Annotated in this window: 71 protein-coding genes and 1 pseudogene (2 of these 72 cut by a window edge); 31 read left to right on the top strand and 41 right to left on the bottom strand. The window is 61.3% G+C overall.

The annotated features are described in order from the left end of the window. The 4 genes from M5B44_RS10005 to M5B44_RS09990 form a co-directional block, all read right to left on the bottom strand. Positions 1-255: the 5' portion of an alpha/beta fold hydrolase gene (locus tag M5B44_RS10005; RefSeq protein WP_248739043.1), read on the bottom strand. It extends 522 nt beyond the left edge of the window; 255 of the gene's 777 nt are visible here — the first part of the coding sequence; the start codon lies at positions 253-255; its stop codon lies beyond the left edge, outside the window. 24 nt (positions 256-279) lie between these two features. Continuing rightward, entirely contained in the window at positions 280-789 is a 510-nt protein-coding gene (locus tag M5B44_RS10000; protein WP_248739042.1) for a cytochrome P460 family protein, read from the bottom strand. Positions 790-813: 24 nt separating this feature from the next. Further along, entirely contained in the window at positions 814-1821 is a 1008-nt protein-coding gene (locus M5B44_RS09995) for an alpha/beta fold hydrolase (protein WP_412546967.1), read from the bottom strand. A 135-nt stretch (positions 1822-1956) separates the two neighbouring features. After that, positions 1957-3303, bottom strand: coding sequence for an epoxide hydrolase family protein (locus M5B44_RS09990; protein ID WP_248739040.1), 1347 nt, complete (start codon positions 3301-3303; stop codon positions 1957-1959). A 216-nt stretch (positions 3304-3519) separates the two neighbouring features. Between M5B44_RS09990 and M5B44_RS09985 the strand changes: the two genes are divergently transcribed. Then, a complete protein-coding gene (locus M5B44_RS09985) occupies positions 3520-4749 on the top strand; it encodes an MFS transporter (RefSeq protein ID WP_248739039.1) in 1230 nt (409 codons plus the stop codon). Here M5B44_RS09985 and M5B44_RS09980 read toward each other — a convergent pair. Further along, positions 4736-5701: a quinone oxidoreductase family protein gene (locus M5B44_RS09980; protein ID WP_248739038.1), complete on the bottom strand. Its 966-nt coding sequence runs from the start codon at positions 5699-5701 to the stop codon at positions 4736-4738. The two genes, M5B44_RS09985 and M5B44_RS09980, sit on opposite strands and share 14 nt — an antisense overlap. Before the next feature lie 343 nt (positions 5702-6044). On the opposite strand from M5B44_RS09980, the gene M5B44_RS09975 reads away from it, so the two are divergent. The 3 genes from M5B44_RS09975 to M5B44_RS09965 all read left to right on the top strand — a co-directional run bounded on the left by M5B44_RS09975 (position 6045) and on the right by M5B44_RS09965 (position 8694). Next, positions 6045-7631 carry a PAS domain-containing sensor histidine kinase gene (locus M5B44_RS09975; RefSeq protein WP_248739037.1) on the top strand — a complete coding sequence of 529 codons (1587 nt, stop codon included), beginning with the start codon at positions 6045-6047 and terminating at the stop codon, positions 7629-7631. After that, a complete protein-coding gene (locus tag M5B44_RS09970) occupies positions 7631-8002 on the top strand; it encodes a response regulator (RefSeq protein ID WP_192553332.1) in 372 nt (123 codons plus the stop codon). Before M5B44_RS09975 ends, M5B44_RS09970 begins: the two co-directional genes overlap by 1 nt. Positions 8003-8079: 77 nt before the next feature. Then, positions 8080-8694 carry a response regulator transcription factor gene (locus M5B44_RS09965; RefSeq protein ID WP_134827209.1) on the top strand — a complete coding sequence of 205 codons (615 nt, stop codon included), beginning with the start codon at positions 8080-8082 and terminating at the stop codon, positions 8692-8694. Here M5B44_RS09965 and M5B44_RS09960 read toward each other — a convergent pair. Both M5B44_RS09960 and M5B44_RS09955 read right to left on the bottom strand, forming a co-directional pair. Next, on the bottom strand, positions 8681-11563 hold the full coding sequence (locus tag M5B44_RS09960; protein ID WP_248739036.1) for an ATP-binding protein: 2883 nt from the start codon (positions 11561-11563) through the stop codon (positions 8681-8683). The genes M5B44_RS09965 and M5B44_RS09960 overlap by 14 nt on opposite strands. A 189-nt stretch (positions 11564-11752) precedes the next feature. After that, positions 11753-12547, bottom strand: coding sequence for an SDR family NAD(P)-dependent oxidoreductase (locus tag M5B44_RS09955; protein ID WP_248739035.1), 795 nt, complete (start codon positions 12545-12547; stop codon positions 11753-11755). A gap of 106 nt (positions 12548-12653) precedes the next feature. On the opposite strand from M5B44_RS09955, the gene M5B44_RS09950 reads away from it, so the two are divergent. Next, positions 12654-13634 (top strand): GlxA family transcriptional regulator, encoded by a 981-nt coding sequence (locus M5B44_RS09950; protein ID WP_248739034.1) that lies wholly within the window; start codon positions 12654-12656, stop codon positions 13632-13634. Between the two features lie 125 nt (positions 13635-13759). Here the strand turns inward: M5B44_RS09950 and M5B44_RS09945 are convergent, their stop codons facing one another. From M5B44_RS09945 to M5B44_RS09925, 5 genes are all read right to left on the bottom strand, one after another. Beyond that, on the bottom strand, positions 13760-14122 hold the full coding sequence (locus M5B44_RS09945) for a DUF6124 family protein (protein ID WP_248739033.1): 363 nt from the start codon (positions 14120-14122) through the stop codon (positions 13760-13762). A gap of 577 nt (positions 14123-14699) precedes the next feature. Continuing rightward, positions 14700-15275 carry a hypothetical protein gene (locus tag M5B44_RS09940; protein ID WP_248739032.1) on the bottom strand — a complete coding sequence of 192 codons (576 nt, stop codon included), beginning with the start codon at positions 15273-15275 and terminating at the stop codon, positions 14700-14702. Positions 15276-15824: 549 nt separating this feature from the next. After that, on the bottom strand, positions 15825-16193 hold the full coding sequence (locus M5B44_RS09935; RefSeq protein ID WP_248739031.1) for a hypothetical protein: 369 nt from the start codon (positions 16191-16193) through the stop codon (positions 15825-15827). Positions 16194-16665: 472 nt separating this feature from the next. After that, entirely contained in the window at positions 16666-17244 is a 579-nt protein-coding gene (locus M5B44_RS09930) for a hypothetical protein (RefSeq protein WP_248739030.1), read from the bottom strand. 283 nt (positions 17245-17527) lie between these two features. Next, a complete protein-coding gene (locus tag M5B44_RS09925; RefSeq protein ID WP_248739029.1) occupies positions 17528-18187 on the bottom strand; it encodes a hypothetical protein in 660 nt (219 codons plus the stop codon). Here M5B44_RS09925 and M5B44_RS09920 point away from each other — a divergent pair. The 4 genes and pseudogenes from M5B44_RS09920 to M5B44_RS09905 all read left to right on the top strand — a co-directional run bounded on the left by M5B44_RS09920 (position 18180) and on the right by M5B44_RS09905 (position 24134). Continuing rightward, positions 18180-18799 (top strand): annotated as a pseudogene (locus tag M5B44_RS09920) (tyrosine-type recombinase/integrase). The gene M5B44_RS09925 and the pseudogene M5B44_RS09920 overlap by 8 nt on opposite strands. Before the next feature lie 198 nt (positions 18800-18997). Then, complete coding sequence (locus M5B44_RS09915; RefSeq protein WP_248739028.1) at positions 18998-21133, top strand: ATP-dependent nuclease; 2136 nt, start codon at positions 18998-19000, stop codon at positions 21131-21133. Then, positions 21134-22930 carry a UvrD-helicase domain-containing protein gene (locus M5B44_RS09910; protein WP_248739027.1) on the top strand — a complete coding sequence of 599 codons (1797 nt, stop codon included), beginning with the start codon at positions 21134-21136 and terminating at the stop codon, positions 22928-22930. A 214-nt stretch (positions 22931-23144) separates the two neighbouring features. Next, on the top strand, positions 23145-24134 hold the full coding sequence (locus M5B44_RS09905; RefSeq protein WP_248739026.1) for a hypothetical protein: 990 nt from the start codon (positions 23145-23147) through the stop codon (positions 24132-24134). A 239-nt stretch (positions 24135-24373) separates the two neighbouring features. Here M5B44_RS09905 and M5B44_RS09900 read toward each other — a convergent pair whose 3' ends face one another. After that, positions 24374-24784: a hypothetical protein gene (locus M5B44_RS09900; protein WP_248739025.1), complete on the bottom strand. Its 411-nt coding sequence runs from the start codon at positions 24782-24784 to the stop codon at positions 24374-24376. Positions 24785-24889: 105 nt separating this feature from the next. Then, positions 24890-25333, bottom strand: a complete 444-nt coding sequence (locus M5B44_RS09895; RefSeq protein ID WP_248739024.1) for a hypothetical protein — start codon at positions 25331-25333, stop codon at positions 24890-24892. Between the two features lie 245 nt (positions 25334-25578). Between M5B44_RS09895 and M5B44_RS09890 the strand changes: the two genes are divergently transcribed. Then, positions 25579-26058 carry a hypothetical protein gene (locus tag M5B44_RS09890; protein ID WP_248739023.1) on the top strand — a complete coding sequence of 160 codons (480 nt, stop codon included), beginning with the start codon at positions 25579-25581 and terminating at the stop codon, positions 26056-26058. Between the two features lie 52 nt (positions 26059-26110). On the opposite strand, the gene M5B44_RS09885 is transcribed toward M5B44_RS09890, so the two are convergent. The 4 genes from M5B44_RS09885 to tspO all read right to left on the bottom strand — a co-directional run bounded on the left by M5B44_RS09885 (position 26111) and on the right by tspO (position 28491). Beyond that, positions 26111-26527, bottom strand: a complete 417-nt coding sequence (locus M5B44_RS09885) for a hypothetical protein (protein WP_248739022.1) — start codon at positions 26525-26527, stop codon at positions 26111-26113. Between the two features lie 43 nt (positions 26528-26570). Beyond that, entirely contained in the window at positions 26571-26903 is a 333-nt protein-coding gene (locus M5B44_RS09880) for a hypothetical protein (RefSeq protein WP_248739021.1), read from the bottom strand. 171 nt (positions 26904-27074) lie between these two features. Then, positions 27075-28037, bottom strand: a complete 963-nt coding sequence (locus tag M5B44_RS09875) for an alpha/beta hydrolase (RefSeq protein WP_248739020.1) — start codon at positions 28035-28037, stop codon at positions 27075-27077. 10 nt (positions 28038-28047) lie between these two features. Further along, the gene (tspO, locus tag M5B44_RS09870; protein WP_119426627.1) at positions 28048-28491 is read right to left on the bottom strand and encodes a tryptophan-rich sensory protein TspO; all 444 of its coding nucleotides are present in this window, start codon (positions 28489-28491) and stop codon (positions 28048-28050) included. Between the two features lie 189 nt (positions 28492-28680). On the opposite strand from tspO, the gene M5B44_RS09865 reads away from it, so the two are divergent. Both M5B44_RS09865 and M5B44_RS09860 read left to right on the top strand, forming a co-directional pair. Continuing rightward, on the top strand, positions 28681-29514 hold the full coding sequence (locus M5B44_RS09865) for an oxidoreductase (RefSeq protein WP_248739019.1): 834 nt from the start codon (positions 28681-28683) through the stop codon (positions 29512-29514). A 21-nt stretch (positions 29515-29535) separates the two neighbouring features. After that, positions 29536-30474, top strand: coding sequence for an AraC family transcriptional regulator (locus tag M5B44_RS09860; RefSeq protein ID WP_248739018.1), 939 nt, complete (start codon positions 29536-29538; stop codon positions 30472-30474). Here M5B44_RS09860 and M5B44_RS09855 read toward each other — a convergent pair. From M5B44_RS09855 to M5B44_RS09845, 3 genes are read right to left on the bottom strand one after another with little or no spacing between them, the layout of a single operon-like run. After that, positions 30471-32480, bottom strand: coding sequence for an FUSC family protein (locus tag M5B44_RS09855; protein ID WP_248739017.1), 2010 nt, complete (start codon positions 32478-32480; stop codon positions 30471-30473). The two genes, M5B44_RS09860 and M5B44_RS09855, sit on opposite strands and share 4 nt — an antisense overlap. Beyond that, positions 32477-33529 (bottom strand): multidrug transporter subunit MdtN, encoded by a 1053-nt coding sequence (gene mdtN, locus M5B44_RS09850; protein ID WP_248739016.1) that lies wholly within the window; start codon positions 33527-33529, stop codon positions 32477-32479. Before mdtN ends, M5B44_RS09855 begins: the two co-directional genes overlap by 4 nt. Before the next feature lie 9 nt (positions 33530-33538). Then, positions 33539-33808 (bottom strand): YtcA family lipoprotein, encoded by a 270-nt coding sequence (locus M5B44_RS09845; protein WP_248739015.1) that lies wholly within the window; start codon positions 33806-33808, stop codon positions 33539-33541. Between the two features lie 248 nt (positions 33809-34056). On the opposite strand from M5B44_RS09845, the gene M5B44_RS09840 reads away from it, so the two are divergent. Beyond that, positions 34057-35313: a PucR family transcriptional regulator gene (locus tag M5B44_RS09840; RefSeq protein WP_248739014.1), complete on the top strand. Its 1257-nt coding sequence runs from the start codon at positions 34057-34059 to the stop codon at positions 35311-35313. A gap of 4 nt (positions 35314-35317) precedes the next feature. Here M5B44_RS09840 and M5B44_RS09835 read toward each other — a convergent pair whose 3' ends face one another. Then, complete coding sequence (locus tag M5B44_RS09835) at positions 35318-35902, bottom strand: TetR/AcrR family transcriptional regulator (protein WP_248739013.1); 585 nt, start codon at positions 35900-35902, stop codon at positions 35318-35320. A gap of 211 nt (positions 35903-36113) precedes the next feature. On the opposite strand from M5B44_RS09835, the gene M5B44_RS09830 reads away from it, so the two are divergent. After that, positions 36114-36791, top strand: a complete 678-nt coding sequence (locus M5B44_RS09830; protein WP_248739012.1) for a type 1 glutamine amidotransferase domain-containing protein — start codon at positions 36114-36116, stop codon at positions 36789-36791. A gap of 106 nt (positions 36792-36897) precedes the next feature. Next, positions 36898-38019, top strand: a complete 1122-nt coding sequence (locus tag M5B44_RS09825) for an alkene reductase (protein WP_248739011.1) — start codon at positions 36898-36900, stop codon at positions 38017-38019. Between the two features lie 48 nt (positions 38020-38067). On the opposite strand, the gene M5B44_RS09820 is transcribed toward M5B44_RS09825, so the two are convergent. The 3 genes from M5B44_RS09820 to M5B44_RS09810 all read right to left on the bottom strand — a co-directional run bounded on the left by M5B44_RS09820 (position 38068) and on the right by M5B44_RS09810 (position 42404). Next, positions 38068-39603: a diguanylate cyclase gene (locus M5B44_RS09820; RefSeq protein ID WP_248739010.1), complete on the bottom strand. Its 1536-nt coding sequence runs from the start codon at positions 39601-39603 to the stop codon at positions 38068-38070. 196 nt (positions 39604-39799) lie between these two features. Beyond that, positions 39800-41344 (bottom strand): class I SAM-dependent methyltransferase, encoded by a 1545-nt coding sequence (locus M5B44_RS09815; protein ID WP_248739009.1) that lies wholly within the window; start codon positions 41342-41344, stop codon positions 39800-39802. A 103-nt stretch (positions 41345-41447) separates the two neighbouring features. After that, complete coding sequence (locus M5B44_RS09810; protein WP_248739008.1) at positions 41448-42404, bottom strand: threonine dehydratase; 957 nt, start codon at positions 42402-42404, stop codon at positions 41448-41450. Positions 42405-42499: 95 nt separating this feature from the next. Between M5B44_RS09810 and M5B44_RS09805 the strand changes: the two genes are divergently transcribed. The 7 genes from M5B44_RS09805 (at position 42500) to M5B44_RS09775 (ending at position 51474) form a co-directional block, all read left to right on the top strand. After that, the gene (locus M5B44_RS09805; RefSeq protein ID WP_248739007.1) at positions 42500-43345 is read left to right on the top strand and encodes a helix-turn-helix transcriptional regulator; all 846 of its coding nucleotides are present in this window, start codon (positions 42500-42502) and stop codon (positions 43343-43345) included. Between the two features lie 125 nt (positions 43346-43470). Next, positions 43471-44970: a glycine betaine/L-proline transporter ProP gene (gene proP / locus M5B44_RS09800; RefSeq protein ID WP_114882313.1), complete on the top strand. Its 1500-nt coding sequence runs from the start codon at positions 43471-43473 to the stop codon at positions 44968-44970. 129 nt (positions 44971-45099) lie between these two features. Further along, positions 45100-45939, top strand: coding sequence for a glutathione-dependent disulfide-bond oxidoreductase (yghU, locus tag M5B44_RS09795; RefSeq protein WP_248739006.1), 840 nt, complete (start codon positions 45100-45102; stop codon positions 45937-45939). A 38-nt stretch (positions 45940-45977) separates the two neighbouring features. Beyond that, positions 45978-47477 (top strand): glycolate oxidase subunit GlcD, encoded by a 1500-nt coding sequence (glcD, locus tag M5B44_RS09790; protein ID WP_248739005.1) that lies wholly within the window; start codon positions 45978-45980, stop codon positions 47475-47477. Further along, on the top strand, positions 47477-48541 hold the full coding sequence (glcE, locus tag M5B44_RS09785; protein WP_248739004.1) for a glycolate oxidase subunit GlcE: 1065 nt from the start codon (positions 47477-47479) through the stop codon (positions 48539-48541). The genes glcD and glcE overlap by 1 nt, the downstream gene beginning before the upstream one ends. Before the next feature lie 3 nt (positions 48542-48544). Continuing rightward, positions 48545-49777, top strand: coding sequence for a glycolate oxidase subunit GlcF (gene glcF, locus M5B44_RS09780; protein WP_248739003.1), 1233 nt, complete (start codon positions 48545-48547; stop codon positions 49775-49777). A gap of 923 nt (positions 49778-50700) precedes the next feature. Further along, complete coding sequence (locus M5B44_RS09775; protein WP_248739002.1) at positions 50701-51474, top strand: helix-turn-helix transcriptional regulator; 774 nt, start codon at positions 50701-50703, stop codon at positions 51472-51474. A 63-nt stretch (positions 51475-51537) separates the two neighbouring features. Here the strand turns inward: M5B44_RS09775 and M5B44_RS09770 are convergent, their stop codons facing one another. The 5 genes from M5B44_RS09770 to M5B44_RS09750 all read right to left on the bottom strand — a co-directional run bounded on the left by M5B44_RS09770 (position 51538) and on the right by M5B44_RS09750 (position 92224). Next, positions 51538-53496 (bottom strand): MacB family efflux pump subunit, encoded by a 1959-nt coding sequence (locus M5B44_RS09770; RefSeq protein ID WP_248739001.1) that lies wholly within the window; start codon positions 53494-53496, stop codon positions 51538-51540. A 2-nt stretch (positions 53497-53498) separates the two neighbouring features. Next, positions 53499-54647 (bottom strand): macrolide transporter subunit MacA, encoded by a 1149-nt coding sequence (gene macA / locus M5B44_RS09765; RefSeq protein WP_119426608.1) that lies wholly within the window; start codon positions 54645-54647, stop codon positions 53499-53501. A 66-nt stretch (positions 54648-54713) separates the two neighbouring features. After that, the gene (locus M5B44_RS09760) at positions 54714-69362 is read right to left on the bottom strand and encodes a non-ribosomal peptide synthetase (protein ID WP_248739000.1); all 14649 of its coding nucleotides are present in this window, start codon (positions 69360-69362) and stop codon (positions 54714-54716) included. Next, a complete protein-coding gene (locus M5B44_RS09755; RefSeq protein ID WP_248738999.1) occupies positions 69359-85627 on the bottom strand; it encodes a non-ribosomal peptide synthetase in 16269 nt (5422 codons plus the stop codon). The genes M5B44_RS09760 and M5B44_RS09755 overlap by 4 nt, the downstream gene beginning before the upstream one ends. A 186-nt stretch (positions 85628-85813) precedes the next feature. Continuing rightward, positions 85814-92224 (bottom strand): non-ribosomal peptide synthetase, encoded by a 6411-nt coding sequence (locus M5B44_RS09750; RefSeq protein ID WP_248738998.1) that lies wholly within the window; start codon positions 92222-92224, stop codon positions 85814-85816. A gap of 491 nt (positions 92225-92715) precedes the next feature. On the opposite strand from M5B44_RS09750, the gene M5B44_RS09745 reads away from it, so the two are divergent. From M5B44_RS09745 to M5B44_RS09730, 4 genes are all read left to right on the top strand, one after another. Further along, the gene (locus M5B44_RS09745) at positions 92716-93510 is read left to right on the top strand and encodes a helix-turn-helix transcriptional regulator (protein WP_085708573.1); all 795 of its coding nucleotides are present in this window, start codon (positions 92716-92718) and stop codon (positions 93508-93510) included. Positions 93511-93570: 60 nt separating this feature from the next. Continuing rightward, positions 93571-94983: an efflux transporter outer membrane subunit gene (locus M5B44_RS09740; protein WP_248738997.1), complete on the top strand. Its 1413-nt coding sequence runs from the start codon at positions 93571-93573 to the stop codon at positions 94981-94983. A gap of 156 nt (positions 94984-95139) precedes the next feature. Continuing rightward, entirely contained in the window at positions 95140-95745 is a 606-nt protein-coding gene (locus M5B44_RS09735) for an SCO family protein (RefSeq protein ID WP_085708575.1), read from the top strand. Beyond that, a complete protein-coding gene (locus M5B44_RS09730) occupies positions 95745-96224 on the top strand; it encodes a copper chaperone PCu(A)C (RefSeq protein ID WP_085708576.1) in 480 nt (159 codons plus the stop codon). Before M5B44_RS09735 ends, M5B44_RS09730 begins: the two co-directional genes overlap by 1 nt. Before the next feature lie 147 nt (positions 96225-96371). Here the strand turns inward: M5B44_RS09730 and M5B44_RS09725 are convergent, their stop codons facing one another. After that, positions 96372-96929, bottom strand: a complete 558-nt coding sequence (locus tag M5B44_RS09725; RefSeq protein WP_248738996.1) for a hypothetical protein — start codon at positions 96927-96929, stop codon at positions 96372-96374. Between the two features lie 333 nt (positions 96930-97262). On the opposite strand from M5B44_RS09725, the gene M5B44_RS09720 reads away from it, so the two are divergent. Further along, positions 97263-99473, top strand: a complete 2211-nt coding sequence (locus tag M5B44_RS09720) for an LTA synthase family protein (RefSeq protein ID WP_248738995.1) — start codon at positions 97263-97265, stop codon at positions 99471-99473. Between the two features lie 48 nt (positions 99474-99521). Here M5B44_RS09720 and M5B44_RS09715 read toward each other — a convergent pair whose 3' ends face one another. Further along, positions 99522-101552, bottom strand: a complete 2031-nt coding sequence (locus M5B44_RS09715) for a TonB-dependent receptor (protein ID WP_248738994.1) — start codon at positions 101550-101552, stop codon at positions 99522-99524. A 359-nt stretch (positions 101553-101911) separates the two neighbouring features. Here M5B44_RS09715 and katG point away from each other — a divergent pair, with 359 nt between their 5' ends. Next, a complete protein-coding gene (gene katG, locus M5B44_RS09710) occupies positions 101912-104185 on the top strand; it encodes a catalase/peroxidase HPI (RefSeq protein ID WP_248738993.1) in 2274 nt (757 codons plus the stop codon). A 63-nt stretch (positions 104186-104248) separates the two neighbouring features. Here the strand turns inward: katG and pepN are convergent, their stop codons facing one another. From pepN to M5B44_RS09680, 6 genes are read right to left on the bottom strand one after another with little or no spacing between them, the layout of a single operon-like run. Next, on the bottom strand, positions 104249-106906 hold the full coding sequence (gene pepN, locus M5B44_RS09705; protein WP_248738992.1) for an aminopeptidase N: 2658 nt from the start codon (positions 106904-106906) through the stop codon (positions 104249-104251). Between the two features lie 10 nt (positions 106907-106916). Then, entirely contained in the window at positions 106917-107747 is an 831-nt protein-coding gene (locus M5B44_RS09700) for a DUF2797 domain-containing protein (RefSeq protein ID WP_248738991.1), read from the bottom strand. Continuing rightward, positions 107744-108004 (bottom strand): YeaC family protein, encoded by a 261-nt coding sequence (locus tag M5B44_RS09695; RefSeq protein ID WP_085698878.1) that lies wholly within the window; start codon positions 108002-108004, stop codon positions 107744-107746. The genes M5B44_RS09700 and M5B44_RS09695 overlap by 4 nt, the downstream gene beginning before the upstream one ends. Before the next feature lie 29 nt (positions 108005-108033). After that, a complete protein-coding gene (locus M5B44_RS09690; RefSeq protein WP_085733061.1) occupies positions 108034-108903 on the bottom strand; it encodes a rhomboid family intramembrane serine protease in 870 nt (289 codons plus the stop codon). Then, positions 108900-109874, bottom strand: a complete 975-nt coding sequence (locus M5B44_RS09685; RefSeq protein WP_371856526.1) for a metallophosphoesterase — start codon at positions 109872-109874, stop codon at positions 108900-108902. Before M5B44_RS09685 ends, M5B44_RS09690 begins: the two co-directional genes overlap by 4 nt. Next, positions 109871-110761 (bottom strand): NAD(+) kinase, encoded by an 891-nt coding sequence (locus M5B44_RS09680; RefSeq protein WP_011333623.1) that lies wholly within the window; start codon positions 110759-110761, stop codon positions 109871-109873. Before M5B44_RS09680 ends, M5B44_RS09685 begins: the two co-directional genes overlap by 4 nt. Before the next feature lie 113 nt (positions 110762-110874). On the opposite strand from M5B44_RS09680, the gene M5B44_RS09675 reads away from it, so the two are divergent. Continuing rightward, entirely contained in the window at positions 110875-111825 is a 951-nt protein-coding gene (locus M5B44_RS09675; protein WP_248738990.1) for a DUF1853 family protein, read from the top strand. A 119-nt stretch (positions 111826-111944) separates the two neighbouring features. Here M5B44_RS09675 and M5B44_RS09670 read toward each other — a convergent pair whose 3' ends face one another. Both M5B44_RS09670 and M5B44_RS09665 read right to left on the bottom strand, forming a co-directional pair. Further along, a complete protein-coding gene (locus M5B44_RS09670; protein ID WP_248738989.1) occupies positions 111945-113228 on the bottom strand; it encodes an arsenic transporter in 1284 nt (427 codons plus the stop codon). Positions 113229-113327: 99 nt separating this feature from the next. Beyond that, positions 113328-113885 carry an NADPH-dependent FMN reductase gene (locus tag M5B44_RS09665; RefSeq protein WP_085708589.1) on the bottom strand — a complete coding sequence of 186 codons (558 nt, stop codon included), beginning with the start codon at positions 113883-113885 and terminating at the stop codon, positions 113328-113330. Positions 113886-114070: 185 nt separating this feature from the next. Here M5B44_RS09665 and M5B44_RS09660 point away from each other — a divergent pair, with 185 nt between their 5' ends. Both M5B44_RS09660 and M5B44_RS09655 read left to right on the top strand, forming a co-directional pair. Continuing rightward, a complete protein-coding gene (locus tag M5B44_RS09660; RefSeq protein WP_085708590.1) occupies positions 114071-114307 on the top strand; it encodes a hypothetical protein in 237 nt (78 codons plus the stop codon). Between the two features lie 85 nt (positions 114308-114392). Next, positions 114393-115286 carry a LysR family transcriptional regulator gene (locus tag M5B44_RS09655; RefSeq protein ID WP_248738988.1) on the top strand — a complete coding sequence of 298 codons (894 nt, stop codon included), beginning with the start codon at positions 114393-114395 and terminating at the stop codon, positions 115284-115286. On the opposite strand, the gene M5B44_RS09650 is transcribed toward M5B44_RS09655, so the two are convergent. Then, a protein-coding gene (locus tag M5B44_RS09650; RefSeq protein WP_248738987.1) for a GNAT family N-acetyltransferase crosses the window boundary here: on the bottom strand, positions 115252-115343 show its final stretch. The gene runs 523 nt beyond the window's last position; the window shows 92 of its 615 coding nt (coding positions 524-615); its start codon lies off the right edge, out of view — the gene reads right to left on this strand; it ends in the stop codon at positions 115252-115254. The two genes, M5B44_RS09655 and M5B44_RS09650, sit on opposite strands and share 35 nt — an antisense overlap.

Genomic DNA, 115343 nt, shown 5'->3' with positions numbered 1-115343 from the left:
CACCACTGGCGACTGAATGCTGCTCAGCAACGCAGATACCGCTGCGCCATCGCTCTTGACGCCACGCAATGGGTTGGCGGCGGCGATCACCGTGTAGCCATCCTTCTCGAGAATTTTCGCCACGCCGTTCCAGCTCGACGCGTCGGCAAAGGCGCCGTGCACGAGTACCACGGTCGGTTTGGCGGATTGGGCAAAGGCACTCACGCCCAGACACAGCCCGGTAGCGAGGGTCAACGCAGTCAATGTTCTTTTCATGTGACAACTCCTTGTGTGACGAGATCAGGGGGCGTATCGGGTAAAGACGTAGTCATGGTTCTGCACCCGCGCCTGATGGCAGGCGAAACAGGTCTGGTGCTGGGCTTCATCGGCGGGTTTGCCGTTGATGAAGCGGCCGAACCCCCAGCCACCGGTCGCGGCGTATTTGCGCGAGTCCTTGACCATCACCTGAACGGTGGTGGCCGCCCCCGGAATCGAGGCGGGTTCGAACTCCGGGGACTGCACGTGTTTCCACGCCAGCTTGACCAGCACCGTGCCGTCGGGAAACGGCAGCGTCTTGCTCTGGTAAGCCTTGATCGCCCGGTCATTGCCCAGCACCGCGCGCAGTTCATCCAGCGGCGCGGCTTCCTGGGCCGGGGCAATCAGCGCCCACTGGCGATAGTTTTTCGGCAGTTTCACGCCGTAGATCGGCGAGGCGTCGCCATCGTCGGCCTCGCCCAACGCGACACCGGTGGCCGCCAGTGCCGCGAGCGCAATGGCCGACGGCAACACAGCCCAATGGTTGAGTTTCATCGTTGGGTCCCCTCAGGCCAGCAATCAGAGATGATCGGCATCGATCACCGCCTGGGCGAACGCCTGCGGCGCTTCTTGCGGCAGGTTGTGGCCGATGCCACCGCTGACCAAGCGGTATTCGTACTTGCCGGTGAAGCGTTTGGCGTAGGCCTCGGCCGGTGGATGCGGTGCGCCATTGGCGTCGCCTTCCAGGGTGATGGTCGGCACGCCGATCGAGGGGAATGCCGCCAGTTTTTTCTCCAGCGGATCGTATTGCGGTTCCCCTTTGATCAGCCCCAGACGCCAGCGGTAGTTGAAGATCGACACGGCGACGTGATCCGGGTTCTGCAACGCGGCGGCGCTGCGATCGTAGGTCGCATCGTCGAAGTTCCACTTCGGCGACGCCAATTGCCAGATCAGTTTCGCAAAGTCATGGGTGTTTTTCTCGTAACCCAGACGACCGCGCTCGGTCGCAAAATAGAACTGATACCACCACTGCAACTCGGCAGCCGGCGGCAACGGGGTCTTGCCGGCGTCCTGGCTGCCGATCAGGTAACCGCTCACCGCCACCAGCGCTTTCACCCGTTCCGGCCAGAGCGCGGCGACGATATCAGCGGTGCGCGCACCCCAGTCGTACCCGCCGAGTACCGCCTGCTTGATGTTCAAGGCGTCCATGAAGTCGATCAGATCCTTCGCCAGCGCCGAGGGCTGGCCGTTACGCACGGTTTTGGCCGACAGAAAGCGCGTATCGCCATAACCGCGCGCATAGGGAATCAGTACCCGATAGCCTTTCTGCGCCAGTGCCGGGGCCACGTCGGTGTAGCTGTGAATGTCGTAGGGCCAGCCGTGCAGCAGGATCACCACGGGCCCGTCGGCGGGGCCAGTTTCCGCATACGACACGTCCAGCAGTCCGGCCTTGACGTGTTTCAGCGCGCCGAATGAAACGTTGCTGCCGGCGGTGATCGCGTCGATCTTGCCGCCGGGTACTTCGGCGGCGCTGGCGTATGCCGAGGCGATGCCCAGTGCAATCGCCAGCATCGAAACGGCGAGCATGCGCCGGGATTGAGTTACAGCGTTATGGTCAGTCATGCCGAGTCTCCCTCGAGAACCGCCGGGCGGCGGTTCCGGGCTTTGGTTGAAGGGCTTGCGTTGAAGGGCTTAGCGTTGAAGGAATTGCCGGTTGAAGGGCTAGCGCGCGGCCTGAGCCGTGGTTTTCTGCGCAGCCGCGCGCAGTGGCCGGAAGGCTTCGCGCAGTTCTTCGCTGAACAATTGCGGTTGCTCCCATGCCGCGAAGTGACCGCCCTTGCTGACCTCGCTGAAGTAGGCCAATGACGGATAGGCACGTTGCGACCAGACCTTGGGGGCACGGTAGATTTCGTGGGGGAACACGGTGATCGCCACCGGCACCTTGATGTCCGCAGTCTTTTGCGCGGCGGCACTGAAGTTATTGTTGTTGTTCTCCCAGTAGAAACGGGAGGACGAGGCGCCGCTGTCGGTCAGCCAGTACAGGCTGATGTCATCGAGCATTTCATCGCGGCTCAGCACCTTCTCGGGCTGACCGTCGCTGTCGGTCCAGGCGGCGAATTTTTCATACATCCACGCCGCCGTGCCGGCAGGCGAATCCGCCAGCAGATAACCGATGGTCTGTGGCCGGGTCACCATCATTGCGCCATAGGCCGCGTTGCGCCCGAAGAACTTGCTGAGCGAGTTGAACGCCGTCAGTTCCGGGCCGCTCAGCCCTGCCGGAGCGGGGTCTCCGCCATTGATCGGCTTGACCAGTTCCGGTGGCACCGTGGCTGGCATGTTCAAGTGAATGCCCAGCAAACCGGGCGGTGCCAGACGACCCAGTGCATCAGAGATCACCGAACCGTGGTCGCCCCCCTGAGACACGTAGTGGGTGTAACCCAGGCGTTTCATCAGCACATCCCAGGCCTTCGCCACCCGATCCGGACCCCAGCCGAGTTCGGTCGGCTTGCCGGAAAAACCGTGACCGGGAATCGACGGAATCACCACATCGAACGAGTCCTCCGCCTTGCCGCCATAGGCCACGGGATCGGTCAGCGGGCCGATGGTCTTGAGGAACTCGAATTGCGAACCCGGCCAGCCATGGGTGAGGATCAGCGGCATCGCGTTGGGGTTGCGCGAGCGCACGTGGATGAACTGAATGTCGACGCCATCAATCGTGGTCACAAACTCCGGCAAGGCGTTGAGTTTCGCCTCTGCCTTGCGCCAGTCATAACCGCTGCCCCAGTACTTCACCAGGGCCTCGACCTGCGCCAGTTGCACACCCTGGGACACGTCGTTGACCGTTTCCTTGTCCGGCCAACGGGTGTCGGTGATGCGTTTGCGCAGATCAGTCAATTTCGCTTCATCCACATGAACGTGGTACGGGCGAATGGCTTGCGACTGATCGGTTGTCGGGCCGGTGGCCCAGGCGCCGCTGCTGCCTGCCAGCACGGCAAGGCCCAGGGCCCCTCTTCTGATGGCTGACGCCAGGCAATGGCGCCATGTGGAACCGCACGTAACCGCAACCATGTTGGATCTCCTTGTAGTCATTATTCGAAAGGCATCGCCAATCGGATCAGACCACCCCGCCACCCTCGCAGCGATTACACGATGGTGTCGGTCGATACCTTGGTATGAGGCGCAAAATCGCGCTCGAATTCAGCAGTGGTTAACGGGCAAAATGCGGCGGGGATATGGCTCGGCGAGCCGGCCCATTCGAATGACCTGGCAGAACAAGGATTGCGGATGCGTGGGGAAACAGCGCTCGAACGCCCGTGCGGCACGTCATCGACCACTTCGCAGTGGTGGGTGATCGGGCTGTGCATGCTGTTCAACGTGATCGACGGTCTGGACGTGATGGCCATGGCCTTCACTGCCAGCCGGGTGTCAGCGGAGTGGACATTGAACGGCGCGCAAACGGGCCTGTTGTTGAGCGCCAGCCTGGTCGGGATGGCGCTCGGTTCGCTGCTGGCCGCGCCCAGGGCCGACCGCTTCGGGCGCAGGCCGTTATTGCTCGCCGGCCTGCTGCTCGGCGGACTGAGCATGTTGCTGTCGTTCTGGAGCCAGGATCATCACGTATTGATGCTTTTGCGATTGCTGACCGGCATCGGCACGGGGGCGGTGCTGGTGGGGGCGAACGTGCTGACGTTCGAGCACGCCAGCGCGCAGCGGCGCAACCTGGCCATCGCGTTGCAATCCCTCGCCTTCGCCATGGGCGCCAGCCTGGGCGGGGTGCTGGCTCACGTATTGAATGATTTCATGGGCTGGCGGTATGTCTTTCTCGCGGGGGGTTGTATCACGCTGGCGGCGGCGTTGGCGGGTGTCTTCTGGCTGCGAGAGTCGCCGTCATTTCTGGCACTTGAACGCCGTGGGCCTGTCGCTCCAACGTCGCCTGACAAGGCAATCCGACCGTTTTCATCCGGTCAATGGCAACAGACCACGTCGCTGGCGCTGGCACTCTTTCTGTTGATGTTCTGCTTTTACTTCGTGATGAGCTGGACCCCGAGTCTTCTGGTTCTTAACGGTTTTACCGATCGGCAAGGCGCGCGGATCGGTGTTCTGTTGGCGTCGGGGGGCATGCTCGGCGCCCTGTTGTTGGGACTGGCGGCCAATCGGTATGGCTGCCGGCGATTGTCGTCGGGGTTCCTGCTGCTCAACGCCGCCCTGCTACCACTGATGGTGCCGGCCTCGCACGTGCCCGGTCTGGCCGCGCTCGTGGCCGTCACGCTTGGCCTGATGCTCAACGGTGCGGTCGCCGCCCTGTATGTCCTGGCCCCTCAGGCGTTCTGCACGTCAGTCCGTACGACCGGCGTCGGCGTGGTGCTGGCGATGGGGCGCCTGGGGGCGATCATTTCGCCGATAGTCGCCGGTTTTCTGCTGGATGCCCGATGGACCGCGCAAGAGCTGTTCACGTTCTTCGCCGGCAGCCAGCTGTTGGCAGCGCTGCTGATCTGGCGTGGCACTAAGGAACAATGATCAGCTTGCCCGTCGTATTGCGCGACTCGATATCGCGATGGGCCTGCTGCGCGCCGTCCAGTGAATAACGCTGGCCGATGAAGGTTTTCAGTTTGCCGGTGCTGACCCACGCGAACAGTTGCCGGGACTTCTCCAGCAGGAGCTCGCGGTTGCGCACGTAGTGCATGACCGAGGGATACGTCAGCTTGATACTGCGCGGCACACTGAAGATATCGATCGGCGGGATCGGGTCCATGAACGGCCCGTACAAGGCCAGGGTGCCGAAATGGTCCAGCAGGTTCAACGATTCGGCGAAGCCCTCCGCGCCCGTCCCGTCGTACACCACATTCACTCGCTGCCCCTCCGTCAGGCGCATGACCTGTCCGGCAATGTTGTGCGCACGCCCGATCACTACGTAGTCGGCCCCGGCCGCGAGCACCGCCTCCACCTTGTCGGCGTGAGACACCCGGCCAATGGCCTTGCCGCCCCGCAGCTTGATCAACTGAGTCAGCATCAGCCCCACGCCCCCCGCCGCCGCGTGCACGAATGCCACATCGCCCGGCTGGATCGCATGCACCTTGTCCACCAGATTGCTGGCGGTCAGGCCCTGCATCATCAGGCTGGCGGCGGTGCTGAAGTCGATCTCGTCCGGCAACGGCACCAACTGACTGACCGGGGCGATCACCTGTTCGGCGTAGCTGCCCGGCACGTAATGCCAGGCCACGCGGTCACCGACAGCGAACTCCGTCACCTGCGGACCGGTGGCCAGAACGACACCGGCGCCTTCCGCACCCGGCGTCAGCGGCAGCTCCCAGGCAGCGCCGAGGCCGCGACGGACACCGGTGTCCATGAAATTGACGCCCGCCGCCATGACCCTGACCAGGACTTGTCCGGGTCCCGGTTCAGCCAGTTGAATGTCCTGAACCGTCAAGACTTCGGGCCCGCCAAAGGCCTGGATCACGACTGCTTTCATTGTGTTCTGCCCTGCCACAGGGACGACCTGTCCTGCTGCCGAATGGGTGGCAGAAGCGCGGACGTCACGTTGTCTTCATTCAATCGCCGGAGGACGTTGAAACCAGCGCCAAGGGTGGCCGGGTGGTGTATCCGCGCAGTTTCGCGAACAGGCTCATTTGCATGCTTGTGTGGCTTGAGGGGCCGTAGATACAGTGGCTTACAAAAGCCCCGGGCCGTCTGTGACGCGCATCGCAATGCGTGAGGGCGGCCGATATTCGCGGAAAGCGACACCAAAGTATGATGGGCGAGTGCCATCAGAAGGCGCATCTTTGTTCAACGGTGACTGCACAATGAGAATCGACATGGCGAACGAGCGGGAGCGCGTCATCGAAGACGGTCCAGGCCACGTCAATGACAGGGGCCTGCCAATGCCTGAGGCCGACTCGATCATCGACAGCATTCCGGCCATGGTCGCCTTCATGACACCGTCCGGTGAACTGGAGCAGGTCAACCGGCAAATCCTGGACTACATCGGCATCCCGCTCGATGAACTGAAAAACTGGCAGGCCAGCGACACCGTGCACCCGGACGATCTGCCATCGGTCGGCGCGGCGTGGATGCACTCGGTCGGCACCGGCACACCCTACGATATCGAGCATCGGATTCGGCGCGCCGACGGTGTCTATCGCTGGTTTCATGTGCGCGGCCTGCCGGTCAAAAACAGCGAAGGCACCATCACTCGCTGGTGCGTGTTGCAGGTCGATATCGACGAGCGCCGACGGGACAAGGTCTTGATCGCCAAAGCCCTCGCGGAGGTCAGCAGCTCGGAGGAGCGCCTGCGCGGCATCATCGATGCCGTTCCCGGGTTCGTCTGGAGCGCTTCCCCCGAAGGCAGTGTCGGATTCGTCAACCGGCGGTGGTGCGATTACACCGGCATGTCGCTCGAAGAGGCGTGCGGCGATGGCTGGGTGGCATCGATCCATCCCGACGACGCCCCCGGACTGGGCGGTTACTGGCAGGCGCTTCTGCACTCGGGCAATGCCGGTGAGTACGAGGCTCGTCTGAAACGCTTCGACGGGCAATATCGCTGGTTTCTGATTCGCGCCGTGCCCCAGCGTGACGAGGCGGGCCGGATTGTGCGCTGGTATGGCGAAAATACCGACATCGAAGACCGCAAGCAGGCGGAAGCCTTTCTGGCCAAGGCCCGTTCCGAACTGACGCATCTGGCCAGAGTCGCCAGCCTGGGCGCAGTCACCGCGTCCATTGCCCATGAGGTCAATCAGCCGCTGGCCGGCATCATCACCAACGCCAGTACCTGTCTGCGCATGCTCGGCGCCGATCCGCCGAATGTCGACGGAGCCCTGGAAACCGCGCGCCGCACCATTCGCGACGGCAATCGGGCCGCCGATGTGATCAACCGCTTGCGAGCGTTGTTCTCGAAAAAAAGCATCACGATTGAAAACGTCGACCTCAATGACGCCGCACGGGAAGTCATCGCCATGCTGCTGGGCGAGCTGCAACGCAACGGCGTGGTGCTTCATCCTCGATTCGCCGAAGCCCTGCCGCCAGTCAGGGCCGACCGGGTCCAGCTTCAACAGGTGATCCTCAACCTGATCATGAACGCTGTCGAGGCCATGAGCAGCATCACCGGTCGCTCCAGAGACTTGATCGTCAGCACCGGCCAGGAGCAAGACCGGAGCGTTTATCTGGCGGTGAAAGACAGCGGCACCGGGGTCGATCCACAGGACATGGAACGGATTTTCAATGCCTTCTACACCACCAAAAGCTCGGGCATGGGGGTCGGTCTGTCGATCAGTCGCTCCATCATCGAACACCACGACGGGCAACTCCGGGCCTCTGCCAACGACGGCCCGGGTGCGACGTTCGCCTTTTCAATCCCGTATGCCGACAACCGCGAGGCCTGTGATCGCGTCATGGAGAATCACTGATGGGTAAGTACTTGCTCGTATCGGTTGTCGATGATGACGAGTCGGTTCGTGAGTCGCTGCCTGACCTGATCAGGGAGTTCGGATTCGCTGTCCAGGCGTTCGCCTCGGCGCAGGCGTTTCTGGCCTCGCCTTATCTCGGCCTGACCGATTGCCTGATTCTCGATGTGGCCATGCCAAGTATGTCCGGGCCGGATCTGCACAAGGAACTGCTGCGGCGCGGCTATCGCATCCCGGTGATTTTCATCACCGCTCACGCCGACGCCAGCCAACAGGCAAAGCTGTTGAACACCGGCGCGGTGGAGTGCCTGTTCAAGCCTTTCAGTGAAGCGCAACTGATCAAGGCCCTGAGCGCTGCCCTGCCCCTCGACTGAACGCGAAGCGGTAAAGAAAAGGAATCGACATGTTGAACTCGAATCACACAGTGTCCCCCGGCCACGGAGCATTTCCGATGAGTGATGTCACGCCTGTGGTGTTCGTTGTGGATGACGACGTCTCCGTGCGCGAGTCGCTGGAGCTGATGATCCGATGCGCCGGCTGGCAGCCACGACTCTTCGAATCCGCGCAGGACTTTCTCGCCGAGCCCCGCGCGCGGGTACCCAGTTGTCTGGTACTGGATATCAACCTGCCTGACTTGAACGGTCTGGATCTACAGACGTCACTGGCTGACGAGCGCTACAACATGCCGATCATCTTCATCACCGGGTACGGAGACATTCCGCGCACGGTGCGGGCCTTGAAAGCCGGTGCGGTGGAGTTTCTGACCAAGCCGTTCAACGATGATGAGCTGCTGACCGCCATGGGCGATGCGCTCGAAGGCAGCCGTGCGGCTCTGGAGGGGGAAAAAGCCCTGCGCTCCGTGCTTGAGGCCTACAAGACCCTGACGCCCCGCGAACAGGAAATCATGGCCGCAGTGGTCAGTGGTCGTCTGAACAAACTGATCGCCGCAGACCTCGAAATCAGCGAGATCACGGTGAAGGCCCACCGGGGCAAGGTCATGCGCAAGATGAAGGCCCGTTCGCTGGCGGATCTGGTGAAAATGGCGGCGCTGATCACCCCCGCGTGACGCGAAGGCTTTGCCAGAGGCTTTCCAGCCGGCGCAGGTCAAGGGTGTCGAAGCCCTCCGAGACCTGCTCGCGACACGCGTCGAGCAACGCCTTGGCCTGCTCCGCCCTTCCCTGTTTGAGCCAGAGCCTGGCCAGATCCATCGAAGTCCTCAGCTCCCACGCCCAGGCCCCCTGATCGCGGCTCAGCGAGATGGACGCCTCAAGAAGGGTCGTGATGGACTGGACATTTTCGCCATCGATTTCCTTGAGAATTCCGGCCTTGATTCGCAGCAGTTCCGGTAACGCAAAGGCGTCGCCGCTCTGACGACAGTGATCGATGGTGCCGTCGACCAGCATCAGCGCCTTCGCGTGTTGCCCACCCAGAATCAGGCCCTCGGCCAGCGCGATTTCAAACGATGTCGTGAGCAGTTCGTAGCGCATGCCACGCAGCCGCGCCAGGCTTTCCTCCAGCAGCGGCACCGCATCGCCGGGCTGTTCGGCGCGGATCGCAATCGCCGCCCGCAAGCCTTGGGCGGCGGCAATGTAGGGGCCAAGGGCATTGGTCTCGGCCACGGCACTGAACCGTTCAAGGCTGGCGGCCGCTTTCTCCAGGTCGCCGGTCCAGATGTAGATGCACAGAATCCAGACCATGGCGATGCAGTAGGTGACCGGATGCTGCAGCGCCGACGCCTCGGCTTCTATCAGTTCGACCCAGTGCCGGGCCTGATCGGGAAAGCCCTGCAACCACAGCGAACGGGCCAGTGCCAGCCCGGTGCGATTGCGGTGATCGAAGCCGTAGTAGATGGTGTGGCTGGGATGGGACGGCAAACTGTTGCGCAGCGAGCGTTCCAGCTCCTGCCGCGCCAGACGCTGATCGCCCAGCAGATGATGGGAGATGCCGGTCAGCGATGAAGCGATTGCGATGGCCGCCGGCTGATTCAGCAGATTGCCGACCACGGCTGCCTGCTCCGCCCACGCCAGCGAAGATGGGAAATCACCAATGCGTTCGTAGAAAATCTGCAAGCGGCCAAGCAGCCTCAACTGCGACCCGTGGTCAGCCAGCGCAACGGCGATATCCAGCGCCCGGAGCAAGGCCTTCTCGGCCGCTTCGCTGTTGCCCTGAGTGAACATCAGCACCAGCCCGAGCGCCGCCTGCAGTTCCATTTCGGTCGACGTGCCGTAGTACCCCAGTTCGAGCAGTTCCACGGCCCGGGCACACCAGGTCCGGCACTCGACCAGCAAGGAAAAATGCAGGAACAGAGGTGCACTCGCCGCTGCCAGGGGCAACGCCAGGCCCGGATCGCCATGGGGCCCGAAGCTCCACTCCAGAGCACTGCGTACGTTGCCCAACTGACTGGCAAGGCGTGCAAAGTTGCGGAAAAACTCGTCGGGCGAGTTGCCGGGATGGCCCAGCAGATCCATGTAATACGCCGCATGCCTGAAGGCCAGCGAGTTCACTTCGGCGTCGCCCCGGGCCGCCAGTTTTTCCCGGGCGTAGGCGCGTGTCATCTCGAGCAGCCGATAGGAATCCGTCGAATCACTGTGATCGACCGTAACCAGCCCCTTGCACACCAGATCATCGAGGATCGCCGCCACCGCAGGGCCTTCGGACTGAGACTCGGCAACCACCTGAGACGCCGCCTCTTGAGAGAACGGCCCGACAAACACCGACAATCGCTCCAGCGCCAGACGCTCCGGCGCCGACAACAGGTCGTAACTCCAGTCGAGCATGGAACGCAGCGTCTGATGCCGCGGGACCGCCGTCCGGCGCCCCGACCAGCCCAGTGAAAACCGCTCGCCGAGCAAGGCATGCGTGGCCTTCAGGCCGTGGCTGGCAACCCGCATCGCCGCCAGTTCGATCGGCAGGGCCATGCCCTCCAGGCGCTGGCAGATGTCCGCGATCATTTGTCCGCCACCCGCCTCCAGCAGCAACGCCGCATTGCTCGACGATGCGCGCTCGACAAACAGTTTGATCGCTGCGAATGCCAGCAGCTCCTGAGTGGACAGGTGCCGGGGCTCGCGAGGAAACTCCAGCGGATTGAGCCAATGCACGTATTCGCCACGCACCCGCAACGGCTCGCGACTGGTGGCCAGAATGCCCACGTCGGGCGCGCTGTCGCTGATCTGTTCCAGAAGGGTCGAAACGGCGTCGATCAGGTGTTCGCAATTGTCGATGACCAGCATCAGCCGCTGTTCGCGCAAATGCGCCAGCAAAACGAACATCGGATCTTCGGCCTGCACGGCGATTTCCAGCGACCTGGCCAGTGCTGAAGGCACCAGCGTGCTGTCTTCCACCTGAGCCAGGTCGACGAAGCAGACGCGTTCGTAACCCTGGGCGGCGATGCGATGCGCCACCTCGATGGCGAGGCTGGTCTTGCCGACGCCACCGGGACCGACGAGGGTAAACAACCTGGGCTGCTGCAGGTGATCGACGACCAGTTGCAGGTCGGTTTCGCGACCGATCAACTTCGCCCGCGGCGGCAGGCTGCTGGCGGCCCGGAGATGCCCGGTCTCCGTGGGCGTCGGTTGAACCCCGGACAGTTGCCTTTCCAGCGGCGCCACGAAGGCATAACCCACACCCACCTGGGTCGCGATATAACGCGCGTGCTCCTCGCCATCCCCGAGAATCCGCCGCAGGCCCGTCATGTGAAAGCGCAGACTGCCTTCGGCGACCACGCTGTCGGGCCACACCTTTTCGATCAGATCGTACTTGGACAGCACCCGCCCCGGCTGCTCGAGCAAGGCAATCAGCAGATCCAGCGCCCGACCGCCGATTTCCACGGCAACCCCGTTTCTGGTCAGCAGCCGTTTACCTGGAACGACGCAAAACGGCCCGAACACGAACCGGGTCATGAGTGATTCATGCAAAGCGTCTGGAATAGACTCCACGAGGGGCGATCTCACTGGGAAACGAAGGGGGCGTCGCCGGTTGCAAGCCACAGGCGCAGGCCCTTTGCATCATAGGAGTTTTGCACGGTCGTTCAAGCCTGAGATGCACGGAGTGAGAACTTCACCCCGTAATTTCGGCCCCTATGCTCGTAGCCCCCTTCGTTCGCAAATCAATGCCTGCGTCGAACATCAGTCGCGATAGCGTGCAGCCGACTCACTGCGCGACAGATCAGGCATCAGCTTCTGGCGCGCCGCCTCGTAGGCATTCCAGTCGGCGATTTCGGGAAGTGCCGGAATGGTGACGAACTCGCCTTGATCGAGACCGGACAACGCAGCGTCCACCATGTCGTCCGCCCGCATCACAATGGCCTCCGGCAGATGCTCCAGCGGTGTGCCGGCCACGCTCCAGAATTCGGTGGCCGTCGCGCCGGGCAGCACCACCTGGACCCGGACATTTTTGTCCGCCAGTTCATGACGCAAGGATTGGCTGAACGCCAGAACGAAAGCCTTGGAGCCGCCGTAAACACCGTTCAACACCTCCGGTGCAATGGCCACGATCGAGGCAATGTTGATCAGCGTGCCACCGCCACGGGCGACGAAACCCGGGACCGCCGCGTAAGTCAGGCGCATCAGCACGTTCACGTTGAGCGTGAGCAAGTCGTCGAGCTTGTCGACGTCCGACTCCAGCAAAGGATGAGTCGCACCAACCCCGGCATTGTTCACCAGCAGAGAAATGTTGGCGTCCGTTCTGAGGCGATCTTCGACCCGCGCCAGATCGGCTTTTTCGGACAGGTCGGCAGCCAAGACTTCAACGTGACGGCCGGTTTCTTCACTCAGGCGCTTGGCCAGAACATTCAGGCGGTCGCGATTTCGCGCGACCAGGATCAGGTCATGGCCACGGTGGGCCAGGCGTTCAGCGTAAATGGCACCGATGCCGGACGAAGCGCCGGTGATCAGGGCGGTGCCGAGGCGGGATTGAGTCATGTCGAGTCTCCAGGGTTGTGGGAAGTACTGGAGAACAGAATGCGACGGCTTGGCCATATCTCAAATGACGTATATGGTATGGATCCAGGACATCCGAGAAATCACCATGCATCGTATTGGCTACTTGCTCACCGACGGCTTTCAGGTGCTCTCCCTGGCGACTCAAGCCGTTTTCGAGTTCGCCAATCAGATCGCCGAAGCGCCCTTCTACAGCATCGAAAACTTCTCGCCGGACGGCGGCATGGTGCGCTCCTCACTGGGGCTGGCCATGGAAACCCGCCCGCTCGAGGCGCCAGGACTGGCCGATACCTGGATCGTTGTCGGGGTCAACGATCCGGAAAAAACCGACACAGCCTCCGCTGTGCTCGACTTCGTGCGCCAGGCCGGCAACCAGGCGAGGCGCACCGTCGGCATCTGCACCGGCGGCTTCATCCTCGCCGAAGCCGGCCTGCTGACCGGACGCCGCGCCACCACCCACTGGGCCTACGCGCAGGCCTTGCAGAAGCGCCATCCCGAAATCAGCGTCGACGTCGACCGCATCTATATCGTCGACGGCCCCTTCTGGACTTCGGCAGGCATGACCGCCGGCCTCGACCTCGCCGTCGGCATGGTGGAGAAGGACCTGGGCGCCGACGTCGCCCGCTCGGTGGCGCACAAACTGGTGATGCACCAGCACCGTTCCGGCGGCCAGTCGCAGCATTCGGAAATGCTCGACCTCGCCCCCAAGTCCGACCGTATCCAAAGTGCTCTGAACTATGCACGCCAGCATTTGAGCCGACCGCTCAGCGTAGAAGAACTGGCAGGCGTGGCACACCTGAGCCCTCGCCAGTTCACCCGCATATTCAGCGCAGAAACCGGCCAATCCCCCGCCAAAGCCATCGAAGGCCTGCGCCTGGAGGCCGCTCGATTGATGATCGAACAGAGCCGACATTCCCTCGATGTGGTGGCCAGCGAATCCGGCTTTCGTGATCGGCGGCATATGCGTGAAGCGTTCATTCGAGGATTCGGCGTGCCTCCGCAGGCGGTGCGGCGGGATGCGCGGCAAGTGGTGGTCAAGCGGGTGGAAAGTGTAGATATCGAGGACTGACGAGCTGTCACCTTTGTTGGAGCGTTGAAAGGTGCAGGAAAAAAGAAAAATGGCCGAGGTCGTCAGTTACACCTGACAACCTCGGCCATTTACTTTTCGGCTATTGAGCGACAGCCATCAACCGATCACGTCTTCACCTCGACATGATCCAGCGCCTGATTCACCGCCAGCCCTGCGACCATCACCACTTGCGCGATGCCCAGCGCCGTTTTGCGGTGGCCGGGTTCCAGGATCGCGGCGAAGTTGCTGAGCATTTCGCTGGCGGAATCGAGGGATTCGCAGGCGTTGGCCAGGAGGGATTCGCTGTTGTAGGCGGGGTTGGCCAGGAACATGGGATCGTGCTTGGTGTGACTACCCATGATGCGTTGTTGCGGAGTGAGGTAATGATCGAGGGCGCGTTCGGCGGCTTCGTTCAGGGTTCGGGAGTCGGGGAATTGATAGGGGGAAACCGGGTCGGTTTCGGGTGGATTGGGTGTTGGTTTGATCATGGTGAAACTCCATATGGGACTTGAGGAGCCATCACTCTCGCTACCAAACGAGGGGTGGTGGCCATACGAAGGTTGGTAGACCGGCCCATATGGAAAATCCGGCGCGCCCGAAGACGCCCTGCGCATGGCCACCATAAGTCAGATACCGAAAAGGCATCCGCGCTAGGTGACGTTATGCGTCATATGGGGAACCGGGCTACCAAACCCGATCACTGTTTTTCAGTGACCCGGAAACGATAAAACCCGCGCCCCAGACGCACAAGCCGGCGGATTCTGGCGTAGTCGTAGGCAATGACGCAAGGTGATGTAGCCTTGAGGGCGTTACGGGTGGTGTCTTTTAAACGGTGATTGAGGGGGATGGTTAAACGGGTGGATCAAGTCGGCCCTCGTCCTTTGTTTTTTGATCGGCTGCTTTCGGCCAAATGCGGTCATTCCGCCTTTCTTCGAAACAGTGGCAATTCAGTCACCGGCAGGGCTTGAGAACTGTACGCTGCGAGTTTAGAGGGTATCTATAAAACCCAAATCAATCAGTCTTCACTAGTGCTAAACCCGCTTTTTGGTATTGCAAAAGGTTCAATCAAGGGCCGGTGGTATGCAGCGGATAATTCCTAGCTATTGCAACTAATGGAAGAGTTGAGGCCTCAGCAGCAGGTCCGATGACAAACTCACCGTGAAGATGTGCGACTTCTAGCATGACCTGCCCCTCGGGGCTAACTAGCAGAACCGGTTGTCCCCTGCCTATCTTGATTGCCCGCTTCAGATAGCGAACACCGTAAATTACTTCATAACCAAGTTCGGCCAAAAAACCTACGACATCCTCATCACCAAAGCTGGCGTGCTTCTTGACGTTAGCAGCCGTTGTTATCACTCTCAGATTCCAAGGTATGTGTAGTCCGCAGACCTTTTTACCTTGGAGCGGAATGATGTGATCAACGTCATGCTTAATACCAGTCTCGGCTGACAGCCGCCTAGCCTCCGTGTAAACAGCATCAATCGCCTTATGATCAGCCCATAGGGGCGTAGCGTACTTCAATGCTGTCCTGCGCACTTGGGCATTCCACTTCAGCACGTCCTTGCGTCTTTGCACTCTTAACAAGGCATCTGCGTCCCCAGTGGCAGCCCGAAGCACATCATCTCGTTCGAACTGTCGCATGGCGTCATTTCCTATAGCTCAGACCGCGCCCAGCGCAGTCTGCTGATCGCTTTGAATTGACTGATACCGACTGAGCCACGTTCGTTTCGAGCCTTTGACCCAGGCCTTGTCAGTAACGCCTCAACCGCAGAGCGATCCGCTTCAAAAATCTGGAAAGCGTTGTAATCCACGTCGAGAAGAACCAGTAAAACAGTATCGAAGGGTTGCCTTAAATCGATTGATCCCACTCGGCCGCTTCGCATTCGTGGGCTGGTGAAATACCGCCCCTTGATTTGAATTCTGACTGTCAGCCCCATCTCTCACTTCTGTCGCGTCGTACCCAGCTTGCCTAGCCAGTTCCAACTCGACGTTGAGGTGCCGAGCTGCCTCGTACTCTGCGATTTCCCCAGTCACACCCAGCGGTTTGCGAGTGAGTTGGTAATAACGGCGAGCCAAAACCTTGATGTCTCGAAGGATCTGGTACACCTCATCGGCGTCCTCCATGCGACTTTCCTATCGTTGGCCTTGGTTCATTAGCCTGATTGTTTAGATTTGATCAGGGGCTTTCGCCTAGTCGTTAATCTTTTCAACAACTGGGACATTCCCCCAATATCCCGCAAATACGCAATCGCGCATGACGGGCCAAAGTACGCGATTAACGTACTCTCGATCATTAACTCTCCACGTAGCGACACGGGAACGTTGTAGGTAGTCCGTGACGTCTTGCGATGCAGTAAATTTGCTGCCTGCTGATCGCCATTTTTCACAATCGTCATCAAATCGAATTTTGCGCAAATGCAAGACGTCCATCGGTTGCTCTGGTATTGGCGAGGTAAGTGCCTTTTCTTCCGTGCCAGATGGCATCGGTGGTTCGGCAGCGGCTGATACATTGCAGCCTGCTGCAATCGCCAAAATGAGCGCTACAAACATCCGTTTCATGTTTTTTTCCTATTTAATCCGGCTTACAGATCAGGCCTACTTTCTTGGCCTCTTCGCGGGCAGCCTTATAGCCATCCAACGAGTACGCCGGCCACCCGGAGGGCATGCAAAACCCCTGACGGCGCTCCTAGGATCGGAACTGCGCATGCCAGCCATCGTTACGGTCGAAAACCCAGCCGAATAGTCCAGTAGCTTGAAACTGGTCGTATGTGATATCGATGATGAAATCACCGACCTCAAACCATGCGTGGGTCGCTCCGTCTTTCAACTTTGGGTGACGTGTACCGCAGACGTACTCCCCTTCATACTGAAGCGTTTCCCAAACTACTCGCCCCAAAATGTCGGAAGCGACCCCGCACGCGCCTGAGGGAAATCCGTTAAAGGTTGAGCCCTTTGCATCAACGAGGCTAATGAGCCCAACCCTGCACGCAAGGGCCACCTTCTCAAGCTCTGTCCTGATTGCATTCATGGTCTAATCCGTGTTCGAGCCCTTTGGCTTCGAGTCAAGTTCTTTAGACCTGATCAAGGCATCCAAATTTGGCACGACATTGGCGTCGAGGTGATCCTGCATTTGCTGGCTCAGATGGTGCTCGCTGGGAATACTAATGCCCTCTTGCTTCGCCCATTCCCGCAAAACGCCCAGCAATACCATGCTGACGGTCTGACCATCATCCATGTACTGGAGCAGGAAAGCCTTTAGCCTTCCCCGTCCTTCATCGGAATGCAGGTCAAGACCTCCGGGCACATCATGTAGCCGATGCGCGATGACGTTGCGATACAGGAGGAAGCGATCCAACTTGTCGTCGAAGGTGGGATGAAGGTCTACCCGCTTCCGCAGCGCATTGAGCAGTTGTCCCAAAGTGGCTTTTGAATGTCGCTCAAGCAGCATCTGAAGCTGTTCCACAGTTTGCAGTGGCTCGCCGTGCAATGGAAACGTTAGGCAGCTGCTCAACAGATGCTCAACACCCTGCCCCGTGATCACCGCAAGGCCCAATGTCTTCAGCACATCGTCCTGCACAGGCTTATAGCCCGATTGCGCTTCATCTTTCATGATCAAGTCAGTCCTTGATGTGCTGGAAGCCAAAGCGGCAGCGTCTACGGCCTCAGCCCCACAGATGCGGGACTTGGGCGAGAATTTCCTGTAACCAGGATTACCCTGCGTAGCGCTCCCATTTTTGGATTGCTGCTCTTGCTTCTACCTAGTCGACGCCGCTTACCAATGAATCATTAAATGCCAAGTGGGCATCCATGTAGCGGTCAAAATCTTTCTCCGGAACACTATTTTTTTCCCATTTTTTCGAACCACTTGTAACGTAGTCCGATGATCGACTTGCTCACCGCTTCCCATGTCCGAAGCTACCCGGCAGGCGTGCCCACGAGTCGAGCATATCAACACGCTTTGGCGCCTTCTTCTTCGTAGCAACAGGCTTCACCGGCACTTTTGCTTTAAATTTCGCTCCTGCAAACTCTTCCACACTTACCTTAAAGCTCATATGCGTATTGGGAGGTTTCCCGCTCCTTGCGAAGACGGTTCCCACCGGCCCCATTTTGCTTGTTAGCCCAAGGCGTTCACAGATCCATGCTGAAACGAACAGCTTGAAGTCACGACCTTCGAATACGTTCACCAATGCACCAAGAAGGGTGTAATCACCATGCTTCTCCGAATGCTCTATACAGTACGTAAGCGCCTGGCTATACAGGTAGGACATGAGAACCTTCTTTTCGTCGAGAAGTGTTCGTACAGTGCCTTTGCTCAGGGCTGCGATTTGTTTATATGAGTCCTTCATACTGCTTCCAGCTCCTGCCGTTCGTGTATTGAAGTCAATTAAACCTAAAAAGCAGGGTTTTGAATCGTCCATTGTTTCGTAGGCAAACCATAACTCAATTTTTGCCAGAAGCCACGAGGGCTGATGGTCAGCTTTTGGCCGGTTAGCGACCCTTCCCCCGGTCAGCCATCCTTGTCCTTTGACACGTGGAGGACTCGTCATGAACATCTTCGCTACCTGCAGCCGCCAGCCTTGGAACAAAGGAAAACTGGTCGGGCAGAAAGCTCCACTCAGACTGAAAGATATCTGGGCCATCCGGGTAGGCTTCAAATTGCAGAACGAACCCGTGATCTTGCGCTCTTCGATCTGGCCATCGACAGCAAGCTTCGGGCCTACGACTTAACCAAGCTTCGTGTGCGCGACGTCGCCCATGGCGAGCACGTATCACCACGCGCCATGGTGATGCAGCAGAAAACGCTGCGGCCAGTGCAATTCGAGATCACCGAACAAACACGGTTTGCTATCGCGGCCGGGATACACCAGGCCCAACTCCGGAGCGAGGACTGCCTTTTTCCGAGCCAGCTGCATACCTCAGACCATCTATCAACACGTCAATACGCACGTATCGTCAAAGGCTGGGTGGAAGCAGTTGGCCTTGATCCAGCAATGTATGGCACTCACACAAAGAGACGTACGAAGGCATCGCTGATCTATCGCAGGACGAAGAACCTGCAAGCGGTTCAACTGCTGCTTGGCCATACGAAGCTGGAGAACACCGTTCGATATCTGGGAATTGAAGTCGACGACGCCCTAAAGATGGCGGAACAGACCGAGGTTTGAATATGCATAGCGACGGTTGAGCCCTGACCGTTGCTAACCGGCCAAAAGTGGACATTCTGGAGCGACGGCTGTTGGCAAAGAGCAGTCACTCACTGGCAATAGAGTTATTTTTGGACTTCCCCGTCATCATCAATATCGTGGTCTACTCTGATTACTCCCGATCAATAACAAGCTACGGCTAAACGGGGTACGTTATTCGTGCATATTTCAAAGTTACAACTCGTCAACTACCGGAATTTCGAATGCGCGAATGTAGTCTTCAACAAGGGCGTTAACACGATCATAGGCGAGAACGGGTCAGGCAAGACAAACCTGTTCCGGGCGTTGCGTCTTTTGCTAGACGACACACTGCTGCGCGCGGCATATAGGCTCGACGAGAAGGACTTCCACCGGGGCCTTGGTGACTGGCGCGGTCACTGGATAGTCATTAGCCTTGAGTTCGATGAGGTATCTCAAGACGAGGCGATTCAGTCCCTCTTTCTCCATGGGACCGGTAACATCGCCGACGGTGCGATCGGCAAAGCAACCTACAACCTTATTTTTCGTCCCAAGGCGGCAGTCCGGCGGATCCTGGCCGACCTTGCCGCCGGCGATACAGCAAGACTCGCTGAGGCACGTTCGAAGATCACCATTTCGGATTATGAAACGATCTTTACCGGCAAAAGCACCGCAAACTTCCTCGATCCCGAAACATATAGGCAACTGGCTGGCGACTTCGACGCGGTAATATTTCCCAAAGAGCTGACGAACCCCGCTATCGGGGGCGTCATCCCGGGCATGCTCTCGATCTCGCGCGAAGTGTGCTTCACCTTCGTGCAAGCACTGCGCGATGTGGTCTCTGACTTCCAGAACAATCGCACCAACCCCCTCCTAACTCTGCTCAAGTGTCGAAGCGGTGAGATCGATCCGCAGAGCTTCGAGCCAATCACCGCGCTCGTTAAAGGGCTGAACGATGCGATCGAGGGTCTACCAGATGTAGGAACCATCCGCACCGATATCCGCGATACCATCACCGATGCGGCAGGTGAGACCTACTCCCCGCGATCACTTTCGATCCGCTCGGACCTGTCCGACGAGGCCGACCGCCTGTTCCAGTCGCTCAAGCTGTTTGTGGGCGAGAACGAGGAAGAATATGAGGGCGCGATTCACGAGCTGAGTCTGGGCGGTGCAAACCTCATCTACCTGACGTTGAAGCTGCTCGAGTTCAAATATCAGAAGCAGAAAGAGTCCTTCGCCAATTTCCTCGTTATCGAGGAGCCGGAGGCGCACATCCATACCCATATCCAGAAAACACTGTTCGACCGGCTGAACTTTGATGACACCCAGATCATCTATTCGACCCATTCGACCCACATATCCGAAGTGAACAACGTCGTGAACATCAACATCCTCGGCCGGCAGGACGGACGATGCGAGGTGTTTCAGCCATCTGCGGGACTTGACGCCGGCCAAATTGGCAATATCCAGCGCTACCTCGATGCGGTTCGCAGCAATCTGCTCTTCGCGAAGAGCGTGGTCCTGGTCGAGGGCGACGCCGAGGAGATCCTCATCCCGATCCTCGTTAAAAAAGTTTTCGGGCTTAGCCTGGACGAGTTGGGGATCAGCCTGATCAACATCCGCAGCACCGGCTTCGAGAATGTTGCGGTGCTTTTCCATAACGAGCGCATCCGCAAGCGTTGCGCGATTATCACCGATCTTGACCGTGCGTTTATCGATACGACCAAGGACATATTCGACAGTGACGATAAGGCGGCCGCAAAGAAGAAGGCACTGGGGTCACAAATCGCTGGACTCCAGCGCGAGGCAGTGCTCAAAGAGTTGTGTGACGGGAATCCTTGGCTGACGGCGCACTTCGCTGACCACACTTTCGAGGTCGATTTCGTCTCCGCCGGCAATGTCGGCACTGTCGTTTCGGTGTTGGGGGACGTCTATAAGGATAGCGGCACCATCGCGACCTCTAAAATGGATCTGGAGTCGGGCGACATCGCACGTTTCGGGACGCGCGTGCTGACGATGGCACGTTACGCAGGAAAGGGGTGGTTCGCCATCATACTGGGGCGAATGATCACGCCAGAAACTGTCATTCCGGATTACATCCTTGATGCCATCTTCCAAGCACATTTCCCGGTGTCCATCCAGACATGGGCGCGTGTGCTGGATTATCGGGTCTCGGTCCTTGCCGAGTCACAACTACACACGGCAGTGGACATCGACGCGATGCGCGCGCAAATCAGACGCTACTATAGCGGCGAGATTGACTTTGCAGGGGTCCGCGCCGAAATGCTACAGACTTTTCCGGGCGACGGCATCAATACGATCCTGGCGAGCTTCTAGATGTTTGTCTGGGACAGGAAAGATCTGAACGATGCCCAAGTCGCAGCCATCGAGCATCCAGGCAGCGTATTCCTCGTTGCCTGCCCGGGCAGCGGTAAAACGAGAACCCTCACCTACAAGATCGCCCGCCTGTTGTCGGAGCTTAAGTCGGAAAAAAAACGCGTCATCGCCATTACCTACACGCACCGGGCTGCGGATGAGATTCACGAACGGATCGAGCAGCTTGGCGTCGATACGAGCCAACTTTGGATTGGCACGATCCACTCCTTCTGTCTCGAATGGATTTTAAAGCCCTACGGAATCTATCACTCGGCGCTAAAGCACGGTTTCCGGGTGATCAATGCTCATGACACCGAACGAATGCACGAGGAACTCTGCAGCGTGGTTCAGGGCACTAAGCTCAGCAGCTTCGACTGCGCATATTATTTCAAGCCGAACGGCTATGTTCTGACATGCAACAAGACCGACAAGCATGAAGCAATTAGAGGAGTTTTGCAGGCATATTGGAAGGCGCTTCGTACCGAGCGCCAGGTCGATTTTGAACTGATCCTCTTCTACGCCTATCAACTCATCAAGAATAATCCGTCGATCAGCGTGCTGCTGGGTTCGATCTTCGAATGCGTACTCCTCGATGAATTTCAGGATACGCGGGAAATCCAATATGCGATCCTCGCGTCGATCCTGAAAGCGTCGAAACGCGGTGCATCCGCCTTCGTGGTAGGCGATCCTAATCAGGCAATCTATGGCTCGCTTGGCGGCTATGCGATTACGGCGGCGGACTTTGGAGCGCAGTGCGGCATCGCCTTCAATGAAATGGAGCTGTCAGACAATTACCGGTCGTCATCGCGCATTGTGAGTTATTTCGGCAATTACAACATCTGGCCTTCGAAGATCGAGGCTGTGGGGAGGGACAAAGACTACGCGAGCGTGGTGTCCTTCGATCACCAGACGCACCGCGACGCGCTGGAGGAAGAGCTTGTAAGGCTCATCAAATTCAACGTCGAAACGCTCGGGATCGCTCAGCATGAGGTCTGTATCGTTGCGCCTTGGTGGGTCCATCTCGCAAGCATGACACGCAGGCTGGTCGCGGCGCTTCCGGCTTATTCTTTCGACGGCCCGGGCATGGTGCCCTTTGCGCGCGACGTCGACAATTTCTGGTACAAGCTAGCTCGGATCATTCTGACGGAGGCGTCCCCTCAGCTCTATGTACGCCGGATGCGATGGGCGGGAGAGATAATCGCTGACCTCAGCGAGGCCGGCGTCGAGGTTCTAGGTTTGGACCGCAAGACACTGCTGCGCGCCTGCAACACCATTACCATCACCGAAACCGATGGCCTTGTCTTCCTCCGGGTGTTCTTCGACCAGCTATGTTCCACTTTAGGAATCGATCGCCACACCTGCGCGGCACTCCAGGAGCATCATGACGCTTTCTTTGAATGCTCGCAGAAGCGCATTGACAAGCTAATCAAGGAAGGCGCTGAGGCAATCACTGAATTGGCAATGTTCAGGAAGGTCTTTGCGGAGCGGACTGGAATTACCGTATCGACGATCCATGGGGTCAAGGGCGCTGAATATGACGCAGTGATCGCCTATGGCCTGCTAGAAGGGATGGTTCCCCATTTCAGCGATCCGAACCAGGCCGAGACAGCTAAGAAGCTGATATATGTGGTGTCGTCGCGGGCCAGAAAGAACCTACATCTGATCTCTGAGCGCGGTCGCAGTCGAGGCTGGAGCGGAGATTATCAACCAACCGACGTACTTGCTGGATGTGCATTCCGATACGACCAGCTTTCTTGACGCGTAAGAATCTAGTCGCGAATGACCGCATGGGTCGCTATCAACGGTTTACAACAGGCAGCTTCTGGCCGAAAGCGGCCGCTGCCTGGCTCTGATGATGGATTGGGACGGTTCTTCAAAAAAAAACCGTGTTTATTGACATTTACGCATTCCAATGCTCGACATGTACCAACTTTGTACCATCGAGTAATAAAAAGCTTTTCTTTCAGAGCCCATGAAGGCATTCTGCCTCTATACCTGCTTGTTTCAAACGGCTAATCGCTATGATGCGGGCAAACCATCAGCAAACACGTCCATTAGAAAAATGAAAAACTTAATTTCAACACTAAGCCTCGGCATCATCTTTCCCACTATACTTTTCTTAGCCTCTCCTTATTGGAGCAGCTTGTTTACAGATAGCAAAAAGCTTGAATACAGGATAGTCAGAAGTATCAACATATCACAAATCGACAAAGAAGACCCCTTAACAAGCGAGCTAAAAGTCGAGTACAAAGGTAAAGAAATACCTAACGGAATGTCCACAACCGTAATCATAGTCAACACCGGACAAACACCAATAAAAAGAGAAGACATCGACACCACAATAAATATCATCACTTCCGGCAGCCCCATTCTTGCCAGCCAAGTAATAAATTCGTACCCTGATGATCTTGCACCTGAAGTTAGCCACAACGAAAATAAAATAATTATCCAACCCTTGCTTCTCAACCCAAATGATTTCATAGCCATCAGCTTTTTGACCGACGGAAAAACTCAAGTAGATCGTATAAGTGCGCGCATAGCTGGAATTGATTCTATTGTCAAAATGCAAGACCGAGCCAAAGAAGGATTTGCCATTAAATACATCGAGCCAGGCGATCGAGAAGGAAGCACACTTGAGCGCAATGTAATTTCAATTTCCGTATCTATAGCGGGAGCAACTGGGCTTGTATTTCTAACTTCGGCACTCTATTTCTTCCTAACAATTCTCAGAGAAAACTCAATAACAAAGGTAGTTCTTCGCCTTATTCTGGCAGTAACACTTGAGTTATCAGCGCTATCAATTTTCACAGTTCCCACAACCTATCTAAACCAAAGTGTCGGACTGACACCAATGGCTGTTATGCTCATTAAATATTCACTATTCGCAATATGCGCAGTCATTGCATTTAAAATCAGAAAGCTATACTACCCACCGCAACAGCCAGCCCATAGTGCCATGTAGTATAACTAATGACACATCAAGCCAGCAGGACTTAGCACAATCGCTAGTACATGCTAATTGTGCTGTAGTAGGAACAGATAAAGGCGCCCAAGCCCCGAATTTTCAGGACTTAAGCGCCTTTTTTGCATTCGGCATTAGTGCGTGCATTGTCATAGACGGGCATGGAATGGCATATGGTTTGCCCCATTTCTGGTCCCCTTTTCTGCTGACGTTTGCCGCGCACCGAAACAAGCCGTCGTTCACTCCTGTGGATAAGGCGCTGCATCTGTCGACTGATGCCAAATAGAACCATGGGCTCGGCTGAGCTCGGCGGAATATCTGTCGCTCAAGATTTCGATGGCTGCTGTATCAAGCGCCTGATCTGAAGAGGAAATCGCCCCACCACAGGTCAGGTACAGGTACAACGCACACAGCACCTCCAGCCTCGGCGAGTCTGACTGCACGGTAAACCTTGAGACATCTACCTCGCTCGCCTCGATTTCGATGTAAGGGTCATCGCTCTCTCTGTCTTTCACATACAGGTATGTCCAAGAGCGGCTGTTCACTGGGTATGAATTACCATCCGTGTCTACGTTTCGCCCAGGGCCATAGAGCAAATCCAGGAAGCACCTGAAGTCGGGCCGCTCGCTAACGACGGTCACTGTGTACATTTGTTCTCCTCAGTCTCGTGCGTATTGTCCGCTTTGGGTCGAAAGCAGCCGCTTTTGGCCGATTTCTGGCTGTCGTGAAGGGCTGCATCCGACTCATGGCTGTGATTAAACTGAGGTAACGAAGCGGGTTTCGAGGCCTACACTTACTGGCGGTAGCGCATTAATCAAAACTACGGCATCGTCGCCCTGGTTAAGATAGATCAATGAGTCACCGGTCTCGAACGTAACTCTGAATCCTGCGAGCCAAGGCTCTTGCCCATTGAAAGAGTCAAGAATTCCCTCAACTGCGCAAATTTTTGTGTTCTCGAGGTGGGTTGCTGATAGAGCTGTAAGCAGGTTTTCCCTTTTCCAGGAGCATGTCACGTTCGGCTCTATCTCGAAGGAAATCGGCGTATCAGAAGGCAACAAGTCCGCGCCTACTCTTGCGCCATCACTCAAGAGATACATGGATAGAAGTTCTCGCTCGCCAAAATGCCACTCTAGAGAACCTATGTCTCCCAGATCCTTCTCGTCGTTGAAATAGTACTGGTCGTGCAGCAGCGCACCCAACCGCTTTCCCAAAAGCGAACGTGCGTTTTGCAGGTCCAGGACAGCTCTTGTAGGGGATGGGGAGTATCGGCTAGACATCGGGCAGCTCTATACAGGTCGAAAGAGAAGCAGATACTACACAAGCGCCGTTACGTCCGCTTCTGGCCGTTTTCTACCCTCCACGAACGGCACAGATCGGCCAGAAGCGGACGTTCGCAAGTGACGACTAACGGCCAGAAGCGGACATTCGAACTCGAGACAATACGATGAATAAGAAAGCAAGAATGACTGCATTTCTGCTCAGTAAAGTAGCAGCCCAACCTGTGCCTGGCCGAACGTTTGACCCTGATCGCATGATCCGAATCCCCGATTGTCATTCAATCGTCGAAGTACTTCGCCTCATCAAACATGGCGGGCCAGAATGGGCACATCGTTACGTCACGATGTACTTTTCCGGTCCATCGAATGCTTGGGCTCTGGTGTACTCGCTTCAGGACACCAGCGCCCCGTACTTTGATTTCATGTACACCTGCAAAGAGCCGCCTCAGAAGGCCCTGTCCGCACTGCTAGGGAAGTATCCACAGTGCTCTGTCATCGACTGGTCCCCCGGACGTCTGGCCTGCATCGAAGCTCAAGGGGTGGATGTTGATACTCTTGCTGAAATAATCCGGGATGTAACTGAAGCGGCTTGGGATGAGCACATCATGTTCGTCGATGCTTCGTATGAGGAAATGGGTAGAGCGTGACCCAAGGGTGGGCGATAAAAAATAAATCCGTCCCCATTTTTATAGCTGTCATTCACTTTCGGTGGGCAAGTCTGCGTGCTTTGTGGCGAAGAGATTGAGGGATGGCTTTATTTTCGGCGCAAAAAGCCAATGTTTCAGTAAGTTCGAAATCCAAAGGAAAGCCATCTTCTAGCCATTGAAGCGCTAGTCCTGCCCAGTATTCGGAATGTGAAACCAATGCCGTGAGCACTAATGGTTGCAGGGAAATCTCGGCAGGCAGCGTGTACTTTTTCTGCAAGATTCTCACCGCGTCAGACAATTCGATTGCCGCGGCTTCGAAAGGCTTTTCAAGCAGTGGCAATAACCAAACATAGCTGAATTCGTCGCTCATCATTTCCCTTCGACTGTTAATGGCGATGGAGTTGCTCTTGGGATCTGGAGCAGCCACTCGACCTAAGATGACCTGTTCTGGCCGGTTGTCGCGTGTCACGATGGGCCGCAATCGACCCATTGCGAATATTGCAGAGATAAAATCACGCTCGCTTAAAAGCAACCTTAATCGCCGCACCAGCTTTACCAGCGAGCAAAGCTATCTCAGGGTCAATGACAACTTCGTTCCAAGACAATTTGGTTGCGACGCACACTATTAAATACAGCTCATGATAACGCCCGCCCAGTTCGGTTGTGATCCAAGCAAGGGCGTCCCCTAAGGTGGCCATCGTGACGGGAATAGAGATATATCGACTTTCGTCCGTCACTCGTATGCCGCCACGACGACATTCGAAGTGAATGGCCAGCCGTTCGTAGGTCTCAATGTCAACCCCATGCACGACGACGAAATAGCTTAAGTAATCGTCTTGGCTCACTGTAGTAATCATATTTTTACAGTCTCTCTCACAGAGCAACTCGTCATTGATGTCATAGCAGATAAACCCCGCTTTTGGCCCACTTCTGGCAGTGCCGAGCGGCTGTATTGGGTCGCTTTCTTCCGTCTCGTGACGGGCAGATGGCCGAAAACGGCCCTCCAACATTCCCCCCTAAGCAATCCGCCCCACAACCCAAGCCCGACCATACCCAACCACCCTCCCCGCCAACCCCAACGGAAAATGAATCACCCCATGCGCCGTCTCCGGCAGCAAATGCACTTCAACCTCCGCCGCCCTACCCCAACGCTCAGCCAGTTCAAGCGTGTCATCCCTGAGCGGATCCAGCTCCGCCGCAAACATCAACGCCGACGGAAATCCGGTGAAATCACCATACAACGGAGACAACGGCGGCCGTCGGCGCTCTTCATCGCTCAATCCCGGGGTAAGCATTTGCAGCGCCTCGACCATCCCCGGCCCATCCAGCAGCAAGGTCTCGGGCCCGGCGTTGCGTACGCTGGGGGTTCCGGTCAGGTCGTAGACGCCGTAGTACAGCAGCGCTCCGCTCACCCGCTCGAGCAAGTCCGGCCACTGTTTGAGTTGCAGCAGGGTTGCGGCGGCGAGGTGGCCGCCGGCGGATTCGCCCACGACGATGACGGGCAGGTTCGCAAACTCGTGGCAGTCATCGCTCAGCAGCCAGCGAGCCGCCGTGAGGCAGTCCTGCATGACGCCTTCAATCGGGGTCGAGACCACTAGCCGATAATCGACCGAGACCACTGCTACGTCGCAGGCGTTCACCATGCCGATGTTGAGGTGGTCGTTCATCTGTGCGTTGCCGATGACCCAGCCGCCGCCATGAAAATCCAGCACCACGCCTTTGGGTTTTGTCTTGGGTCGGATGATCCGCACCGGCACCGATGCGCCGTCGACGCCAACGATTTTGCGTTCGGCCTCGAGCCCGTGCTTGAGCAACTTTCTCGCGCCGCCCAGTTGGCTGAGGCGTAGCAGCATCTGAATCACTCGCGGCGTGATGCGATTGCGGATGCGAAAGCGCGGCAGCCGGGCGAGTTTCTTGTTGAACGCGCGCAATTGCGCCAACTCGTTTTCGTCTGCGGGCCAGTCCATTGATGTCTTCATTGCGTCCTTTTTATTCGCGGTTGTTGCGCAGGATGGAAAAATTCAACGCCGCCGCGACACACAGCCATGCCAGGTAAGGGAACAGGATCAATCCGGTGATCACATCCAGGCGCAAGGCCAACACCACCATCGCGGCGACCACCAGCCACAGCAGCGTGATGATCAGCATGCCGGCGAAGAGTCGATGGGCGCCGAAGAATACCGGTGTCCACAAGGTATTCAATGCAATTTGCGCCGCCCACAAGGCGAGTACGGTTTCGCTGCCGGGTGTCAGGGTCAGGCGATAGCCGACCCACGCGAGCAACAGGTAGATCGTTGTCCAGGCAACGGGAAACACCCAGTTGGGCGGTGTGAAGCGTGGTTTGACCAGCGATTGGTACCATGGGCCCGGTTGGAAAATCATCCCGGTGCTCGCTGCCGCACCGCAGGCCAACAGGAAAATTAGAAAGGTCATCGTCTGTCCTTGGCTGATATCAGCGCGTTGGGTCTGTTCCTGCTTGGATGCCCGGAGCCATGCAAAAAGTTCATCGGGCGTTATCTCGCATCGCTGATAGGAATAGGCAATGCTCAAAGACAAACCGACATAGGTGGGCGTTTCTACGATGGATACCATGAGCTGAAACCCCAATCACCGGAGCCCGTCATGACCACCACCAAGACCCTTTTCATTACCGGCGTCAGCAGCGGCTTCGGCCATGCGCTGGCCAAGGAAGCGCTCGCGGCCGGCCACCGCGTTATTGGCACCGTGCGCAAGGAAGCCGACTTGCACGCCTTTCAATCACTCTCCGTGGATAACGCTTACGGGGTGATGCTGGATGTCACGGACTTCGATCGGATCGACGGCATCATTGCCGAAGTTGAGGCGACTCATGGCCCGGTCGATGTGTTGATCAACAACGCCGGTTACGGTCACGAAGGCATCTTCGAAGAGTCGCCGCTGGAAGAGATGCGTCGCCAATTCGACGTGAACGTGTTCGGCGCGGTCGCCGTGATCAAGGCGTTTCTGCCGTTCTTTCGCCAGCGGCGTGCGGGCCACATCATCAATATCACTTCGATGGGCGGCACGATCACGATGCCGGGCATTGCCTACTACTGCGGCAGCAAGTTTGCGCTCGAAGGCATCTCCGATACGCTGAGCAAAGAGCTGGCGCCCTTCAATATCTTCGTGACTGCCGTGGCGCCGGGTTCATTTCGAACTGACTGGGCCGGTCGCTCGATGCAGCGCACGCCGCGCAGCATTGCCGACTACGATGCCAGTTTCGATCCGGTGCGCAAGGCCCGCGAAGAAAAGAGTGGCAAGCAGCTCGGCGATCCGCAAAAAGCGGCTCAAGCGATGTTGCAGATCATCGCCAGCCCGACACCACCGGCGCACCTGCTCCTGGGCAGTGACGCGTTGCGCCTGGTGCGTGAAAAGCTCGAACACGCCGCCAACGAGATCGATCAGTGGGAAGCGCTGACTCGCTCCACCGACCATTGAGTGGCCAATAGAGAGAGCGCAATGAAGCAGGTCGACGCAGGCACCTCGCGCATGGTGCAGCTCATGGAAACCCTCGCACCGGTCGAGGGTTATAACCTCAGTGCACTTGAAGGCGTGCGTTTCCTGCGCTCGAACCGGCCGCTGACCCGCACGCCGGTGCTGTACGACCCGGGCATCGTGATTCTCTGTCAGGGCCAGAAGCGCGGTTATCTGGGCGATGACATCTACGTCTACGACGCCCAGCATTATCTGGTGGTATCCGTGCCGATCCCCTTCACCATGGAAACCGATGCCACCGAGGCCGAACCGATGCTCGCGATCTACATGCACCTCGACTTCCAGTTGGCCAGCGAGTTGATGCAGCAAGTGGATGACCTGCACGGCCCGAGCGACGCGCAACCCAAGGGCATGTACGCCTCACCGATGGACGACAAGCTCCGCGCTTCGACATTGCGTTTTCTCGAAGCGATGAGCATTCCGGGGGACGCGCAGATTCTGGGGCCATCGCTGCTGCGGGAAATCTACTACCGCATCCTGACGGGCGAACAAGGCGGATCGATGCGCGCCGCGCTCAATCGACAGGGGCATTTCGGCAAGGTGACCCGGGCAATCCGCAAGATCCACAGCTGCTATCAGGAGCGCCTCGACGTCGAGCAACTCGCCCACGAAGCCAGTATGAGCGTGCCGAATTTTCACCTGCACTTTCGCGGTGTGACGGACACCTCACCCATGCAATATCTGAAGTCGACACGTCTGCATCAGGCGCGGCTGTTGATGCTGCGCAACGCCATGACCGCTTCGGCAGCGGCGTTCAACGTGGGTTATGAAAGCGCCTCGCAATTCAGTCGCGAGTTCAAACGCTTCTTTGGCAGAACACCGCAGGCGGAGATCGAGTGGATGAAGGCGACGTACGCCTTGCCTGCGCCGACTACGCCCTCGGAGTATGTGTCGTCGCATTAACTGGCAGGCAGGTTTTCCACGCTCGCCAACAACTGAAGAAAACGCGCTTTCAGTACATCGTCTGCCAGCCTTGCGGTGGCGTATTCCCGCAAGCGTTCCAGCTCCCCGCTCGCGACCGCAAAGCCCTGCTGACCTTTCAGTTGTTGCGCGTAGTCAACCAGCACGGCGGACGTTGCGTTGCACAGTTCAAGGGATGCCAGCCAGGCCTCGCCTTGGGACTGACCGTGAGCCAACTCCACTTGTAACGCATCGATTGCCATGGCGATGGTGCGAAGCCGAACCAGCAATTCCTGCATGCGCAAGACCAACACTTCCTGATGACTCTCGGCGACCTGCCAACCGGGCTCCAGCGCCACGCGGGCCACCATCGCCTGGCAATCGGCCAACTCACTCCACACCCGCAAATCACGGGGCGCGTCGTCGGCTGCTCGTCTGGTTTTCAGCGAATCCGCGAGCCGGCCCACCAGCGTCGCCAATCGCTGACGCAGCGTTTCACCTTCTGCCTCGGGCCACAAAAAAGCGTGAATCAACAGGGAAATCCCGACACCCAACAGCACACCGATGATGCGATCACGAATCTCCGTCAGGTTGGTGCTGGGCTCGAACTGCTCGAGTAACGCCAACGCAAAGGTGAACACGATCTGCACACCGGCGTAGCTGATTCGCTCGGAGCCGGCGGCGATCCAGGAGCCCAGTGCAATCACCGGCAATGACATGAACAACAGGCCGACGATCCCGTCGATGTGCGGAACCACCAGAATCACCATCGCCAATGCCAACGCGCTGCCCACCAGTGCGCCACCGACACGTAACGTTGCGCGCATTCCGGTGGCGCCAAGGCTGGGCTGAGCGACGATCAGGCAAGTCAGCATGATGGTGTGAATGCCTTGCCAGTCCGTGCCCATATAGAACAGATAGCAAAGCGATGCGGCCAGCAGCGTCTTGACGGCAAACTGCGTGTACACCGGGTTTTCAAAGGCATCCGGCACCCACATCGGCGGTCCCTTCGCCTTGGTTTCCGGGGCGCTGTCAGGCCCCTGCACATTGAGAAAAGACAGCAACTCCAGACGCATTTCCTCGTACACGCCGGGCAGACCGGTCGTATCGATCTGATCAAGTGCAGACAATCCCTCAGGCACCTGGCCCGTCTCCAGAGAGGCCTCCAGATCAAGCACGGCCTGACGCAATAACTCGGTCGCCCGGGCATTGGCTGTGGGCGGTGGCAGTTGAGCGGCCAGCGTCAACAGCCGGGAAATACTGCTGATGCGTGCCAGATGCGCGGCCTGTTGACTGCGATAATCGGCGTCGCGCATGCAGGCGAACCGCAACAGTTGTTGCGACGCCAATACGCTGCGCTGAATCGCGGCGGCACCCAACTGCGCCCCGCTCTGCTCGCCACTCAGACACCGGGCAACCGTGAGCAATTGGGAGCGCAGATGATTCTGCAGTTGCCGGACAGGCTCCGCCGGCAACAGCAGCGTATTCACCAACAGCGTCAGGCCGATGGCGTAACTGACCGCCACCCACACCCAGAGCACCAGACGCAAAACCGCCTCGGCCTGATCGGTCAGGTCGACGAAGGTCTGGGCATAGATCACCACAATGCCGACCACGAAAAACACCACGCCGATCCGGGTCACCCGGATCAGATACGCACTGCAGAAAAACAGCACGCTGGCCCCGAGAACTCTCAGCAGCGGGTATCCGTAAGTGAATTTCAGAAGCAGGATGGTCAAGCCGATCGCCAGTGTCGCGCCGACCAGAAACAGCATCCCGACCATGCGGGTCAGCACCACGTTGGTCTGCGTCACGTAGAAAACCACGATTAGCGAAAGCGCCAGCAACGGCACCTGCAGAGTCATCGAGATGATGATCACCAGCGCACTGCCCAGCAGCGTGCGCAACAACAGGTTCATACGACCGGGATAGGGTTGAAGTTCATCGACCAGAAACCGGTACAGGCGCTCCAGGCCGCCCCGGGTCCAGTCTTCCGCCGAGTGTTTCATTGACCAGTCTTGGCCGGTTCGTCAGGGCGCAACACCGCGACGGCCGAGGCGCCGATGCGGAACAGCTCCGGGTCGGGATCCTGCACAGAAATCTTCACCGGAAAACGTTGCGACACCCGGACCCAATTGATGGTGCGCTGGACGCGCGGCAGGCCTTCGATGACGGTCCCGCCGTCATCCGGCAACACACCGAAACTGAGCGAGTCGACCCGCCCCTGAAAGCGCTTGCCGGTGTCGCCCAACAGATAAAGCGTGGCGGACGTGCCAGCCTTGATGCCTTTCAGATCGGTCTCGCGAAAGTTCGCCACCACGTACCAGTGGCGCGTATCGATCAGTGTGAAGATCGGTTTGTAGGCCGAGGCGAACTGGCCGACGGTGGTGCGCAGGGACGCGATTCGTCCGTCGAAAGGTGCGCGTACTTCGGTGAACTCCAGGCTCAGTTCGGCCAGAGAAATCTGCGCTTCGACCTCGGCCCGCTGCGCTACCAGCGCGTCCACACCACTGACGGCAGCTCCCGCACGCTGCGCCTGCAATCGGGAGGCGTTGAGTTCGGCAGCCGTAGAACGCTGGGCCGTCCGCGCCTGGTCCACGGCCTCCACGGACACGTAGCCCTTGGCGAGCAGCTTCTCCAGCCGTTGAAGGGTGTCATTGGACTGCGTGGCCTGCGCCCTCGCCCGCTCGACCGATGCCACCGCCGATGCGGCCTCGTATTGCTGGGCGTTCACGCTGCGCTGGGTCAAACCGATTTGATGATTGAGGGTCACCAGCCTCGCCTTGGCCTGATCCAGTGCGTCCTGATACGGGCGTGCGTCGATGCGGATCAACAGGTCGCCCTGCTTGACCAACTGGTTGTCGCGCACCGGCATCTCGACGATTCGGCCGTTCACTTCCGGAACGACATCGATGGTGTCGGCGTACACGTAGGCATCATCGGTACTGGGCCGGGTTTCGGTTTGCCAGAGCACGTAACCCAGCAGCAGGAACGCCGCCAGCACAATCAACAACGCCGGCACACGGCTTGAATGCGGTTTTGCGGTGGGATTATTCATGGCGGGCATTCATCCGTGGAAGACGACGAGCCACAACAGCATCGCCAGGAGCCCGGTCAGTGCCGGGTAACTCAGTGCCAGAGGAGAAATGCGTTCGCGCAGCGAATATCTGCCCAGTATCACGTGGATCGTCGTGGTCGCCACAACGCCGCCGACAATGCAGAACAGCCAGTCGGGAAAAGCCGCACCGAACAGTACAAGCGAGGGGGAAGTGGAGCATCCACTGAGCAGTAGAACGACAGGTATCAGTGCCAGCCTGACGGAATCGAATGAAGGCATGTCTACCTCCGCGAGTGACGACTGACGCAAACCGGAACCTCTGGGCAAGGAATTGACCTGCGCACCTTACCGATCCGAAGACGGCCCCGATATTGGAAAAAAACATAACTTCGTTGTGACAGTAAACAACCGCAAATCCGGGCTGAAAGCGTTGTTGAACTGGCCTGGTGAACGTAAGAGTATAGAGCGCGCACAGACACTCGCCGGCGAGTGAAACCGACACTTCCAGGCGCAAAAAGGTGAACGCAATGACGCCCATTCCCACCCTCAGCGCTCGACTTGCAACGATCACCCGCGAGTTTGCGAACACCCCTTCCCTGCTCACCGCGAAGATCAACAGCCAGCTCAACGGGATGGCAGGCTACAAGGACCTCACGCCCGAAGCCCGCAAGGATCTGGAAAACTCCCTGAGCTACACCGCGCGCCTGTGGTGCGAAACGCTGCTGACCGGCGAGGGTCTGTCGCAGGACACTCGCCGTACGCTGAAGGAGATCGGTTGCCGGCGCGTCCATCAGGGTGTGCCCCTGCAATCGCTGATGCGCGGGTTCAGTCTTGGAGTGCGTGAAATCTGGAGCGGCTATCTGGAACTTGCCAGAGACGACGATGCGTTGAGCAAAGAATTGTTGTTGCAGATTTCCGGCTACATGTTCGACTTCTTCGACGACATTGCCGAAGAAGTGGTCCAGGCGTATCTGGAAGAACAGATTCAGAAAGTCCGCTGGCGGGAACATCTGCACCAGCGGCTTTATCACTTCCTGCTGCACTCGCCGCACGATATCGAGGGATTCGAAGACACCCTGTCGGCACTCGGCCTGGACGCCAGCACGCCCCGGGTGGCACTTGCACTGGAACTGCCCTTGCGCCCGGTCCAGCCGTTGCAGCGCGAGGACGAATTCGACCGCATGACCCTGCAGGTTGCCCGGCACCTGAAGATTCCTGTCAAGGAACTGATCCGCGTCTGGTACCGCGACAGACTGGTGATCTGGCTGCCGGGCATCAAAGGCGAAACCCTCACGCAATGCGACCAGCGCATGAGCGACAGCGCCGCGTCACTGCCGGCGTTGCTGCCGTCGTTGCGTGGCATCGGCATCGGTCTGCTGAATCAGGGGATCGCCGGCTGGATCGGCACGGCGGAGGAAGCGATCAAGGCCATCGACCTGTTTCCTTTCGACGGGACCGAAACCCGTGTCCGACGCTATTCCAGCGTGCTGATCGAAGACAGCGTGCGCAGCCACGACAACACTCTCAGATACCTGATGTCGCTCATCGAGCAACTCAGCCATGAACCCGAGCTGCTGCTGACGCTGGAAGCGTTTTTCTCAAGTGGCCGTCACCGCGCCCAGACCGCCAAGACCCTCGGCATCCACCCGAACACCCTCAATTACCGGACGGGGCGCATCGAAAATCTGCTGGGTGCGGATCTGAATGACATCAACTGGGTGAGCCGCCTCGACACGGCCCTGAAACTTCGCCGGCATTCGATCAGCAAGGGACAGGAGCGCTAAAAATTCAGGCGCTCAAGAGTCGCCTGGTGGTCGCCATCGCCGTGTCCAGCGACTGCCCCGTCCTTTGCAACTTGTTCAACAGACTGGCCCCCAGCCAAAGCTGATACAGAGTTTCCGCCAGTTGCCGGGCATCGCCATCGGGCAGGCATTGATCGGCCTGGCCCTGCTCGATGCAAGTGGTGATGCGTGCCACCACGCGCTCAGCGCCATCACGCAAGGTCAGGCGCATGGCTTCGGACAGATCGGCCACCTCGGCACTGAGCTTCACCACCAGACACTCGTCGCCGTGCCCTTCCAGCGTGCAGCGATCCTGCCAGCCCTGCCAGTAATCCATCAGCCGCTCGCGGGCATTCAGGTCGGGCAGCGTCAGGCGCCTCTCCATGTCGGCGAGGTAACAGACGAAGTAATCCTCAAGCAGCGCCTGACCGTACAGCTCCTTGGATTTGAAGTAGTGATAGAACGAGCCCTTGGGCACACCGGCGGTTTGCAGGATCTCGTTCAGGCCGACACTGGTGAAGCCCTTCTCGGCCATCATCCGGTGGCCGGTGTCGAGCAGGTGTTGGCGGGTGTCGTCGTAGGTCGGTTTCATCGGGGCGCAGATTACCAGGCAATAGACCAGTCGTTTAACTCGAAGGAACGGGAGTTTGCCACACCGGTCCATGAAAAACATGCGGATAAAAAATTACTAGACGACTGGTCTAATTGGAATCTATGCTGCGCCCCGACAAACCTTTTCCCCGGTGTCGATCGTGTGCGAATCCCTCGTACAGCCACGACACCCGACCCACCCAAGGTGCTCTATGAAAATCTTGATGGTTCTGACTTCCCACGATCAGCTCGGCAACACCGGCAAGAAAACCGGTTTCTGGCTTGAAGAGTTCGCCGCGCCCTACTACGCCTTCAAGGACGCCGGCGCCGATATCACGCTGGTCTCGCCCGCCGGCGGCCAACCGCCGCTGGATCCGAAAAGTGACGAACCCGACGCCCAGACCGCCGAAACCGACCGTTTCCGCAAGGATTCGGCGGCGCAACAGGCGCTGGCGAATACCGGGCGCCTGGCCGATGTCAGCGCCGAGGATTTCGATGCCGTGTTTTATCCAGGTGGCCACGGCCCGCTCTGGGATCTGGCCGAAGACAAGCATTCGATTGCTCTGATCGAAGCCTTCGCCCGCAGCAACAAGCCTCATGGTTTCGTCTGCCATGCCCCGGGTGTGCTGCGTCATGTACTCGGCGCCGACGGCAAAGCCTTGGTCAAGGATCGTGAAGTCACCGGCTTCACCAACTCTGAAGAAGCGGCGGTCGGTCTGACGGATGTGGTGCCGTTCCTGGTCGAAGACGAGTTCCAGCGCCTCGGCGCTCGCTATTCCAAGGTCGCCGACTGGCAGGTACACGTAGTGACCGACGGGAAACTGGTCACCGGCCAGAACCCGGCCAGCTCCGCCGCTGTCGCCGAGAAACTGTTGAAGCTGCTCGGCTGACCTTTCAGCCGTCATCCACCCGGACGCCGTGCGCGTGTTGCACGGCGTCTTTTTTTGGCCCGACAACTAGTCGACTGGTCTAATAAACCCCAATCAAGGCACATCCATGAATTACAGCAGTTTCTTCAAACCCGCCACTTTGGGTCGTCACACCCTGAAAAACCGCATCGTACTGCCACCCCTCACCCGCCAGCGCAGCACGCAACCGGGCAACATCGCCAACGCATTGATGGCCGAGTATTACCAACAACGCGCCGGCGCCGGTCTGCTGGTGACGGAAGGCACGCAGATCGAGCCGCGCGGCCAGGGTTATGCGTGGACGCCGGGCATTCATACCCCGGAGCAGATCGCCGGATGGCGCAAGGTCACCGAGGCTGTCCATGCCCGGGACGGCGTGATCTTCGCCCAGCTCTGGCACGTGGGGCGCGTGTCCCATACGGCCCTGCAACCCGACGGTGCCGCACCGGTTTCGGCCTCTGCGGTGGCCACTGACCGGGTCAGCGTATTCATCGAAACCGCGCCCGGCGCTGGCGCCCTGGTACCGCCGTCCGCCCCGCGCGCACTGACCACCGATGAAGTACAGGAACTGGTTCAGCTGTACATCCAGGCCGCACGCAATGCCATGGAGGCAGGTTTCGACGGGATCGAACTGCACTGCGCCAACGGCTATCTGGTGAACCAGTTCATCTCGGCCCACAGCAATCTGCGCACCGACCAGTACGGCGGCTCGCTGCACAATCGCCTGCGCTTTTTGCGTGAAGTGGTGGCCGGTGTTGCCGAGTGCATCGGGCGTGAAAAAGTCGGTGTGCGTTTCGCCCCGCTGTTCACCACCACCGATGAAGCACGTACCTACCTGGGCATGGTCGAGGAAGATCCGCACACCACCTACATCGAAGCAATCAAGGTGCTGCAGGATGTGGGCATCGCTTATCTGTCCATCGCCGAAGCCGACTGGGACGATGCGCCGGCAATGCCGCTCACGTTCCGCCAGGCAGTGCGCGACACCTTCAACGGCGCGATCATTTACGCCGGGCGCTACACCGCAGCATCCGGTGCGCAGTTGCTTGATTCCGGGCTGGCGGATTTCGTGGCTTTCGGTCGCCCGTTCATGGCCAACCCGGACTTGCCGGCGCGCATCGCCAATGACTGGCCGCTGAATTCACTGAATCCGGCCACGGTCTATGGTGGCAATGCCGAAGGGTATGTGGACTACCCCGAGTACGCGTGATGACTGCCGATTCTCGGTAAGGCGCGACACCCGCTCCTTCAGCACCGCTCACACTGGCTGTGCTGAAGGGATGCTGTCGCCGGGAGCTTTCCTTGCCATCCGGTTCCGCCCCGTGGTCTTCGCCTGGTACAGCGCCTGATCTGCCGTCTCGATCAGCGCTTGCACCACGGCCAGTTGCGGCCCCGCCGCCGCGGTGACGCCGATACTGACCGTCACCCGACCGAACGGGCTCGCCGGATGAGCAATGTGCTCTTGCGTCAGTCGCTCCAGAATCAGCTGCGCCACGACCGCCGCCCCCTCGCCATCGGTGTCGGGCATGATGATCGCCACCTCTTCCCCGCCATAGCGCGCCACCAGATCCGACGGTCGCCGCACACAGGCCTCAAGCGCTTTCCCCACCCGTTGCAGGCAGGCGTCCCCGGCAACATGCCCTTGGGAATCGTTGAACAGCTTGAAGTAGTCGATATCGATCATCAGCAAGGCCAGCGAAGTCCCGTCCCGCTGAGCCCGGCGCGCTTCCATGGCCAGTGTTTCATCGAAGCAGCGGCGATTGGCCAGGCCCGTCAACGCATCCTTCATCGCCAGCAATTCCAGCTGCCGGTTTGATCCGAGCAACTGCTGTTGAGTGAGCCGCAACTCCCCTTCCACCTGGGTCCGCCGACGTATATCGAGAATGAGAAACCAGCCGATCACGCCAGTGAGCCCCAGCAACGATGCGACAACCACAATCGACAGTAGCGCTTCCAGCCGCCACGCCGCCAATGCTTCGCGCTTGCCGAGCGCGACCGTGGTGATCAGCGGCAGCTTTTCACTCTTGCGAAACGCGTAGAGCCGCTCCACCCCGTCGAGGCTGGACGTGAAGGAAGCGGTGCCCACCGACTGGTCCACCAGGTACTTCGCATAAATGGGCGACTGGGAGAAATTGCGCCCCATGTCCTGTTCGCGAAAGGGATATCGCACCAGCAGCGTACCGTCGGTGTAGGACAGACCGATGGCGCCTTCCTGCCCCACATCGAGCTTGCCGAACAGTCGCAGGAAGTTTTCGACCCCCAGGGTGACCGCCACCACACCGGCGAACTCTCCGCGCGCGTCATTGAAGCGGCGGCTGACGGTAATCACCCACTCCTGATTCGAGCGGCTACGGATGGGCGGGCCGATGAAGGGCTCGCGGGAAGGATCGTCACGGTGATGGATGAAATAGTCCCGGTCGCTGCTGTTGACCCCGGCCGGAATCGGTCGGTTGGAGGACATCAGCCAGCTGCCGCGATTATCGTAGACGGTGATGCCACTGAGCTGCGGCATCAGCGGCTGCTGACGGTTGACCAGCGCATTCAACCGTTCGATCTGCGCGGGGCCGCTGCCCTCGGTTTCCAGACGCTCGACGAGCCCGAGCAAGAGCAGCGAACTCTGCCGGACGATGCCTTCGGAATAGGTCGCGAGCGCCTGGGTCAGGTTCAACCCGTGGACGTTCACCTCGTCCAGCGCCCGCTCCCGAGAGCCCAGCACCTTCCAGATGGTCAGCGACGCCAGGGAGCAGCCGATGATAAACAGCAACAGCATCACGAGGTGGGTATCACGCTTCACATCAGTACCTTTTGGAAAGTCCGTTTTCCGTCACGGCCGTTGTCGGACCGGGGCCACAACAGCGACCGTATGTCCCGGGCCGCGCAGGATACAAGCAGTCCATCGAAGGCGCAGCAACGGCGTGTCAGGCCCTCGAAGAACTGTTCGCTGATCGGCCGGTTCGATGAAAAAACCGGACCCCAAAAGATTTTTGCCGCTAGACGATTTTCAGCGCCTTGAGAACGATCAGCGAACGCTCGGCAAACGCCTCGGCCTGTTCGGTCAGTTCGGCAATGTTTTCTTCGGCGGTGGTCAGCGCCTTGCCGTTTTTCAGCAGACCTTCACCCTGACCGCCGATGATGCCCCACGCCAGCAATGCCCAGTCGGCCGGACGGGTCTTGCCTTGCTTGATCGAAATCAGGAACAACTGCTGGAAGCGACTGACCGTTACACCACCGCCGGTGACCGGGCTGGCCAGCACCTGGATCTTGTGGTCGAACAACGAGCGTCTGCACAGTTGCAGGTTGAGGGTGTTGCAGCGCGCCTGTGCCAGTTTCTCGGCCGCTTCGCTCTGACATGGAGCAACGGCGCCCATCCCGATCAACACGTTGAGAGCCTGCTCCACATCGCCATAGCCCAATGCAGGCGAGGCTTCCAGCAAGTGACGCAGGGTTTTCGGCACATAGGCATCGTCCGCCAGCGCGTCCAGCACCGGGCCGTAAATATCTGCCTGCAACGTCGCGGAGCCTGCCGGTCCGGTGACGCTGCCCGCGACGCTGTCTGCCAATTGCATCAGGACAAAGCGGGTACTGAGCATGCGCTCGCGGTGTTCACTGGCGGACAACCGGTTAGCGCCGCGTACGTAGAGATCCCGGCGGAAGTTCTGGTTGACGAAGTAATCGCGCGCCTGTTCGCGCATGACCGGATGCTCGATGCCTTCCAGAAAGTCCATGCCTTCGGCGCTCAAATTGAGCGGGTCCACCGTGTCCAGCGGCACGGCGGTGGTGGCGTAGTCGAGTTTGGCAGGTGCCAGGGCATCGACCACGTCGGTGAAGTACATGCAATTCCAGTCGCGGTTGAAGTATTCATGGGCGACGTACTGACGATTCTGACCCTTGATGCTCTGGAGCTTGGCGTCCAGCCCCGGCACCGAATTGGCGTAGTTGGGGTTGGCCGCCAGCAGGGCTTCGGAGAATTGCAGCGCGGCGTCGATCCGCTGGTCCGGGCGTGCCGAAGTCTGTGTGGCAAAGCGGTCATGCAGGCTGAACAACTGGCGCAACGGCGCCATGGGCGACCAGCCCGGGAAGCAGTTGTAGCTGATGTACACATGACCGCCCGGCTTCAGATGACGACGGACAAACTCGATGATCAGCTTGTGATTGTCACGGCTGACCCAGGTCCAGATGCCGTGCAGGCTGATACTGTCGAACTGCGGCAGGTCATGGCGGGCCAGCAGTTGCTCGAAGCTGTCGTCATACAGCCGCGCATCGCTGCCCCAATCGTTCGCCAGCCCGATGGCATGGGCGGCCTGGCCCGGATGGAAATCCGTACCGACGTAGGTGCCCGGATTGCCCGCCGCATGGATATTGATCGAAACGCCCTGGCCAAAACCCAGCTCGCAGTGATAGCCGTCAGTGCTCTCCAGCGTGGCGAAACCACGCAGCAACAAACAATAGCGCTGGAAAACCGGATTGATCTCGCGGCTATACCCGTAGGTGTAGCCTTCGTCCGTGAAATAACCTTCGTTCCAGGCATTGCTCATGCGTGACACCCTTTTTATATCGAAAGTGAAAGTCGATCTTATAAGGGGTAGTCGGGACCAATCACAAGCGCAAAAGCGACGTCCCGTAGCCAGCCGTTGTCTATCAGCCAATCACCCGCGCATACACCGCCCGGTCGATGTTGCCCCCGGACAGAATCACCCCCACCCTTTTGCCCTGCATCCTGTCCCGCTCCTGCATCAATGCGGCCAGCGCGGCGGCGCCGGCACCTTCGGCAAGGTTGTGGGTGTCGGTGTAATACACGCGCATGGCTTCGGCGATTTCGTCCTCGCTGACGGACACGATTCGTGCAGCGCCGGCCCCATAGACATCGAACGCCTCGGCAATCGGTTTGCGCACGGCCAGGCCGTCGGCAAAGGTATTGGCCGAAGCGGTCTCGCAGATCGTTTTCGCCTCGAAGGACAGTTTGGCGGCGGCCGCTTCGGTCGAGACCACACCTACGACCTGAGTATCCAGACCCAGCGCATCGCGGGCGGCGATCACGCCACAAATGCCCGAGCCGCAACCGATCGGCACGTAGACGGTGTGCAGATCCGGCGCCGCACTGAACAGCTCCAGCGCATAGGTCGCCACGCCCTTGACCAGTTCGGTGTGGAACGGTGGCACCAGATAGAGTCCGTGTTCCAGCGCCAGACGTGCCGCTTCCTCGCGGGCCTCGTCGAAATCACGCCCGTACTCGACCACTTCGCCGCCAAAACCGCGCATGGCGTTGTTCTTTTCCAGCGAATTGCCCTTCGGCACCACGATCAGCGCCTTCAACCCGACGGCACTGGCTGCCAGCGCCAGGCTCTGCCCGTGATTGCCACGCGTCGCGGAAACAATGCCTTTGACGTTGGGATGTTCGCGCCGCAGCCAGTGCATGAAGGTGATGCCGCCGCGCACCTTGAACGCGCCGGTGGGTGTGTGGTTTTCGTGCTTGACCCACACCGTGCAGCCCAGCCGCTCGGCCAGCAACGGCCAGCGGTATTGGGCGGTGGCCGGCATCACCTGGTAAACCTGACGGGCAGCCTGTTCGATGTCTTCGCGAGTGAGTGAATGCATGAGAATCTCCTTGTGCCTGGCCCCAGTCTAGGCATGGGCACATCACATCGGCTTTCAAAAAACTGACCTGACTTTCGCCTGCACTCTTCACTACTATGGCGCTCATGAGCCATCGAAACCGCCAGCAGCCAGCCGTCGTCCCGGAACCGGTCCGTCGTATCGAGGCCGGCCCGTGGGCGATCGAATTGCTGCCCGGCGCCGCCTACGCGACGCGTTATGTGGCGAGCCAGTCTGCGATCGGCTTCGCCTTTGACAGCCAGCGCGGCGTGCACGCCATCGGCAGCGACCGGGTGCGCCCCTTCGATGCCATGCCCAATGGCCTGGCGTTTGTACCTGCCGGCTGTGACGTGATGTCCGAATCGCCCATGGGCGGTGAATACCTGCGGGTGATCCGCACCGACGGCATCGCGTTGTCGGGCGAGCACGCGTTCAACAATCGCATCGATCCACAGGCCATTCACCTCGCCTCGCGAATGCGCCGTGCCTTGTTGAATGCCTCCGTGGACGATGACTGGCAAACCTGGGCGCTCGCCTTGGCCGAACGTACCGAAGGCAAAGATACCTTGTCGCTCCAGGGCTCGATCACCGGTAACCGGATGCGCCTGCTCGACGAATTCATCGACGCCGGTCTCGACGGCCCGCTCGGCCTTCACACCATGGCGCAACTGCTGGAATTGTCCGAAGGCTATTTCACTCGTGCCTTCAAGCTGGCGACCGGCAAAAGCCCCCACAGTTACCTGATCGACCGCCGCCTGGCCCGGGCCCGGGCATTGATGCGTGACTCGAAGGCCAGCCTGGCGGAAATCGCCCTCGCCTGCGGCTTCAATTCCCAGGCGCATATGACCAGTGCGTTCAAGCAGCGACTTGGCGTGAGTCCGGCGCAAATGCGTGCAGGATCGCGTCACAATCCGGCCATTGGCAAAAAACCAAATCAGTGGTGAATTTTTTCGTGTCCACTTGTATCTGATCAGGAAGAAGCCGTGCCATCACAGGGATGGCATCGGTCACGGCAAACCGCTCTGACTCGCGGTTTGCACAAAGACAGATCAGATGCAGAGTGAATCCCATGGAATCAAAGGAAAGCGTCAGCCCGATCGGACTGAAAGACATCACCATTGTCGACGATGCCAAGATGCGCAAAGCCATTACCGCCGCCGCGCTGGGCAACGCGATGGAGTGGTTCGACTTCGGCGTCTACGGCTTCGTCGCCTATGTGCTGGGCAAGGTCTTCTTCCCCGGCGCCGATCCCGGCGTACAGATGATCGCGGCACTGGCGACCTTCTCGGTGCCGTTCCTGATCCGGCCGCTGGGCGGGCTGTTCTTCGGTGCGCTGGGTGACAAGTACGGACGGCAGAAAGTCCTCGCGGCAACCATCGTGATCATGTCGCTCAGCACCTTTGCCATCGGGTTGATCCCCTCCTATGCCTCGATCGGCATCTGGGCGCCGATCCTCCTGCTGCTGGCGAAAATGGCCCAGGGTTTTTCGGTCGGGGGCGAATACACCGGTGCTTCGATCTTCGTCGCTGAGTACGCGCCGGATCGCAAACGCGGGTTCCTCGGCAGTTGGCTGGACTTCGGTTCCATCGCCGGTTTCGTTCTCGGCGCCGGCGTGGTGGTACTGATTTCCGCGATCATCGGCGAAGAAAAATTCCAGGAATGGGGCTGGCGCCTGCCGTTCTTCCTCGCCCTGCCGCTGGGCATGATCGGGCTCTACCTGCGCCATGCGCTCGAAGAGACGCCGGCGTTCCAGCAGCATGTCGAAAAGCTTGAACAAGGTGACCGCGAAGGTCTGGCCGGCGGCCCGAAAGTGTCGTTCAAGGAGGTCGCGACCAAACACTGGCGCAGCCTGATGACCTGCATCGGCGTGGTGGCGGCGACCAACGTCACCTATTACATGCTGCTCACCTACATGCCGAGCTACCTGTCGCACAACCTGCACTACAGCGAAAATCGCGGGGTGCTGATCATCATCGCAATCATGGTCGGCATGTTGTTCGTGCAGCCTGCCATCGGCTTCATCAGCGACAAGATCGGCCGTCGTCCCTTCATCATCTTCGGCAGCATCGGTCTGTTCATCCTCGCCATTCCCGCGTTCATGCTGATCAACAGCGGCAAGATCGGCCTGATCTTTTCCGGCCTGCTGATACTGGCCGTGGTGCTCAACTTCTTCATTGGGGTCATGGCGTCTACGCTGCCGGCGATGTTTCCGACTCACATCCGCTACAGCGCGCTGGCCAGTGCCTTCAACGTCTCGGTACTGATCGCCGGTGTGACGCCGACCGTCGTCGCCTGGCTGGTGGAAAGCACCCAGAACCTGTACATGCCGGCCTATTACCTGATGGTGACTGCCGTCATCGGGCTGATCACCGGTGTGACCATGAAGGAAACCGCCAACAAACCGCTGCGCGGCGCAGCACCTGCGGCGTCCGATATCGAGGAAGCCAAGGAACTGCTGCAGGAACATCACGACAATATCGAACAGAAGATCGAAGACATCGACGCCGAAATCGCCGAGCTGGAAGCCAAACGCGAGCACCTCGTGCAGCAGCACCCGCGAATCGAATAACGATATAAAGAGTTGATGGGACAACAGGGTGGAATTCAAACGCCCTTCTGTGGTGTTCTGTTCGTCAGGAGCCGGTGGTTTTTCCCGCCGGCTCACGCCCATTCAGCAGCTGACGATGAGGTTCGTTTCATGAGCAAAACGCCTTACGTACCACCCAAGGTCTGGAAACACAGCGCTCCGTCCGGCGGCCAGTTCGCCAACATCAACCGCCCGATTGCCGGGCCGACCCATGACAAAACCGTGCCCGTCGGCAAGCATCCGTTGCAGCTGTATTCGCTGGCCACGCCCAACGGCGTCAAGGTCACGATCCTGCTCGAAGAGTTGCTGGCGCTCGGGCACACCGGGGCCGAATACGATGCCTGGCTGATCCGCATCGGTGAAGGCGATCAGTTCTCCAGCGGCTTTGTCGAGATCAACCCGAACTCCAAGATCCCGGCGCTGCTGGATCGTGGCGTGGAGCCGGCGATCCGGGTGTTCGAATCCGGCTCGATCCTGCTTTACCTCGCCGAAAAATTCGGCGCCTTCCTGCCCACCGACCTCGCCGGCCGCACCGAAACCCTGAACTGGCTGTTCTGGCAAATGGGTTCGGCGCCCTACCTGGGCGGCGGTTTCGGGCATTTTTATGCCTATGCACCGGAGAAACTCCAATACCCGATCGACCGCTTCACTATGGAGGCCAAGCGTCAGCTCGATGTGCTCGACCGCCGCCTCGCCGAAAGCCCTTATCTTGCCGGCGACAGCTACACCATCGCGGATATCGCGGTCTGGCCGTGGTACGGGCAACTGGTGCGCAACAACGTGTACGGCGCGGCCGAATTTCTCTCGGCGCATGAATACACCCATGTGCAACGCTGGGCCGAGGACATCGCCAAACGGCCGGCGGTCATTCGTGGGCAACGCGTCAACCGGACCTGGGGCGATGAGGCGAGCCAGGTGCCGGAACGACATGAGGCGGCTGATCTGGACTGATAGTTCGCACCCGATAACAAAAACCAAGGGGCGCCCGCATGAACATTCTCTACGACGAACAGATCGACGGCGCCCTGCCGGACGTCGATAAAGCCGCGCTGTTGCAGGCGCTGCAAACCCGGTGGCCGGCGCTGGAAATCCTGCATCAGCGCGAGGATCTTGCCCCGTACGAATGCGACGGTTTGTCCGCCTATCGCACCACGCCGCTGCTGGTGGTCCTGCCCCGGCATCTGGATGAAATTCAGGGCATCTTGCGCACCTGTCATGAGATGAGCGTGCCGGTGGTTGCCCGGGGGGCCGGCACCGGACTGTCCGGCGGCGCGTTGCCGCTGGAAAAAGGCGTGCTGCTGGTGATGGCGCGCTTCAACAACATTCTGCACATCGATCCGGCCGCTCGCACCGCGCGGGTTCAGCCCGGGGTGCGCAATCTGGCGATATCCCAGGCTGCCGCTCCGTTCGGCCTGTATTACGCGCCGGATCCTTCCTCGCAGATCGCCTGTTCCATCGGCGGCAATGTCGCGGAAAACGCCGGCGGCGTGCATTGCCTCAAATACGGCCTGACTGTGCACAACCTGCTCAAGGTCGAGATCCTGACCGTCGAGGGCGAATACCTCACGCTCGGCTCCGATGCGCTCGACTTTCCCGGTTTCGATCTGCTGGCGCTGTTCACTGGCTCCGAGGGTCTGCTGGGCGTGATCACCGAAGTCACGGTCAAACTGCTGCCCAAGCCGCAGACCGCCAAAGTCCTGCTGGCCGCTTTCGATTCCGTGGAAAACGCCGGCCGCGCCGTGGCTGACATCATCGCCGCCGGCATCATTCCCGGGGGTCTGGAAATGATGGACAACCTGGCCATCCGCGCCGCCGAGGACTTCATCCACGCCGGTTACCCGGTGGACGCCGAAGCGATTTTGCTGTGCGAACTCGATGGCGTCGAAGCCGACGTTCACGATGACTGCATTCGCGTGCGCCAGGTGCTGGAAAACGCCGGCGCCAGCGAAGTGCGCCAGGCCAGGGACGAAGCCGAGCGCGTGCGCTTCTGGGCCGGTCGCAAGAATGCCTTTCCGGCCGTGGGCCGCTTGTCGCCGGACTATTACTGCATGGACGGCACCATCCCGCGCCGCGAACTGCCCGGTGTGCTGCAAGCCATTGCACAGTTGTCTGCCGAATACGGCCTGCGCGTGGCGAACGTGTTCCATGCCGGCGACGGCAACATGCACCCGTTGATTCTGTTCGACGCCAATCAACCCGGCGAGCTGGAACGCGCCGAAACCCTGGGAGGCAAAATCCTCGAATTGTGCGTGAAGGTCGGCGGCAGCATCACCGGCGAGCACGGCGTGGGGCGGGAGAAAATCAACCAGATGTGCGCGCAGTTCAACAACGATGAGCTGACCCTGTTTCACGCCGTCAAAGCGGCGTTCGACCCCGGCGGTCTGCTCAACCCGGGCAAGAACATCCCGACCCTGCACCGCTGCGCCGAATTCGGCGCCATGCATGTTCACGCCGGGCAATTGCCCTTCCCCGAGCTGGAGCGCTTCTGATGGTCCGAGAAAAGGATGTCGACGACGGCGCCGCGCTGCTCGATCAGGTCAATCAGGCGTTGCAGGACGCCACGCCCCTGCGGATTCAGGGCGCCAACAGCAAAGCGTTTCTGGGGCGCATCGTTGCCGGAGAAATCCTCGACACTCGCACCCATCGCGGCATCGTCAGCTACGATCCGACAGAACTGGTGATCACCGCACGTTGCGGTACACCGCTGAGCGAACTGCTTGCCGTGCTGGATGCTTCACAACAGATGTTGCCGTGCGAACCACCGGCCTTCGCCGACGATGCAACGGTGGGCGGGATGATCGCCAGCGGACTGTCTGGCCCGCGGCGGCCGTGGTCGGGGTCGGTGCGGGATGTCGTGCTGGGTACACGGATCATCACCGGCCATGGCAAGCACCTGCGCTTTGGCGGTGAAGTCATGAAAAACGTCGCCGGTTATGACCTGTCGCGGCTGATGGCCGGCAGTTACGGCTCGCTGGGAGTGATTACCGAAGTCTCGCTTAAAGTCCTGCCCAAGCCGCGTGAGTGCCTCAGCATCAGCCTGGAAATGGACAGCGAGCGTGCCTTGCAGCGCCTGGCGGAATGGGGGCAGCAGCCTTTGCCGATCAGCGCAGCCTGCCACGATGGGCAGCGCCTGCACTTGCGTCTGGAAGGTGGCGAAGGCTCGGTGGCGGCGGCCCGTGATCGGCTCGGTGGCGAACTGCTCGATGGTTCTTATTGGGCAGATCTGAATGAACAGCGCCTGGATTTTTTTGATGAGGACCAGCCCCTGTGGCGCCTGTCGGTGCCGAACAACACCCCGCCGCTGACCTTGGCCGGCGCACAAATGCTCGACTGGGGCGGCGCACAGCGTTGGCTCAAGTCAGGCGCGGAAGCGGCATTGATTCGGCAGGTGGTTTCGGCTGTTGGCGGGCATGCTACCTGCTACAGCCATGGTTTGATCGACACGCCGTTTCACCCGCTGCCACCCGCCCTCCTGCACTATCACCGTCGACTCAAGCAGCAACTCGACCCTCAGGGCATCTTCAATCCCGGTCGCCTGTACGCGGAGCTTTGAGCCATGCAAACCACTCTCAGCGAAAAGGCCCGACAACTGCCCCGCGCCGAAGAAGCCGAAAGCATCCTGCGCACCTGCGTGCACTGCGGTTTCTGCAACGCGACCTGCCCGACCTATCAGTTGCTCGGCGACGAACTCGACGGCCCACGGGGTCGCATCTACCTGATCAAACAGGTGCTGGAGGGCAACGAAGTCACCCGCAAGACCCAACTGCACCTGGATCGTTGCCTGTCCTGCCGCAATTGCGAAACCACCTGCCCGTCGGGGGTGGACTATCACAACCTGCTCGATATCGGCCGCGCCGTGGTGGATGCCGCTGTGCCGCGGCCCATCGGCCAACGCTTGTTGCGCGGAGGTTTGCGCGCAGTGGCGCCCGATGCTTCTTTGTTCAAGGGACTGCTCGGTACTGGCCGGATCTTCCGTGCGCTGCTGCCCGAGACTCTGCAAACCAAACTGCCGCGCAGTACTTCTGCAACCGAGCGCCGCCCGGTAACCCGGCATGCCCGCCAGGTGTTGATGCTTGAAGGCTGCGTGCAACCGGGTCTGTCGCCCAACACCAACACGGCGGCGGCACGGGTGCTGGATCGACTGGGGATCGGCATTACTCCGGCGCTGAATGCCGGCTGCTGCGGCGCCGTGGACTATCACCTCGACGCCCAGGCCAAAGGACTTGAGCGGGCCCGCAAGAATATCGACGCCTGGTGGCCGGCCATCGAGCAAGGCGCCGAAGCGATCGTGCAGACCGCCAGCGGCTGCGGTGCGTTCATCAAGGATTATGGGCACCTTCTCTGCACCGACCCGGCCTATGCCGAGAAGGCGAAAACCGTAAGTGCGCTGGCAAAGGATCTGGTGGAAGTGTTGCGTGAGGAACCGCTCGAATCCCTTGGTATTCATGGCGATCAACGTCTGGCTTTCCACTGCCCCTGCACCTTGCAACACGCACAGAAACTCGGCGGTGCGGTGGAGTCGGTGCTGACCCGGCTGGGCTTCAATCTCACGACTGTGCCGGACGCCCATCTGTGCTGTGGCTCGGCGGGCACTTATTCGATAACCCAACCGGCATTGGCCCGGCAACTGCGCGATCAAAAGCTCAATGCACTGGAAAGCGGTCATCCGGATGTCATCGCTACCGCCAATATCGGCTGCCAGACCCACCTCGACGGCGCGGGACGCACGCCGGTCAGGCACTGGATCGAGCTGGTAGATGCCGCGCTGCCCTTGGTGAGAGACGCGTAGGATTGCTGGCGGTGGTCAAACGATGGGCCAAAAAAAACCGCCTTTGCGGGGCGGTTTTTTCGGCAAGCCTCAGTTTGCGGCTGGGGTCTGCTGTCTCACGGACAACTCTGACGTGCGGGAATACTATTAATCTTTGGTTTTCGTTGCAACGTTATTTTGCGTGCGCTGAATGGCGTTATTCGAAAGATCCGTATTCCTGGCGAGCCTTGACCACATCAAACCATACTGACAGAAATAACGAATTACAAAACATACCAAAGCTTTCCCCCAGCATTCTCAAAATCCCGCCTCAGGACAGGTTAATATGCCGACGCTCACTCGCCAGTGCTTCCATGAGGTTTGGCTGGAACCATAACGGTTTCATGCCCTTCGACACGGTTTGCACCCGTGCCGGAATGATGGCTCGGAGGGATCACAACCGGCCGCCTCATGGGCAACTCTGACGAGCATGTCCAAAGGCACACATGATCCGGTAAGTGCGCTGGAGGATTGGCCCCCGACATGGAGGCCAAAACGTATGAAGCTTTTGCTGCGTACGCTGAGCCTCGTATGGAGATCGTTTCAAGCGTTTCGCTTTTACGAGTTCCTGCGAGACCACTTTGACAACCTGAAGTAAGGTTGTCGATGCGGGAAAAGCCCGTTTTGGCTTCGGCTGAAACGGGCTTTTTTTGTTCTTATAAACTGTCACTTGTAGGACTTTTTATAAAATTGATCCTGTTCTGCTGTAAGGCATTTCTCTGACATCTGTCATCCCGACATCCTCCTCACCGTCAGTTATGAGCTAATAGCGCCTTCATTAAACCGTCGCTGAAACGTTGTACTAGGATAGGATCCAATTTCCTGATTCGCTGTCGCCGGGCATGGAGCTGTTTTCCGGTGGTTCAGGAACACGAGTACCACACTGCAACTCATGGATGAACGACATGAACTCACAGCTGTTTCCTCACATTGGCAAGGTTATCGCCAGCACTGGCAGCCGACATTTCCCACGGATGCTGCACGACCTGATCCTGACCCAACTGGCCGTGGACGCCACGCATATCCGGCAGATGCGCGTGGAACCGGTCGGACGCACGCAACCGCGCGGCGAACCCGAATGCATCAAGGAAGCGCCACTGCCGGCTGAAACGGTGTATTCCGAACTGAGCACCCTGCCGAGTGCCAATGATTTGCCCGCTCCCGAGCCCTCGACGGTCACCGACGCCTCGCAATTGCACCTGACCCGGCGCAAGGACGGTTATCGCTATGTGATCTCGGTCTACCGTTGCGGCCCGGCAAAACGCTTCTCCGCTCACGAGCGCAGCTTGTTGCAGGACATTTCCCCAGTGCTGCTGCCGATGGTGGAAAAACACATCAACGCCCTGCAACCGGCAAACACTGACGCCCTGGGACAATCCCAGGAACAATCGGATTCCACCCTGCTGGGCCTGGAAACCCTGCGCCTGCGCTTTTGCGAACGAGTGGAGCAACTGGGGCTGAGCCTGTCGAACCGCGAAATGGAAGTGTGTGTCGGTCTGCTGGCCGGACGCACCGCGCCTGAACTGGCCGAACAGTTGCAACTGAAGGTCAATACCGTGGAAAGCTACCTCAAACGCGCAGCCATCAAACTGGGCATCAGCGGACGTCACTCGCTGATGCGCTGGATGTATTCGCCGAAGGACTGCCCGGCAGCCTGCGGCCCTTCGAACGCCGCCTGAAGGCTCACACACCTCTGACGAAACCGCCCTCCTGCAAAGGACGGCGGTTTTTTCGTGCCCGCTTCAATCCCGGGCCAGCGCCTCGATCGGATCGAGCCGCGACGCATTGCATGCCGGCACGAAGCCGAACACGATGCCGATCAGGGTCGAGCAGATCACGGCAGTCAGCACTGAAGTCAGCGAGAACACCATTTCCCATTCCTTGATGAACAGCGAGAACAGGTGGCCGATGGCATAACTCAACGAGATACCGATGGCGCCACCGAGCAGGCAGACCATCACCGCCTCCACCAGAAACTGCTGGCGGATGTCCGACTGCCGCGCCCCGACCGCCATGCGGATACCGATCTCACGGGTACGCTCGGTGACCGACACCAGCATGATGTTCATCACGCCGATACCGCCCACCACCAGCGAAATCACCGCAATCAGCGACAGCAGCAAGGCCAGTGAGCGACTGGTTTTCTGCACGGTCTGCATCACGCTGTCGAGGTTGTTGGTGAAGAAATCCTTGGTGCCGTGGCGCTGCAACATCAGTTTGTTGACGTTGTCTTCCACTACCTTGCTCGGCTGGCCGTCCTTGATCCGCACACTGATGCTGTCCAGATAGCGCTGGCCCAACAGCCGCCCGGCGGCGGTTTCATAAGGCACCCAGACGTTGAGCGACTTGCTCGACGAGAAGATGTTCTTGTTCTCCGCCGCCACACCGATCACGGTACACGGCAAATTGCCGATCAGGATCACCTGCCCCAGCGGATCGACGCCCTCGCCGAACAGCCGATGACGGGTGTTGTGATCGATCACCACCACCTGCGCCTGGCGCCGGGCATCGCTTTCACTGAACGGGATGCCTGACTCCATCTTGATTCCGCGCACCTGGAAATACAGATCGCTGACGCCGTTGACCTGCGCATCGAGGTCGATATTGCGATAGCGCAGCAACAGGTTGCGCCCGACCACCGGCGTAGCGCTGTCAACGTAGTAGAGCTGATTGAGAGCGGTCACATCCGCCGGCACCAGGGTTTCGATGGCCGCCGAGCGACTGTCGCCGAAACTGGTGCCGGAATAGATATCGATGGTGTTGCTGCCAATGGCCTGAATGTCTTTCAAGACATAGCGCTTGGCCCCTTCGCCGATGGCCGAAATCGACACCACCGAGGTGATACCGATAACGATCCCGAGCATGGTCAGCAAAGTGCGCATCCGATGGGAGATCAGTGCGACCCAGGCCATGTTGAACGCTTCCTTGAACAAGCCGAAGCTGGCCACCAGACGTCGTGCCGCACCGGATTTACGCGACACGGCGTCTTCGTTGGTCAGCGCCGTGGTGTCGCGCTCGTTGCGGCGGTCGCTGAGGATTTCGCCGTCGCTGACTTCGATGATGCGTTCGGCATTGGCCGCGACCTTGGGGTCGTGGGTCACCAGGATCACCGTGTGCCCGGCGGCGTGCAGCTCCAGCAGAATGCGCATCACCTCCTTGCCGCTGGTGGTGTCGAGGGCGCCGGTGGGCTCGTCGGCGAGGATCACTTCACCGCCGTTCATCAAGGCCCGGGCGATACTCACCCGCTGCTGCTGACCACCCGACAGCTGGCTGGGGCGGTGCGTCAGGTGCCCTTCCAGCCCCAGCCGTGCCAACAGCTCACGGGCCCGGGCGTGGCGCTGCGGCTCTGGCGTGCCGGCGTAGATCGCCGGCATTTCGACGTTGTGCATCGCGCTCAGATGCGGCAGCAAGTGATAGCGCTGGAAGATGAAGCCGAAATAGTCGCGGCGCAGTTCGGCCAGCGCCTGATTGTCCAGATCCCGGGTTTCCCGGCCGTTGATCTTGTAGCTGCCGGCCGTGGCGTAGTCGAGGCAGCCGAGGATGTTCATCAGGGTCGATTTGCCGGAGCCCGAAGCGCCGATGATCGCGACCATTTCCCCGGCATTGATCGTCAGGTCGATATTCTTCAGCGCCAGAAATTCACGGTCTCCAGCGGTGAAACTGCGGCTGATGCCGCTCAGTTGCAGCAGAGGTTCGGTCATGCTCATGCCCCTGCCACTTTCGCCACCGGATCACCGATCACCACCCGGTCGCCTTCGGCCAGACCGTCGTTGACCTGCACCTTGACGTTGTTGTTGATCCCGGTCTGCACATTGCGCGACTGCGCCTGCCCCTTGGCGTCCAGCACCCGCACCGGGAAGCTGCCGTCGTTGTTGCGCGGGCCCAGCGCCGCCACCGGAATCGTCAGCACCGACTTGGCGGTGTCGAGCACCACGCGTACCTGCGCCGTCATGGAAATACGCAGACGATGATCCGGGTTGGGCACCTCGAACAGTGCGTTGTAGAACACTGCCGTGTTCTGTTTCGGCGTGCCGGCGGGCGGGGTTTCCAGAAAGTTCTGCGGTGCGGGCTCAGTGCCGCGCAGCTTGCCGTAATAACGCTTGTCCTCACCCAGTATGGTGAAATACACCTCCTGCCCCGGCGCGATGTGAATGACGTCCGCCTCCGACACCTGAGCCTTGACGGTCATGGTGTCCAGGTCCGCCAGTTTCAACAGGATCGGCGCCAGTTGGTTGGCGATCACGGTCTGGCCTTCCTGGGTGACGATACCCACCACGTCGCCGTCGATGGGCGCGACGATCCGCGTGTAGGCCAGATTGACCTTGGCGGTGTCGATCTGGATGTGCGCGCTCTTGATCTGCGCATCCAGCGACAACAGGTTGGCCTGCTGCACCTCGTAGTTCGATTGCGCGGTTTCAAAATCCTGCCGCGAGATCGACGCGTCCTCTTGCAGGTTCTGATAGCGCTCGTAGATTGCCTTGGTCTGGCGCAATTGAGCCTGAGTCGCCCGACGCTGGGCTTGCAGGTTTTCCTCGTCGACCTGCGCCTGACGCAAGGTGTTCTGCAGCACCAGCGGGTCGATTTCCGCCAGCCACTGGCCCTTCTTGACCTTGTCGCCGACCTTGACCTTCAGCGACTTCAACTGCCCCGAGACCTGGGCACCGACGTCCACCTGCTTGATGCCTTCCAGCAATCCGGTGGCCAGCACCGCGTTTTCAATGTCACCGCGTTCAACCGTAGCGGTCAGGTACTGCGGTGCTTCGGCCGGTGCCTGCACCGTGTAGAACACCAACCCGGCCACCAGCGTCAACGCGATTCCCAGACCGACTTTGCGCAACTTCGACTGTTCCATAAATGACCACAATTCCGTTCAGGGTTGAGCCCGGCCAGCGGCCGGGTTCCAGGATAAAAACTTCAATCAGGACAACACTTGACCCGCCGCCACCGTCAGCCCGTCATGCCACCACGCCGCGAGACTGAAGACGTTGGGCGCCTTGAGGATCGTGAAGTGGTTGCCGGGGCCGTACCACACCGCCAGATCCCGGGCCTCGCGCTGCCAGCCTTCGAGCATCGCTGCCTGTTCGCGCTGGTTGCCCGAGGCGTCCAGTGTCGGGTCGTCCACCAGTGCCAGACGCACCGGTCCGGTATAGGCCAGCGCCGGCTGATAGACCGTGCGCAGCGCCGTGGCGAAGGTACGCACCGGGCCCTGCATCGCGTCAGCTGACGAGCGTTCGGACAGCACACCGGCATGCACCATGCCGTCATGCAGCAAGCGCATTTGCGCAGCGTCATCGGCTTCAGCAAACGCCAGTGCATCGATCCCCAGGGACTTGCCGCTGGACAGTTGCAGCGACTCGATCAGCCGCAACAACGCCGCCGTCGTGGTGTAAGGCTTGCCCACGACACTGTTGCCACCCGGCGATTCGCTGTCGATCAGGGTCAGGGACGCCACCTCGCGCCCAGCAGCCTGCAACTGCGCCGCCATGGCGTAGGCCACCCAGCCACCGAACGAATGCCCGATCAGGTGCACCGGTCCTTGCGGGTACAACTGCTCAAGTGCCCGCAGGTAGAACGTGGCCGCACTTTCGACCCGGCTGTGCGGCACGGTCGCGCCGTCGAGGCCACGGGGCTGCAAGCCGTAAATCGGCCACTCCGGCCCCAGCGCCTCGGTCAGGTGGATGAACCCGGTGACACTGTCGCCGGCCCCCGGTACACAGAAAATCGGCGCATGCCCGGCGTGACCGGTCTGGATCGTCAACAGCGGCTGATACGCCCGAGATTCAATCACTGCCGACGCCAGCACTGCCTGACCGAGCGCCTGACCAAGCACCTGCACATGTGGCGCCTGCATCATGCTCTGGTGATCGCCCGGCACGTCGATGCAGTGCAGGAGCGTGGCCGGCACTTCATCCGACCAGCCCAGAGTCGGGTGACGACGAGACAGCTCCGTCGGATGCTCCTGCGCCCGGAACAGATGCAACGGCAAGCCCAATGGATTGATCCGGTAATGCGCCAGCGCATGCCCGTGGGCGACCTCGCGGTCGAGGTAATGCCAAAGGTCTTGCGGCGCGGCGGCGGCCATCTCCGGATGCAGCAATTGCTCGTCCCGGCAACGCTGCAACAGCGACTGGAAGTCGATCTGCTCCAGTTCGGTCTGCAACAGCGCCAGATGCGCCAGTGCGGCTTGCCCCGCGTCACCAAGAGAGGCCCGGTACATCGTGCAGTGCTGCAACAACTGACGCTTGTGCGCATGTTCGTCGCTCCAGCGCGCCTTGCCCTGATCGGTCAGGCGCGGCACGAAACTGTCGATCAGGCCAACGAACGCCACCGTCTCATCCATGCCAAGCAACTGCATTGCCACTTCGTAGGCCAACACCCCGCCGAACGACCAGCCGGCCAGACGATAAGGCCCCTGTGGCTGCACCGAACGGATGATCTCCACCATGCGCGCCGCCAGGCATTCCATGGTGCGCAGCTGTGCCTGGCCGAACGGGATGCCCGGCAGGCCGTAGATCGGGAAATCGCCCTCGATGTGCAGGCCCAGCGCCGGGAAGTACGCGTCCATCCCGCTGAACTCATGCATCAGGAACAGCGGTGTGCCTGCACCACCGGCACGCACCACGACCAGCCCATCGTCCTGTTGCTCTGCGCCGGTGCGCTGGCTGAGCAACGTGCCGAGCGACTCGATGCTGGCGTGCTGGAACAGCTCGGCCAGCGTCACTTCCAGCCCGTTCTGTTGCATCAGGTTGACCAGACGAATCGCCAGCAACGAATGCCCGCCCAGTTCGAAGAAGTTGTCGTGACGACCGACCTGTTCGACCTGCAACACCTCGGCCCAAAACTGCGCCAACGTCTCTTCCAGCGGATTGGCCGGGGCCTCATAGGCACGACTGAGCAGCGCGTCCTGCGCCGGGATCGGCAAGGCTTTGCGGTCGACCTTGCCGTTGTTGTTCAGCGGCAAGGCGTCTAGTTGTACCCAGGCCGAGGGCACCATGTATTCCGGCAGACGCGACTGCAATTGGCTGCGCAGAGTAGAGCTATCAACACCCTCTTCAGCCGTGAAATACGCCACCAGACGCAGCGGTTCCTGGCCGTCCTGACGCGCCAGCACGATGGCCTCCTTCACGCCTTCACAGTTCAGCAAGCGGTTTTCGATTTCTCCCAGTTCGATTCGGAAGCCGCGGATCTTCACCTGATCGTCGTTGCGGCCGATGCACTCAAGTTGCCCCGGCGCCAACCAGCGTGCGAGGTCGCCGGTGCGGTACAGCAGCGCTCCTGGCTGATCGCCGAACGGGTCTTGCAGGAATTTCTCGGCGGTCAGATCCGGGCGGTTCAAGTAACCCAGCGCAACGCCTTGCCCACCGATGTACAACTCGCCGGTCACACCCATCGGCACCGGTTGCTGGCGGGCGTCGAGTACGTAGACCTGGGTGTTGGAAATTGGCCCGCCAATCGGCACGCTGTCGGCAGTTTCTGCTACTTCGCGCACTTCGAACGTCGTGGCGTAAGTCGTGGTTTCGGTCGGGCCGTAGCAGTGGACGATGCGCAGGTCCGGCGCCTCGGCCAGCAAGCGACGGAAGGCCGCTGGATCAGCGCGTTCGCCACCACACAGCACGATGCGCAAGCCTTTGAGGGCTTCGGGGATCAAATGCACGTACTGGTTGAACAGCGCGGTGGTGACAAACAGGATCGTGGCACCGGTGTTGGCCAGTTCACGTCCGAAGGCTTGCGGATCAAGCAAGGTCGCGTGATCGATGACTACCACTCGACCGCCATTGAGCAGCGGCCCCCAGACATCCATCGTGCTGGCGTCGAACGCCGGGTTGGAGGCGAACGCCACGCGATCCTGCGCATTGAAATCAGCGTAACCGTTGTTGATCACCAGTCGACCGATGGCCCGGTGCGGCACCATCACACCCTTCGGCGTGCCGGTGGAGCCGGAGGTGTACATGATGTACGCCAGCGATTCCGAGGACTGCGGCAGATCCGGGTTATGCGTCGGTTGCGCATCGAGCTTCAGCACATCCAGATCGATCCGGCGTACATCGTAATCAACCGTTTCAGTGCTGAAGGTCAGCAGCGCTTTCGCCCCGCAGTCCTCGACCATGAACGCCTGACGTTCAGCCGGCGCATTGATGTCCAGCGGCACATAAGCCGCCGCACATTTGCCGATGGCCAGTTGTGCGATCAACAGATCCAGCGAACGCGGCAACAGGATCGCCACATGGTAGCCCGGTTGCACGCCCTGTCCGATCAAGTAATGGGCCAGAAGATTGGCCCGTTGATTCAACTCTTCATAAGTCAACGCCGCGCGGCCATGCACCACCGCCACCGCTTGCGGTTGCTTTGTCACCTGCTGCTCGAACAGACGATGAACCGTCAACGTCGCCGGGTAGTCCCGTTGAGTCGCATTGAACTCGACCAGCAACTGCCGCCGCTCATCCCGCGGCAGGATCGACAACTGGTCGATGCCCAGTTGCGGCGTCCGCTCCAGCGCCTGCAACAGGCCCTCGACCGCGAGATCCATGTAGTCGCAAATCCGACCGGCGTCGATCCCGGCCATGGTCAACGCGGTCAGGCTGAAGTCTTCGCCCAGATCATCGACGCTCAGGCTCAGGCGGTAATTGCTGTGTTCTTCGGCATCGAGCAACTGCATGCCCTGCCATGCCGCCACGACTTCGTCGGACGGCGTGCCCCCGCCGCCACTGTGGCGGTAATTGAACAACGCATTGAACAGCGGCGACCCCGGGGCCATGGCGCTGCAACGTTGCACCAGCGCCAGCGGCGCGTGTTCGTGATGCAGCAATCGGTTCAGGCGCTGATGGGTCGCCAACGCGGCTTCTTTCACCGTTTGCCCGTCCAGATCGATGCGCAGCGGCAGCGTGTTGATGAACACGCCCAGCGCCCGTTCGGCACCTTCGCCCCCGTGCAATCGGCCGAGCATCACGGTGCCGAACACCACGTTTTCACCCCCCGACAGTTGCCCCAATACGCTGGCCCAGGCCAGGTGCATCAGGCTGGCGGCGCTGATGCCCAGACGCCTGGCCTTGGCCCTGACCCGCTGGCTCAGCGCGGTGTTCAGCAGCCGCTGCGCATGCCCGTTGCCGCTGTCCGCCACATTGCCCTGGCCATACGGCAGGGTCGGTTCGTCGATATCGCCGAGCATGTCGCGGAAGAACGTCTCATGCTCCTCCTCGCTCAGCCCCGATCGAGTGCGGGCGACATAAGTGCGATACGGCACCGGTTCGGCCAGCTGCCGCACCTGGCCGAGCAGGACCGACTGCATCTCGTGGCGCAGCACCTCCAGCGCAATGTGGTCCATGACCAGGTGATGGAACAGCAGCAGCGCCACCACACGCCGATTGACCGCGTCCCAGCTGTACACCACGCGCATCAGCGGCGCCTGAGTGACGGCCATGCGGTAGTGCCGGGTATCGAACCGGCTGCGCAACTGGCTCAATGCATCCGTTTCACTCTCGTCCAGCTCCACCGTTTCACACACCAGCGACGCCTGACGCCAGACCACTTGCACCGGTTCCTCCAGCCCGTCCCAGAACAGCGACGTACGCAGGATGTCATGACGCTCGATCACGGCCTGCAAGGCTTCGGCAAACACCCGCAGACGGGATTCATCGGCGAACGCGAATTGCGCCTGCAACACATACGGATCGCCCTGGGGTGCCGACAAGTGGTGGAACAGGATGCCGGCCTGCAACGGCGCCAGCGGGTAAATGTCCTGCACGTTCGCGGCGCCGCCGGGAATGCTGGCGACGATACGGTCGATGGCGAGCTGATCCAGTGCAACCAGTGGCAGCATGTCAGCGGTGATGTGTTTACAGTCCGGCGCAATCCGGTTGGCCGGGATTTCGGCCTCTGTCTCATCGCCGACCGCAGCGGCCAGAGCGGCGAGCGTCGGCTGGTTGAACAGCACACGCACATCAGCCGTCAGCCCGACGTGGCGCATCCGCGCCACCAGGTTGACCGCCATCAGCGAGTGCCCGCCCAGTTCGAAGAAGTTGTCGTGGCGCCCTACCCGCTCCACGTTGAGCAGTTCGGCCCAGAGTCCTGCGAGGAGAATTTCCACTTCGCCGACCGGTGCTTCGTATTCGCGGGCAATGACTGCACTCTGATCCGGCACCGGCAGGGCCTTACGGTCGAGTTTGCCGTTGGGGCTCAGCGGCAGTGCATCGAGATGCACGAACACTGCGGGCACCATGTAATCCGGCAGATGCTCAAGCAGGTGACCGCGCAGCACGTCGATTTCCAGTCGGGCGCCGGTGTAATAGGCGACCAGTCGCTTGTCTCCCGGCACGTCCTCGCGAGCCAGCACCGCCGCTTCCTGCACGCCGCCGATGTCGGTCAGGCGGGACTGGATTTCCCCGAGCTCGATGCGCAGACCGCGGATCTTCACCTGATCGTCGTTGCGGCCCAGGTATTCGATGTTGCCGTCGGCCAGGTAACGGGCGACGTCGCCGGTGCGGTACATGCGGCCATCGGGCTGGAATGGATCGTTGAGGAAACGCTCGGCGCTGAGTTCAGGACGATTCAGGTAACCGCGCGCCACTTGCACGCCGCCGATGTACAGCTCACCGACCACACCTTGCGGCACCGGTTGTTGCTGGGCATCGAGGATGTACATACGGGTGTTGGCGATCGGTTTGCCGATCGGTGTGTTGTCAGGCGTTTGCTCCAGCGGACCAGAGCAATCCCACGCCGTGACGTCCACGGCCGCTTCGGTCGGGCCGTAGAGGTTGTGCAAACCACTGCCCGGCAATTGCTGCTTGAATCGCCGCACCAGACTGCCCGGCAGCGCTTCACCGCTGCACATCACCTGACGCAAACCGCCGCAACGCGCAGTGTCGCCATGGGCGAGAAACACGTCGAGCATCGACGGTACGAAGTGCAGCGTGGTGATGCGTTCTTGCTCGATCACTTCACTCAGGTACAGCGGATCCTTGTGACCGCCGGGACGGGCCATGACCAACCGGGCGCCGGTCATCAGAGGCCAGAAGAATTCCCACACCGACACGTCGAAGCTGAACGGTGTTTTCTGTATCACTGAATCTTCAGCCGTCAGACGATAGGCGTCCTGCATCCACAGTAAGCGGTTGACCACCCCGCTGTGTTCATTGATTACGCCTTTCGGCTGACCGGTCGAACCCGAGGTGTAGATCACATAAGCCGTGTGCTGCGGGGTCAGTCCATCGACCGACGGGTTGTCGACCGACAACGATTGCCAGGTGTCGTGATCCAGATCGACCACCGGCACCGCAACATCACCCAGCAACGAGCGAGTCGAACCCTGCACCAGCACCGCCGACGGCGCGCTGTCCTCCAGCATGTAAGCCAGACGCTCCAACGGATACGCCGGATCCAGCGGCACATAACCGCCGCCGGCCTTCAGAATCGCCAGCAGTCCGATCACCATCTCCAGCCCCCGCTCGACGCAGATCGCCACTCGCGCATCCGGGCCAACGCCCAGTCCGCGCAAGTGATGCGCCAGACGGTTGGCCCGCTGATTCAGCTCGGAATAACTCAGTCGCTGCTCATCGGACAGCACCGCCACAGCCTGCGGCGTGCGCAAGACCTGCGCCTCGAACAGACCGTGAATGCTTTGCTGAAGGTTGTAATCAACGTCAGTGGCATTGAAGCGGTGCAGCAAATGCCGGCGCTCATCCTCCGCCAGCACATCGACCTGCTCCAGCAACGCCTGATCATTGCTGACCATGGCGTGCAGCAATTGCTGCAAGTAACCGGCATAACGCTGAACCGTCGATTCATCGAACAGCGCCGTAGCGTATTCCAGCGAACCCCGGATCACGCCTTGGGCTTCGCCCAACGTCAGCGACAGGTCGAACTTGGCAAAGTGGCTCGGCTCGGCCACGCCTTCCAGCGTCAGGTCACCGAGGGCCAGCGTCGCACCGCTGCCGCTGTCCCAGCTCAACAGCGTCTGGAACAACGGGCTGTGGGACAGGCTGCGCACCGGCCGGGTGATTTCCACCACCTGCTCGAACGGCAGGTCCTGATGGGCCTGGGCTTCGAGGGTGCGGGCCTTGACTCGGGCCAGCAACGCCTCGACGGTGAGCGCGCCCGAAGTATCGATGCGCACGGCCAGCGTGTTGACGAACAACCCGATCAACCCTTCGATTTCCGCTCGGTTACGGTTGGCGACCGGCGAGCCGATCACCACGTCCGACTGCCCGGACAAGCGACCGAGCAACATCGCCCATGCGCTCATCACCGCCATGTACGGCGTCACGCCGTGGCGTTGGCACAGCGCCTTGAGGTCTGCGCTCAAACGCTCATCCAGCCGGATGTCGACACTGCTGCCGGCATAATCCTGCAAGGCCTGGCGTGGACGGTCGGTCGGCAGCATCAGCAAGGCCGGCGCACCGGCCAGGGTCTGCTGCCAGTAATCGCTCTGACGCTGCAAGACTTCGCCGCTCAGCCAGCGACGCTGCCACACGGCGTAGTCGCTGTACTGCAACGCCAGCGGCGGCAGCGGATCGGCCGCGCCGTGGCTGAACGCCTGATACAGCGCCATCAGTTCGCGGGTCAGCACGCCCATCGACCAGCCATCGGAGACGATGTGGTGCAGGGTCAGCAGCAACACATGATGGTCATCGGCCAGTCGCACCAGACGCCCGCGAATCAGCGGATCGTCCTGCAAATCGAACGGCCCCGAGGCTTCGCCCTGAATCAGCGCGAGCAAGGCTTCGTCGGCCTGCGGGTGCTGACGCAAGTCCTCGACCCGCAGCAGCACAGCGCTGTCGGGCGGCGCGATCAGCACCTGGGCTTCGTCGTTGAACTGGGCAAAGCGGCTGCGCAGGGTTTCGTGACGCTCGACGATCCGCGCCAATGCCCGTTGCAGGGCCGCTTCGTCGAGACGACCGCGCAGGCGCAGCCCGAGGGGAATGTTGTAGGCGGTATTCGCCCCTTCCAGTTGCGCCATGAACCACAACCGTTGCTGGGCAAACGACAACGGCAGCGTGCCGTCACGTGGCGCCGGCATGATCGCCGGTTGCGTGCAGCGTCCGGCCTGGGCCAGCACCTCGGCGACAGCGGCGAGCTCGGCGTTGGCAAACAGTTCGGCGAGGGTCAGTTCCACCCCGAGCCGCTGGCGAACCTGAGACAGCATGCGCATCGCCAGCAGCGAGTGGCCGCCCAGTTCAAAGAAATGATCCTGCCGTCCGACCTGCTCGACCTGCAGCACCTCGGCCCAGATCTGCGCCAGGGTGGTTTCCAGTTCACCTTGCGGCGCCTGATAGTCGCGGGTGAACAAGGCGCTGCGATCCGGCACCGGCAAGGCCTTGCGATCGACCTTGCCGTTGGCGGTCAGCGGCAGCGCATCGAGTCTGACGAAGGCCGCCGGCACCATGTATTCCGGCAGTTGACCGAGCAAATGCGCCCTCAGGTCGGACACCGCCAGCGCTTCGCCCTGCGCCTGTTCAGTGAAATACGCCACCAGTCGCACCTGCCCGGGTTCGTCTTCGCGGGCCACCAGTACGGCTTCCTGGATGCCGGGCAACTGATTGAGGCGAGTTTCGATTTCCCCCAGCTCGACGCGCACACCACGGATTTTCACTTGATCGTCGTTGCGCCCCAGGTACTCGATGGAACCGTCGGCGCGCCAGCGCGCCAGGTCGCCAGTGCGGTACATGCGACCGTGGTTGAACGGGTCGCGCAGGAAGCGTTCTTCGGTCAGATCAGGTCGATTGAGGTAACCCCGGGCTACACCGGCGCCGCCCACATACAGCTCTCCGGCCACACCAACCGGCACCGGACGCTGCTGTTCATCGAGCAGGTACACCGTCGCGTTGGCGATCGGTTTACCGATGTGCAGCGCCTGCCCCGCCCGGACAATGCCCGAGGTGGCCACCACGGTAGCCTCGGTCGGGCCATAGTTGTTCACCACATCGAACGACTGCTGACGGTTGAACTGACGCAGACGGTCGCCACCGATCAGCAGTGTGCGCAGGGTCGGATGTTCGAGGTTCTGGCTGAACGCGTATTCGGCCACCGGGGTCGGCAGGAAGCTCACGTCCAGCGGCTGCGCGCGCCACCAGTCGAGCAACGCATCCACGTCTTCGCTGCCGTCGCGGGCCGGTGCCAGATGCAGGGTCGCGCCGGCGCACAGGGCCGGCCAGACTTCCCAGGCCATGGCGTCGAAGCCGAATCCGGCGAGGCTCGACGTATGGCGACCGGCGCACAGATCGAATGCCTTGCAGTGCCAGTCGACGAGGTTGCTCAACGTATGGTGTTCGACCATCACGCCCTTGGGCAAACCGGTGGAACCCGAGGTGTAGATGACATAGGCCAGGTGTTCGCGGGTCAGGCCCGGCACCTGCGGATTACCGGTCTCGGTGTCCGGCCAGGCCTGCAAATCGAGGTCGATCACCGGCACGTCCAGCGCCGGCAGTCGATCACGCAAATCACTCAGGCAGAGCACCGCCACCGGCGCGCTGTCGCTCAGCAGATAGTTCAGACGCTCCGCCGGATGCGCCGGATCCACCGGCACATAACCGGCCCCGGCCTTGAGAATGGCCACCAGCCCCACCAGCGTATCCAGCCCGCGGCGGGCGACGATGGCCACGCGATCATCAGGGCGAACGCCCAGGCTGATCAGATGATGGGCCAGTGCGTTGGCCTGCCGGTTCAGCTCGGCAAAGGTCAACGCCTGCCCCTGACAGACCGCCGCGACCGCTGCGGGCCGCTCGATCACTTGCGCCTCGAATCGCTGCGCAATGGTCAGCCCCGTCACAAACTCCGCATGGGTGTCATTGAACGCAACCAGCAACTGTTCACGCTCGTGAGCCTGAACCATCTCGAGCTGTTCCAGCTGCGCCTGATCGTTGGCGACCATCGCGTGCAGCAACTGCTCGAAGTAGCCGACATAACGCTGGATCGTCGATTCATCGAACAATGCCGTGGCGTATTCCAGCACGCCGCGAATGCCGTCGCGGGTTTCGCCCAACGTCAGCGACAGGTCGAACTTGGCGAAGCGGGTCGGACCGGCCACGTTTTCCAGCGCCATCTCCCCCAGTTCCAGCGCCGGCCCTGAGCTGCTTTCCCAGCTCAACGTGGTCTGGAACAACGGACTGTGGGACAGGCTACGCGCCGGCCGGGTGACTTCCACCACCTGCTCGAACGGCAGGTCCTGATGGGCCTGGGCCTGCAATGTGAGGGTCTTGACCCGGGCCAGCAGCGCCTCGACGCTGAGCCCGCCGGACGTGTCGATGCGCAGGGCCAGGGTATTGATGAACAAGCCGATCAGCCCTTCGATTTCCGCACGACCACGGTTGGCAACCGGCGAGCCGATCACAACGTCCGACTGGCCGGACAAGCGACTGAGCAACAGGGCCCAGGCGCTCACCATCGTCATGTACATCGTCACGCCATGGCGCTGGCTCAGGGCCTTAAGGCCGGCGCTCAGCGGTTCGTCCAGCCGGAACTCGACACTGCTGCCGGTGTAATCCTGCTGCGCCGGACGCGGACGGTCGGTCGGCAGCACCAGCAAGGTCGGGGCCCCGGCGAGGGTTTGCTGCCAGTAATCGCTCTGTTGTTGCAGCACTTCGCCGCTCAACCAGCGGCGTTGCCAGATCGCGTAGTCGGCATATTGCAGCGCCAGTGGCGGCAGCGGATCGGCCTCACCCTGGCTGAACGCTTGATACAGCGCCATCAGTTCACGGGTCAGCACGCCCATCGACCAGCCGTCGGAAATGATGTGGTGCAGGGTCAACAGCAACACATGGTGATCGTCGGCCAGCCGCACCAGACATCCGCGAATCAACGGATCGTTCTGCAAGTCGAACGGGGTCGAGGCCTGTTCACGGATCAACGCCTGCATGGCGTCGTCGGCGTGCGGATGCTGACGCAGATCCTCGACCCGCAGCAGCACGCCGCTGTCCACCGGCGCAATCATCACCTGCACGTCATCGTCGTGCGGGACGAAACGGCTGCGCAGGGTTTCGTGGCGGTCGATGATCCGCGCCAGTGACCGTTGCAGCGCCGCCTCGTCGAGATGACCGCGCAAACGCAGGCCCAGCGGGATGTTGTAGGCGGTGTTGACCCCTTCCATCCGCGCCAGAAACCACAGCCGCTGCTGGGCGAACGACAGCGGCAGCGCGCCGTCCCGTGGCACCGGCAACATGGCCGGTTGCGAGCTGCGCCCGGCCTGGGCCAGCACTTCGGCGACCGCTGCCAGTTCGGCATTGGCAAACAAGTCGCTCAGGGCCAGTTCGACGCCCAGACGTTGGCGAACCTGGGACACCATGCGCATCGCCAGCAACGAGTGGCCACCCAGTTCGAAGAAGTGATCCCGGCGCCCGACCTGCCCGACCTGCAGCACTTCGCCCCAGATCCGTGCGAGCGCGATTTCCAGCTCGCCGTGCGGTGCTTCGTAATGGCGGGTGAACAACGCCGCGCGATCCGGCGCTGGCAGGGCCTTGCGGTCGACCTTGCCGTTGGCGGTCAGCGGCAATGCGTCCAGTCGCACGAAGGCCGCTGGCACCATGTACTCGGGCAACTGCGTCAGCAGACAAGCGCGCAGCTCGGCCACCGGTTGCGGTTCGACCTGAGCCTGTTCGGTGTAATAGGCGACGAGGCGCGGCTGGCCGGGTTCGTCTTCACGGGCCAGCAACACCGCTTCCTGAATGCCGGGGAGCTGGTTGAGACGGGTTTCAATCTCGCCCAATTCGATGCGCACGCCGCGAATCTTCACCTGATCGTCGTTGCGGCCCAGGTATTCGAGGGTGCCGTCGTCCTGCCAGCGAGCCAGGTCACCGGTGCGGTACATGCGCCCGCCGTTGAACGGATCGTCGAGAAAGCGTTCGGCCGTCAGGTCCGGACGGTTCAGATAACCCCGGGCAACCCCGGCGCCACCGACATACAACTCCCCCGCTACGCCGATGGGCACCGGACGTTGCTGCTCATCCAGCAAATACACCGTGGCATTGCTCACCGGGCGACCGATGTGCAGCGTCTGCCCCGCTTCGACCTTGCCCGAGGTCGCCACCACCGTGGTTTCGGTCGGACCGTAATTGTTGATCACATCGAAATGCCGGTGACGGCTGAACTGCCGCAGGCGATCCCCGCCGATCAACAGTGTGCGCAAGGTCGGGTGTTCGAGGTTTTGACTGAAGGCATATTCGGCCACCGGCGTTGGCAGGAAGCTCACATCCAACGGTTGCGCACGCCACCAGTCGAGCAAGGCGTCGATGTCTTCGTTGCCGTCGCGGGTCGGGGCCAGGTGCAGCGTCGCGCCGGCACACAGGGCGGGCCAGACTTCCCAGGCCATGGCGTCGAAGCCAAACCCGGCAAGGCTTGAAGTGTGACGACCGGCGCACAGATCGAACGCGCCGCAATGCCAGTCGACGAGGTTGGACAGGGTGCGGTGTTCGACCATCACGCCCTTGGGCAGACCGGTCGAGCCCGAGGTGTAGATCACGTAAGCCAGATGTCCGGCGGTCAAGTCCGGCACCTGCGGATCAAGGGCCAGGCTCAGTGGCCAGGTGCGGCGGTCGAGGTCGATCACCGGGACGTCCAGTGTCGGCAACCGATCACGCAGATCGCTCTGGGTCAGCACCACCGCCGGGGCACTGTCGCTGAGCAGGTAGCTCAGGCGCTCGGGCGGATGCGCCGGGTCAACCGGCACATAACCGGCCCCGGCCTTGAGAATCGCCAGCAGTCCCGCCAGCGTATCGAGCCCGCGGCGGGCGACGATGGCCACGCGATCATCAGGACGAACACCCAGGCTGATCAGATGATGGGCCAGGGCGTTGGCGTGCAGGTTCAGCTCGGCGTAGGTCACTTGTTCACCGAGGAACACCGCCGCCACCGCTTCCGGTCGTTCGATGACTTGCGCCTCGAAACGCTGATGAATCGTCAGCCCTTGCGGGTAGTCGGCCCGGGTGGCGTTGAAGTCGCGCAGGATCTGCTCGCGCTCCGCGTCCGGGAGGATCGACACCTGGCTGACCGGTGAATCCGGCGCCTGTTCCAGTGCGGACACCAGCCCGTTCAGGGCGCCGAGCATGTAATCGCACACCCGTTGCGGGTCGACTTCAGTGGTGGCGAGCAGGGTCAGGCTGAAGGCTTCGCCCAGGTCGTCGATACTCAGGGTCAGCGGATAGTTGGTGCGCTCTTCCGAGTGCAGGGTGGTAATGCCTTCCCATGCCGACAGGGTTTGTGCGCTGGCCGAAGCGGCGCCATGGCTGTGACGGTAATTGAGCAAGGCGCTGAACAGCGGCGTTGGCGCGGCCACGCTGCTGCAGCGCTGGGCCAGCGCCAGCGGCGCGTGTTCATGGCGCATCAAGGTGGTCAGGCGTGCGTGGGTCGCCTGCACGGCGCTGCGCACGCTCTGAGCATCGACGTCCACTCGCACCGGCAAGGTGTTGATGAAGATGCCCAGCGCCCGGTCGGTGGCTTCGGCACCTTGCAGACGCCCCATCAGTACCGTGCCGAACACCACGCGTTGCTTGCCGGCGAGCGTGGCCAGCACCTGCGCCCAGGCCAGGTGAAACAGACTGGCCGCACTCACCCCGAGCTGCCGTGCCTGCCCCCGCAGGCGTTGACCCAAGGCCGGTTCGACAGGCACGCTCAGTTCGGTGATGCCGTGCCCGTCGCCCTGCACATCCTGCAGACCGAATGGCAGGGTCGGCTCGTCGATGTCGCCGAGCATGTCGCGGAAAAATGCTTCGTGCTCCTGTTCGGAGACACCCAGCCGCGCCTGCGCCACGTAATCCCGAAACGCGATCGGCCGCCCCAGCAGATTGCCCTGCCCCGTGAGGAACGCACGCATCTCATGACGCACCACGTCGAGCGCCGAGTGATCCAGCGCCATGTGGTGAAACAGCAAAGTCGCGACCACCCGCTGCCCGGCTTCGTCCCAGGCATGGGCCAGGCGCATCATCGGCGCCCGGCTTACATCCATGCGGAATTCCCGGGCATCGAAACGCTCGTGCAAGTACGCCAGCGCATCGCCTTCGGCATCGATCTCTTCCACCGGTAATCCGGCCTCACGCCAGACCACTTGCTGCGGCGTATCCAACCCCTCCCAGACTACCGCCGTACGGAGGATGTCGTGGCGGTCGATGACGGCCTGCAAAGCCTCAACGAAGGCGTTCAAACGCCCGCGATCAGCAAAGGCGAAATGCGCCTGCATCACGTACGGATCGCCCTGGGTGGCGCTGACATGGTGGTAAAGAATGCCTTCCTGCAATGGCGCCAGCGGGTAGATGTCCTGCACATTGGCCGCGCCGCCCGGTACATTGTCGACCAGACGGTCGATGGTCGCCTGATCGAGTTCGGCCAGGGTCAGCATCGCCGGTGTGATGCGCGTGGTGCCGGGTGCAATGCCATTGGCCGGCACGTCGACCTGACCGCTCTTGGTCGCTGAATATTGCCCGGCCTTGATCAGCTCGATCAGCGCCGGTTTGTGCTCGCGCAACAGCGCCAGCACTGCCGGATCGCTCAGCGCCTGTTTGTTGCCCTGAACGCGCAACTGGTCGTCGGTGACCGCCAACTGGATGTCTTTCGCTTTAAGTGTTGCCAACAGTTCGATCACGTTCACAGGACGATCTCCATTCTTTCCGTAATTGCGGCGTATCCGGCCAGGGTCGGTTGTTCGAACAACGCCCTGACCTCGGCTTCCATGCCTTCCTGACGTAACCGGCCGATCAGACTGACCGCCAGCAATGAGTGCCCGCCCAGTTCAAAAAAGTTGTCGTGGCGCCCTACCCGCTCCACGTTGAGCAGCTCGGCCCACAGTCCGGCGAGGAGGATTTCCACCTCGCCGACCGGGGCTTCGTATTCACGGGTGATAACCGAGGCCTGATCCGGTGCCGGCAAGGCCTTGCGGTCGAGCTTGCCGTTGGGGCTCAGCGGCAGCGCATCGAGGTGCACGAACACCGCCGGCACCATGTAATCCGGCAGGTGCTCCAGCAGGTGACCGCGCAGCACATCGATTTCCAGCCGGGCGCCGGTGTAATAGGCGACCAGTCGTTTGTCCCCCGGCACATCTTCGCGAGCCAGCACCACCGCTTCCTGCACGCCGCCGATGTCGGTCAGGCGGGACTGGATTTCACCCAGTTCGATGCGCAGGCCTCGGATCTTCACCTGATCGTCGTTGCGGCCCAGGTATTCGATGTTGCCGTCGGCCAGATAACGGGCGACGTCGCCGGTGCGGTACAGGCGGCCGTTGGGCTGGAACGGATCCTGAAGGAAACGTTCGGCACTCAGTTCTGGACGGTTCAGGTAGCCGCGCGCCACTTGCACACCACCGATGTACAGCTCGCCGACCACGCCTTGCGGCACCGGTTGCTGTTGGGCGTCGAGGATGTACATCCGGGTGTTGGCGATCGGTTTGCCGATTGGCGTGTTGTCCGGGGTTTGCTCCAGCGGACCAGAGCAATCCCACGCCGTGACGTCCACTGCCGCCTCGGTCGGGCCGTAGAGGTTGTGCAAACCACTGTTCGGCAATTGCTGCTTGAAGCGCCGCACCAGACTGCCCGGCAAGGCCTCGCCGCTGCACATCACCTGACGCAAACCGTTGCAACGGGCTGTGTCGCCATGGGCGAGGAACACGTCGAGCATCGACGGTACAAAGTGCAGCGTGGTGATGCGTTCGCGTTCGATTATTTCGCTGAGGTACAGCGGATCCTTGTGACCGCCCGGACGAGCCATGACCAGTCGCGCGCCGGTCATCAACGGCCAGAAGAATTCCCACACCGAGACGTCGAAGCTGAATGGCGTCTTTTGCAGCACTGAATCTTCAGCCGTCAGGCGATAAGCGTCCTGCATCCACAGCAAGCGGTTGACCACCCCGCTGTGCTCGTTGATCACGCCTTTCGGCTGACCGGTCGAACCCGAGGTGTAGATCACGTAAGCCGTGTGTTGCGGAGTCAGCCCATCGACGTAAAGGTTATCCGCCGACAACGATTGCCAGGTGTCGTGACCCAGATCGACCACCGGCACCGCGACTTCACCCAGCAACGAGCGGGTCGAGCCCTGCACCAACACTGCCGACGGCGCACTGTCCTCCAGCATGTAGGCCAGCCGCTCCAGCGGATACGCCGGATCCAGCGGCACATAACCGCCGCCAGCCTTCAGAATCGCCAGCAACCCGACCACCATCTCCAGCCCGCGCTCGACGCAGATCGCCACCCGCGCATCCGGGCCAACGCCCAGTCCGCGCAAGTGATGGGCCAAGCGATTGGCCCGAGCATTCAGCTCGACATAACTCAGTTGCTGCTCGCCGGAAAGCACCGCCACAGCCTGTGGCGACCGCAAGACCTGCGCTTCGAACAGACCGTGAATGCTCTGCTGAAGGTCATAACCGACATCGGTCGCGTTGAAGTCGAACAACAGTCGCTGCCGCTCCGCCCCCTCAAGAACCGGCAAACGATTCATCGCCTGCGTCGGTGCCTGTTCCAGCGCCTCCACCAACGCCAGCAACGCCGTCTGCATGTAGCCGCAAATCCGCTGCGCGCCAATGTCCGCCGGCACCATGGCAATCAGCGAGAAGCCGTTGCCCAGGTCATCGACGTTCAGGCTCAGCGGGTAGTTGGTGCGCTCTTCGCTGCTCAGGGTCTCGATGCCTTGCCAGGCCTGAACCACGCTGTCCGCATGCTCGGCGCCGTGGCTGTGTCGATAGTTGAGCATCGCGCTGAACAACGGCGACGGCGCCGTGATCCCGCTGCAACGCTGGGCCAGTGCCAGCGAAGCGTGTTCGTGGCCCAGCAACGCAGTGAGACGCTGATGCGTCGCCTTGACCGCCTCGCGCACCGGGGTTTCGCCCAGATCGACCCGCAACGGCAAGGTATTGATGAACATGCCCAGTGCGCGGTCGGCGCCTTGGCCGCCCTGCATCCGGCCCATCAGCACGGTGCCGAACACCACGTTGTCCTGCCCGGAGGTCGCCGCCAGTACCTGGGCCCAGGCAAGGTGGAACAGGCTGGCCACGCTGATGCCCATCTGCCGCGCCTGACTGCGCAGACGCAGACTCAGGCCGCTGTCGATTACCTGCTGCACTTCCTCGATGCCGCGTCCGTCACCGCGCACATCGCGCAGGCTGAACGGCAGGGTCGGCTCGTCGATGTCGCCGAGCATGTCGCGGAAAAACACTTCGTGCTCCGATTCCGTGACACCCAGACGCGCCTGTGCCACGTAATTGCGATACGGCACCGCCGCCGGCAACGGCTCGTCGGAACCGCGCAGGTACGCCTGCATTTCGTGGCGCACCACTTCCAGCGCGGTGTGGTCGAGCACAATGTGATGGAACAGCAGCATCGCCACCACCCGGCCACGGGCCGGATCCCGGGCATACACCAGACGCAGCAACGGCGCCTGGGCGATGTCGAGGCGGTAATGCCGGGCATCGAAACGGGCATGCAACTGTTCAAGGATGTCGCCGGCCGCAGGATCCAGCACGACCTCCTGCACCACCAGTTCAGCCTGACGCCACACCACCTGCACCGGCACGCTCAAGCCTTCCCACACCACACCCGTGCGCAGCACGTCATGGCGGTCGATGACCTGTTGCAACGCCGCGCTGAAACGCTGCACACGTTCAAGACTGTCGAATGCAATACGCGATTGCAGCAGGTACGGATCGCCTTCGCCCGCACTCAAGTGATGGTAAAGAATGCCTTCCTGCAACGGCGCCAGCGGATAGATGTCCTGCACATTGGCAGCGCCGCCCGGCACGCTGGACACCACGCGGTCGATGGCGGCTTGATCCAGCGTCACCAGCGTCAGCATCTGCGGAGTGATGCGAGTGCAACCGGCGGCGATGCGATTGGCCGGCACTTCGATTTCACGACCGCTGCCCACGGCCGCAGCCAGCGCGGCCAGGGTCGGCTGACTGAACAGCACCCGCACATCGGTGCTCAGGCCGATCTGGCGCATGCGTTCGATCAGGCTCACCGCCAGCAGCGAGTGCCCGCCCAGTTCGAAGAAGTGATCTTGGCGCCCGACCCGCTCGACGTTCAGCACCTCGCCCCACAGTCGGGCCAGGGCGATTTCGGTCTCGCCGAGCGGAGCCTCGTACTCGCGCACCAGCACCGACTCGGCGCCGGGAGCCGGCAGTGCCTTGCGATCCACCTTGCCGTTGGGGCTCAGTGGCAGGCTGTCGAGCGCGACGAAGGCCGACGGCACCATGTAGTCCGGCAGGCATGCGAGCAAGTGTTCACGCAACGCCTCGATCCCCGGTTGCCTGGCCTCGGCGTGCCAGGTGAAGTACGCCACCAGACGTTCTTCACGCACCAGCACCACGGTTTCACGCAGGGCCGGATGGCTGAGCAGTTGCGCTTCGATTTCACCCGGTTCAAGGCGCAGGCCACGCAGCTTGACCTGGAAGTCGTTGCGCCCGATGAATTCGAGCTGGCCATCGGCGCGGTAGCGCACCAGGTCACCCGTGGCGTACAGCCGATCGCCGGCCACGAACGGGCTCGGGATAAACCGTTCGGCCATCAATTGCGGCAGGCCCAGATAGCCCCGCGCGACCCCGGCACCACCAATGAACAACTGACCTATGACGCCCATCGGCACCGGCCGCTCGGCGGTATCCAGTACATACAGACGAGTGTTGTTGATCGGTCGCCCGATCGGCAAGGCGTTGTCCGGCACCGGCATCGACGGCTCCAGCGTCCACACCGTGCTGTCGACCGTGGCTTCAGTCGGGCCGTAAACGTTGTGCAAACGCACCTGCGGCAGGCGCTCACGCACAAGGCGAGCAAGCGCCGGTGTCAGGTCGCCTCCGCCGCAGAACACATCGGTGAGGCTGCTGCACTGGCTGACGTCGTCGTGTTCGAGGAACTGTTGCAACAGCACCGGCACGAACTGGATCACGTTGATCCGCTGTTCACGAATCACCTGCGCCAGATACGCCGGCTCGCGGTGTCCGTCAGGACGCGCCAGCACCAGTCGCAGCCCGGCGCTCAACGGCCAGAACAGCTCCCAGACCGAGGCATCGAAACTGAACGGGGTTTTCTGCAACAGGGCACCTTCCTTCACGGCCAGGCAAAGTTGCGAACTCCAGTGCAGCAAATTGCCGACGCCGCGGTGCTCGACCATCACGCCTTTCGGCGCACCGGTCGAACCAGAGGTGTAGATCACGTAGGCCAGGTTCGACGCGCTCAGGCCTGGCACTTGCGGGTTGTCCTGCGGGTTGAATGTCCAGTGAGCCTGATCCAGATCGATCACCAGCGCACTACTCTCACCCAGCAACTCACGAGTCGCCCCATGCACCAGCACCGCAACCGGAGCGCTGTCCTTGAGCATGTAATCCAGACGTTCCGCCGGATACGCCGGGTCCAGCGGCACATAGGCACCGCCCGCCTTGAGGATGCCGAGCAGACCGACCATCAGTTCCAGCCCGCGCTCGACGCAGATCGCCACCCGCGAATCCGGCCCCACACCCAGCTCGCGCAGGTGATGGGCCAGACGGTTGGCCTGAGCGTTGAGTTCGGCGTAGGTCCGCCGCTGCTCACCGGCCTGCAACGCAACGGCTTGCGGCGTACGTTGGACTTGCGCTTCGAACAGCCCGTGAACGGTTTGCTCCAGATTGTCTGCGGTGCCGGTGGCGTTAAGGTCGTACAGCACCTGCTGACGTTCTGCACCGTCGAGGATCGGCAAGCGATTCAGCGGCTGATCCGGTGTCTGTTCCAGGGCATCCGCCAGTTTCTCCAGCGCGGTCTGCATGTAGTTGCAGATGCGCTGCGAACCGATGTTCGCCGGGGTCATGGCGGTGAGCACGAAACCGTTGCCCAGATCATCGACGCCCAGGCTCAGCGGATAGTTGGTGCGTTCTTCGCTGCTCAGGGTCTCGATGCCTTGCCAGGCCTGACGGACGCTTTGTTGTTGCGCCTCGTCGGCGCTGTGCCGGTAGTTGAGCATCGAACTGAACAGCGGCGACGGCGCGGCCACCCCACTGCAACGCTGGGCCAGCGCCAGCGAAGCGTGCTCATGACCGAGCAATGCGCTCAGACGTGCATGCGTCGCCCGAGCCCCTTCGCGCACCGGGGTTTCACCGAGATCGACCCGCAGCGGCAAGGTGTTGATGAACATCCCCAGCGCCCGGTCGGCCCCCTCGCCGCCCTGCATCCGGCCCATCAGCACCGTGCCGAACACCACCCGCTCCTGCCCGGATGTCGCCGCCAGCACCTGACCCCACGCAAGGTGGAACAGGCTGGCCACGCTGATGCCCAGTTGCCGGGCCAGGCTGCGCAGACGCTGGCCGGTTGCAGCCGTCAGGGCCTGTTGCGTTTCCTCGATGTCGCGACCGTCGCCTTGCACATCCTGCAAGCCGAACGGCAGGGTCGGCTCGTCGATGTCGCCGAGCATGTCGCGGAAGAATGCTTCGTGGTCCTGCTCGCTGACACCCAGCCGCGCCTGCGCCACGTAATTACGATAAGGCACCGCTGCGCCCAGCGAGGCTTCGCGCCCTTGCAGGCAGGCGAGCATTTCGTGCTGCACCACGTCCAGCGCGGTGTGATCCATCACCACATGGTGGAACAGCAACATCGCGACCACCCGATCGTGGGCCGGATCACGGGCATACACCAGCCGCAGCAACGGTGCCTGACTGATGTCGAGGCGGTAATGACGGGCATCGAAACGCCCGTGCAATTGCTCGAGGATGTCGCCCTGTGCAGGGTCGAGCACGATTTCCTGCACCGCCAGTCCGGCGTGACGCCACACCACCTGCATCGGCGCGGCCAGTTCCTGCCAGATCACCGCCGTGCGCAGGATGTCGTGGCGGGCAATGACCTGACGCAGCGCCGCCGCAAACGCTTCCACACGTTCGACGCTGTCGAAGGCCAGCCGCGATTGCAGCAGGTACGGGTCACCCTGCTCCGCGCTCAAGTGGTGATAAAGGATGCCTTCCTGCAACGGTGCCAGCGGATAAATGTCCTGCACATTCACGGCGCCGCCGGGCACCGTGGCAACGATGCGGTCGATGCTCGACTGATCCAGTTCGGCCAGGCTCAACAGGTCCGGGGTGATATGGGTGCAATCAGCAGGAATGCGGTTGGCCGGTACTTCGATCTCACGACCGCTGCCCACCGCAGCGGCCAGCGCAGCCAGTGTTGGCTGGCTGAACAGCACGCGCACATCGGTATTCAGGCCGATCTGGCGCAGACGTTCGATCAGGCTGACGGCCAGCAGCGAATGGCCGCCCAGTTCGAAGAAGTTGTCGTGGCGACCGACCTTTTCCAGCTTCAGGACATCGGCCCAGATCTGCGCCAGGGCGGTTTCCACCGGGCCCTGCGGGGCTTCGTATTCACGGCTGAGCCAGGCGTTCTGACCCGGCTCCGGCAAGGCCTTGCGGTCGAGTTTGCCGTTGGCGGTCAGCGGCAACGTGTCGAGTCGCACATACGCCGCCGGGATCAAGGCTTGCGGCAGAAGCCCTTGCAGATGATTGCGCAAGGCTTCGATATCGGCCGGTGCCCGTTCGGTGAACCACACCAGCAACTGCCCGTCGCGCACCAGCGCCACGGCGTCCTGCACCGTCGGATGGCTGGCCAGTGCGGCTTCGATTTCCCCCAGTTCGACCCGCACGCCGCGCAGTTTCACCTGATCGTCGTTGCGGCCCAGGTATTCGATATTGCCGTCCGCCAGCCAGCGCGCGAGGTCGCCGGTGCGGTACATCCGCGCCTGTGGCTGGTCGCTGAACGAGTCGGCGAGGAAGCGTTCGGCGGTCATTTCAGGACGGTTCAGGTAACCCCGCGCCACGCCGGCGCCGGCCACATACAACTCGCCCGTGACACCTACCGGCACCGGACGTTGCTGGTCATCGAGCAGATAGATGCGGGCGTTGGCCATCGGCTTGCCAATGTGCAGCGGCTGACCGACTTCCACCGGGCCGGAGGTCGCGACCACCGTGGCTTCGGTCGGGCCATAGTTGTTGATCACCGCAAAGCGCTGCGCACGATTGAACTGACGCAGTTTGTCGCCACCGATCAACAAGGTGCGCAGGGTCGGGTGTTGCAGCTCGCGGCTGAACGCATATTCGGCCACCGGCGTCGGCAGGAAACTCACCTGCAACGGCTGCGCCCGCCACCAGTCGAGCAATTCGTCCAGGTGTTCATTGCTCACCGACTCCGGCGGCAGGTGTAGGGTCGCGCCGACGCACAGCGCCGGCCAGACTTCCCAGGCCATCGCATCGAAACCGAACCCGGCAACGCTGGCGGTGTGGCTGCCGGCGTGCAGGTCGAAGGCTTCGGCATGCCAGTGCACGAGGTTTTCCAGGGTCGCGTGTTCGACCATCACCCCTTTCGGCTGGCCGGTGGAGCCCGAGGTGTAGATGACGTATGCCAGATTTGCCGGAGTCAGGTACGGCAGTTGCGGGTTGCTGTCGGGCAGGTGTTGCCAGGCGTCGCTGTCCAGATCGATCACCGGCATCATGCCCGGCAGATCCCGGGTCGAGGCCTGGACCAGCACGGCCACCGGATCGCTGTCCTGCAACAGGTAGGCAATGCGCTCTGCCGGGTGCGCCGGATCCACCGGCACATAACCGGCGCCAGCCTTGAGAATCGCCAGCAGCCCGACCAGCATCTGCGGCCCGCGACGCACGCAAATGGCGACGCGGTCGTCCGGTTGCACGCCGAGGCCGATCAAGTGATGGGCCAGTTGGTTGGCGCACTGATTGAGCTGACCGTAGGTCAGCTGTTGCGTACCCTGAATCACAGCGAGGGCATTCGGGTTGCGCCGGGCCTGCGCCTCGACCAGTGCGTGAATCGTCGCGCCACGGGGATAGGCCGTGACCGGGGGATTGAAGCCCTCGACCAGGCGTTCCAGTTCCGCAGTCGAAAGGATCGGCAAGCGGTTCAACGGTTTTTGCGGCGTCTGTTCCAGCGCCTGCACCAGTTGCTCCAGCGCGGTGTGCATGTAACTGCAAATCCGTTGCGCACCGATCTGGCTCACCGCCAGAACCGACAAGGCAAACCCTTCACCCAGATCGTCCACGCTCAGGGTCAGCGGGTAGTTGGTGCGTTCTTCGCCACCGAGTTTCTGCACGCCCTCCCAGATTCCCTGGCCGTTCTGCGACGACTGCGCAGGCGCGCTGTGACGGTAGTTGAACAAGGCACTGAACAGCGGCGACGATGCCGCGACACCACTACAACGCTGGGCCAGCGCCAGCGAGGCATGTTCATGCCCCAGCAGCGCGGTCAGTCGTACATGGGTTGCCTTGACCCCGTCCCGCGCGCCGGCGCCGACATCGATGCGCAGCGGCAAGGTGTTGATGAACACCCCCAGCGCCCGGTCGGCGCCATCGCCGCCCTGCATCCGCCCCATCATCACCGTGCCGAACACCACATCGCGGCGGTTCGACAGCACGCCCAGCACTTGCGCCCAGGCCAGGTGCATCAGGCTGGCGGCACTCACGCCCAGTTGCCGCGCCTGTTCACGCAGACGCACATTGAGTTCGGTGGCCACCGGTTGCAGCGCTTCCTCGATGCCGTGACCGTCGCCCTGCACGTCCCGCAGACCGAGCGGCAGGGTCGGCTCGTCAATGTCGCCGAGCATCTCGCGGAAAAACGCTTCGTGTTCCTGCTCGCTGAGCCCCAGGCGCGCCTGGGCCACATAGTTGCGATAAGGAATCGGTGCCGAAAGGCTATCGACCTCACCGAACATCACACCGCGCATTTCATCGACGATCACTTCCAGCGCGGTGTGATCGAGAATCAGGTGATGAGACAGCAGGATCGCCACCACGCGCTGCTGCTTCGGATCTTCGGCAAACACCATGCGCAGCAGCGGCCCCTGGCTGATGTCGAGGCGGTAGTGACGGGCGTCGAAGCGCTCGTGCAATTGTTCAAGGATGTCGCCGTTTGCTGAATCCAGTGCAACGTGCTGAACCACCAGTTCGGCGTGGCGCCACACCACTTGATGAGGCGTCGCCAGGCCTTCGTGGACAACGCTGGTGCGCAGGATGTCGTGGCGTGCGATGACCTGCTGCAAGGTGTCGGTGAAGGTGCGCAGGCGCTCGACACTGTCGAAGGCCAGCCGTGATTGCAGCAGGTACGGATCGCCCTGCTCCGCGCTCAAGTGGTGATAAAGGATGCCTTCCTGCAGCGGCGCCAGCGGATAGATGTCCTGCACGTTGGCGGCGCCGCCCGGCACCGTGGCGACGATCCGGTCGATGCCGGCCTGGTCCAGTTCGGTCAGGCTCAGCAGGTCCGGGGTGATGCGCGTGCAATCAGCAGGAATGCGGTTGGCCGGCACTTCGATTTCGCGACCGCTGCCCACCGCCGCTGCCAGCGCGGCCAGGGTTGGCTGGCTGAACAGCACGCGCACGTCGGTGCTCAGGCCGATCCGGCGCAGGCGCTCGATCAGGCTCACCGCCAGCAATGAATGGCCGCCCAGTTCGAAGAAGTTGTCGTGGCGACCGACCTTTTCCAGCTTCAGGACATCGGCCCAGATCTGCGCCAGCGCGGTTTCCACCGGGCCTTGCGGGGCTTCGTATGCCTGGCTGAGCCAGGCGCCCGGATCCGGCAGCGGCAAGGCCTTGCGGTCGACCTTGCCGTTGTTGTTCAGCGGCAACGCGTCGAGTTGCACCCAGGCCGAGGGCACCATGTATTCTGGCAGGCGCGACTGCAATTGTTCGCGCAGGCTGGCGCTGTCAACGCCCTCCTCGGCTGTGAAATACGCCACCAGACGCAGCGGTTCCTGGCCGTCCTGACGGGCCAGCACGATGGCTTCCTTGACCCCTTCGCAGTTCAGCAGGCGGTTTTCGATTTCTCCCAGTTCGATGCGGAAACCACGGATTTTCACCTGATCGTCGTTGCGGCCGATGCATTCCAGTTGCCCCGGCGCCACCCAGCGTGCGAGGTCACCGGTGCGGTACAGCAGCGCGCCCGGCTGATCGCTGAACGGGTCTTGCAAGAACTTTTCGGCGGTCAGGTCCGGGCGATTCAGATAGCCCAGTGCCACGCCTTGCCCGCCGATGTACAACTCGCCGGTCACGCCCATCGGCACGGGTTGCTGACGGGCATCTAGTACATACACCTGAGTGTTGGAGATCGGTCCGCCAATCGGCACGCTGTCGGCATCTTCTGCCACTTCGCGCACTTCGAAGGTTGTGGCGTAGGTGGTGGTTTCGGTCGGGCCGTAGCAGTGGACGATACGCAGGTCCGGCGCCTCGGCCAGCAAGCGGCGGAAAGCGGCCGGATCGGCACGTTCGCCACCGCACAACACCATGCGCAGGCCTTTCAGTGCCTCGGGGATCAACTGCACGTACTGGTTGAACAGCGCGGTGGTGACGAACAGGATCGTGACGCCCGAAGCCGCCAATACCTGCCCGAACGCGTTTGGATCAAGCAAGGTGTCGTGATCGATCACCACCACGCGCCCGCCGTTGAGCAGCGGCCCCCAGACATCCATGGTGCTGGCGTCGAACGCCGGGTTGGAGGCGAACGCCACGCGATCCTGCGCATTGAAATCAGCGTAACCGTTGTTGATCACCAGTCGACCGATGGCCCGGTGCGGCACCATCACCCCCTTCGGTGTGCCGGTGGAACCGGAGGTGTACATGATGTAGGCCAGGGACTCGGAAGACTGCGGCAAATCCGGGTTGTGAACCGGTTGCGCGTCCAACGACAGCAAATCCAGATCAATCCGGCGCACAGCGTAATCAGCCGTTTCAGTGCTCAAGGTCAGCAGCGCTTTCGCCCGACAATCCTCAACCATGAACGCCTGACGCTCGGCCGGCGCGTTGATGTCCAGCGGCACATAAGCCGCCGCGCATTTGCCGATGCCCAGTTGCGCGACCAGCAGATCCAGCGACCGCGGCAGCAGGATCGCCACGTGGTCGCCCGGTTGCACGCCCTGTCCGATCAAGTAATGGGCCAGGCGATTGGCCCGTTGATTCAACTCTTCATAAGTCAACGCCGCGCGGCCATGCACCACCGCCACCGCTTGCGGTTGCTTCGCCATCTGCTGTTCGAACAGGCTATGAACCGTCGAACCCGACGGGTAATCCCGGTGGGTGGCATTGAACCCGGCCAGCAATTCCCGCCGTTCCTCCGACGGCAAAATCGACAACTGATCGACACCCCGTTGCGGGGTCTGCTCCAGCGCCTGCACCAGACTGTCGAAGGCAATATTGATGTACTCGCAGACCCGCGCCCCATCGATGCCCGGCACCGCCTGCACACTCAGACGCAAACCTTCGCCAAGGTCATCGACGCTGACCACCAGCGGGTAGTTGCTGCGCTCGCGGGAGCTGAGCAGTTCAATGCCATCGAGGGTCAGGCCCGCCGCCTGCGGTGCGCTGTGACGATAATTGAGCAACGTGCCGAACAGCGGCAACGCCCCCGAAACCCCGCTGCAACGCTGGGCCAATGCCAGCGACGCTTGTTCATGCGCGAGCAATTGCGCCAGCCGTTCATGGGTGGCGAGCACACTCTCGCGCACCGCGGTGGCGGTCACGCTGACCCGCAGCGGCAAGGTGTTGATGAACAGGCCCAACGCCCGGTCGGCGCCCTCGCCGCCCTGCATCCGCCCCAACAGCACCGTGCCGAACACCACCTCGTCCCGGCCGCTGATCTGCGCCAGGACCTGCGCCCAGGCCTGGTGCGCCAGACTCGCCACACTGATACCGAGCCGCCGTGCCTGCTCGCGCAGACGCAAGGCCAGCGCGGTGTCCAGCGTAAGTTGGCTGTCGATCACTGCGCTGCCGTCGCCGTGCACGTCCTGCACGCCGAACGCCAGGGTCGGCTCGTCGATGTCGCCGAGCATGTCGCGGAAAAACCCTTCGTGCGCCTCGACATCCGCGCCGAGTCGGGCCTGTGCGACGTAGTTGCGGTACTGCACCGGGGTAGCCAGTTCGGCGGCGTGACCGTGCAGCACGCTGTTCATCTCGCTCACCAGCACTTCCAGCGCGGTGTGATCGAGCATCAGGTGGTGCATCAGCAGGATGCCGACCCAGCGCTTGTGCTGCGGATCCTCGGTGTAGGCAAAACGCATCATCGGTGCGCGGCCCAGGTTCAGACGGTAGTCACGCGGGTCGAAAAGCGCCTGCATCTGTTGCAGCACGTCGCCATTCAGTGCTTCATCATCCACCCGCTCAAGCGCCAGCGGCGCCGCACGCCAGACCACTTGCACCGGCTCTTCGAGGCCTTCCCAGATCACGCTGGAACGCAGGATGTCGTGGCGCGCGATCACCACGTTGACGGCGCGGACGAACGCCTTGACCGACTGGATCCCGTCAAACACGAATTGCGCCTGCAACACGTAAGGATCGCCGGCCGTTGCCGCCATGTGGTGATACAGAATGCCTGCCTGCAACGGCGCCAAGGCGTAGATGTCCTGCACGTTGGCGACGCCACCGGGCACACTTTCAACGATCCGGTCGATGCCGGCCTGATCGAGTGAGGCCAGGGGCAGCATGTCGGGCGTGATGTGTTGGCAGTCAGGGGTGATGCGATTGACCGGTACTTGAACGCCGGACGACCCGCCCAGGGTTGCCGCCAGTCCCGCCACGGTTGGCCGGCCGAACAGGACCCGCACATCGCAGCTCAATTCCTGCTGGCGCATGCGCTCGACCAGCTTCACGGCCAACAGGGAATGGCCGCCCAGCTCGAAAAAATTGTCATGACGCCCGACCTGCTCGACGTTCAGCAGGGTCTGCCAGATTTCGGCGATACGGCATTCCACCTCGCCGACCGGCGCCTCATACCCGCGCAGCAACTGGCCGCTTTGATCCGGGGCCGGCAAGGCCTTGCGGTCGAGTTTGCCGTTGGGGCTCAGGGGCATGGCGTCGAGATGGACGAACGCCGTCGGCACCATGTAATCCGGCAGCTGCTCCAGCAGATGGCTGCGCAGTTCACCGATGTCCAGCAGTACACCGCTGTAGTACGCCACCAGCCGTGGATCGCCGGCCACGTCTTCGCGCACCAGCACTTCGGCGGCGAGCACGGTGTCGAGTTGCATCAGCCGCGCCTGGATTTCCCCGAGTTCGATACGCAAGCCGCGAATCTTCACCTGATCGTCGTTGCGACCGAGGTATTCGAGGTTGCCGTCGGCCCGATAGCGACACAGGTCACCGGTGCGGTACAGCCGCGCATTAGGCTGGTCGCTGAACGGATCGTCGAGGAAACGCTCGGCGGTGAGCGACGCAAGATTCAGGTATCCACGCGCCACCTGCACGCCACCGATGTACAGCTCACCGGCCACACCCAGCGGCAGCGGTTGCAGTTGGTCGTCGAGAATGTACAAGCGGGTGTTGCTGACGGGCCGGCCGATTGGCAGCAGCACCTCTGGCACCGGCATCGACGGCTCCAGCGTCCACACCGTGCTGTCGACCGTGGTTTCGGTCGGGCCGTAGACGTTATGCAAGCGCACCTGCGGCAGACGCTCGCGGACTTGACGGGCCAACGCCGGCGTCAGCTCACCGCCACCACAGAACACATCTGTGAGGCTGGTGCACTGGCTGACGTCTTCCACGTCGAGGAACTGTTGCAACAGCGCCGGAACGAACTGGATCACGCTGATGCGCTGCTCGCGTACCACTTGCGTCAAGTACACCGGTTCGAAGTGCGCATCGGGGCGCGCCAGTACCAGACGCAGACCCGATGTCAGCGGCCAGAACAGCTCCCAGACCGAGGCGTCGAAACTGTAAGGGGTTTTCTGCAACAAGGCGCCGTCTGCCACAGGCGGGCACACTTGCGAGCTCCAATGCAGCAGATTGCCCAGGCCACGATGCTCGACCATCACCCCTTTCGGCGTGCCGGTGGAGCCCGAGGTGTAGATTACGTAGGCCAGGTTCGAAGCATTCAGGCCCGGCACCTGAGGACTTTGATCGGGGTAGTCCTGCCAGTGATCCTGATCGAAATCGAGCAGCGGCACGCCACCCGCCTCGAACAGCGCCCGGGTCGCGCCGTGCGCCAGCAGCGCCACCGGCGCGCTGTCCTTGAGCATGTAATTCAGGCGTTCCGCCGGGTACGCCGGATCCAGCGGCACATAAGCACCGCCGGCCTTGAGAATGCCCAGCAGGCCGATCACCAGTTCAGGCCCACGTTCGACGCAGATCGCCACCGGTGTATCCGGCCCGACACCCAGCTCACGCAAGCGGTGAGCCAGACGATTGGCTCGCGCATTGAGTTCAACATACGTCAGTGATTGCTCACCGGACTGCAACGCGATGGCCTGCGGCGTGCGCTGAACCTGAGCCTCGAACAGGCCATGAACGGTCCGCTCCAGGTCGAGCTCGACGCGGCTGTCATTGAAGCCCACCAGCAATTGCTGCCGCTCCTGCTCCGGCAAAACCGGCAACTGGTTGATCAGCGTCTGGGGCGATTGCGCCAAGGCATCGAGCAAGCCGTCGAGTGCGGTTTGCACATAGGCGCAGACCCGTTCGGCACCGATGCCGGTCGGGGCGATGGCAGATAACCGGAAACCACTGCCCACGTCATCGACGCTCAGGGTCAGCGGATAGTTGGTCGGTTCCTTGCCACTCAGGACCTGGACGCCCGGGGCCAGTTCGATCACCGTGGCAACATCACCGACAGCGCTGTGGCGATAGTTGAGCATGGCGCTGAACAACGGTGTCTGTGCATTCAACGCGCTGCACCGCTGGGCCAGTGCCAGCGAGGCCTGTTCATGGGCGAGCAAGGCGCTCAACCGCCGATGCGTAGCGAGCACGCCGTCGTGGACGCTTTGCGCGCCGACATCGACCCGCAACGGCAAGGTGTTGATGAACATGCCCAGCGCCTGCTCGCCGCCGTCGCCCGCCTCCATGCGCCCCAGCAACACCGTGCCGAACACCACCGAGGTGCGCCCGGACAACTGGCCCAACACACGCGCCAGCGCCAGGTGCATCAGGCTCGCCACACTCACGCCGAGTTGCCGCGCCTGCGTGCGCAGTCGCAGGTTCAGTGCGTCGCTGAGTGTCAGCTGCGCGTCTTCGAAATCCTGTCCGCCGCCCTGAACATCCTGCAACCCCCACGGCAGTGTCGGCTCGTCGATATCGCCAAGCATCTCGCGGAAGAACGTTTCGTGGGCCTGCTCATCGAGCGCCATGCGCGCCCGCGCCAGGTGATTGCGAAACGGCACCGCCGGCGCGACGTGTTCGCTTTGTCCTTGCAGCCAGGCCTGGATTTCCCGGCGCACGACATCCAGCGCCACGTGGTCGATGATCATGTGATGGAACAGCAGCAGCGCGACGATCCTGTCCTGTGCCGGATCCCGTGCATAGACCAGGCGCAGCAGCGGCGCCTGTTGCAGATCGAGGCGCAAATGACGGGCGTCGTAGCGCGCCTGCAACTGACTGAACACGTCCGTGGACGTGTCGAGCTGCACCTCTTCGCAGACCAGCGGCGCCTGGCGCCAGACCACTTGCACCGGTTCGTCCAGGCGCTCCCAGACAAACGAGGTGCGCAGAATGTCGTGACGATCGATCACCCATTGCAACGCCTGGGCAAACGCATCGAGGCGCTGATGACTGTCGAACGTGAACTGCGCCTGTTGCACATACAGATCGCCTTCGCCGGCGGCGAGGTGCAGATACAGCATGCCTTCCTGCAACGGCGCCAGCGGATAGATGTCCTGCACGTTCGCCACGCCGCCCGGCACGGTGGCGACGATGCGGTCGATGGCCGGTTGATCCAGTTGCACCAGCGGCAGCATGTCCGGGGTGATGCGCAGCGCCGGACTCGACCAGTCGCCGCCATGGCTCGCCACCAGCTCCAGCAACTGCGCCTTGTGTTTGGCGAGGCTGTCCCAAAGCGCGTCGTCCAGCGCCTCGTCGTCGCCCAGAATGACCAGGTCTTCATCGTCCTGTTGAAGGCGGATCGCATGGGTGGAAATAACAGCCATCAGCTCGCGAAATTGCATGGGGGTAACCTGCTGTAAATTCGGGAAAAAAGGAGCGCGCAGCGGCGAATCCGTGCGGCCACGCGCAGCCCGGAAAAGCTAAAACATCGGGGCTTGGGTGTCTGACATGGGAAGCGGGGACAAGCCCTGTGACCGGCCAGTCATGGCGTCGATCCGCGGGAACCGCGAATCGACGCCGATGTCGGCTCAGAGCCGGCGCTTGCGGTTGAGCGTCGGTATGGTGGTTTGCGGGACTTCAACCTGTCTGGCCTGCGCCGAAATCTGGGCCGCCAGCGCGGCCAGAGTCGGTTGGCTGAACAGCGTGCGGGCATCGACGTGCAGCCCGGCCTGACGCATGCGCGCCACCAGACTGACCGCCAGCAACGAATGCCCGCCGAGTTCGAAGAAGTGATCGTTGCGCCCGACCTGCTCCAGTTGCAGCACCTCGGCCCAGATCTGCGCCAGCCTGATTTCGACCTCTCCTTCGGGCGCCTCGTAGCGACGACTGAGCACCGCCTCCGCCCCCGGTGCCGGCAAGGCCTTGCGATCGACCTTGTCGTTGGGGGTCAGGGGCAACGCATCGAGCTTCACGTAGGCGCCCGGCGCCATGTACTCCGGCAAACGCTCCAGCACGTGGGCGCGCAAGCTTTCGATACGTGGCGCGTCGAAGCCTTCGCGGACGGTGAAATACGCCACCAGTCGCTCGTCGCGCACCAGCACCACGGCTTCACGCACGGCCGGATGCTCGATCAGCCGCGCCTCGATTTCCCCGGGCTCCAGACGCAGGCCGCGCAGCTTGACCTGGAAGTCGTTGCGCCCGAGGAACTCGAGGTTGCCATCCGCCCGGTAGCGCACCAGATCGCCGGTGCGATACAGGCGATCACCGGCCACGAACGGGCTGTCGATGAAGCGCTCGGCCTGCATGTCCGGCAGTCCCAGATAACCCCGCGCGACTCCGACCCCGCCGATGTGCAAGTGACCGCTGACACCGAATGGCACCGGTTGGTCGTGGGCGTCCAGCACATAGAGCCGGGTGTTGCTCAACGCCTTGCCGATGGGCACCACCGCTTCCGGCACCGGTTGATCCGGCTCCAGCGTCCAGCCGGTGCTGTCGACCGTGGTTTCGGTCGGGCCGTAAACGTTATGCAGACGCACCCATGGCAGGCGCTCGCGGACGCGCCGGGCCAGTGCGGCCGTCAGTTCACCGCCACCGTTGAGCACGTCGGTCAGGCTGGTGCACTGGCTGACATCGTCCTGCTCGATGAACTGTTGCAGCAGCGCCGGCACAAACTTGACCACGGTGATCTGCCGTTCGCGAATCACCTGGGTCACATAGGCCGAATCGCGGTTGCCGTCGGGCCGTGCCAGCACCAGCCGCAGGCCGGAACACAGCGGCCAGAAGATCTCCCACACCGAACTGTCGAAGCTGAACGGCGCCTTCTGCAACAGCGCACCGTGCCCGGTCGGCGGGCTGATCTGCGAACCCCAGTGCACCATGTTGCAGGCGCTGCGATGCTCGATCATCACGCCCTTCGGCGTGCCGGTGGAACCGGAGGTGTAGATCATGTAGGCCAGGTTTGCAGCGCTCAAACCCGGTACGTGCAGGTTGTCGGCGGAAGCGTGCTGCCAGGTGCAACGGTCGAAATCGATGACCGGCACACCCGGATCGGCCAGCAGATTGCGGGTGGCCTCGTGTACCAGCACCGCCACCGGGGCGCTGTCCTGCAACATGTAGTGCAGGCGTTCCAGCGGATAGTCGGGGTCCAGCGGCACATACGCGCCGCCGGCCTTGAGAATGCCGAGCAGGCCGACGATCAGATCCGGGCTGCGCTCGACACAGATCGCCACCCGGGAATCCGGTTGCACACCTTGCTCGCGTAGATGATGCGCCAAGCGGTTGGCCTGCTCATTCAACTGGCGATACGTCAGCTGTTTATCCCCGGCCTGCAAGGCGATGGCGTCGGGTCGGCGTTGCGCTTGCTGTTCGAACAAGGTCTGCAGCGGTTGATCCATCGGGCAATCGACTTCGCTGGCATTGAACTCGACCAGCAGTTGTTCAAGCTCCGCCGCCGGCAGGATCGACAAGCGATTCAGCGGCTGCTGCGGTGTCTGCTCCAGCGCATCGACCAGCGCCTGCAACGCGGTTTGCACGTAGTCGCCGATGCGCCGGGAGCCGATGCTGATCAGGGTTCGTGTGGTGATCTGCAAGGCGCTGCCCAGGTCATCGACGCTCAAGGTCAGCGGGTAGTTGGTGCGTTCTTCGTTGTCCAGGGTCTGGATGCCTTGCCAGGCCGGATCCGCCGTCGATTCCTGCACTTCAAGATCGGTGTGCCGATAGTTGAGCAACGCACTGAACAGCGGTGCCGGCGATGCAACGCCGCTGCAACGCTGGGCCAGCGCCAGTGACGCATGCTCATGCCCGAGCAGGTCGGTCAGTCGGGCGTGGGTCAGCAGCACCGCATCACGCGCGCCCCGGTCCATGTCCACCCGCAATGGCAGGGTGTTGATGAACACCCCGAGCGCCCGGTCCGCGCCCTCGCCGCCCTGCATGCGCCCCATGAAAACGCTGCCGAACACCACATGTTCCTGCCCCGAGGTCGCTGCCAGTACCTGCGCCCAGGCCAGGTGAATCAGGCTGGCCACGCTGACGCCTGCCTGCCGCGCTTGCAGGCGCAGGCGGCGGTCCAATTCAGGCGCAAGGGTTCGCACGGCTTCGTCGATGCCGCGACCGTCGCCCTGCACGTCCTGCAAACCGAACGGCAGGGTCGGCTCGTCGATGTCGGCGAGCATTTCGCGGAAGAACGCTTCATGTTCCTGCTCGCTGACACCGAGCCGGGTCTGGGCCACGTAATTGCGATACGGCACGGCTGGCGGCAACGGCTCGCCCTGCCCCAACAAGTTGGCGCGCATTTCATGACGCAAGACTTCCAGCGCGATGTGATCCAGCGCCAGGTGATGGAACAACAGAATGGCCACGATCCGCCCGTGGGCCGGATCGCGGGCATACATCAGCCGGATCAGCGGCGCCTGACTGACGTCGATGCGATAACGCCGGGCATCGAAGCGCTCGTGCAGCTGCGCGAGGACATCGCCCTCGGCCGGATCGAGCAAGATTTCCTGCACCGGCAATTCAGCCTGGCGCCAGACCACCTGCACCGGCGTGGTCAAGCCTTCCCAGACCACCGCAGTGCGCAGGATATCGTGCCGCGCCATGACCTGACGCAACGCGGCCGCATAGGCCTCGACCCGCTCGACGCTGTCGAACGCCAACTGCGATTGCAGCAGGTACGGATCGCCTTGGGCGGCGGTGATGTGGTGATAAAGGATGCCTTCCTGTAACGGCGCCAGCGGGTAAATGTCCTGCACGTTGGCTGCGCCACCCGGCACAGTGGCGATGATCCGGTCGAGGGTGGTTTGATCCAGCTCGACCAACGGCAATAGGTCCGGGGTGATCTGCGTGCAACCCGGCGGAATGCGGTTGGCCGGCACTTCGACCTCACGGCCAGTGCCCACCGACGCGGCCAGCGCCGCCAGGGTCGGCTGGCCGAACAGCACGCGCACGTCGCTGCTCATGCCAAGCTGGCGCATGCGCTCGATCAGATTGACCGCCAGCAACGAATGCCCGCCCAGCTCGAAGAAGTGATCGTGACGCCCGACCTTTTCGACTTGCAGCACCTCGGCCCAGATCTGCGCCAGGAGGATTTCGACGTCACCATTCGGCGCTTCGTACTCGCGGCGGATCAACGCTTCCGGCCCCGGAGCCGGCAACGCCTGGCGATCCAGTTTGCCGTTGGCTGTCAGCGGCAACGCCGTCAAGCGCACGTAGGCCGATGGAAGCATCGCGCTGGGCAGACGGGTTTGCAGATGGGCATGCAGCTGCGTGATGTCCAGTGGCTGGCGTTCGGTGAACCAGGCCAGCAACTGCCCGTCGCGCACCTGCACCACCGCATCGCGCACCGATTCATGACTGCTCAACGCGGCTTCGATTTCGCCGGGTTCGATGCGTACGCCACGGATTTTCACCTGATCGTCGTTGCGGCCCAGATACTCGATGGTGCCGTCCGGGCGCCAGCGTGCGAGGTCGCCGGTGCGGTACATCCGCGCGTTGGGCTGGCCGCTGAACGGATCGTCGAGAAAGCGTTCGGCGGTCAGTTCCGGCCGGTTGAAGTACCCCCGCGCCACCCCGGCGCCACCGACGTAGAGCTCACCGGCCACGCCAATCGGCACCGGTCGCTGTCGGTCATCCAGCAGATAGGTCGTGGCGTTGCTCACGGGTTTGCCGATGTGGAGTGTCCGACCCGGTTCGATTCGACCCGAGGTGGCGACCACCGTCGCTTCGGTCGGACCGTAGTTGTTGATCACCTCGAACGTTTGCTCGCGATTGAACTGACGCAGGCGATCGCCGCCGATCAGCAGTGTGTGCAGGGTCGGGTGTTCGAGGTGGCGGCTGAAGGCGTATTCGGCAATTGGGGTCGGCAGGAAACTCACGTCCAGCGGTTGCGCACGCCACCAGTCGAGCAGCGCGTCGATATCTTCGCCGCCGTCACGGGACGGCGCCAGGTGCAGGGTCGCGCCGGCACACAGTGCGGGCCAGACTTCCCAGGCCATGGCGTCGAAACCGAAGCCGGCGAGGCTTGAGGTGTGGCGACCGCCGCCCAGATCGAAAGTCGTGCAATGCCAGTCGACCAGATTCGACAGGGTCCGATGTTCGACCATCACGCCTTTGGGCTGGCCGGTGGAACCGGAGGTGTAGATCACGTAGGCCAGATGCGCGGTGGTCAGGCCCGAGACATCGGGGTTGAGATCGTTGACCGGCCAGGTGCGCGGGTCGATGTCGATCACCGGTACATTCAGCGCCGGCAGACGTTCACGCAGATTGCCCTGGGTCAGGACCACGACCGGCGCACTGTCGCTCAATAAATAGCTCAGCCGTTCCGCAGGATGGGCCGGATCAACCGGCACATAACCGGCGCCGGACTTGAGGATCGCCAACATCGCGACCAAGGTGTCCAGCCCTCGGCGGGCGACCAGCGCCACGCGGTCATCGGGCCGCACACCGAGCCCAATCAAATGATGGGCCAGGGCGTTGGCCTTTCGGTTCAGCTCGGCATAGGTCAGCCGTTGTCCCTGGGATTCTGCAGCCACCGCATCCGGCCGCATCGCCGCTTGCGCTTCGATACGCTGATGAATGGTCTGCCCGTCGGGGTAATCAGCGCGGGTGTCATTCCACTCTTGCAGCAAGATCGACTCGGCTGGCAGGTTCAGACTGAAATCGCCCACCGCCAGCGAAGTGTCTTCAAGCCCTTGCTCCAGCACCCACAGCAATCGGCCGCACAGCGCCGCGATTTCATCCGCGTCAAAGTAGGCCTCGTTGTACACCAGGTACAAACTGTCCTCTTCGTCGCCACGGCTGCTCAACAGGTGCACGGACAGCGGCGTGCCCTCTTCGTGGTTGGACACTTTGACCACCCGCCCCCGGGCTTCTCCGTACCGGTATTCATGGGCGTCCCGCTCGTAGGAGACGGTCACTTCGAACAGCTGTGAACGATCCTCGCGCAGCAGACCCAGCGCACGGTTCATCTCACTCAGGGGAAAACGCTGATGGCGGAAATCCTGTTTCAGCTCATCGCGAACAGCCTTGACCAGCGCACCGAACGCCAGCTCGCGCCCGAACCCCATGCGCACGGCGCTGACCTGGGTGAACAGCCCCAGGGTCGACTTGAAACGGGCCCCGGAACGATTGAGCAACGGCAAGCCCACCACCCATTCATCACGCTGGCCAATGCGGCTGAAGTACACATGCATCGCCGCCAGCAGGAAGTGCAGCGCCGAAGCCCCGTACTCTGCGGCCACTTGCTTCATACGGTCGTGAAGGCTTGCCGGAAAGACCTGCGAGAAAATCCGCGTCGGTGCCGTCGCGCCGGCAAAGCGTTCCTGATAGCGCGGCAACAACAGCGGCTCGGGAAGATGCCGGTATTTGTCCAGCCAGTACGCACGGTCACGCGCATAGCGGGCGGAATCGTAATACCGTGCGTCGTCCTGGATGAAGTCGACATAGGACGGCGCCGAATCCGGCGGCCGTTGCCCGAGCGCCAGGGCGTTGTAGATCTCGTCGAGGGACTTGAGCATTTCGCCAAAGCCCCAGCCATCGACAATCAGGTGATGGGCCTGGAGCGAAAACCAATGGCAGCGATCATCGAGACGGATCAGGCAGAAACGGAACAACGGCCCGCCGTCCAGCGTGAACGGCTGCTCGATGCGCTCCTGAGTCAACCGGCGCGCCGCAGCCTCCGGCTCGGGATGGGCACTGAAGTCATGGAACGGCATCGGCACCGGCATCGATGGCGCAAAACGCTGCAACGGCAGACCGTGCTCACCGGCACCCAGCAGCAGACTGGTGCGCAGGGCGTCATGCCGGGCCACGAGGCCTTCAAGGGACGCGTGCATCAATTCAGGATCAAGGGCGCCGGTCATCTCGACATAACCACCGATGTTGTACACCGGCGAATCCCCCTGACGCAGTTGATCGAGCCAGATGTCACGCTGGGCAGCGGTCAGCGGGAAGGCTTCGGAAATCGCGGACAGACCGTCCGCCGCATCGGCAGCAAATTGGTTCATAAGATCCGTCTCATGTGATTTGGCGCGTATTCAAGCATCGGCCTCGAAACCCGCATGACACGTGAAACCCGGACAACTCCCCCCTCTTTACCCCGCCCCGAGGGGCGCCAGCCCCGGACAAGTCAGTTATTCCCCCGAAAGTTCGGAAAGAAATGGCTGAAAATCCTGTAGGACAATCGCCACACGCTATTACCGACCAGCGCCTCGTAAATGTTGGACTCGGCGGTCCGAGCCCCGGTTTTCGGGGTTCCCACTAGACCGTACAGTCACGGACTACGAGTCCTTACACATTGATCTGACAGAAACGTGACGCCATTTTTTCGGAATTAGTGGCACTTTGTGTCCCCGTTTTCCCCTACAGACGTAGGACAAATGCATAGGCTTAAATCCCGCTCCAGATCGATTTCAAGGAGAAACGCTGGTTGGCGGCTTCACAGGTGCATGCACGGCAGATGATTCGGCAATGGCTTTAAATCAGGGATGACAAGGATATGAATCTGACCGGCAGTCTTCGCAACATGGAAAACCCGCACTTCTACTGGCAACTGGGCGAGTTGATCGCCAGTACGGGGAACGAACGATTCGCCTCCAACATGTTTCAGTTGGTCGACACCCTGGTGCCGGTCAACCGGGTCGATCTCAGCGAATGGACACTCGACGAGCGCGAGGCCAGCGTGGTCGAGATCAAGGCATTGGGCAGCGCCGGTTTGCCGGATACCTTCCCGCCCCCGGACCCGCTGCAATGTCAGGACGATCATCCGCTGTTGCAGAAGATGATCGAGATGAATGACTCGCTGCTGATTCAACTCAAGGCCTCGCTGCAGCAACGACACCCGCACCACAGCGTCCATCAGTGCAATCTGGTGTCACGCACCTCCAACCGCCGCTGTGTCATCTCATTCTGCCGCCCTCACACGCACCGGGTGTTTTCCCTGCCGGAGCTGTCGTTTCTCAAAAGCCTGTCCGACACCCTGCTGCCGTTGATCGAGCGTCATGCGCAGATCCGTCGGCAAATCATCGCCAGACAACCGCGCCCACTTCAGGCCGATCAGGAGCAGACACCGTTGCAACAGGTGTTCGACGAGCGCCTGGCACTGGGCGACATCACCCTGTCAGTCCGTGAGAAGGAAGTCTGCCTGGGCCTGCTGACCGGCGGCACCGTGCCGCAGATGGCCGAGCGGTTGCGGGTCAAGAACAGCTCGATCGAGACCTACCTCAAACGCGCGGCGGCCAAACTCGGGGTCAGCGGGCGTCACGGTCTGGCGAAATGGATGGCCGGGGCCTGATCCGGCGTTTTCTCATCACGGGCCTTCGCGCCTACTCCTATTTGTGAACGAGGCTGTTTGATGTCCAGGTTGCCGATCTCCCTGCTGTCCATGGCGTTGCTGATGGGCGGCTGCTCGCTGATTCCCGATTACCAGCGTCCCACATCACCCAGCGCGGCGCAGTATCCAAACGGCCCCGCCTACCCTGCGCCAACCCGGACCACGACCGCTGTCGAGGACTGGCGCGGGCTGTTCAATGACCCGGCGTTGCAGCAGCTGATTGAAAGCGCACTGGTCAACAACCGTGACCTGCGCGTTGCGGCACTGAACGTCGAAGCATTCCAGGCGCAGTACCGCATTCAACGCGCCGATCTGCTGCCGGCGGTTTCAGCCAATGCCAATGAGTTGCGCCAACGGGTGCCGGCCAGCGTGACCAAAACCAAAGCGGCGATTACTTCGACCTATTCCGTGAACCTTGGCATCAGCGCCTACGAGCTGGATTTCTTTGGCCGGGTCCGCAGCCTCAGCGAACAGGCCTTGATGAGCTGGCTGGCCACCGAAGAAGCCCGGCGCAGCGCGCAACTGAGCCTGGTGGCCAACGTCGCCAATGCCTACCTGACCTGGCGCGCCGACCAGGAACTGCTGGCACTGGCGCAAGAGACTTTGGCAGCTGACGAGAAAAGCCTGCACCTGACCACCCGCAATCGCGAGGCCGGCAAGTCCTCGGCGCTGGACCAGATCCAGGCGCAGACCAGCGTCGACAGCACTCGTGCCAGTCTTGCCCGCTATCAGCGACAGGTGGCCCAGGACTTGAACAGCCTGACGCTGCTGGTCGGTGCACCGGTTCCGGAGACTCTGCCGGCACGTCCACTGGCCAGTGATCTGGTTGCGCAAGTACCAGCCGGAATGCCGTCGGATCTGCTGCAACGCCGGCCGGACATTCTTCAGGCCGAATACAAGCTCAAGGCTGCCAACGCCAATATCGGCGCGGCCCGGGCGGCGTTTTTCCCCAGCGTCAGCCTGACCGCCAATGCCGGCACGTCGAGTCGGGACCTGTCGGGACTGTTCAAGGGCGGCTCCGGCGCCTGGACATTCCAGCCGCAGATCAACCTGCCGATCTTCAACGCCGGCAGCCTGCGCGCCAGCCTCGATTACGCGAAGCTGCAGAAGGACATCACGGTCGCCGAATACGAAAAGACCATTCAGACAGCATTTCAGGAAGTGTCCGACGGTCTCGCTGCGCGGGAAACCTATCAGCAACAACTCCAGGCCCAGCGCGATCTGGTGCAGGCGACTCAGGACTACTACGACATGGCGCAGCACCGTTACCGGACCGGTGTCGACAGTAGCCTGACGTTTCTCGATGCCCAGCGTTCGCTGTTCAGTTCGCAGCAAGGTCTGATCTCCGACCGGTTGGCGCAACTGGTGGCACAAGTGAACCTGTACACCGCACTGGGCGGCAGCTGGAGCCCGGTCGAACCGTCGCCGCAATAACCACAGGTCATGTTTTCTTACACCTTTTGTCGCCATATCCGACATCCATCGGTGATCAAAAACCGACCTGCCGGTTCATTTTGGTATCATGCGCCGCTTTTACGGTTAACCCCCCGCCTGTCTTGCTGACCGGCGGGCTGCAAAGGGCGGTATTAGATGACGGCTTTGTTGACTCGCCGCAAGGTGCTTGCGGGAATGGGCGTGCTCGGTCTGGGCCTGCTCGCCGGCTGCGACACCCGTGGCCAACTGTCGTACAAGTACGGCAAGGATCTGAGCGACAAGATCCTCGGACGCACCTTCAAGCTCAAGGACACCGAAGGCAACACCGTGACGCTGTCGAGCTTTCGCGGCCTGATGCCGATGATTTTCTTCGGTTTCACCCAATGCCCGGCCGTCTGCCCGACGACCCTGGCCCGCGCGGCGAAAATCAAGAAGCTGATGGGCAAGGATGGCGACATCCTGCAAGTGGTGTTCATCACCCTCGACCCGGAACGCGACACGCCGCAAATCCTCGACGCCTACGTCAAGACCTTCGACCCGAGCTTCGTCGCCCTGTACGGCACCCTCGAGGAAACCAAGGCCACCGCCAAGGAATTCGACGTCTTCTACGAAAAAGTCCCTGCCGGCGACACCTACACCCTGTCGCACACGTCCACCAGTTATGTCTACGACACCCGCGGCAACCTGCGCGTGGGTCTGTCCCAATCGCTTTCTGCACAAGAGTGTACGGAAGATTTGCAAACCGTCATGGAGGTCTGCTGATGAACCCTTTTCTGAACAACATCAAACGTGCCGCACTGGGCCTGTCCCTGCTGGGCCTGGCCTTCCAGGTTTCCGCGCAGACCAGGGTCGATGACGCCTGGGTCCGTGCAACCGTGCCGAACCAGTCGGCCAGCGGCGCGTTCATGACCGTCACCGCCGACAGCGACAGCAAACTGCTCAGCGTTGCCTCGCCGGTGGCCAAGGACGTGCAGATTCATGAAATGACCATGAAGAACGACGTGATGAGCATGGGCCCGGTCAACTCGGTCGACCTGCCGGCCGGCAAGGCTGTGAAGTTCGATCCGAACGGCTACCACGTGATGCTGATGGGCCTGAACGGTCAACTGAAGGAAGGCGAAACCGTGCCGCTGACCCTGACCGTGGAAAATGCCAAGGGCGAGAAACAGGCCATCGAAGTCCAGGCGCCAGTACGCTCGTTGACCAACATGGAAGGCCACGATCACAGCAAGATGCATTGATCTGACTTTGCGGTAACAAAAAACGGGACAGACTGATCGACAATCAGACTGTCCCTTTTTTTTGTTTTTAGCGTGTGTCGCTTCGCTTACCTCAAATCAGCATTGCCAGTGGATACGCGCAGCGACAGGTCAGTTGTCTTCATGAGGCTACGTTTCTTCAAGATTACGGGCCAATGCGTAGTGAACGACCGACCGGGAAACGTTCTGCCGATCAAGCTTCTGGACATGTTCCAGCAAACCCGCGATCAAACGCTGCTTGCGCAGTTTTTTCTCTATTCGCACAAGAGTGTAGAAAGCAATACCGATCAACAGGCCCCAGCCCGCGAAAAACCAGGTTCCAACAGACCCCAGCAGCAGTGCAAACCAGAACGGTGTGCTGCTCGGTTTTGCCTCGATAAGTTCCGTGTAGATGTATTCGCCATCATCCAGCAAACCCGCGTCACCGCTGCGGTAATTACGCAGAAGCGCATAAATAATGTCGTCGGTCGTTTCGGTCGAGGCAGAAATAATCTGGACCTCATCACCTGGACGAACCTGGAAATTCAAGCGTGAAATGTCAATCGCACTCTCATCGCCCTCCTCGTCCCGAACCCAGATCACATCCTCTTCCCGGTGACGTGGTTCACTGAGTTGATCGGCGCGAACAACCTTCCCTACCGTCTCCCAGAACTCGATCACGATGTTATCGAAGACATAATCCTTCATGGCAATTCCTTGAGATCCCTGCAGAACGATACGTAAAGGGAAAATACATTGGGCCCCGAATGCTACTGAGTGGCCACTACCCTGTCCAGAAAGGCGGCGAGAGTGGGCCTGCGACTGCAAGCCTTAAACAGCCTGAAACAATAAATCTGCCGTCGATGGTTCCCCGTTCATTTGCTGCAATCGGGCTGACACGAACGCCGGTCACGACTTCAGGCCCTGTGCCGCGCTTTGGCAAGCAGATCAGCCCCGTGTTTAAAAAGGCGATCAGACAGCCCACCCTTGGTATCATCGCGCACACTTTTATGACGGTTTGATGGCTGGAAGGTCTTTTTTGTGAGCGCTCTTTTTCAACGGCTTCGGCACCCCGACGCCCGTCTTCTTTCTCTGGTTTTTCTGGTACTGATCGTGCCGGTGTGCCTGCGTGCGGCACTCGGCTGGTCGAGCCTGTTCGGCTATCTTTCGGACCTGGCCATCGGCAGCCTGCTGGTGGTTCTGTTGCATCGCCGGCCATGGTGGCTGGCCCTGCCGGTGCTGGTGTTCTGGGGGCTGCTGGCGGTGGCGACGGCGGAACTGGTCAGCGCGGTCGGGCGCCTGCCCAATCCCCAGGACCTGCATTACCTGATCGACCCGCAATTCGTCGAGAACTCCACCGGCGGCGGTTTCGCCCATCCGGGAGTGGCCGGTGCATTGCTGCTGGGCCTGTTGCTGTGGCTGGCGACGCAGTGGGCAAACCGCGGAACACCTGCCCCGGCCCTGCCCCGCGCCGTGTGGTCGGCACCGGTGTTGCTGTTCGCTGCGCATTGGGGCGCACAGAATCTTTCGCCGAGCGACGCCGACCCATGGCGTCTGTACAACCTGCCGCATCAGTTGCTCGCCGCCCAGGTCGCCGACGCGCAGATGCAGGCCGAAGAATGGCTGGAAGGCGGTAGCGAAGTACCTCCACCCTCGATGGCCGGGCTCACCGACCTCGACTTGAACGGCCACTCGTTACTGGCCGCAAAAGGTCAGGCACGCAACGTGCTGATCGTTGCCGTAGAAGGCATTCCCGGCGCCTACATCCGCGCCAATCGCGAGGCCATCGGCAGCCATTATCAGGAAGATCTGATGCCCAAGCTCAGCCGGTGGGCCGAGCGCGGCATGAACACGCCGGATTACGTATTGCACACGCACCAGACCATTCGCGGCCTGTACGCCATGCTCTGCGGCGATTACGACAAGTTGAACAACGGCACGCCCAAAGGCGTGGAAATGCTGACCCAGAACGAACGCAACCAGGCCTGCCTGCCGGCCCAATTGCGTCAGAACGGTTTCACCACGCACTACCTGCAAGGCGCCGGCCTGCGCTTCATGGCCAAAGACAAGATCATGCCGCACATCGGCTTCGATGCGACCCATGGTCTTGAGTGGTTCACCAACGCCAACTACCTGGAATTCCCGTGGGGCAAGGACGACAAGGCCTTCTTCGAAGGCGCACTGGGTTACGTCGGCCAACTGAAAAAACAGAAAAAACCGTGGATGCTGACTCTGCTGACCGTCGGCACCCATCAGCCCTACTCCGCGCCGGAAGACTACCTGCAACGCTACGACACGCCGAAACAGGCCGCCGTCGGCTATCTGGACGATGCCCTGGACCAGTTCCTCAGCGGCCTCGAACGTCAGGGCGTGCTGAAAGACACGCTGGTGGTGATCACCTCGGACGAATCCCATGGCATCGATGGCGTGCGGCTCGCCTCGTCCTGGGGTTTCAACCTGACCCTCGCACCGGAACAGGCGCAGTTGCCACACCTGAACGCCGGGGTCTACGGGCATGTCGATCTGAGCGCGTCGATCCTCGATTACTTTGACCTGCCGGTGCCCGCCGCACTCAGCGGCCGCTCGCTGTTTCGCGACTACGACACCGGGCGCGAAATCATGTCGTTCACCAACGGCAAACTGCGCTACCACGACGGCCACGGCATCCTGACCGAGTGCGATATGCCACGCCGCTGCCGCGCTTACGCCAGCCAAGGTTTCATCGCCGAAAGCGCCACGTTCAAGGGCAATGCCAGCGGCCAGAATGCGCGGCAGATTGCGGCCCGCGCCGATGCGCTGGACCTGTCGCTGCTGCGCACTCCGCTGAACCAGCGCTATCAGTTCGGCAGCGACAACGTCATCCCGCTGCAAGCGCAGATCAAGGATGACTGGGCCGACAACCTGATCGGCGCGCAGTACCTGGAAATGCCCAAGGGCTCGCACACTCGCGTGCGCCTGACCGTGCGCTCGATGGACCCGCAACAGGCGGCGTACATCCAGCTCAAGGCCAAGGAGTTCGAACAGGACGTGCAACTGGGCCTGCCATCGGAAATGGTCGCCACGGCGGACCAGCCGCTGGAAATGGATTTCAGCTTCGACAACCCGCAACCGCGCAAGGCCTTCTCGTTCCACTTGCTGGGTTATGGGCTGGGGGCGGTGGAAGTCACGGACTTCAGCGTGATCACCGAACTGCCGGGGCAACAGGATCTGCGGGAGGAACTCCCGGAAGACGACACCGCTCAGTCGAGCTGATGCCGACGCCAGCGTCACGCGGTTCGCGGGACGCTGGCGCAGGGACGATCAGAAGGTAGTGCGCAACCCCACCTGAATGCTTCGCCCTTCTGCCGGCGCAATGTCGCGCAGGATCGAGCTGGCGTAGCGCACGGTCTGGTTGGTCAGGTTCTCGGCATTGACGAAGGCCAGCCATTTGCTCTGGCCAACGTCAAAGTGATACCCCACATTTGCACCCAGCGTGGTGTAGCCATCGGTGCTGCTTTCATTGTCCGGCACCCGATGCTGAGAACTGGCGTGCTCCACATCGATCCGTGCCTGCCAGCGATCCAGCTCCCACAGCAGCCCGGTGTTCAAGCGCAATGGTGCGATGCGCGGCAGATCCTGGCCGTTGTCGAGGTTCTTGGCCCGGGTGTAGTCGCCCGACAGTTCCAGCGCGAACTTGCCGTAGGCGCTCTCGCCGAGCTGCCAACGATCCTGGGCTTCGATGCCGCTGAAGCGCGCGCGAACACCGGAGTAGGCATATTCGGGAATGCCGCCTGCGTCCTCTTCACCTTCGTCATTCAGCGTGCGACCGGTGCCGAGCAGACCAATGTAGTTGGAGAAGTGGCTGTAGAACACGCCAACGCTGCCCTTGTGCGTGCCATTGTCGAAACGCAGGGCCAGATCGCTGGAGACGGCTTTCTCCTTCGACAAACCCGCATCCCCGACTTCATACGTGCCGGTCGCGACGTGGGCGCCATTGGCGTACAGCTCATAGAACGTCGGCGCCCGCTCGGTGTAGCCCAGCGTGGCGGCAACCGACCAGACCGGCGTCAGCGTGTAGACCGCACCGGACGACAGGCTGCCGGCGGTGAAACTGCTGGAGCGATCGGCATTGGCGAAGCGCTCGTTGCCTTTGGCGTCCGGGTCGACCGTGGTGTGTTCCAGGCGACCGCCGAGGGTGAACAGCAGGCGATCCGTGACTTGCAGCTCTTCCAGAATGAACAGTGCACCGGCGTTGGTATCGGTCTGCGGCACGAAGGCTTCTTCGCCCAGCGCCGAGAATTCATTGCGGCTGACCTGCGCGCCGATCACCCCGTTGAACGGTCCCAACGGCTGGTGCCGGGCTTCGACCCGCGCCTCGTAACCCTTGTTCTTGAACGTGGTGCCGACCTCGCCGCCCTCGATTTCGCGGTGCTGATAATCGGTGTAGCCGGCGTCGAACTTGACCGAACTGAACGGCCCTTGGAGGTTGCGGATTTCCGAGGCGAACGCGTAGTGCTCCTGCTGCATGCGAATCCGCACATCGTCTTCGGCCGGCGAGCCGTAATTGGAGTCGTAGTTGCTGTACGACAACCCCGCGTAACCGTCATCCCAAGTGTACGACCCGCCCACCGCGCCGCCGTCCTGACGACCGTCGCTGTTGGCCAGGCGATGCTTGCTGGAATCGCCATCGTCGCCCGCCCGTTCGCGGCTGCTTTTGGCGTAGCCGGGGATTTTCAGGTCATTGAACTCGCGAGCGCTGGCGTCCAGGTGCAAGGCGAACTGACCGTTGCCGGCCTCGAGTTTACCCGCGCTGCTGCGGGTAGTGTCGGCGCCGCCATAGCGCAACTCGCCGGCACCGTGGATGCCGTCGATGGCTTCGGTCGGGATGCGGTTGTCGAAGGTGTTGACCACCCCGCCGATGGCGCTGCCGCCGTAGAGCAACGCGGCCGGGCCACGGACGATTTCGATGCGGTCAACGTTGATCGGGTCCAGCGGCACGGCGTGGTCGTAGGACAGCGACGAGGCGTCCAGCGCGCCGACGCCGTTGCGCAGGATGCGGATGCGATCGCCGTCCTGCCCGCGAATGATCGGACGACTGGCGCCCGGGCCGAAGTAGGACGACGACACGCCCGGCTGCTTGTTCAGGGTTTCGCCCAGGCTGCCCTTCTGCTGCAGCGTCAAGTCATCGCCGCTCAACACGGTCGAGGGCGAAGCCAGGGTCTGGCTGCCCAGTGGATTGCCGGTGATGACTTGCGGTTGCAGTTCAAGGGGTTCGGCAGCAAACGCGGGGGATGCGATCAGCAGCGCAGAGGCCAGCAGACTTGGCGGGAAGGAGGGAAAACGGGCTGACATTTCTAGTATTCCGTAAGGCAGAAAGGTAAGGATCGATGCCACTGCCACACGGACATGTCAGTGACATCGATCAGATGAAATCATTTTTATGTTATACAATAACATTTCCAATGGCCATCACGATTCTTGCCCGATGTTTACAACAACCGCTCAAGGACGGGTCTTTCAGCACGCGGTATCGCCGCTTGCGCACGCACGTCCTGCGTTTCTTCGAAAAAATCCTGAACAGACAGCTGTAAAAGACTTTGCCTATCGGCCACCAATAGTCGGCCTATTAGCTGACCTGCCCAGTCGGGTCTAGCCTTACTAATCCGAAGTCGGCACGAGCCGGCCGCAGAAGACCTGATAAGGACCCGAACATGGCAAATGAATCGAAATGCCCGTTCAATCACGCCGCCGGCGGTGGCACGACGAACCGCGATTGGTGGCCGAATCAACTGAACCTGAAAATCCTGAGTCAGCACTCGCCCGCCTCCGATCCGCTGGGCAAGGACTTCGACTACGCCAAGGCTTTCAAAAGCCTGGATTTCCAGGCCCTGAAACGCGATCTGACGGCGCTGATGACCGACTCCCAGGACTGGTGGCCTGCCGACTTCGGCCACTACGGCCCGCTTTTCATCCGCATGGCCTGGCACAGCGCCGGCACCTATCGCACCGCTGACGGCCGTGGTGGCGCCGGTTCCGGCCAGCAACGTTTTGCCCCGCTCAACAGCTGGCCGGACAACGTCAGCCTCGACAAGGCCCGGCGCCTGCTGTGGCCGATCAAACAGAAATATGGCCGCAACATTTCCTGGGCCGACCTGATCGTCCTCACCGGCAACGTCGCGCTGGAATCCATGGGCTTCAAGACTTTCGGATTTTCCGGCGGCCGTCCCGATGTGTGGGAGCCGGATGAAGATGTGTACTGGGGTTCGGAGAACACCTGGCTGGGCGGTGACACCCGCTACGGCAAACATCCCGAAGCCATGCAGGAACCGGGCGACGGCACCCTGGTAGCCGAACCTGCCGAGCACGGCCATGAACAAAGCCGCACCAATCAGGGCGAACGCAATCTGGAAAACCCGCTCGCCGCCGTGCAGATGGGCCTGATCTACGTGAACCCGGAAGGCCCCGAGGGCAATCCCGACCCGGTGGCCTCGGCCCGGGACATCCGTGAAACCTTCGGTCGCATGGCCATGAACGACGAAGAAACCGTCGCCCTGATCGCCGGCGGTCACGCCTTCGGCAAGACCCACGGTGCCGGCCCGGCCGATAACGTCGGCCCGGAACCGGAAGCCGCCGGCCTCGAGCTTCAGGGCCTGGGCTGGAAAAACAGCTTCGGCAGCGGCAAAGGTGCGGACACCATCACCAGCGGTCTGGAAGTCACCTGGACCACCACGCCAACCAAATGGAGCAACAACTACCTGGAAAACCTGTTCGGCTTCGAGTGGGAACTGACCAAAAGCCCGGCCGGCGCCCATCAGTGGAAACCGAAAAACGGCGCCGGAGCCGGCACCATTCCCCATGCTCACGACCCGAACAAACGCATCGACCCGACGATGCTCACCTCTGACCTGGCCCTGCGCTTCGATCCGGCCTACGAGAAGATTTCGCGGCGCTTCCTGGCCAATCCCGATCAACTGGCCGACGCCTTCGCTCGTGCCTGGTACAAACTGATCCACCGGGACATGGGCCCGCTGTCGCGCTATCTCGGTCCGGAAATGCCCAATGAAGAACTGCTGTGGCAAGACCCGATTCCAGAAGCCAATCACCCGCTGATAGGCGACGCCGATGTCACCGCGCTGAAAGACAAAGTACTGGCGTCGGGGCTGTCGGTTTCGGAACTGGTCTCCACCGCCTGGGCGGCCGCTTCGACTTTCCGTGGTTCAGACAAACGCGGCGGCGCCAACGGCGGACGTCTGCGCCTGGCACCGCAACGGTTCTGGCAGGCCAACCAGCCGGAACAACTGGACAAGGTGCTCAAAGACCTCGAAAGCATTCAGAACGAGTTCAACGCCGGGGCATCGGGCAAGAAAGTCTCGCTGGCGGATCTGATCGTGCTGGCCGGCAATGCCGGGGTAGAACAGGCGGCGAAAAACGCCGGCCATTCGGTCACGGTGCCCTTCTCGCCCGGCCGTACCGATGCGACTCAGGAGCAGACTGACGTCGAGTCGTTCGGCTTCCTTGAACCGCACACCGACGGCTTCCGCAACTACGCTGCCAGCACCTATCGCGTGCCGGCCGAAGCGTTGCTGATCGACAAGGCGCAGCTGCTGACGCTCTCGGCGCCAGAACTCACCGTACTGGTTGGCGGACTGCGCGTGCTGGACACCAACGTCGGCAAAACGAAGCACGGCGTGTTCACCGACAAGCCCGGCGCCCTGACCAACGACTTCTTCCGCAACCTGCTGGACATGGGCGTGGAATGGAAACCGACGTCCAAGGCAGCGGATGAATTCGAAGGCCGCGACCGCAAGACCGGTAATGTGAAATGGACAGGAACGCGCGTCGATCTGGTGTTCGGTTCCAACGCGATACTGCGGGCGCTGGCAGAGGTGTATGCCAGTTCCGATGCCAACGAGCAGTTCGTCAACGACTTCGTTGCGGCTTGGGCGAAGGTGATGGATCTGGATCGGTTTGATTTGCGCCAATAGTTTTTCATCCACCCACAAAAACGCCGCTCATCGAGCGGCGTTTTTTATTGCCCTGAAACAGCTTCAGGCAAGGCTTTTGCTGACCACTTCATACACATCACTGGACAGCTGACCGGATGCCAGAATCCGCTCCAGCTCAGCCTTCATCAACGCCTGACGAGCACCGTCATACTTGCGCCAGCGCGTCAGCGGCGCCAATTGACGCGAAGCGATCTGCGGGTTGAAGCCATTGAGTTCGATCACTAGATCCGCGAGGAAGCGATAACCCGAACCGTCCGCCGCGTGGAAGTTGATCAGGTTCTGCCCGGCGAACGCACCGACCAGCGCACGCACCTTGTTCGGGTTCTTGATGTTGAACGCCGGGTGCTGCATCAGGGCTTTGACCCGCGCCAGACCGCCCGGCAAAGTGCTGCCGGCCTGCACGCTGAACCACTGATCCATGACCAGCGGATTGTCCTTGAAGTGCTCGGCGAAACTGGCCAGGGCCTTGGCCTTCTCGTCTTCGAACGGCGAGTTGACCAGCACCGCCAGCGCGGTCAGGCGCTCGGTCATGTTGTCGCAGCTGTCGAACTGCTCCAGCGTTGCCGCCAGCACTTCAGGCTTGCCGCTGAGCATCAGGTACGACAGTGCGATGTTCTGCAACGCGCGACGGGCGAAATGCTCGGCTTCAGCCACGTACGGGGTCTTTTTCGACAGTTCGCGGTTGGCCTGATAACGCTGCCACAGGGCATCGAACAGGTTGTCCGCCAGTTGCTGACGGGCGAATTCACGGGCGGTGTGGATTGCATCCACGTCGGCGGTTTCGCTGATCTCGGTCAGGTAGGCTTCACTCGGCAGCGAGAGCATTTCCGCGACCATCGCCTGATCCAGCGTCTGGTCAGCCAGTACCGTACGCAAGGCAGAAATCAGACGTGGGTCGAGCACCAGGCTTTCGCCCTTCTGCTGCTGACCGATCAGTTCCTGCAACACCTGTACCGACAGTTGCTGGCCGGCATCCCAGCGGTTGAAACCGTCGCTGTCGTGCTGCATCAGGAACATCAGCTGATCGCGGTTGTACGGGAAGCTCAGTTTTACCGGCGCCGAGAAACCACGCAGCAAGGACGGCAGCGGCTGTTCGGCGATATCGACAAAGGTGAAGGTCTGCTCGGCTTCGGTCACCGAAATCACTCGGGTAGTGCCTTGCGCAGCGGCTTCACCGGCCAGACGCAGGGCAATCTCGTTGCCTTGGCTGTCGAGCAGGCCCAGCTCCACCGGGATCACGAACGGCAGTTTTTCAACCTTGTCCGGGGTTTCCGGGCAGCTCTGACGGAAGGTCAGGCTGTAGGTTTTCGCAGCCGAATCGTAGGACTCGCTCACCGCCAGACGCGGTGTGCCGGCCTGGCTGTACCAGCGCTTGAACTGGGTCAGGTCAACGCCATTGGCATCTTCCATGGCCTTGATGAAGTGATCGCAGGTCACGGCCTGGCCGTCATGGCGTTCGAAGTACAGGTCGCTGCCCTTGCGGAAGCCTTCGGCGCCCAGCAGGGTGTGGATCATGCCGACCACTTCCGAGCCCTTTTCGTACACGGTCAGAGTGTAGAAGTTGGAAATCTCGATGAAGCTGTCCGGGCGTACGGCGTGGGCCATGGGACCTGCATCTTCGGCGAACTGGTGGGTACGCAGGTACGCCACGTCCTGAATGCGCTTGACCGTGGCCGAGTTCATGTCGGAAGAGAACCCGGCGTCGCGGAACACGGTAAAGCCTTCCTTGAGCGACAGCTGGAACCAGTCGCGGCAGGTCACGCGGTTGCCCGACCAGTTGTGGAAGTATTCGTGGGCGACGATCGCCTCGACCCGCTGATGCGCGGCGTCGGTGGCGGTTTCGGCGCGGGCCAGCACGGCGCTGGAGTTGAAGATGTTGAGGCCCTTGTTCTCCATGGCGCCCATGTTGAAGTCGTTCACCGCGACGATCATGAAGATGTCCAGATCGTACTCGCGACCGTAGACCTCTTCGTCCCAGCGCATCGACTTCTTCAGGCTGTTCATGGCGTGCTGGCACTTGTCGATGTTTTCCGGCTCGACATAAATGCGCAGCGCCACGTTGCGGTTGGTCATGGTGGTGAAAGAGTCTTCAACGCACCACAAGTCACCGGCCACCAGCGCAAACAGGTACGCCGGTTTCATGAACGGGTCTTCCCAGGTCGCCCAGTGACGGCCGTCTTCGCCGGGGCCGCTGGCGATCGGGTTGCCGTTGGACAGCAGCACCGGATAGCTGTGCTGCTCGGCGACCACGGTGGTGGTGAACTTGCTCATCACGTCCGGGCGGTCGAGGTAATAGGTGATCTTGCGGAAACCTTCGGCCTCGCACTGGGTGCAGAACATCGTGCCGGACTTGTACAGGCCTTCCAGCGCGGTGTTGGTTTCCGGATGGATCCTGACGCTGGTGTCGACCGTGAAGGTTTCGCTCTTCGGCTGCAGGGTCAGGTGATTCTCGGTCAACTGGTAGTCGGCGGCGCTCAGTTCCTGGTCGGCCAGGGTCACCGAGAGCAATTCCAGCTGCTGGCCATCGAGCACCAGCGGCGGCAGGCCCGGGCCACGGGCCGGGTTGCGGCGCATCACCAGTTGCGCGTGGACCAGACTGTGGTCCTCGAACAACTCGAAGGTCAGGTGTGTTTCATCGATCAGGTACTCGGGCGCCTGATAGTCCTTCAGGTAAATCATCTTCGGTTGTTCGGTGCGCATGCTGAAGTCCTTATTGATGCACGGCGAGCTGATAGGCCGTGTACTTGCGAATGTTGATCACGCCGGTGTCGAAGATCAGGTACTGGCCCTTGATCCCCAGCAGCGTGCCTTCGGCAATCGGGTTCTTGTCCAGGTTGAAGCTGACGATCTTGGCCGGGTACTGCTCGACCGGGTAACGGATTTCCAGCGGCTCGACATCGGTGACCGGCTGAATCGCCTGCAGGCCGAAACGTTCATGCAAGCCCTGAAGGCCTTCGGCGCAGCTGGCGAACAGCTGATCGCGCACCTCGGCAAGATCCACCGCCGCCGCGTCGCCCTTGAGCAGCGCGCGCCAGTTGGTCTTGTCCGCCACCTGACTGCGGAACAGGTCTTCGACGAAGCCCGACTGCTGGCGCGTGGCGACGCGCATGATCGGCAGCGCCTGACTGGCGCCCTGATCGAGCCAGCGGGTCGGCAGTTGGGTGGCGCGAGTGATGCCGACCTTGATCCCCGACGAATTGGCGAGATAGACGACGTGGTCGGTCATGCAAAACTTCTCGCCCCACTCCGGTTCCCGGCAGGTGCCGGCGTCGAAGTGGCAGCGCTCCGGGCTCATGATGCACACGTCGCACTGGGCCAGTTTGGTCATGCACGGGTAGCAGTAACCCTGACTGAAACTGGTCTTGGTCTTGCGTCCGCAATGGGTGCAGTGAATCGCCCCCAGGTATTCCAGACGCACCGTGGTGCCGATCAACGGGTTGACCGGCACCTCGACGTCATCCAGTCGAAACGCGTATTGCACGTTCGGCCCGTCCAGGCGCGCCGACATTTTGCTGATTGCACCGCGGCCAATCTCGATCAATGGATGGCGTCCGACTTGAACAGGATGTTCGGCACTTCGATCGACTTCGACGCACACTCCTGCGGGCCCATGTAACCGGTGCGTTCTTCTTCGGGCAGGTTCTGGATTTCCCAGGCGATCATCGCCTGCAGCGACAGCTCGCGCTGTTCGGCGGTGAGCTTGCCACCGTCGGACCATTTGCCGATCTCCACGGCCAGTTTCAGGCTCTGGTAGATATCCGGGGTGATGTTCTTGATCAGGTCGTTAAAAGAGGACATCAGGGTCTCCGTGCTCTTTATTCAAAAATTCAGGCGGCCAGTTTACGGCGGTTGTACAAACCGCCCAACAAACCGGTGAAGCATCCGATGAGTAACCCGCCGACGTGGGCGGCATTGGCGATCTGGCCGAAGCCGATCATCGAGATCAGCCCGGACATGCACACCAGCAACCACACCAGCATCATCACCAGCACGCCGCGGGGCAGACGATAGGCCGGGTTCGGCGCCAGCAGCTGGAAGATCCAGCAGTGACCGAGCAACCCGTAAAGCACACCGGACAGGCCGCCAAACAGGCTCGGGCCGCTCCAGGCAAACTGTGCATAGTTGGAAACGAGGCTGAACAGCAGCGTCAGACCGATGAGGTTGATACTGCCCTGACGCGACTCGATGCGCCGCCCCAGTTCCCAGTACCACATGCCGTTCATGGCCAGGTGCAGGATGCCGAAGTGGATCAGCATCGGCGTGAACAGACGCCACCACTGCCCTGCCGCCAGGCTGTCGGCCAGCGAGGTGAAATGGATGTAGTCGCCGACCACGCGGAAATCGAGGAAAGTCAGCCAGCGCATCGTGTCGAGGTTGTCGCCCAGATACGTCAGGCCGCCCACCAGCAGGCTCAGCAACAGGATGAACCCGGTGGCCTTGGCGTGTTTCAGTTGCTCGGCGAAGCTCGGACGCTTGAAGGTCGGCGCCACCGGAATGTCCAGTTGCTGATCCGGGTCACCTGCCGGGAAGCGCTCGTACAGCGAACGCACGTCTTCGCTGATTTCCGACGGCACCCACAGCACCTGCTCGCCCGACTCTTCGCTGACGCGATGTGGTACCTGCATGCGTTGCAGCAGTTTGACGAAACCGCTCAAGTCCGCCGCCAGTGGCAGACGCAATACCGCTACCGCGCTCATCGCAGCACCTCCGGCCGCTCGACATCGACCCAGACAAATTTATGCGGATCCAGGCGGGTTTCTTGATCCAGACGATAAGCCACCAGTTTGCCGTAGAGCACGGCGCTGTAATCCAGGCACGCGAGGTTCGGGCGGATCGGCGCCGGTTTGCCGCTGCGCCAGTAGTGGCCGACGAACAGCAACGGTTCATCGACGCCGTAACGCAGCAGGGAATTCTTTTCGCTGGAGGTCAGCGGCTTCTGCGCCACCGGCTCCGGCAGTGCATCGGGCTGGAACACGATGTCGCCGTAAGTCTGCGGATCGTCTTCCCAGAATTTGGTGCGGAAGAACGAGCGCACCAGACCGTCGCCGCTGGTCATGGTCAGGCCATCGGGCAGACGCATGTCGGTGCCGCGCAGCAGGCGATCGAAGACGGTGCAGGCAAAGCTGCCCGGTACGGCGGAAGCCTGAAGGAAGTGCTCATCGATGCAGCCATCGGGGAACAGCGCGCGCAACGGCTCGATAAGGCCGGCATCCCAGCAGGCGTGCACGACGCGGAAGCGTCCGGCGTCGACAAACAGCGGCAGCTCATAGAACCAACGCTGGAAGTCGTGCCAGTCACCGGGATGGTCTTCGAACTGAGTCAGGGTTTCATGCAGCAAACGGGCATGACGCGGCGTGTGTTCGCGCACGAACTGCTTGCCGCTGCCAGGTGGCGCCGGCGTGCTCCAGCCCAGGGCGTTGAATTCGTGGTTGCCCATGATGCACAAGGCCTGGCCGGCCTCGACCATGTCATGAACGATGTGCAGCGCCTCGCGAATCCGCGGGCCACGGTCGATGATGTCGCCGACGAACACGGCCATGCGCGAAGGATGCCGCCAGACCCCACCCTGCTTGTGGTAACCGAGGCGGTCCAGCAGGTGTTCCAGGGTCAGGGCGCATCCGTGCACGTCACCGATCAGGTCATAACTGCGCGCGGGATCGAGCATCAGTCGCCTCCACCACCCAGCTTGCTGCCCCAGCCGAGTTTGGTGCGGCAGACCTCGTAGTAGTTGTGGTCGAGCGGATGGATCAGCCGCAGCTTCTGCGCTTTCTTGCTGACGGTGATGGTGTCGCCCGGCGCGCAGGTGAAGTGGTTCTGCCCGTCGCAGGAGACCTGCGGGTAGATCTGCATATCTTTGGACACGACGATTTTCAGCTCACTGTTGCCATCGACCACGATCGGTCTACCCGACAAGGTATGGGGGTACATCGGCACAATCACAATAGCGTCGAGCTTGGGATGCATGATCGGGCCGCCGGCGGACAATGCGTACGCGGTGGAGCCGGTCGGCGTGGCGACGATCAGGCCGTCGGCCTTCTGGCTGCAGACGAACTGGCCGTCGATGTACAGCTCGAACTCGATCATTCGCGTCGATTTGCCCGGGTGCAGCACCACGTCGTTCAGCGCATCGCCCTGGCCGATGGCCTCGGCGTGGCGGCGGACTTCGGCCTGCAGCAGGAAGCGGTTTTCCACCAGATAGTGGCCGTCGAGTACTTCGGCGACCTTGATTTCCAGCTCGTCCGGGCGGATGTCGGTGAGAAAGCCGAGGCTGCCACGGTTGATCCCGAGCACCGGAATGTTGTGTTTGGCCAGCGCCCGTGCCGCGCCGAGCAGGCTGCCGTCACCGCCGACGACGATGACCATGTCGCAGACTTCGCCGAGCATCTTGCGCGACGAGGTTTGCAGGCCGTGGCCGGGCAGGACTTCGGCGATGGTGTCTTCGAGGATCACATGCAGGTGACGATCGAGCAGAAAGCGTTTCAGTCGGCGGACGGTATCCAGCACCTGGGAACTGCCCAGGCGACCGATGATGCCGATATTACGAAATTGCTCCATGGGACTCCTGCTGGGGCTGCGACGGCGAAAACGACGATTATGGGCGAAAGCGCCGGATAGACAAAACCCTTTCAGCCCGAGAGTGCGCCTGCGTTTAAGGCTATGCTCGCAAGATGATCCTATTTCCCGACTTGCTCCAGTTGCCCCATCAGTTGCGCCACCCGGAAGTGCGCGATCTGGCGTGGGTGATCCTCGCCCCGCCGATGCTCGCCGCCACGCCGTGGCCGCAACGTCATCCGCTGGCGGGCAGCGACTGGGTGCACGACCCTGAGCGGCTGGCGCACTGGCTGCACCGGCTCGACCGGGACAGTTACGGTCTGCTGCAATGGCTGTCCCAGGCTCGCACCCGGCGTCTGGGCCTGTATTACGAGCGGCTGTGGCAGTTTGCCGTGGAGCATGCGCCGGGGATCGAACTGATCGCCGCCAACCTGCCGATCCGCCGCGAAGGCCACACCCTCGGCGAACTCGACATGCTGCTGCGCGACCGTGACGGCGTGCATCACCTGGAACTGGCGATCAAGCTCTACCTCGGCCCGCAGAATGGTAACGGCCGCGATCCGGCGCAGTGGCTCGGCCCCGGCTGTCATGATCGACTGGACCGCAAACTGGCCCATCTGAGCGAACACCAGTTACCGATTTCCGCCCGCCCGGAAAGCCGCGAGGCCCTGGCGGCGCTGGATATCGAGTCATTCAGTGCGCAGTTGTGGCTGGGCGGTTATCTGCTGTATCCATGGCCCGGACAGTCCGAACCGCCGAGCGGCGCCCATCCGCAGCATCTGCGCGGCAGTTGGCTGCATCAAAAGGACTGGCCGGCGTTTGTCGCCCAGCGCCCGGCCGGACGCTGGCAACCCCTGCCCCGCCACGCGTGGCTGGCACCGGCACATTACCCGGCGGACCAGACCTGGAGCCACGAGCAGTTGCGGACCTGGCTCGATGAACTCGAACCGCTCGCCCCGGCGCAACTGATGGTGCGCCTGACCGAAAATGCCCGGGGCGAATGGGAGGAAGCCGAGCGGCTGTTTCTGGTTTCGGATCTGTGGCCGAACGTGCCCGGCCAATCCTGATTTTTGTACCGTTTGATCCGGCCCCGTCGCGAGCAAGCTCGCTCCCACAGTGGAATGCATCTCAAATGTGGGAGCGGCGGTGCGACGATTCGACTTGCTCGCGAAGGGGCCGACTCGGTCTAAATGGAAAGTCTCACGGCGAGTGCCGCCAACGTAACCAAAAGAACCGGCACCGTCAGCACAATCCCGACCTTGAAGTAATACCCCCAGCCGATCCGGATGTCCTTGCGCTCCAGCACATGCAGCCAGAGCAGAGTCGCCAGACTGCCGATCGGGGTGATCTTCGGCCCAAGGTCGCTGCCGATCACGTTGGCGTAGATCATCGCCTCTTTCACGACACCGGACGCCTGACTGGCATCGATCGACAGCAAACCGATCAGCACCGTCGGCAGATTGTTCATGATCGACGACAACAACGCGGTCAGCACGCCTGTGCCCATGGCCGCGCCCCACACGCCATACCCGGCAAAGGCATCCAGCCAGCCGGCCAGATGATCCGTCAGCCCGGCGTTGCGCAGTCCGTAGACCACCAGATACATGCCCAGAGAGAAAATCACGATCTGCCACGGCGCCTCTTTCATCACTTTGCGCGTGGAGATTTTGTGCCCACGGGCAGCGATGCCCAGCAACAAAGCCGCGCAAACGGCCGAGATCGCACTGATCGGAATCCCCAGCGGCTCCAGGGCAAAGCAGCCCACCAGCAGGATCAGCAACACCGCCCAGCCGGCGTAGAACGTGGCCTTGTCGTGGATCGCCGTCTCCGGGTGCTCAAGCTGTTCAGGGTCGTAGTCTTTCGGAATGTCGCGGCGGAAAAACCACAGCAACACCGCCAGCGTGGCCGCAACGCTGACAAAGTTCACCGGCACCATCACCGCTGCATAGCGATTGAAACCGATGTGAAAGAAGTCGGCCGAAACGATGTTGACCAGGTTCGACACCACCAGCGGCAGGCTCGCGGTGTCGGCAATGAACCCCGCGCCCATGACGAACGCCAGGGTCGCCGCCGGCGAAAAACGCAGGGCCAACAGCATGGAAATCACGATCGGCGTGAGGATCAGCGCCGCGCCGTCATTGGCGAACAACGCCGACACCAGCGCACCGAGCAACACCATGAAGGCGAACAGCTTGCGCCCGCTGCCCCGCCCCCATCGCGCCACGTGCAACGCAGCCCAGGCAAAGAATCCCGCCTCGTCGAGCAACAGGCTGATGATGATCAGCGCCACAAAAGTGCCGGTGGCGTTCCAGATGATCTGCCACACCAACGGAATATCGCTCAGGTGCACCACGCCAAAAAGCAGCGCGACAATAGCGCCGAGCGTTGCACTCCAGCCGACCCCGAGGCCTTTGGGTTGCCAGATCACCAGGGTAATGGTCAGCAGGAAAATCAGTGACGCAGCGAGCATTCGCGACAGCCTTCAATAAAAGGGAAAGAATCAGACCACAAAAAAACCTGTGGGAGCCAGCTCCCACAGGTTCGTTATGTTGTCAGAAAAATCAGTGGATCACTTCTTGTGCTGCGCGACCCACTCGCCATAGGCATTGATGAAGCTCTGCAGGAACGGCTTGACCGACTCGTTCAGTTTGCCCGACTCATCGAACGCCGTACCGGCGCCGCCCAGATAGGCCTCCGGCTGCTGCATGCACGGCACGTTGAGGAAAACGAAGGACTGGCGCAAATGCTGGTTGGCGCCAAAACCGCCGATGGCACCCGGCGAAACGCTGATCACCGCCCCCGGTTTGCCACCCCAGACACTCTTGCCATAAGGCCGCGAGCCGACGTCAATGGCGTTCTTCAAGGGTGCCGGCACCGAACGGTTGTACTCCGGGGTGACAAACAGCACCGCGTCGGATGAGCCCACTTTTTGCCGAAAAGTGCTGTAGGCTGCCGGCGGTGAATCGCCGTCGATGTCTTCGTTATAGAGTGGCAGATCGCCTATTTCCACAATGTTCAGCTTGAGGTTGGCCGGTGCCAGTTCCGCCAGCGCCAGCGCGACCTTGCGATTGATCGAAGCTTTACGCAGGCTGCCGACCACTACCGCGACGTTATAGACATTGCTCATGGGAAGACTCTCGACTGTCCGTGGGAGGAGCCTGTAGTTATAGATGATCCAGCGACGATTCCACCAGACGACGAGGGATATTTCCCGCGTCCGGATTATTTTTTTCCTGTAGGAAAACTTACCAAGCTCGATGGCGGTCTACCAAGCCGCAAATCAAGCGTTTTATCTCCAGAGGTTCTAAGCAGATGGCAGCAGTACTCGTCGGTCAGTTCCATGCAAGAGATGCGGAAGGCCGCGTTTATTCCGTGCATGAGTTCCAGGAATCCAACCCGTCGGCAGACGGTTTCACCGGCATGGAGCCTGTTACCACCTACAAACTGGCGATTGGCGACCGGGTCAATAAAATCGACGACAACGAATTCCTGCTGGTTCAATCAGGCATCACGTTGATTCGCGAACCCGAGCCGACTGTCGCTTCATAACCGATTGTTATGAGCAGAAGTCATCCGCGCCGAGTTGGGGTAGGATTCAGCCACTGACCCCAACGGCCGGACATGGACTTCACGCATGCGTTTACGTCATATCGAGGTGATACAGGCGCTTTTACAGACGGGTCACGTGGGCACCGCCGCCGAATGGCTGCAATTGCCGGCGGGCGATGTCGAGGAGCGACTGCGCGAAGCCGAGAGTCAGTTGGGTTTCATGCTGTTCGCCAGCGTGCGCGGACGGCTTCAGGCCACGGCCGAAGCCCGTGCGTTGCAAGTTGAAATCGCCCACATCTATGACGCGCTGGAACCGGTGCAACGGCTGGCCAGCAGTCTCAAGCAATACCTCGCCCCGCCCCTTCGAATCATCGGCACCCCGCCGCTGGCCCAGCAATTGTTGCCGCAAAGCCTTGCCGCCTTGCGCCGACGCTTGCCGGACGTGCCCTGCACGCTGCTCAGTGAACCCACCCGTCACATCGTTCGCAGTCTGTTGCTGCGCGAGAGCGATCTGGGCCTGAGCCTGCACGATCCCGAACATCCGGATATCCATTGCCAGCCGCTGGCCCAAGGCAAGCTGCAATTGCTCGCGCCCCACGGCTGGCTGCAACCGAAGCAGAAATACATTTCCCTGCAGGACCTGGCCGGTCAGGCAATGGTCGGCCTCGAAGGCCAGGACCCGCTGAGCCCGGCGCTGGAACACAAACTCCAGGCCTTGCGCCCGGCACCGAGCATCCACACCCGGGTGCAGACCCATCAGATGATGCGCAGCATGGTCGAGGCCGGTGAAGGCCTGGCCATCGTCGACCCGTTCACCGCGCTGGGTGCCCGGGCCGATGGGATCGACACTTGTCCGTTGTCACCGGCGGTGCCGATCAGCCTCTATGCACTGACCTTCAAGCACACGCCGCCGACATCGGCGGTCCAGACATTGCTGGGTATCGTTACGGAACAAGCCGAGGCGATGCTGGCGAGCTGATCGGGTTTTCCAGCGGATTATCGAATAATCGATACCAGAACAACGCCACCTCGGCGG

Origin of the sequence: Pseudomonas sp. MWU12-2029 (genome assembly GCF_023242425.1) — a bacterium.
Taxonomy (GTDB): Bacteria; Pseudomonadota; Gammaproteobacteria; order Pseudomonadales; family Pseudomonadaceae; genus Aquipseudomonas; species Aquipseudomonas kribbensis.
This window is presented reverse-complemented; position numbering and strand designations above follow the sequence as displayed.

Coding starts and splice junctions, on each gene's coding strand:
- M5B44_RS09890 (WP_248739023.1), top strand. CDS start 25,579: ATGAATAAGAAAGCAAGAATGACTGCATTTCTGCTCAGTAAAGTAGCA.
- M5B44_RS09670 (WP_248738989.1), bottom strand. CDS start 113,228: ATGCTCGCTGCGTCACTGATTTTCCTGCTGACCATTACCCTGGTGATC.
- M5B44_RS09940 (WP_248739032.1), bottom strand. CDS start 15,275: ATGCGACAGTTCGAACGAGATGATGTGCTTCGGGCTGCCACTGGGGAC.
- M5B44_RS09935 (WP_248739031.1), bottom strand. CDS start 16,193: ATGAAACGGATGTTTGTAGCGCTCATTTTGGCGATTGCAGCAGGCTGC.
- yghU (WP_248739006.1), top strand. CDS start 45,100: ATGAGCAAAACGCCTTACGTACCACCCAAGGTCTGGAAACACAGCGCT.
- M5B44_RS09995 (WP_412546967.1), bottom strand. CDS start 1,821: ATGCTCGCCGTTTCGATGCTGGCGATTGCACTGGGCATCGCCTCGGCA.
- M5B44_RS09945 (WP_248739033.1), bottom strand. CDS start 14,122: ATGATCAAACCAACACCCAATCCACCCGAAACCGACCCGGTTTCCCCC.
- M5B44_RS09985 (WP_248739039.1), top strand. CDS start 3,520: ATGCGTGGGGAAACAGCGCTCGAACGCCCGTGCGGCACGTCATCGACC.
- M5B44_RS09810 (WP_248739008.1), bottom strand. CDS start 42,404: ATGCATTCACTCACTCGCGAAGACATCGAACAGGCTGCCCGTCAGGTT.
- M5B44_RS09805 (WP_248739007.1), top strand. CDS start 42,500: ATGGCGCTCATGAGCCATCGAAACCGCCAGCAGCCAGCCGTCGTCCCG.
- M5B44_RS09730 (WP_085708576.1), top strand. CDS start 95,745: ATGAACCCTTTTCTGAACAACATCAAACGTGCCGCACTGGGCCTGTCC.
- M5B44_RS09905 (WP_248739026.1), top strand. CDS start 23,145: ATGAAGGCATTCTGCCTCTATACCTGCTTGTTTCAAACGGCTAATCGC.
- M5B44_RS10000 (WP_248739042.1), bottom strand. CDS start 789: ATGAAACTCAACCATTGGGCTGTGTTGCCGTCGGCCATTGCGCTCGCG.
- M5B44_RS09755 (WP_248738999.1), bottom strand. CDS start 85,627: ATGCAATTTCGCGAGCTGATGGCTGTTATTTCCACCCATGCGATCCGC.
- M5B44_RS09815 (WP_248739009.1), bottom strand. CDS start 41,344: ATGAGCAATGCCTGGAACGAAGGTTATTTCACGGACGAAGGCTACACC.
- M5B44_RS09990 (WP_248739040.1), bottom strand. CDS start 3,303: ATGGTTGCGGTTACGTGCGGTTCCACATGGCGCCATTGCCTGGCGTCA.
- M5B44_RS09715 (WP_248738994.1), bottom strand. CDS start 101,552: ATGTCAGCCCGTTTTCCCTCCTTCCCGCCAAGTCTGCTGGCCTCTGCG.
- M5B44_RS09745 (WP_085708573.1), top strand. CDS start 92,716: ATGAATCTGACCGGCAGTCTTCGCAACATGGAAAACCCGCACTTCTAC.
- macA (WP_119426608.1), bottom strand. CDS start 54,647: ATGGAACAGTCGAAGTTGCGCAAAGTCGGTCTGGGAATCGCGTTGACG.
- M5B44_RS09735 (WP_085708575.1), top strand. CDS start 95,140: ATGACGGCTTTGTTGACTCGCCGCAAGGTGCTTGCGGGAATGGGCGTG.
- M5B44_RS09860 (WP_248739018.1), top strand. CDS start 29,536: ATGAAGCAGGTCGACGCAGGCACCTCGCGCATGGTGCAGCTCATGGAA.
- M5B44_RS09840 (WP_248739014.1), top strand. CDS start 34,057: ATGACGCCCATTCCCACCCTCAGCGCTCGACTTGCAACGATCACCCGC.
- M5B44_RS09770 (WP_248739001.1), bottom strand. CDS start 53,496: ATGACCGAACCTCTGCTGCAACTGAGCGGCATCAGCCGCAGTTTCACC.
- glcF (WP_248739003.1), top strand. CDS start 48,545: ATGCAAACCACTCTCAGCGAAAAGGCCCGACAACTGCCCCGCGCCGAA.
- M5B44_RS09950 (WP_248739034.1), top strand. CDS start 12,654: ATGCATCGTATTGGCTACTTGCTCACCGACGGCTTTCAGGTGCTCTCC.
- M5B44_RS09965 (WP_134827209.1), top strand. CDS start 8,080: ATGAGTGATGTCACGCCTGTGGTGTTCGTTGTGGATGACGACGTCTCC.
- M5B44_RS09930 (WP_248739030.1), bottom strand. CDS start 17,244: ATGAAAGATGAAGCGCAATCGGGCTATAAGCCTGTGCAGGACGATGTG.
- M5B44_RS09680 (WP_011333623.1), bottom strand. CDS start 110,761: ATGGAGCAATTTCGTAATATCGGCATCATCGGTCGCCTGGGCAGTTCC.
- proP (WP_114882313.1), top strand. CDS start 43,471: ATGGAATCAAAGGAAAGCGTCAGCCCGATCGGACTGAAAGACATCACC.
- M5B44_RS09750 (WP_248738998.1), bottom strand. CDS start 92,224: ATGAACCAATTTGCTGCCGATGCGGCGGACGGTCTGTCCGCGATTTCC.
- M5B44_RS09845 (WP_248739015.1), bottom strand. CDS start 33,808: ATGCCTTCATTCGATTCCGTCAGGCTGGCACTGATACCTGTCGTTCTA.
- M5B44_RS09955 (WP_248739035.1), bottom strand. CDS start 12,547: ATGACTCAATCCCGCCTCGGCACCGCCCTGATCACCGGCGCTTCGTCC.
- M5B44_RS09690 (WP_085733061.1), bottom strand. CDS start 108,903: ATGAGCGCGGTAGCGGTATTGCGTCTGCCACTGGCGGCGGACTTGAGC.
- M5B44_RS09660 (WP_085708590.1), top strand. CDS start 114,071: ATGGCAGCAGTACTCGTCGGTCAGTTCCATGCAAGAGATGCGGAAGGC.
- M5B44_RS09835 (WP_248739013.1), bottom strand. CDS start 35,902: ATGAAACCGACCTACGACGACACCCGCCAACACCTGCTCGACACCGGC.
- M5B44_RS09970 (WP_192553332.1), top strand. CDS start 7,631: ATGGGTAAGTACTTGCTCGTATCGGTTGTCGATGATGACGAGTCGGTT.
- glcE (WP_248739004.1), top strand. CDS start 47,477: ATGGTCCGAGAAAAGGATGTCGACGACGGCGCCGCGCTGCTCGATCAG.
- katG (WP_248738993.1), top strand. CDS start 101,912: ATGGCAAATGAATCGAAATGCCCGTTCAATCACGCCGCCGGCGGTGGC.
- M5B44_RS09740 (WP_248738997.1), top strand. CDS start 93,571: ATGTCCAGGTTGCCGATCTCCCTGCTGTCCATGGCGTTGCTGATGGGC.
- M5B44_RS09825 (WP_248739011.1), top strand. CDS start 36,898: ATGAATTACAGCAGTTTCTTCAAACCCGCCACTTTGGGTCGTCACACC.
- M5B44_RS09675 (WP_248738990.1), top strand. CDS start 110,875: ATGATCCTATTTCCCGACTTGCTCCAGTTGCCCCATCAGTTGCGCCAC.
- M5B44_RS09830 (WP_248739012.1), top strand. CDS start 36,114: ATGAAAATCTTGATGGTTCTGACTTCCCACGATCAGCTCGGCAACACC.
- M5B44_RS09695 (WP_085698878.1), bottom strand. CDS start 108,004: ATGTCCTCTTTTAACGACCTGATCAAGAACATCACCCCGGATATCTAC.
- M5B44_RS09855 (WP_248739017.1), bottom strand. CDS start 32,480: ATGAAACACTCGGCGGAAGACTGGACCCGGGGCGGCCTGGAGCGCCTG.
- pepN (WP_248738992.1), bottom strand. CDS start 106,906: ATGCGCACCGAACAACCGAAGATGATTTACCTGAAGGACTATCAGGCG.
- M5B44_RS09980 (WP_248739038.1), bottom strand. CDS start 5,701: ATGAAAGCAGTCGTGATCCAGGCCTTTGGCGGGCCCGAAGTCTTGACG.
- M5B44_RS09655 (WP_248738988.1), top strand. CDS start 114,393: ATGCGTTTACGTCATATCGAGGTGATACAGGCGCTTTTACAGACGGGT.
- M5B44_RS09865 (WP_248739019.1), top strand. CDS start 28,681: ATGACCACCACCAAGACCCTTTTCATTACCGGCGTCAGCAGCGGCTTC.
- M5B44_RS09975 (WP_248739037.1), top strand. CDS start 6,045: ATGGCGAACGAGCGGGAGCGCGTCATCGAAGACGGTCCAGGCCACGTC.
- M5B44_RS09910 (WP_248739027.1), top strand. CDS start 21,134: ATGTTTGTCTGGGACAGGAAAGATCTGAACGATGCCCAAGTCGCAGCC.
- M5B44_RS09775 (WP_248739002.1), top strand. CDS start 50,701: ATGAACTCACAGCTGTTTCCTCACATTGGCAAGGTTATCGCCAGCACT.
- tspO (WP_119426627.1), bottom strand. CDS start 28,491: ATGACCTTTCTAATTTTCCTGTTGGCCTGCGGTGCGGCAGCGAGCACC.
- M5B44_RS09875 (WP_248739020.1), bottom strand. CDS start 28,037: ATGAAGACATCAATGGACTGGCCCGCAGACGAAAACGAGTTGGCGCAA.
- M5B44_RS09725 (WP_248738996.1), bottom strand. CDS start 96,929: ATGAAGGATTATGTCTTCGATAACATCGTGATCGAGTTCTGGGAGACG.
- M5B44_RS09665 (WP_085708589.1), bottom strand. CDS start 113,885: ATGAGCAATGTCTATAACGTCGCGGTAGTGGTCGGCAGCCTGCGTAAA.
- M5B44_RS09900 (WP_248739025.1), bottom strand. CDS start 24,784: ATGTACACAGTGACCGTCGTTAGCGAGCGGCCCGACTTCAGGTGCTTC.
- glcD (WP_248739005.1), top strand. CDS start 45,978: ATGAACATTCTCTACGACGAACAGATCGACGGCGCCCTGCCGGACGTC.
- mdtN (WP_248739016.1), bottom strand. CDS start 33,529: ATGAATAATCCCACCGCAAAACCGCATTCAAGCCGTGTGCCGGCGTTG.
- M5B44_RS09925 (WP_248739029.1), bottom strand. CDS start 18,187: ATGTTCATGACGAGTCCTCCACGTGTCAAAGGACAAGGATGGCTGACC.